This window comes from Sulfitobacter sp. TBRI5, from assembly GCF_051013555.1.
GTDB lineage: Bacteria > Pseudomonadota > Alphaproteobacteria > Rhodobacterales > Rhodobacteraceae > JL08.
The window spans coordinates 846,750-962,092 of record NZ_CP112884.1 but is presented as its reverse complement, the minus strand read 5'-3'; the positions used below and the strand labels follow the sequence as shown (position 1 = coordinate 962,092).

The window sequence follows — 115,343 nt, the reverse complement described above, 5'->3', positions numbered from 1 at the left end:
GCATCGTTTACAAACGCAACCCCGATTACTGGGGCAACGATCTGCCGTTCAATGTGGGCCGCAATAATTTTGATCGCATCCGCATCGAATATTTCGGCGATGACACATCCGCGTTCGAAGGTTTCAAGGCGGGGGAATACACATTCCGCACCGAGGGCGATTCCAAAAAATGGGCCACGTCCTACGATTTTCCGCGTGTCGCCAAAGGCGAGGTGGTCAAGAAAGAACTGCCTGACGGCACACCACCCACGCCGTCCGGTATCGTGTTCAATCTGGGGCGTGATGTGCTGAAGGACAAACGGGTGCGTCAGGCGATTGCTCTGGGATTCAACTTTGAATGGACCAACGAATCCCTGCAATACGGGCTGTTCAAACAGCGTGCGTCATTCACACAGGATACGCCATTGATGGCAACCGGTGTACCCGAAGGCGATGAACTGGCGTTTCTGCAATCGCTGGGCGATATCATTCCGTCCGAACTGCTGACGGAACCTGCTGTGATGCCGCATACGTCCAAGGCCGACCGTCTTGTCGACCGGCGCAATCTGCGCACTGCGATGAAGATGCTGGACGAGGCGGGATGGGCCGTGGGCAGTGACGGAAAGCGGCGCGATGCGTCGGGCCGCCCGCTGCGCGTGACCTTGCTGTTCAATACGGCTTCGGATGGCACGTTAAGTGGCGTGATCGAAAATTTCATGTCCAATCTGACGGCCATGGGGCTGGATGCGGTTCTGGAAAAGGTCGACCCTGCACAATACACGCTGCGCGAACGCGACCGCGATTATGATCTGGTGTTCGACAGCTACGCATCGTTTCTGGGCACCGGCACCGGATTGATGCAACGCTACGGGTCCGAAGATGCCGCCGTGTCGTTATTCAACCCCGCCGGTCTTGCCAGCCCGATGGTCGATGCGATCATACAGGCGTCTTTGCAGGCGCAAAGCAGCGAAGAGGAACAGGCGTCTTTGCGCGCACTGGACCGGGCGTTGCGCTATGAATTCTTCATGATCCCGGTGTGGTACAATGACAGCTATTGGGTGGCCTATTACGATCAGTACGAACATCCCGAACCACTGCCACCCTATGCGCTGGGCCAACTGGATTTCTGGTGGTTCAATGCCGACAAGGCCGCTGCCTTGAAGGCCGCCGGCGCGCTGCGGTAAGTACAGCCACATGGGCGCCTATATTCTTCGCAGGTTACTGCTGATCATTCCGACACTGTTCGGCATCATGCTGGTGAATTTCACGCTGACCCAGTTTGTGCCGGGCGGGCCTGTGGAACAGGCGATTGCGCGCGCGCAGGGCGAAGGCGATGTGTTCGGCGGGTTTACCGGGGGTGGCGCAGGCGATGCAGGCGCCACAGATTTTGCCGCCAGCGAAAAATACGTGGGGGCGCGGGGGCTGCCGCCCGAGTTCATTGAACAACTGGAAAAGGAATTCGGATTTGACAAGCCGCCGCTGGAGCGGTTCGGCAACATGCTGTGGAATTACCTGCGGCTGGATTTCGGGCAAAGCTATTTCAGATCAATCAGTGTGATTGATCTGGTCATCGAAAAGCTGCCCGTGTCGATCACCCTTGGCCTGTGGTCGACGATCATTGCCTATCTGGTGTCGATCCCGCTGGGCATCCGCAAGGCGGTGAAAGACGGCACACCTTTTGACACATGGACCAGCGGCGCGATCATCGTGGCCTATGCGATCCCCGGGTTTCTGTTTGCCATTCTGCTGCTGGTGCTGCTGGCAGGTGGGTCATACTGGCAGATATTTCCGCTGCGCGGCCTGACATCGGATAATTTTTCCGAACTGTCGACATGGGGCAAGGTTGTTGATTACGCATGGCACATCACGCTGCCGGTGCTGGCATCGACCATATCGGCCTTTGCCACGCTGACCCTGCTGACCAAGAACAGTTTTCTGGACGAGATCAAGAAACACTATGTCATGACCGCCCGCGCCAAGGGCCTGTCGGAACGGCAGGTTCTTTACGGGCATGTGTTCCGGAATGCGATGCTGATCGTGATCGCCGGGTTTCCGGCGGTGTTTATCGGTGTGTTCTTTGCCGGATCGCTGATCATTGAAACGATCTTTTCGCTCGACGGGCTTGGCCGGCTTGGGTTTGAGGCCGCGGTGGCGCGCGACTATCCGGTCATCTTCGGCACGTTGTTCATCTTTGGCCTGATTTCACTGGTCGTCGGAATCCTTTCGGACATCATGTATGTTCTGGTGGACCCGCGCATCGATTTCGAACGGCGCGAGGGATAATGGCTCTTTCTCCGCTGAACCAGCGCCGCTGGCGCAACTTCAAACGCAACCGGCGCGCCTTTTGGTCGCTGATGATCTTTTCGGTGCTGTTCGGCCTGTCGCTGTTTGCCGAATTTATCGCCAACGACAAACCGATCCTCGTGTCCTATCGCGGCGATTTCTACATGCCGGTGTTCAAATTCTATCCCGAAACCGAATTTGGCGGCGATTTCCAGACCGAGGCGATCTATCGCGATCCCGAAGTGGCCTGCCTGATCGAAACCGGCGGGCTGGAAATATGTCTGGATGATCCCGAAGCCACGATCGAGGACGCAGCAGACGGTGTTGTAGACGGGGAAGCGATCGAAAAAGGCTGGGCCATCTGGCCGCCCATTCCCTATTCCTACAAAACCGCCGTGGACCGGCCAGGCGCGGCCCCGTTGCCGCCCAACGCGGAAAACTGGCTGGGCACGGATGACACGAAACGCGACGTGCTGGCGCGGGTGATCCACGGGTTCCGCCTGTCGATCCTGTTTACCCTGATGGTCACGGCGGCCGCATCCCTGATCGGGATCGCGGCGGGCGCGGTGCAGGGATATTTCGGCGGTTGGCTGGATCTGGTGTTCCAGCGGATCATTGAAATCTGGTCATCAACCCCATCGCTTTATGTGATCATCATCATGTTCGCGGTGCTGGGGCGAAGTTTTTGGCTGCTGGTGTTCCTGCTGGTGCTGTTCAGCTGGACCAGTCTGGTGGGTGTGGTGCGCGCCGAATTCCTGCGGGCGCGCAATCTGGAGTATGTGCGCGCGGCCAAGGCGCTGGGCGTGGGCAACGTGACGATCATGTTCCGTCATATGCTGCCGAACGCGATGGTGGCCACGCTGACCATGCTGCCCTTTATCGTCACCGGCACCATCGCCACGCTGGCCAGCCTTGATTATCTGGGCTTCGGCTTGCCCGCTTCCTCGCCATCTTTGGGCGAACTGACATTGCAGGCCAAACAGAACCTGCAGGCCCCGTGGCTGGCCTTTACCGCCTTTACGGTCTTTGCGGTGATGCTGTCATTGCTGGTGTTCATATTTGAAGGCATCCGCGATGCCTTTGATCCGCGAAAGACATTTACATGACGGCCTTGCTGGATGTGCAGAACCTGACCGTTTCGTTCCGTCAGGACGGGGCAGAAACCAAAGCGGTGCGCGGTGTCAGCTTTGCGCTGGAGCGGGGCGAAACCGTGGCCCTTGTGGGCGAAAGCGGGTCGGGTAAATCAGTTACGGCACTCAGTACTGTATCCCTGCTGGGCGACAGTGCGCGTGTCGGCGGATCGGTTACCTATGACGGGCAGCAGATGATCGGTGCAGACGAGGCGCTGTTGCGCAAGGTGCGCGGCAACGACATCAGTTTCATCTTTCAGGAACCCATGACATCGCTGAACCCGCTGCACACGCTGGAACGGCAGTTGACGGAATCGCTTGCCCTGCATCAGGGCTTAAGCGGGCAGGCGGCGCGTGACCGGATTGTCGAGTTGCTGACCAAGGTTGGTATACGCGACCCTGAAAGCCGCCTGGGTGCCTACCCGCACCAGTTGTCTGGCGGGCAACGCCAGCGCGTGATGATCGCGATGGCGCTGGCCAACAAACCCGATGTTCTGATAGCGGATGAACCGACCACAGCGCTGGACGTGACCATTCAGGCACAGATTCTGGACCTGCTGAAAGAGCTGAAAGACAGCGAAGGCATGGGCCTTTTGTTCATCACCCACGATCTGGGCATCGTGCGGCGCATTGCAGACCGCGTCTGCGTGATGAAAGACGGTGAAATCGTCGAAACAGGCCCGACGGCGCAGATTTTCGAGAACCCCCAACACCCCTACACGATCAAACTGTTGGGGGCCCATGCTGTGGGCCAGCCCGGCCCGGTGCCCGAGGATGCCCCCGAAATCGCCCGGACCGAGCATCTGAAAGTGTGGTTTCCGATCCACCGCGGCCTGTTGAAACGCACGGTAGGTCATATCAAGGCGGTGAACGATGCCAGCATTTCCGTGCGCGCGGGCGAAACTGTTGGCATTGTCGGCGAAAGCGGGTCGGGAAAGACCACGCTGGCGCTTGGCCTGATGCGGCTGATCGCCTCTGAGGGTGGCATCACGTTCATGGATCAGGACGTGCGCCAGTGGTCGACGCGCGAATTGCGCCGTTTGCGCAAGGACATGCAGATCGTGTTTCAGGATCCGTTCGGATCGCTGAGCCCGCGCATGACCTGCGCGCAGATCATCTCCGAAGGGCTGGCCATTCACAAGGTCGATCCGGCGCGGGCCCCGCGCGAACTGGTGGCCGAGGTGATGGTGGAAACCGGCCTTGATCCGGCATCAATGGACCGGTACCCGCACGAGTTTTCCGGCGGGCAGCGCCAGCGCATCGCCATCGCACGCGCCATGGTGCTGCGCCCGAAACTGCTGGTTCTGGACGAGCCGACATCGGCGCTGGATATGACGGTACAGGTGCAGATTGTCGATCTGTTGCGCAATCTTCAGGCCAAATACGGGCTGGCCTATCTGTTCATCAGCCATGACCTGAACGTGGTGCGCGCGATGTCACACAAGGTGATGGTGATGAAACAGGGCGACGTCGTGGAATACGGCGATGCCGAAGCGTTGTTTGAACACCCGCAGACCGATTATACCAAGGCATTGATGAACGCCGCGCGATAAGCGCGAGAAAAACGGTGGCACTGCATGGTGCCAGCGCCGTGTTTTTGAGTATTTCCGGACAAATGAAGCCGAAGCCCGTGTGCCGCGATCAGATGGCCGAACTGTGCCCTGCCTTGCTGAGATCATAGGCATCCAGACTGCGTGCCATCATCCGCGTCAGCGCGCGCGCTTTCGGTGGCACAAACAGGCCGGTTTCATCGACGTTGACCATATCGGGAAACTGCGTGGCAATACCGTCCAGCATCTGCATCACCTGGGTCTGGGCAACACCGAACCGGTTGGTGATATCGGCCAGATCAACGCGGAAATCGCACATCAATGCCTCGATCATGCGCGCGCGCAATCTGTCGTCTTCGCTGAACACATGGCCGCGTGCGGTGGAAAACCGCCCGTCTCGAATCGCGCCGGTATGGGCCGAGGTCGCGGGCGCGTTCTGGGCATACCCTTGCGGAAATTTCGAGATCGAGGATGCGCCGACGCCGATCAGAACGTCTGAGGTGTCATCGGTGTAGCCCTGAAAGTTGCGCCGCAAGGTGCCGGCCTTTTTCGCAAAGCTGAGCCCGTCTGATTGTGTGGCGAAGTGATCAATGCCGATTTCTTCGTAATTGTCCCACAGGAACAGGCGGCGTGCGGTTTCGAACAGGTCGAGCCGTTCGGCGGGGGTGGGCAGGGCCTCGGATGGGATCATCGACTGGCGGCGCGCCATCCACGGCACATGAGCATAGCCATAAAGTGCGACCCGGTCGGGATTGAGCGACAGAAGTTTCTGAACCGAAGTTGTCATGCGTTCCTGGCTCTGGTGCGGCAGGCCGAACAGGATATCCGCGTTCAGGCTGGCCACGCCGCGTTCGCGGATCATGATCGCGGCATCGCGGGTCACGTCATAGCCCTGAATGCGCCCGATCGTCTGCTGGATTTCCTCGTCGAAATCCTGCACCCCGATCGAGGCGCGGTTCATGCCCGACGCGGCCAACACATCAAGCCGCGCTTCGTCGATTTCGTTGGGATCGATTTCAACCGAGAATTCGGCACTTTCCCCCAGCGGGGCGACATCGAAAATCGTACCGGCCAGATCCTGCATCATGGAAGGCGACAGCAAGGTGGGTGTGCCCCCGCCCCAGTGCAGACGGTTCAGCGTTACACCCTGCGGCAATTCACGTTTCAGCAGGGCAAGTTCCGATTTCAGCGTGTCCAGATAGGCCATCACCGGTCTGTCGCTTTGTGTGCCCTGGGTGCGGCAGGCGCAAAACCAGCAAAGACGGCGGCAAAACGGCACGTGGATGTATAGCGATACGGAGGCCCCGGGCGAAATGGCGCGGATCCAGCTGCTGAAATGATCAGCCCCCACTTCGGTGCTGAAATGGGGTGCTGTCGGATAGCTGGTATAGCGTGGCACTTTCGCGTCAAAAAGACCCAGCTTGGCCAATTGTGTTTTTGTTTCCATGCAAATACCTTAGAAGATACAAATCCGGTACTTCTTTGACCTAAATCAAGCGCGAACAGAATATGCCCCAGCTGAAGACAACGCAGTTGAATGAATTGCCGCAGGAATGCAGCGGCTGCCCGATCCGGCATCGGGCTGTCTGCGCGCGGTGCGAATCCGACGAACTGGAACGTCTGGAAGGCATGAAATATTACCGGTCATACGAGGCCGGACAAACCATTATCTGGGCCGGCGACCGTATGGAATTCGTTGCGTCGGTTGTCAGCGGCATCGCGACGCTGACCCAGACCATGGAAGACGGCCGCACCCAGATGGTGGGCCTGTTGCTGCCGTCTGATTTTGTCGGGCGTCCGGGGCGTGAGGGATCCGCCTATAATGTGATTGCGACAACCGATCTGGTGATGTGCTGTTTCCGCAAGAAACCGTTCGAGGACATGATCCAGACCACGCCGCATATCGCACATCGTTTGCTGGAAATGACGCTGGATGAACTGGATGCAGCCCGCGAATGGATGCTGGTGCTGGGGCGCAAGACCGCGCGCGAAAAGATCGCCAGCCTGCTGAGCATCATTGCCCGCCGCGACGCCACACTGAAACTGGTCGGGACCGATGGTCCTTTGGTGTTCGACCTGCCGCTGACCCGCGAGGCGATGGCCGATTATCTGGGTCTGACGCTGGAAACGGTCAGCCGCCAGATGTCGGCACTGAAAAAAGAAGGCGTGATCCTTCTGGAAGGCAAGCGCCATGTCACCGTGCCGGATATGTCGCGTCTGATGGACGAGGCCGGGGATGACAGCGATGGCGGTATGCTGGCCTGATCGATGGAACGGCGCGCACCATAACGGATACGCGCCGTGAACCGTCAATGGGCCATGAATACCGGCACCTTGGCCTGTTCCAGCATATAGCGGGTGGCACCACCAAGGATCGCTTCTCGCAGGCGGGAATGGCCATAAGCGCCCATCACCACCATATCGGCGTCCACATCGGTGACATGCCGGTTCAGAATGTCCGATACCCGCGGCATGGTCTTGCTCAGCACGTCAATCTCACAATGAACGCCATGACGCGACAGCATCTGTGACAGCGGGCCGCCGGGATCGGACCGGTCCTGCCCGTGGGCGGGGGGATCGATCACCACGATATGGACGGCATCCGCCGCCTTGAGCAATGGCAGGGCCGCGCGGATGGCCACAAGGGCTTCGGCGCTTTGGTTCCAGCCGACCACGATGCGTTTGGGCGTTGTGAACGGCGCTTTGTCCATCGGTACAACAAGAACCGGGGCGCGACCTTCGAACAACGCAGCCTCGACCACGGCTTCAACCTCGGGGCCCTGATCGTTGCCATAGGGCTGTGGCAGGATCACCAGATCGGAAAACCGTGCGGGCAATGCCACATGGCGGCCCAGATCGGCCAACGCGGCCACAGCCGTATCGCTGGCCCAGCGCACATCGGCCTGTTTCAGCTTTTTGCGGGCCAGCGCATCCAGTTCTTCTGCTTCGTTCTGGGCGCGGGTAATGGTTTCCTGCAGGATCATCGCATTGGCGCCGGCATAATAATACCCGACCTGGCTGCGATCCACGCCCAGCGACACGACATCGATATGGGCGTCTTCTGTACCGGCAAGCGCAATGGCCTGATCCAGCGGTTCGTTCAAAAGCTGCGTATCCGTCAGTACGGTCAAAAGCGATTTGTAGCTCATGGACCTCTCCTTTGTTGGCTTTATGATTCGACCCTAGTGCGCCCGCGCGTGTGCTACCTTGACTCGGATCAATACGAATGCGGCACAGTGTTGATGCAGATCAAGGCACCAGCGCGGCGTTCGGCCCAAAACACCCCCAGTCTAAATCCGTTTTTCGCGACGACGAATCGCGAACGACATGACGAAGGGACGAAGGATGTCGAATTATATCAAGCTTGTAGCGCTTGGTCTGGTCACGCTGTTTGCGATGATCGCGACCAATTATGCGCGCGATGTGGCGTACCAGGTGCACGCCGTTATCATCATGTTGGTGGCAGGCGGTCTGTTTTTGCACACGTTGCGCCAAACCGGCGAAGCGATGGTGCCTGCACCGGCCAACGAATACATGGACGGTGTTGTAAGGGCGGGGGTTATTGCCACGGCACTATGGGGGGTCGTCGGCTTCCTGGTTGGTGTTGTCATTGCCTTTCAGCTAGCCTTTCCGGCGCTTAATCTGGACGTGCTGCAAGGCTATGGCAACTTTGGTCGCCTGCGGCCGCTGCACACGTCAGCGGTTATCTTTGCGTTTGGCGGCAACGCCCTGATCGCAACGTCATTCTTTGTTGTGCAGCGCACCAGCGCGGCGCGGCTTTGGGGCGGCAATCTGGCGTGGTTCGTGTTCTGGGGCTACCAGCTGTTTATCGTGCTGGCCGCAACCGGTTATTTGCTGGGCGGAACCCAATCCAAGGAATATGCAGAGCCTGAATGGTATGTCGATCTGTGGCTGACCATCGTCTGGGTGGCCTATCTGGGCGTGTTCCTGGGCACCCTGGTCAAACGGAAAGAGCCGCATATCTACGTGGCCAACTGGTTCTACCTTGCGTTTATCGTAACGGTGGCGATGCTGCATGTTGTCAACAACATCAGCATTCCGGTGTCGATCTGGGGCTCCAAATCGGTACAGGTGTTCAGCGGCGTGCAGGATGCGATGGTGCAGTGGTGGTATGGCCACAACGCCGTGGGCTTTTTCCTGACAGCCGGCTTTTTGGGTATGATGTACTATTTCGTGCCGAAACAGGCCGAACGCCCGGTGTTCAGTTATAAACTGTCGATCATCCACTTCTGGGCGCTGATCTTCCTTTATATCTGGGCCGGTCCGCACCACCTGCACTACACCGCGTTGCCGGATTGGGCCTCGACCCTTGGTATGGTGTTCTCGATCGTGCTGTGGATGCCCAGCTGGGGTGGTATGATCAACGGCCTGATGACGCTGTCCGGCGCATGGGACAAGCTGCGCACCGATCCGGTGATCCGCATGATGGTGATCTCGATCGGGTTCTACGGCATGTCGACCTTTGAAGGTCCGATGATGTCGATCCGTGCGGTCAACAGCCTGAGCCACTATACAGACTGGACCATCGGTCACGTGCATTCCGGCGCTTTGGGCTGGAACGGTATGATCACCTTTGGCGCGCTGTACTATCTGGTGCCGGTGCTTTGGAAACGCGAGCGTCTCTATTCGCTGTCTCTGGTCAGCTGGCACTTCTGGCTCGCTACAATCGGTATCGTTCTTTACGCGGCGTCGATGTGGGTGACAGGTATCATGGAAGGCCTGATGTGGCGTGAAGTGGATGCCAACGGATTCCTCGTGAACTCGTTCGCCGATACCGTGGCTGCGAAATTCCCGATGTATGTGGTGCGCGGTCTTGGCGGGGTCATGTTCCTCGGTGGGGCGCTGATCATGTGCTATAACTTGTGGATGACTGTGAAAGGCAGCCCGGCCAAAGAGGCCAGCCTGTCCACAGCCGTTCCGGCCGAATAAGGAGGCCAGACAAAATGGCAATTCTCGACAAACATAAAATCCTCGAGACCAACGCGACCCTGTTGCTGATCTTCAGCTTTCTGGTCGTGACCATCGGGGGGATCGTACAGATCGCCCCACTGTTCTGGCTGGAAAACACCATCGAGGAAGTAGAGGGCATGCGCCCCTACACCCCGCTGGAGCTGACCGGTCGCGACATCTATATCCGTGAAGGGTGCTATGTGTGCCACAGCCAGATGATCCGTCCCATGCGGGACGAGGTTGAACGCTATGGTCACTATTCACTGGCGGCGGAATCCATGTACGACCACCCGTTCCAGTGGGGTTCCAAACGGACCGGGCCGGATCTGGCGCGGGTTGGCGGACGTTATTCGGATGACTGGCACGTGGATCACCTGCGTGACCCGCAATCGGTGGTGCCGGAATCCGTGATGCCGAAATACGGCTTCCTCGAGCGCAAGATGATCGAGCCGGAATATGTGGCGGAATTGATGTCGACCCATGCGCTGGTCGGTGTGCCCTATACTGACGAGATGATCGAAAACGCTGCGGCGGATTTCGAGGCCCAGGCCGATCCCGACAGTGACTATGACGGGTTGCAGGAACGGTATGCCAATGCGCAGGTGCGCAATTTCGATGGCAGTGCCGGAATTTCCGAAGCGGATGCGCTGATTGCCTATCTGCAGATGTTGGGCACGCTGGTCGACTTTTCGACCTTCACACCCGAAGCAAGCCGGTAAGGGGGAACAGCCAATGGAAACCTATTCTCTGTTACGCGAATTCGCCGATAGCTGGATGCTTTTGCTGTTGTTCACCGTTTTTGTCGGGGTTGTTATTTGGGTGTTCCGCCCGGGCAGCACCGCCACGTACAAGGACACGGCCAACATCCCCTTCCGTCATGAAGATAAACCCGCCACATCCAAAGAAAAGGAGGCGCGGCCATGAGTAAACCATCCAAAAAATTCGACGACGATCCGGACACCACAGGTCACACTTGGGACGGGATCGAAGAATTCGACAATCCAATGCCGCGCTGGTGGCTGTGGACCTTCTATGCCACGATCATCTGGGGCATCGCATACACCATCGCCTATCCGGCATGGCCGATGGTGTCCAAGGCAACGGCAGGCGTTCTGGGTTATTCCACCCGCGCCGAAGTGGCCAAGGACATCGCAGCGGTGACCGAAGCGAACGAGGCGATCAACACGCGGCTTGCCAGCGTTGATATTGCCGACATTCCCGGCAATCCGGAACTGGAAAACTATGCGATCCAGGCCGGTGGCGCGGTCTTCCGCACGTGGTGCGCACAGTGCCACGGATCGGGCGGCGCAGGGGTTCAGGCATCGGGCTATCCCAACCTGCTGGATGATGAATGGCTTTGGGGTGGCGATATCGAAGCCATCACCACCACGATCCGTCACGGTATCCGCAACGAGGATGACGACGATGCACGCTGGTCGGAAATGCCTGCTTTTGGCGACATTCTGGAGCCTGAAGAGATCGAACAGGTGGTTAACTTTGTGACGTCCATTTCCGGCGGAACGCCGATGGATGCCAGCATGGTCGAAGCCGGCGCTGTGATTTACGAGGACAATTGTTCGTCGTGCCACGGTGAAAACGGCATGGGCGACCGCGAACAGGGCGCGCCCAACCTGACCGACGCCATCTGGCTTTATGGCGGCGATCACGACACGCTGGTTGAAACCGTCGCCTATAGCCGGTTCGGCGTGATGCCGCCCTGGTCGGATCGTCTGAGCGAGGCGCAGATCCGCGCTGTGGCAACCTATGTACACTCTCGCGGGGGCGGCGAATAACGCCCTTGCGATCCTGATACCTGCGGATTGTCCTTCGGCGATCTGCAGGGTCCGGCACCGGCTTTGCGATCTGTTCGCGCGTTTCCTGCAAAGCCGGTGCCGCTTTGCCAGTTCAGACGTTCTGAAATATCGCGGTCCGGTGTTCCGGGCCGCGATGTCTTATGATCCCGCCAGCCCGATCAGCATCGCCGCCAGCGCGACAACATGGATCAGGATGATCGCGCGATCCCGCCACAGGATCCCGACCGAAAGCCATCCGACCAGACCAACGACGAACAGATAGATGTTCATCGGGGTCCATCCGAACGCGGTGGCGGAGTACCCCATGATCTGAACGACAGAGGCCGCCCATTTCAGATAATGGGTAAATGCCGCGCGGCCCGGGCCGGGCCACGCGAGAACCGCGCGCGCCTGCATCAGAGGCTGTCCAGGTCGATTTTCCTGAACGGCGAAACCCACCAGTGTCCGCTGGGCAGCCAGCGGCGTTTGGGGGGTGTGGCCGCTGGGCGTACATCGCGCACGTTTACGGTGTTGGTTCGGGTCGCGGTCATGAAACTTTGGGCATAAATGTTCAGCATTGGATTGATCCTTTTGCAGTGTTTCCTCTGCCCCGATACTTGATCATCCGCTTCAAAAATGCGACTCAGGAAGAATTCTGTTATGTAAGTCAGGATTACATATGAACTGGCGTGAAATGCCACCCCTTTCAGGTTTGCGTGCCTTTGCAGCTTATGCCGAGGCCGGAAACATTACGGCGGCAGGTGATGCACTGAATGTAAGCCATGCTGCTATCAGCCAGCAATTGCGCAATCTGGAAACCCATCTGGGTGCCACGTTGCTGGATCGTTCGGGGCGGGCGCTGGCGATGACGGCGCAGGGGCAGCAGCTGGCCGATGCGCTTGCGTTGGGCTTTGGGGCCATCGAAAGCGCGCTGCGCGACATCACACAGGCTGATCAGGCCCGCCCTGTTCATATCTCTTCGACACCTATGCTGACATCGGCGTGGCTGCTGCCACGCCTATCCGAATTCCGCGCCGCCCATCCTGATATCGATCTGATGCTGAACCCGTCCTCAAAGCTTGTGACGCTGGAACCGGGCGGCATTGATGTGGCGTTGCGCTACGGGGCAGGCACATGGGCGGGGCTCGATTCTGTTCCGCTGTTTGATTCCCCCATGGTGATCGTTGCCGCAGAAAGCCTGATCGCCGGACGCGAGATCAATTACCCTGCGGATCTGGCCGCGTTTCCATGGCTGGACGAATACGGCATTTCCGAAAGCAGCCGCTGGCTGGAATCGCACGGCATATCACCCGACGCGATCAAGGGGCGCATCCAGTTGCCGGGCAATTTCATGCTGGATGGTGCGCGCGACGGGCAGGGGGTGATCGTGACGGTGCAGAAATTCGTGCAGAACGATCTGGACGCGGGGCGTTTGCGGGTCTTGTTTCAGGGCCGTTCCGGCGGCGGATACCATATCGTCACCCGCCCCGGTGTGCTGCGCCCTGCCGTAAAAACCTTTGTAACTTGGCTGCGCCGCCAGGTTGCGGAAACGGGCTAGAGGCCATCGTTACGGGCGCGGGCTGCCCCCTGCGACAAAAGATGACTGTACAATGCGCTTTTTGACCCATGTCAAAGTTGGAATGTCATTCCTATGTGACAAGCATGGCAAGATTCTAACGAACGGGATTCCCTCACGTGAGCAGTACCGACCCCGCCCCCAGCCTTTACGCCGCCCGCGAACCAATTTTTCCAAAGCGGGTTTCGGGCAACTTTCGCAATCTGAAATGGGTGATCATGGCGGTTACTCTGGGCATTTATTACATCACCCCGTGGATTCGCTGGGACAGGGGTGCAACCCTGCCCGATCAGGCGGTTCTGCTGGATATGGCAAACCGCCGGTTCTATTTTTTCTGGATCGAGATCTGGCCGCATGAATTCTATTTCGTCGCCGGCCTTCTGATCATGGCCGGTCTGGGCCTGTTCCTGTTCACATCCGCGCTGGGCCGCGTCTGGTGCGGCTATGCCTGCCCGCAAACGGTGTGGACCGACCTGTTCATGCTGGTCGAACGCTGGATCGAAGGCGACCGCAACGCGCGCCTGCGCCTGCACCGTCAGAAAAAGATGGATTTCCGCAAGTTCCGCCTGAACATGACCAAGTGGATCGCGTGGCTGTTGATTGCGGTTGCGACGGGTGGGGCGTGGGTGTTCTATTTCGCCGACGCGCCCACCCTGTTTGTAGACCTGTTCACGCTGAACGCGCACCCGATTGCCTACACAACCGTGGCATTCCTGACCGCGACAACCTTTTTCTTTGGCGGTTTTGCGCGCGAACAAATCTGTATCTATGCCTGCCCGTGGCCGCGTATTCAGGCAGCGATGATGGACGAAGACACACTTGTCGTGGGCTATCGTCCGTGGCGCGGAGAACCGCGCAAGCATTCCGAAGAGGTCAAGGCCGGCGCGCCGCAGGGGGACTGCATTGACTGCATGGCCTGCGTCAACGTCTGCCCCGTGGGAATCGATATTCGCGACGGTCAGCAGCTAGAGTGTATCACCTGCGCACTGTGCATTGATGCCTGTGACGAAATCATGGAAAAAACCGGCAAGCCGCGCGGCCTGATCGATTACATGGCGCTTAGCGATGAACCGCGCGAACGCGAAGGCCAGCCGCCCAAGAATATCTGGAAACACATCCTACGCCCGCGCACGATCATGTATACCAGCCTCTGGTCGATCGTCGGCTTTGCGTTGGTGTTTGCGCTGTTTATCCGTCAGGATATCGAAATGACAGTGGCCCCCGTACGCAACCCCACCTTTGTGACCCTGTCTGACGGGTCGATCCGCAACACATATGATGTGCGGATTCTGAACAAAAGCGGGACCAGCAGCCAGTACAGTATATTCGTCAAGGGCGACCCCACGTTGCGCGTTCAGCTGGAAGGCACACCTTACGGGTCGGTCGAAGTGGCTGCCGATACACAGAAATTGCAGCGGGTCTATGTGATTTCACCTTCCGGATCGGTACCGACAACATCGGACAGAACCGAATTCCGGTTCTGGGTCGAGGATCTGAGCAACGGGGATCGGGCCTATGCCGATTCCGTCTTTAACGGACAAGCGAGAAACTGATGCAAATGACACGTGAATTCACCGGTCGCCATATGGCCATTGTCGTCGTCTCGGCCTTTACCGTGATCATACTGGTCAACCTCGCACTGGCCTACAGCGCGGTCAAAACCTTTCCCGGGCTCGAGGTCAAAAACTCTTACGTTGCCAGCCAGAATTTCGATGAACGCCGCGATGCGCAAACCGCGCTGGGCTGGGATGTGCGTGCCGATGCCGTCGGCGGGCTGGTTATTCTTGCGATCACCGATGCGTCCGGCGCGCCAGTTCAAGTACAATCGCTTGAGGCGGTTCTGGGTCGCGCCACCCATGTGAAAGACGATGTCTCGCCGGCATTTGAATTTGACGGCACCGCCTATGTTGCGCCGGTCGAACTGGGGGCTGGAAACTGGAACATCCGCATGACAGCAATGGCGCCGGACGGCACGCCGTTTTCGCAGCGCGTTGTCCTGCATGTGAAACGCTAGGAAAATGGCGGCGGTTCTGCAAAGCTCTGGCGCGGCCTGTCCCGGTTGCATCGCGGCCCCCGCCCAGATGGTCGAGGCACCTGTACCCGAAACCGGACGCCTTGCGCTGTCGCTGCCGACAATTCACTGTCAGGCCTGCATTTCCAAGGTCGAACGCGCATTGGATGCCGTGCCGGGTGTGCGCAGCGCGCGGGTGAACCTGACGCTGAAACGCGCGCTGGTGGATGCCGCTCCGGATGTATCGGCAGACGATCTGGTCGCCGTGCTGGATGGTATCGGGTTTGAAGCACACGAGTTGGATACCGCCGCGTTGCAAGCCACCCAGAATGATCGGGCCGGGCGCGAATTGCTGATGCGGCTGGCGGTGGCCGGCTTTGCATCGATGAATGTCATGCTGCTGTCGGTGGCTGTCTGGTCAGGGGCCGAAGACGCCACGCGCGATCTGTTCCACTGGATATCGGCGGCGATCACCCTGCCGGCCATCGCGTTTTGTGGCCAGCCGTTTTTCCGCAACGCATGGGCCGCCCTGTCTGTCGGGCGGCTGAATATGGATGTGCCGATCACGCTGGCGATCCTGCTGGCGCTGGCGACATCGCTTTGGGAAACATCGCTGTCAGGGCATCACGCCTATTTCGATGCGGCCCTGACGCTGACGTTTTTCCTGCTGGCGGGGCGCTATCTGGATCATCGCACACGTGCGGTTGCCCGTTCTGCGGCGCAGGAACTGGCCGCACTAGAAGTGCCGCGCGCTTGGCGCGTTGCCAGTGACGGCACCAGCGCCGAAGTCCAGGTTGCTGAACTGGCGCTGGGTGATCTGGTGCTGGTCCGTCCCGGCGGGCGGATGCCGGTGGACGGGATCATCGAAACCGGACGGTCCGAACTGGACCGCTCCTTGCTGACCGGCGAAACCGTGCCGGTCTTTGCCGAACCCGGCCAAAGCGTCAGCGCCGGCGAGGTGAACCTGACCGGCCCGCTGACCATTCGCGCGACAGCGGTGGGACAGGATACATCGCTGCACCGCATGGCCGATCTGGTCGCCATCGCCGAAAGTGGGCGGTCGCGCTATACCTCTCTGGCGGATGCGGCGGCCAAACTCTACGCGCCGGGTGTTCATATCCTGTCGGCGCTGTCTTTTCTGGGCTGGCTGTTGTGGTCGGGCGATCTGCGCATGGCGCTGAACATCGCGGCGGCTGTTCTGATCATCACCTGCCCCTGCGCGCTGGGCCTTGCCGTGCCGGCCGTCACCACGGCCGCATCGGGGCGACTGTTTCGCAAGGGGTTGCTGATCAAACACGCCACCGCGCTGGAACGTCTGGCCGAGGTGGATGCCGTAGTCTTCGACAAGACCGGCACCCTGACCGAAGGCACGCCGGTGCTGACCAATCTGGATGCAATCGACCCGCAGCACGCAGCCGTTGCACTGGCCCTGGCCGAGGCGTCATCGCATCCGCTGTCAATTGCGCTGGCCCGCGCCGCCCGCGCCGCTGGAATTACCCCCGCCACGCTGACCCGCATTGTCGAAGTGCCGGGCTATGGTACCAAGGCGATGCTGGACGACAAGGTGGTGCGGCTGGGACGCGCCGCATGGGTGGGTGCGGCGCCTGCCGCCGTAACGTCGACCTTCCTGCAGATCGGGGATCAAACGGCTGTGCCCTTCGAATTTTCGGATCGTCCGCGATCCGGCGCGGCATCTGCCGTGGCCGCCCTGCAAAAGGCGGGGCTGGACGTGGTCATGATGTCGGGCGACAGCCCGTTGGCAGTGGAAAATCTGGCCCGGCAACTGGGCATCACAGACTGGCGCGCCGAGGCTTTGCCGCAGGACAAATCCGCCGCCGTTGCCGCGCTAAGCGCGCAGGGCAAGAAGGTCCTGATGGTTGGCGATGGTCTGAACGACACGGCGGCACTGGCTGCCGCGCATGTCTCGATCTCGCCGGCGTCGGCGCTGGATGCGGCGCGCGTGGCGTCAGATATCGTTCTTCTGGGCAGCGATCTTGAGCCGATCGCTGATGCGCTGTCCGTGGCTCGCAAGGCGACAGCGCGCATTCGCGAAAACTTTCGGATTGCAACCCTCTACAATGTCATTGCTGTGCCGATCGCGGTAATCGGGTTGGCCACGCCGCTGGTGGCGGCCTTGGCGATGTCCACATCCTCGATTACAGTGTCGCTCAACGCGTTGCGCTTGCGGTGACAGCTGATGGATGTGCTGACCTTTCTGATCCCGATTTCGCTGATCCTTGGGGCGATCGGCCTCTTGGCCTTTGTCTATACCGTCCGCTCAAACCAGTATGATGACCCCGAAGGTGACAGCCGCCGGATTCTAAGCGACGAATACGACGATCATCCGAAACCCTGAAACAGCGCCATCAGGCTGCTTCTTTTTGCCAGAAATCGGGGCTGCCTGACTGCTGCGGCAGGGCGCGTGATCAAAGGATATGCACGCGCGCCTGCGACAACCCTTCGATTGCCACGGTGCAGGTTTCACCCCGTGCGATGGATCCGACCCCGGCGGGGGTGCCGGTATAGATCAGATCGCCGGTGGCAAGTGTGACCAGAGTGGACAGATACGCGATCACGTCCGGCACGGGCCAGATCATTTCGGCTATATCGGCGTCCTGGCGCAGATCGTCGCCGACATGCGCGGTGATACGGGCCTGTGTCAGATCGCCGGTTTCGCTGCGCGGATGCAGGGCGCCGATGATGGCGGAATTGTCGAACCCCTTGGACATGTCCCACGGGCGACGCGCGGCTTTTGCGGCAGATTGCATATCCCGCCTGGTCAGATCATTGCCTGTGGCGTACCCCCAGACATGGGTCATGGCGTCTGTCACGGCGATGTCGGCACCGCCGGTTCCGATTGCGACCACAAGTTCGGCCTCGTGGTGCAGATCCTCTGTCGCGGGCGGGTAGGGAATGCTGCGCCCCGAAGGGATCACCGCGTCGGCGGGTTTGGTGAAAAAGAAAGGTGGTTCGCGATCCGGGTCGTGACCCATTTCGCGGGCATGTTCCGCATAGTTGCGCCCGACGCAAAACACCCGGCGCACGGCAAACTGTGCGTCGCTGCCGGCAACGGGAACGAGGGTGGGGGCGGGAAAAATCAGATCAGTCATGGCCCAGATATGGCGGGCTTATCTACGCAAGGCAAGCGGGATCAGGGCCGCTTTGGCATTTGGCTGACGTCCCGGTTTCGGCCCGATCTTAGCCCGGACCGACCATAAAGCAGGAAACATTGCGCGCCTGCAATCTGCGGCAGGCCAGATCGGCGCTTTCCTTGGTCATGCCAAGGAAGTTCGCATCAAAGCCCTGTGGCCGCTTCACGACCTTGCGCAGGCTGTCATCAAGCGTGGACATTTCGGCCAGTGCTGTTTTCAGCAACACGCGCTCTGCCTCGTACCGTGTGTTGTAGCGGCCCACATTGATGCCCCAGTGGCGCCCGCCGGATGTCGAGACACGGGTGACAACCTCGGGGTCTGACGACAGGTTGGCAGAGGTGTCGACACTGGCCAGAACAATATCGCTGGGGCGCGCTTCGGGACGCAACGATGTCGTGGCGGCAAGTTCGGTCGCGGTTTTCAGGCTTTCGGCCTTGGTTGCCGCCAATTGCAGGGTTTCCGTTTCGGTCAGGGGGGTCTGAATTGGCTTGGCCTGTTTGGCATTGTCCGCGACGGCCACGGCTACAGCCTGATTTACAGCGCTTGCGGTTGTGGCCGCAGATGCCGGTGCCGGCGTGGCGGGCTTTGTGGACTGAACCTGTGCCAGTGCGGCACCGATCTGATCGCGAATAGCCGCTTCGTCCGCCTGCGCTTCGGCAACCAGAACCGGTTCGGTTGTCGGACGCGCTTGTGGTCTCAGGCTTTTGGGAACGGCCGTCACCAGCCTGATGGTTTTGCCGTAGGCACCGCTGGCAGTGGCGGTGTCGCTTGAACCCGCCGGGTCTTTGGCCTCGGCTATGTAATTCGGGGCGGCCGGTTTGACAGTCTTGGCGCGTGACGGCGCGCGACGAAATCCAAGATCAAGCAGTTCGGCAACTTTGGCGTTGCGTTGTGCGGTGGACTGGCCGCCAAAAACCGTGGCGATGATACGTTCGTTGCCGCGCACGGCGGACGCCACCAGATTGAAACCGGCGGCACGGGTGTAGCCTGTCTTGATGCCGTCAGCGCCTTTGTAGGCGGCCAGCAGGCGGCGGTTTGTGTTCGAAACCTCACGGATGCCCGCATGCGTCGAAGTGCGCGAAAACAGGTTGTAATATTCTGGGTAGTCAAACAGCAGATGGCGCCCCAGCAGCGTCATGTCGCGGGCGGTCGACAGGTGTCCGCTTTCCGTCAGGCCATGTGCGTTCTTGAAAGTGGTGCGTGTCATCCCCATCGCGTGGGCAGTGCGGGTCATGCGGCGGGCGAATTTCGCTTCCGAGCCGGAAATTGCCTCGCCGATGGCGGTGGCGGCATCATTGGCGGATTTCACAGCAGCGGCGCGGATCAGATACCGAAAGGCGATGGTCTGCCCGGATTTGAGGCCAAGTTTGGAGGGGGGTTCGGACGCGGCGTGCGACGAGATCTTGACCTTGGTATCCAACGAAATCTCGCCGTTTCGGACGGCTTCGAACGCGATGTACAGGGTCATCATCTTGGTCAGCGATGCAGGATGCAATCGGGTGTCGGCATTGCGCGAATGCAGCACCTCGCCCGATCTGGCATCAACCACCATGGCCGCATAAGGGGCCGCGGCTACGCTGAGCGGCACGAGTATGAACATCCACAAAGCTGCGAATACGAATAGCCCTACACGGGCCGGCTGGATACGCCGTACCTTCACGATTGAACTGCCTTCTTCTGCCTCATGCCGCCGGTTTTCCGGTCTGGCTTTTGTTATATCGGAAACGCTAGCACAAAGTCGTGTGCAAATAAAGCCTTTGATTCAAATGAATTAGAGGTGGTTTTTGACCTTGATCGCGCAAGATGTAGCGGCATCTGGCATGCCTGCCGCTAGGTGTTTGATTGTGTCAGGAATGTGGCATCCTTGACGATCGCAGGCGCGACACGACTCTTGGATGCGATGGCAGTGGTGGACAGCGGATTACAGCGGGGTCATTCTGCGCCGGATCAGCCAAACAAATCGGGGCGACAGGAACCGACCATGACCCAGGATACCGCAACGCCCAAATCACAAAAGCAGCCCCCGGGCGTGCTGCCCTGGCGTTTGGTGATGATCCCGTTGTTGGTAATGTGCGCGGTGTCGATGGCTGCGGTTTATGCGTTCGGACCGGTCTATGCGGCCGGTGCCGGCGCCGGTGTTGCGCTGGGGTTCTTTGGCACCTTGTTCAGCACAATGCGGAAATCCGCGCTTGGTGTACTGGCCGTTGTGATCGCCACCGCCCCAACGATCTGGTTTCCCGAATGGGTGCGCTTTGCGGTGGTTATTCCCGTGATGGCCGCGTTGGCGGGCAGGGAACTGGCGCAAGACGGCACACGTACATTCGTATTTGCGATCATCAGCTGGATTTTGCTGCTTGGGCCCGCCCTGAACGGGGCCGATGGGGGCATTCTGGTGCTTGTTTTTGTCCTGTCAGCGTGTGTCGGGGCTGGATTGGCAGCAGCGATGGGTGCGCAGGGCAAGGTGCCACCGACCGATGTGGAAAGCGGCTATGCCGTAGCCCATGCGATCGCGCTGGCTATCGGGCTGGCGCTGGCCCTTTGGATTGCGAAACTGTTTGACACCCCGCACACACACTGGATTGCGATGCTGTTTGCCGTGCGTGCGCTGGATCCGCCGGGCCAGCATTTGCACCGCGCAACGCGGCGCGGGTTTGCCACGGTCGTCGGGGCGGGCGCGGCCGGTTTGCTGGTCATTCTGCCGCTATCGGCAGTTGTTTTCAAACTGGTCGGTGCGGCGTTCATGCTGGTTGGTATCCGCTATCTGACCAGCGGCGCGGCGCGATCAACAGCGCTGATGTCGGCGGGGGTTGTGCTGGCCACCGCCCCGACAGCCGAAACCGCGTTGTTCCGGATCGAGGCGGCGGTGATTGCAGCAGCGCTGGTTGTCGGGCTGTTTCTGGTGACCGGTTATATCCGGTCGCTGTTCAGGAACCGCGCAGGTCCGGTGCCTGATGAATCGCTTTCACAAGATCGCCCAACGATCCCAGATCATCCAGAGTGACATATCGGTCTGACCCGACGGGCGGGTCGGCCTTTTCAATTTCCCATTCCAGACCGTGGGGCACAAACACGCCCCAGCCGCCGCTTTCGATTACCGGAAGAACATCCGATTTCATCGAATTACCCACCATCATGGCCCGCGCCGCACCATCGCCGTGGCGCGCAAAGATATCCTGATAAATCTGTGGCGTCTTGTGCGACACGATTTCAACCGCGCTGAACAGGTCGCCCAGACCGGATTGCGCCAGTTTGCGTTCCTGATCCAGCAGATCGCCTTTGGTGATCAGGATCACGCGGTGTCGGTCGGCCATCTGTTCCACAGCTTCGCGTGCGTGGGGCAGCAATTCGATCGGGTGGCGCAGCATCTCGCGGCCCGCCTCCATCAGTTCGGCGATCACCGATGCGGGAACGTTTTCTTCGGTGACTTCGATGGCGGTTTCGATCATCGACAGAACGAACCCTTTGATACCGAATCCGTAGTGCCCGATATTGCGCCGTTCGGCTGCCAGCAGCCGTTCGGCCAGATGATCGGGGTCGGCGTGATCGGCCAGAAGTTCGGCGAACCGCGCCTGCGTCAGGTGGAAAAACCTTTCATTGTGCCAAAGCGTGTCGTCGGCATCAAAGCCGATTGTCGTCAGGGTTTGGCCCATATCGTGTCGCTTCCTCTTTTCTAAATCGCAAGACAAGTTATATAACGATCATTCTACAAGGGGAATCGAGTGCGCAATATGGTGCAATCGCAGATCACAATGGCCGGACAACCGGATGACGGAGACAACGACTTGTCTGTCATTCTGGATGTGCGCCCGAAAACCAAGCGGCCACCGCTGTACAAGGTGATGCTGCTGAACGACGATTATACCCCGATGGAATTTGTCGTGCACGTTCTGGAACGGTTTTTTGGCCTGAACCATGCGCAGGCATTCGAAATTATGCTGACCGTGCACAAGAAAGGCTTGGCAGTGGTTGGCGTGTTCAGCCACGAAATAGCGGAAACCAAGGTCACTCAAGTCATGGATTTCGCACGTCGGCATCAGCATCCGCTGCAATGCACGATGGAAAAAGAAGAATAATCCAACAATGTCCGCACGGTTGACCCTGGCGCTGAACGCGGGCGGCCTTGTGCTGCCTGATACAGGCAAAATTGCCGTCTTTCATCCGCGCGATGCTGCCGATCTGGCGGAATTGACGAAAGCCCGGCTTGTTGTCGTGCAACCCTTCCGCCCGGATTACGATGCGCTTTCAACCGCCGGATACGACTGCCGGGCCGATGGGGCCGACTTGCCGCCATGTGCGGCGTCTCTGGTCTTTCTGCCGCGCGCAAAGGCACTGGCCCGCGCGCTGGTGGCCGGGGCAGCGGCCTGTAGCGACGGCCTGGTGATCGTGGACGGGGCCAAGACCGACGGGATCGACAGCATATTGCGCGACGTAAAGAAGCGCACGACTGTATCGGGGCCACTGTCCAAGGCGCATGGCAAACTTTTCTGGTTTGACGCAAACGCGGCAGACTGGTCGGACTGGGCCGCGCGCCCCGCACAGATCTCAGAAGGTTTTCAAACCTTGCCAGGCGTATTTTCGGCTGACGGGATCGATCCGGCCTCGGCGCTGTTGGCGGCGCAATTGCCCGCGCATCTTGGGGGTGTTGTGGCCGATCTGGGCGCCGGGTGGGGATTTCTGTCGGCACAGGTGCTGTCGCGGGCAGATGTCCGCGCACTGCATCTGGTCGAGGCGGACCAGACAGCTCTGGACTGTGCCGCGCAAAATATCAGTGATGCGCGCGCAGTATTTCACTGGGCTGATGCAACCACATGGCATCCGCCCGAACCGGTGGACTGTGTGGTGATGAACCCGCCCTTTCACACAGACCGGCGGGCAGACCCCGAACTGGGCCGCGCCTTTATTCGCGCGGCGGCCCGCATATTGACGCGGTCGGGCCAGATGTGGATGGTGGCCAACCGGCACCTGCCATACGAGGCCTTGTTGGAAGAGCTGTTTGCAAAGGTCGTCGAAACCGGCGGCGACACACGGTTCAAGATTCTGCACGCCACCAGGCCTACTCGCCGTGGGCGCTGAAACCCGCTACAATCCTACCGCCAAGACGGAGAACACATCATGTCCTTTTCGATAGCCGGCAAAACTGCCATCGTGACCGGGGCCGCCAACGGAATCGGACGTGCCATAGGGCGGCATTTTGCGGATCAGGGCGCGAATGTCATGTTTGCCGATATGGACGACAAGGCACTTGCCGAGGAGTTCGGCGAACAGGATGATGACAGCAACACCCGTTACTTTTCAGGCGATTTGCGCGAAAAGCTGACGATTGCCAATCTGCTGTCTGCCACAATAGATGCGTTCGACCAGATCGACATTCTGGTAAACGCGTCGCGCCAAATGATCCCTTCTGATCCCCTGAACCACGATGATACGTCGGTGGAAACACTGCTTAGCCAGAATCTGATGACGTCGCTGCGGCTGTCCCAGGCTGTGGCAAACCGGATGATAAAACAGTCGGCGGATAAAACCGAAGGGCAGGCCGGGTCAATTATCAATCTGTCTTCCATCGCGGCACGGCGGACCACACCCGAATTGCTGGCCTATTCGGTGTCGACAGCCGCACTTGACCAGATGACGCGCAGCCTGGGCGTGGCGCTGGCACCCCATCGCATTCGGGTAAACGCGATCGCGTTCGGATCGGTGATGAGCGCGTCTTTGCAGGAAACACTGAAGGAAAATTCGGATTATCGTGATGATATCGAAAGCCATACGCCGCTGCACCGGATCGCCGGTCCGGGAGAACTGGTCGATGCGGCGCAGTTTCTGGCCTCGGACGGGTCGGGCTTTATGACCGGCCAGATCATGACAGTGGATGGCGGACGCACCCTGATTGATCCTGTCGCGTCGCCCGCACACTAACGAAAACAACTGAACAGGCCCAAATCTGTGACAGATACATTCACATCCGAAAAAGCCCGCGCCGCGGATTGGTTTCACGATCTGCGCAACCAGATCGTTGCCGCATTTGAAGGGCTGGAATCCAGCCACGATACCGGCCCATTGTCAGATCGGCCTGCCGGTGTGTTCGATGTCAGCCAAACCAGACGGTCGTCAGATGACGGATCGGATGCGGGCGGCGGTTTGATGAGCGTGATGCGCGGCGGTCGCGTCTTTGAAAAGGTCGGCGTCAATATCTCGACTGTATACGGCACCTTGGGCGAACGGGCGCAGGCGGCGATGGCCGCGCGCAAGGGCCTGCCCGGAATGGCCGACGACCCGCGGTTCTGGGCCTCGGGCATATCGCTGGTGGCGCATATGCAAAACCCGCATTGCCCCGCCGTGCACATGAACACCCGGATGTTCTGGACACCGCACGCATGGTGGTTTGGCGGCGGATCCGATCTGAACCCTTGTATCGAATATGACGAGGACACAGCCCATTTTCACGCAACCCAAAAAGCGTATCTTGATCCGCACGGCCAGGATATCTATCCGCGCCTCAAGGCGTGGGCAGACGAGTATTTCTATATTCCCCATCGCAAGCGTGCGCGCGGCGTTGGCGGTATTTTCATGGATGATCATTGCACCGGCGACTGGAACAGCGATTTTGCCTTGACGCAGGATATCGGCCGCGCCTTTTTGCCTGCATTCGTGCCCTTGACCGAAAAGCGCCGCATACAGGACTGGACCGCAGCCGACAAAGAGGCACAGCTGATCCATCGCGGCCTCTATGCGGAATACAATCTTGTCTATGACCGTGGCACCAAATTCGGTCTTGAAACTGGCCACGATGCCAATGCCGTTCTGATGAGCCTGCCGCCGCTGGCCAAATGGGTCTGAGCGACTGAAACCGGGCCCGGCCCTGTTCAGCTGTGCCAGTCGAAAAAACCCGGCCCGGCACGATGCAGAAGACGGGCGGCCATGGCGCGGCCAAGGTCTGCGCCATCTTCTATCGGGGCATCGCCTGCGTCGCTTAACCGGTCGGACCCGTCAGGGCGCAAAACCTCACCGCGCAAATGCACTGTTCCGCCCTGCAACTCTGCCAGTCCGGCAATCGGTGTTTCGCACGATCCATCCAGTGCCGCCAGAAATGCGCGTTCCGCCGCCAGCCGCTGACCGGTGACAGTATCGTGGATCGCGTCAAGCAGCGCAGCGGTGGCGCTGTCGTCCGCGCGCCGTTCGATGCCAATGGCCCCTTGCGCCACGGCGGGCAGCATATCGGATGTGTCAACCGGTGTGGCAGGGACATCAGCACGACCCAAACGGTTCAGACCTGCCATCGCCAGAAACGTACATTCAGCCACGCCGTCAGCCAGTTTTTTAAGGCGGGTTTGCACATTGCCGCGAAATTCGACCACGTTCAGATCGGGGCGCGCGTTCAGCAACTGCGCCTTGCGCCGCAAGCTTGAGGTGCCGACAGTGGCCCCCCGTTCCAGATCGTCCAGCGCGGATTTACTGGCCGAAACGAACCCATCGCGCGGGTCTTCGCGGGGCAGGTACGTGTCCAGCAGCAACCCGTCGGGTTGCAACACCGGCATGTCCTTCATCGAATGGACCGCAATGTCGATCTTGCCAGCAATCAGGTCTTCTTCGATCTCGCGGGTGAACAGCCCCTTGCCGCCGATCTCTTTCAACGGTCGGTCCTGCACCGCATCGCCTGTCACCTTGATGACGACAATGGCAAACGCCTCTTCGGGCAGATCAAACGCGGCCATCAGCCGTGCGCGGGTCTCGTATGCCTGCGCCAGCGCCAGCGGAGAGCCGCGGGTGCCAATTTTCAGCGGTGAATCGGGGCTTGGAAGATTTGAGTTCATCCGCCTTCTTTATTCGCGGCAATTTGACCTGACAACCGTGTGTGGCTTGACAAATTGCCGCTTGGGCGAAACCACAGGGCTGAAATTTGCACATCCGAGGAACGATATGGCCCAGAACAAGACGATCTTGCGCGCCCTTGCGGGGGAAACACAGGCGATCCCGCCGATCTGGATGATGCGGCAGGCGGGCCGTTACCTGCCCGAATACCGCGCCACCCGTGCGCAGGCAGGGGATTTCCTGTCGCTGTGTTACAACAGCGAGCTGGCCGCCGAGGTGACATTGCAGCCGATCCGCCGCTACGGGTTTGATGCGGCGATCCTGTTTGCCGACATTTTGCTGGTACCACAGGCGCTGGGCGCGGATTTGTGGTTTGTCACCGGCGAAGGCCCGCGCCTGTCCACGATCACCACGCAGGCCGATTTTGACAAACTGGGCCCCGCGGACGAGATTGATCCGGTTCTGAACCCGATTTACGAAACGGTGCGTATTCTGTCGCGTGAATTGCCAAAGGAAACCACGTTGATCGGTTTTGCCGGCGCGCCATGGACCGTGGCCACCTATATGATTGCGGGACGCGGTACACCAGATCAGGGGCCTGCGCATGCGCTGCGCGAGGAAAACAACCCCCTGTTCGAAGCGCTGTTGGCGCGGATCACCGAGGCAACGATTCTGTACCTGTCGGCCCAGATCGAAGCGGGTGCCGAGGTCGTGAAAATCTTTGACAGTTGGGCGGGATCGCTGAAAGGCGATGATTTTCGCAAATACGCACTTGAACCCGCGCGCGAGATTACGGCGGCGCTGAAGGCCAGGTATCCGCATATTCCGGTCATCGGCTTCCCGCGCGAGGCCGGGGATAACTATATCGGATTTGCAAAGGCCACGGGCGTGGATTGCGTGGCGCTGGACAATTCCGTGTCGCCCGACTGGGCCGCGCGCAATGTGCAGGTTGATGGCTGTGTGCAGGGCAATCTTGCATCCTATCACATGGTCAGCGGTGGCCAGCCCCTGATCGACGACACCCGCGCGATTGTGAAAGCGTTTTCAAACGGCCCGCATATCTTCAATCTGGGCCATGGCATCACGCCGGATGCCGATCCGGACAACGTGCAACTGATGATCGACACGGTTCGGGCCGGGTAAGTAAAGTCGGGGAATGTATGGTGGCGTGAGGTGGACTTGAACCACCGACCCCAGCATTATGAGTGCTGTGCTCTAACCAGCTGAGCTACCACGCCATACACTGGCGCTGCGATACGAAACCGGCGGCGCGGAGTCAAATAGAAAACGGCAGTTTTTTTGCCCGACAGGCAGGTTATTGCGGCCTGTGATCCGCGCGGAAAAGATCGACCGGCCCCTGGCTGATCTCTTCGATAAACTGCGCGGTGAAATCCCACACATCTTCGGTGTGCACCAGATGGTGTGTCAGCAGCCCCAAGGGTTCGGATGCATCGGCGTCGCCGGTTCTGCGGTCACGCAATCGGGCGACCAGACCGGCAATCACAATGTCCGGCGCGATCTGGCCGCGTGTTCCGCGCCAGTCGATCGGGTCAAGATGGGTGTTGATCTGGGTCAGGTACGGCACTGGTTGCGCCGTTTTGCGCGGCGTGAAGGTGGACACCATGTCAAACCCAGCCGAAACCAGATCGGGATAAAGATCAGGCGCAATCCGGTTCCACGGCGGGACGAACATGGGCGCAAGCCGCGTGCCGAACAGGTCACGGGCCGTACTGATGGCCAGTTGGATGTCGTGGCGCGCACGGGGCACAGCCGTGCCGAATTCCGATTTCTTGGCATCAGGCAGGGCGTGGTTTTCATGGGCCCATCCATGCACCACAGGGATAAGCGGCGCATTATCGGCAACAAACGCCGCCAGATCGGGTGTGGCAGGGCGCGGAACGACAGCCAGATGAACGGGCATACTTGTCCGCGCAGACAGCTTTGTCAGACGTGACAGCGCGGGCGTCGGTGCCACGGCATCATCATCGCGCCACCAGACCGGAAGGCGCAGCCCCCGTGCCTGCCATTCGGCCAGTTCTGTGCGCAGATCGGACCAGTCGATATTCATCGGCGTCTCCGTTGCAAGCTGACCGCGATGTCAACCGAGCGTTGCGCGCCATCAAAGTGGAGGTCAAGCCCCGCAGGTCTGCGGTGGCCTTTGGTGGCCGTCACGGCCTTTATCAGGATGTCGGGTGACAGGTCTGATGTTTTCACAGCATAGATGCCGTCAAGACGCGTCAGGCTTTGGGCGCGAAGGGTCTGTTCCACTTCGCCCCCATCATCAAACGGCACAAGAACCGCAGGACAGCCCGATTGCAGCACGTCCAGCGCGGTATTGTAGCCGCACATCGTGACTGCGCAGTCGGCATGATACAGCAACTGGCGGAAATCGGGGCGCACGGGTTCGACAATCGCGTTGCCACCCGACAGTTCCAGAAGGCGCGCGATGCGCGGTTCCGGATGCGCGCCGCCGACCAACAGACGCCATGTGGCCCCATTGGACTGACGCGCTGCACCTGCGGCGGCCTCAAACAAAGCATCGCCAACCGATCCGGCTCCGGCGGCGACAATCACCTCGCCCTGTCCGGCACACTCGGGGTGCGGGCCGGCGGCGGGCGGGGCGACATAGCCTGTATAGTGCAGCCTCTCTTGCAACCGGTCGGACACCGGCCAGCTTTGATCCAGCACCGTGCTGCGCTTGTCCGAATGCACCAGCACGCCGTCGTAATATCGATCGATCACCTCATCGGCAGCGGTGGCCCGTTCCGGTTTGGACGGCGGCGCAAGTATGTCGCGCACCGACGCCAGAACAAGCGGACGGTGCGGCAAAGAATGTGCCGCCTGCAACAAGGCCTGAAATTCGTGGCGCAACACGCGCCGCCCAAACGGGTATAGTTCGGTGATCAGAATATCGGGCTGCATTTTTTCCAGTGTTTCAAGCAGCACGGCCCGGCGCGATTGATAATCCGCCTCGGTCACTGGCGCGCCGTCTTTCGTCAGCAGGTGCGAAAAGTTTGTCCCGTCCGAATGCAGCGCGCGCAGTTGTACCATATCCACGCCCCTTGTGTCGAAATGTGGCACAGGCCGGCCGCCGGACACCAGCGTTGTGTCATGCCCCCGCGCTGCAAAGGCCCACGCAAGGGTGAGTGCGCGGCTTAAATGCCCTGCGCCCAACAGGTGGGTGACAACCACCATCACCTTCATGGCGTACGGTCCGGCAGCCGGACAATTGCGGGATCGGACACTTTCATTTCGGGGCCAAGTTCGATCACGAACAACCGGTTGCGTTTGATCTGGAACGGGGCAGGTCCGGAAAAATCCCATCCGGTGGCGCGGGCCAGCAAAACGCGCATGATGCCGATATGGCAAACCGCGATGCTGTCGCGGTGCAGGGTTTGCAGCCAGGGGCGCAGACGATGCCAGACCTCCAGCGGGGATTCTCCGCCCGGCGGGCGATAATCCCAGCCCCAGTCTTCGATATCGCGAAAGCCGCTGGCCGGATCGGCACGCAGATCAATGCCTTTCAGACCTTCCCAATCGCCCCAGTTCATTTCGATCAGCGCGGGGGACGTGCGCGGCGCGCGCCCCGCCACCAGTTGCGCCGTATCGGCTGCGCGCAACAGCGGGCTGGACCACAGATCGGCATCCTGCCATCCGTCCGGCAGGCACAAGGCGGCAAGAGCGTTGGCGGCTTCGGGATCCAGCGCGATATCACTGCGGCCCTGAATACGGCCGGCGCGGTTCCACGGGGTGTGACCGTGGCGCAAAAGGGCCAGGCGGGTCATGGTGTTACTCCGATCAGGGGACAGATGGCGCGGGTCAGCGCATCGGTCGCGGCCGGTTGCAAATGCTGGGTCTGAACGGCTGCGCGCCCGGCTGCGCCCAGAGTGGCCCTGTGCGCGGGATCACCCAGCAGGCGGTCGATTGCAGCGGCGAAATCCTGAACATGCGCCGGATCGCACAGGATACCGCCATGCACCACATCGCGCACGCCGTTGCGATCCTGGGCAACAATCGGCAGACCGTGGGCCTGCGCTTCAAGATAGGTCATGCCGAACGCTTCGTTCACGCCGGGCCAGACCAGCAGCGTGGCGCTGTCATAATGCCGGGCCAGTTCATCTGCGTCCAACTGTCCAGTGAAACGGACGCGCGGCCCGAAAGGGGCGAATGCCGCCTCGATCCCGGCGCGGGCGGGGCCAGCGCCGACGATGGTCAACCGCCAGTCCGGTGTTTTCAACTGACCTGCGGCATCGGCAATAATTTGATAAGACGCCAGTTTATCACCCGCCCGCATCATACCGACGCACAGCAGATTGTTATCCAGACGGGGTCCGCCCTGTGCGACAGGCAGATCGGTTTGCGGCAGAAATGGCGCCAGCGGCAGAATGGTTTGATTTGGTGTCTGGTGTTTCATCAGGGTTTCGCGGTCGTGTGTTGTCATGTGAAACACAAGATCGGCCTGATCACACGCGGCCTCGGCCTGTTTAGCAAAGGCTGCCCATGGCCCGGTCAGTCGTTTGTGCGCGCGGCTGGCTTCGATCTGGATATAGGGAATGGACAGGCTGGCACAGATCGCGGGGCCGATCAGATCGGGGGCTTTGTAATAGTTGTGATATGTCACCCATGCGCGCCAGCCGCATTGCGGCGCAATCGCAAGCAACCGTTCGATTTCCTGCTGTGCCTTGGCTTGCAGATCGGTCTGCACCGTTGGATCGCCAGAGCGATCCAGACTGCGCAGTTGCGACACAAGGTCGGTTTTGAACGGGCCGGCATCCAGCGCCTGCATCACGGCCCGCGCCATCGCGCGGTCGCCCGACGGAACCGGATGGCGCGGGGATTTCAGCGGGGCATAAAACGCGATCGGGATCATGGGGTGGCCGATGCGCCCATTTCGGTCAGGCGGCGAGAGAGTTGTGCAACTCCGGGATCAACCGCGAAATCGGATGTCAGACGGTCCAGCGCGGCCTGCGCCATGCGGGCGGCGTTTTCGGGGTCTTCGACAATCGTCATTATTGCCTGTGCCAAAGCGGCAGGTGTATCATCCGTCAGGATACCATGCGCGCCATTGTCGATGAATTCAGGGATCGCGGACACTGCCGTTGATATGATCGGCAGGCGTTGTGATGCGGCTTCCATCAGAACATTGGGCAGACCGTCGCGGTCGCCATCGTCGGCAATGCGGCTTGGCAGAACAAACAGATCGGCGGCGCGCATCGCCTCGATCACTTGCGGCTGGTTGCAGGCACCGCGCCAGTCGATCCGGTCGGCGATGCCCAGATCTGCGGCCTGCTTGGCCAGCGTATCCTTAAGCCCGCCGCCCCCGATATGGATCCAGCGCCAGTTCAGATCTAGGGGCAACAGGGCCAATGCAGCGATCAGCCTGTCGAACCCCTTTTTTTCAACCAGCCGCCCGACCGACAAAAGGGTCAGGGGATCGGACTTGCCGCGCAGCTTACGCGCGGGCGGTGCGGGGAAGCGCGACAGATCCAGCCCGTGATAGACCAGATCAATGCGCGCCGGATCGCTGGACAGGGCGCGCAGATGCCGGGCACCATAAGCAGTGCAGGTGGCGCCAAATTCGGCGCCCGTCGGCGGAGCGTCCAGTTTTTCGCGCAATTCCCATTCCGGTGATGTCCAGATGTCTTTGGCATGGGCCGAAAACCCCCACGGATCACCCCGCAGGATCGCGCAATAGCGCGCCACAGATGACGGGGTGTGCAGGAAGTGGGCATAAAACGCCGTTGCCTCGGGGGGCAGTTCGGTGGCCAGAACGCAGGCCTGTCCAAAGCGGCGGATGCGGTTGCGTGTCCGGTCGCGGGCAAAATCGGCCTTCCAGATGGAAAAAGCGGTCGCAAATCCGGGCAGATGGCGCGCGGCCAGCAAGGCGGCTGTCACGCGCTTTGGCTCCTGATGCAGATATTCCGGCAGGTAATACACGGGTGCGGTGATTTGATCGTGCAGCGGGTGGCGTTTTTTGTCGGTTGGATGACGCAGCGACCAGATGTCGAACCGGTGGCCTGCGGCCTCAAGCGCGGCCAGTTCCTGCGCGATAAAGGTTTCCGACAGGCGCGGCCAACCCTTGACCACAATGGCCAGTTTGCGGGCGGATGATGTCATTCTGCGGCGGGAACCGTCGGTTTGGTTGCCATAAGGGCGCGGGCGCGATCCACGACAACGTCCAACCCGTCCAGCAGGCCGGGAATATAGCTTTGTGACGGCAGTTTCTGGAACGGCAGGTTGCGGATTGCGTGGATCATGGATTGCGGGGTCAATTGGCCCTGATCTTCGTCCAGCATCTGCACCAGACCCAGCGCCTTGCCACGGCTGGCGCGGATATGCTGTTCGCGGCGCGGCACGGTGCGCGGCACAATCACGGCGCGCTGGTCAAAAGACAGCACCTCGCAGAATGTGTTGTAGCCGCCCATGCAGACAACGCCCTGCGCCCCTGCAAACAGCGTTTCGATCTGGGATTCAAAGCCGACGGCACGCACCCGACCGTTCAGGTTGCGCACCCGCCGTTCAAACAGTTCGCGCGTGTCGCCCGACAGGAACGGCCCGTAGACCAGCACCGCCATCGGCGACAGGTCTGGATCCTGTTCATAGGCAGAGAGCACCAGATTGACCATCGCCTGCCCGTCACCACCACCACCCGGTGTCACCAGAATATAGGGCGCGTCCAGCGCAGGCGCGTCGACATGAACCTCGCGGCGCAGATATCCGGTATAGGTCATGCGCGCGCGGGTTTCTTCGTTCAGATCAAGGCCGCTGGTCGGATCATAGAACGACCGCAGGCCATAAACCCAGATTTCATCGTAAAAACGCTCTGTCGCGTCGATGCCGCCTTTGCGGTCCCATTCGGTTCCCATGATCTCGGGGCTGTCCAGAACATCGCGCAGGCCCAGCACCAGCTTGGTTGTGCCGCGGTCTTTCAGCATTTGCAGAGTTGGCAAAACCTCGCCCCGAAAGCCGGTGGGTTCCTTGTCAACGATCAGCAGATCGGGCTGATACTGTTCGGCGGCCGATTTGATCAGGCCGGCACGCATGGCCGTAGTCTGATCAATGCCCATATCCAGCGATTGCGATACATAGGATCCGTCGGCCTGTTTGGTCACACCCGGCAGGCGCACATGATCCACCCGTTCGGGAAATGCGAATCGCCCCGCCACCGGTGATCCGGTCAGGATGATGGCGGTTGCGTGCGGATCGGCAGAGGTGATGGCTGTGGCCAGGGCCCGTGACCGGCGCAGATGGCCCAGACCGAACGTATCATGGCTATATAGCAGAACCCGCCGCGATTTCTGCGGTTGTGTGCTTAGGCAGGTCGGCGACAGGGCGGCAATATCCATAGCTATTCTTCTGCTTTAAAGTCTCAGGTCGGAACCGGCTTTACCAAGAACACCCTTGATATCATAGACAATTGCGTTGGGTTTGCCCAATGCCCGAATGGCATCTGCACCCATTTCGACAAATTCGCGATGGGCCACGGCCAGAACGATCGCATCATAGTGGCCGTTTTCGGGTGCGGGAATGGTGCTGATCGCGTGTTCGGCGCGCATGGTTTCCGGTGTGACCCACGGTTCGTAAACATCGGTGGAAACAGAAAAGGAATGCAGTTCGGATACGATATCGGCCACCTTGCTGTTGCGCGTGTCGGCGCAGTTTTCCTTGAACGTGAACCCCATGATCAGAACCCGCGCCCGTGTCAGATCAACCTGCCGCGCCAGCATGGCCTTGATCAGGTCTGATGCCACATGGCGCCCCATATGATCGTTGATCCGGCGGCCCGCCAGAATAACCTCGGGGTGATAGCCCAGTTGTTCGGCCTTGTGAGTCAGGTAATAGGGATCAACCCCGATGCAGTGCCCGCCGACCAGACCGGGGCGAAACGGCAGAAAGTTCCACTTGGTTCCCGCGGCTTCCAGCACTTCCAGCGTATCAAGCTGCATCCGTGAAAAAATCAGCGAAAATTCGTTGACCAGCGCGATGTTTAGATCGCGTTGCGTGTTTTCGATAACCTTGGCCGCTTCTGCCGTCTTGATCGAACTTGCACGGTGCAGCCCTGCCTTGACCACCGGGGCATAGATCGCTTCCACACGGTCCAGCGTGTCGGCATCCTGCGCCGAGATGATTTTGACGACGCTTTCAAGGGAATGTTCCGCATCCCCGGGGTTGACCCGTTCGGGCGAATACCCAAGCTTGATCTGCGTTGTGGGGGTAAGGCCACTTACGCGCGCCAGAACCGGGCCGCAGATGTCTTCGGTGACACCCGGATAAACCGTGCTTTCGACCACCACCAACGCGCCGTCGGTCAGATGGGGCGCAACGGTTTCACACGCGCCGACCAGCGGCCCGAGATCGGGTTTCTTTGCACCGGTGATTGGTGTGGGTACGGCGATGATGAAAACGGTGCATCCCGTCAGGCTGGATGGATCATGCGAAAACCGGCACTGCGTCGCTGCAAGAGAGGCCGCGTTCACTTCGCCATTGGGGTCGGTGCCCATATGCAAAGCATCTATCAGACCCGTGTTTGTATCAAACCCGACCGTTTCAAACCCCGCACGCGACAACGCCAGCGCAAGGGGCAGACCGACATAGCCCAGCCCCAAGACGGCAATACGTTCCGGTAAGGTCGTGGCAGTCATCCGGCGTTCCTGTTCCTTCGTCGCAAGGCCGTTTTAACGCGGCGCTGCCGATATTGCCGCTTTCCTAGTGAAACATGTGCCAAATGCAAAGGGTACATCATCAAATCCGTTTCCGGGCGCTGGTGCGCAGTTCAATTCAGCGTAGCCGCCATTGCGCGCTGCAATGGCTTGGCCTAGCGTGGCCGGATCAAACCGGAAAGCCCCTTTCATGCCTGTGTTCGTCGTTCGATTTCTAAGCATCCTTGTTCTTGCGATCACGCTGGGAACGGCCAGTCTTGCCCAGAGCGTGACATCAATGGCGACCGCGGAAAGCCCTGAAACGGCGACGGATTTGCAACCGTCAGAGCAATTCAGCGAAACTTTGCGTCTGGCCGCAGAAAACGGCGTTAACGTCATCGTAGTTGATTCGACAGGCAAGGTTCTTGCGGAATCTCAAGCAGACAGTCCGGCACCGCCCCCCGAAAAGGCCGAGGCAGGCGGGTCAAGCCTGATGAAGCTTCAATCGCAAGGCGACCGGTTCCGCACCATTCTGAAGACCAAGCTGAATGCACTGCCCGTTGCCTTTAACGAGGTGATGTTCATCCTGCGCGCCAGCAGCCCCGACGGGCGCATCATGACCTTTGTCGAAGCTTTGTTGTTCAGCCTGGCACTTTTCGGACTGGGCTATCTGGTCGAGCGTGAAATCTACGGCAAGCGTTTGGTCAAAAACTTTGTTGTTGGACGCATCAAGGTGGATCCCGAAGGCTATTCCGAAAAACTGCCGTTTCTGGTGTTCCGTTTCTTCATGGGGGTGATCGGCGCGCTGGTCTCGATGGCCGTCGCTTATATTGTCGGATCGCTGATTTTCGGTCCGTTGCAAGATACGGCAATGCAATTCACCGTGACGGTCATATACACCGCCTATTTCGCGTCGCGCGTTGTGGCCGGCATCTGGCGTATGGTGTTGTCACCGTTTTTAAGCCAGTATCGCATCCCGCGGTTTTCGGATCATGACGCGAAAAGGCTGCACAGGTGGCTGTGGATTCTGGCGGTTCTTGAAATCTGGTCACTGAATTTCACCATCTGGATTCGCGAACTTGGCCTGAATTACGATGTCTATGCCGTGATGGCATCGCTTTTGTCTTTGGGTCTGGTGATGTTGAACATCACAATGGTTCTGACCAACCGGCGGGCGATCACCAATGCGATACTGAACGGCCGCGACCCGGGCGAGGTGCCCACTGCGACGCGCATCGTTGCCAGGGCCTGGGCACCGCTTTCGATCCTGTACTTTGTCTTCGCGTGGTTTGAACTGACCTATGAACTGGTGATGGAACTGTCGCAGTCCATACCACTGATTGCGGGGGCTTACGGCATCCTGATGTCGATCATCGTGGTATACGGCGTCATCAATTACCTGATCGAACGGTTTTTCCAGCGCTCGCGCGCCCTGAAAGAACTGAACGAAGAGCTTGAGAATCCGGACGAGACGCTAACCGAGGCAGAGGAAGAGGCGCTGATCGAGGCGGCCCATGCCAGTCAGGCGCGCGAAATGCACAGTTTCGAAGATCTGGCGCGGCGGGTGTCCGGTGTTCTGGCGCTGGTTGCGGGGCTGTGGGCCTTTGTTTCCGTCTGGGGCGTCGACAGCGACATGATCGGAGACTCTCTGCTGGACCGGTTTGCCGATGTGATCGTGATCCTGTTTCTGGGCTATATCGTCTATCACGCCTTTCGCATCTGGATCGACCGCAAGATCGATGAAGAAGTGGGCGATGCGCCGGAAGCCATTTTGGGCGATGAAGGCGCGCATTCCAGCGCAAGCCGTCTGGCCACCTTGCTGCCGCTGTTCCGTAATTTCATCCTGATCGTCATTCTTGTGACCATCACGCTGATCGTGCTGCTGGAACTGGGCGTAAATGTCAGCCCGCTGTTCGCCGGTGCCGGTGTTGTTGGTCTGGCTGTGGGTTTCGGATCACAGGCGCTGGTGCGCGATGTGTTTTCAGGTGCGTTTTTTCTGTTCGATGATGCGTTTCGCAAAGGCGAATACATCGATATTGGCGATGTCAAAGGCACGGTCGAAAAAATCTCGGTCCGGTCGTTCCAGTTGCGCCACCATCGCGGGCCGCTGCATACGATTCCATTCGGCGAAATCCGGTTTCTGACCAACTTTTCCCGCGACTGGGTGATAATGAAACTGCCGTTGCGCGTGACCTATGACACCGATGTGGAAAAAGTACGCAAGCTGATCAAGAAACTGGGGCAGGAATTGCTGGAAGATCCGGTCATCGGCAAGGATTTCCTGCAACCGCTGAAATCGCAGGGCGTAATCGAAATGCAGGACAGCGCGATGATCATTCGCGTCAAGTTCATGACCACGCCGGGCGAACAGTGGATGATCCGCAAGCGCGTGTTCGAGGAAATCCGCGATCTGTTCGAACGCGAAGGCATCAAGTTTGCCCATCGCGAAGTGACCGTGCGTCTTGCCGATGGCAAGGTCGATGATCTGACAGATCAGGAAAAAGAGGCGGTCACGGCAGCAGCGCAATCGGCCATCGAAGATGCCGAGGCCGCAGCCGCCCCAAATGAAGCAAAGAAACCCTAGGCCCGTTTCACCGAAGGGCGCGCCCCTTTAATATCGCATCGCTGCCAAAGCGTTGCCGGATCTGATCGGTTGCCTTTTCGGCCTTGCCGCGCCGCACGGCATCGGGATCAAGCAGATCACCGGACAGATCGGCCGCGGTTTCGGCACACAGATCAGACAACCCGCACCCAAGCAGGCGGTAAGGCCCCTGATCGCCCACCTGCTCAAACAGGCCGCGCGCAGTGCGGTAAACCGTATCGGCAAGCTGGGTTGCATCACGCAGCGCAACGCGGCGGGACAGCAGCGAATGATCGGATCGTTTCAGTTTCAGCGTTACGACACGCCCGGCCAGCGCCTTGGCCTTGGCGCGGTCTGCGACCTTTTCGGCCATGCGCCACAGATGTCCGTCCAGAATATCGGGATCGCTGGTATCATCGTGAAATGTGGTTTCATTGGAAATGGATTTCATCGGTTCGTGCGCGCTGACACGCCGTTTGTCCTGTCCGCGCGCAAGATGCCACAGCCGTTCGCCCATCGCCCCGAACCGTGCCGACAAATCCTTTCGATCCCAGCGCAACAGATCGCTGAAGGTGCGGATGCCGGCGTTTTCCAGTGCGCCCTGCGTTGCCTGCCCGACCCCCCAGATCATGCGCACCGGTTTATCCTTGAGGAAAGCGGCGGTTTCACCCTCGCCGATCACGGAAAATCCGTGTGGTTTGTCCAGATCCGAAGCGACCTTGGCCAGAAATTTGTTGTGGCTTAAGCCGATGGACCCGGTCAGGCCCAGTTCGGTGCGCATCCGGCGCACCAGTCGGGCGAGCATCACGGCCGGCGGTGCCCCATGCAGTTTCTGTGTGCCTGTCAGATCAAGAAACGCCTCGTCTAGCGACAGGGGTTCAATGGCCGGTGTCAAATCCTCCATCATGGCGCGGATCGCTCTGGATGCTTCGACATAGGCGTCCATACGGGGTTTGATCACCACCGCATCGGGGCACAGTTTCAGCGCCTGAAACATCGGCATTGCCGATTTTACACCGCGGATGCGTGCTACATAGCAGGCGGTGGATACAACGCCGCGCCGCCCGCCCCCGATGATCACCGGTTTGTCCGCCAGCGACGGATCATCGCGTTTTTCCACGCTGGCATAGAACGCATCGCAATCCATGTGTGCGATGCTGAGATCGAACAATTCCGGATGCGCAACAACACGCGGGCTGCCGCAGGACGGGCACCGGCGGGTGGCGTCAAATGGGGTCAGGCAATCGCGGCAAAGGGATGGCATATACGGATGGGACCAGACAGCAGATCTAGGGGCGATGGTCACAGTATATGGCGTGCGCAGCGCGAAACAAAACAGGGAAAATCCGGTGCCCCACACAAAGACCCCCGCGACTTGATGCGGGGGGAGTTAACGAACCGCAGGAAGAACCGGCCCGTTGGGGAGTATCACCTAACGTCAACTGTGCGTCAGAAGCCGGATTTTCCAAAGTAGGGAATACCGTACTTTCGGCTTATCCCGCAGTCTGTGCCCGAATAAGCACACTTATAGCGAGAATCATGCCCGAATAGAGTAGGCGCTGGACTTTTTGGGCGGCAATGTGACCGCGTTCAGGGCAATTCGGTCAAAATGGCCCGTGCGGCCTGCTGCGGGTCTGCCGCTTGCCAGATGGGACGGCCCACAACGATATGATCTGCCCCGTCGGTAATGGCGGCTGCGGGCGTGGCCACCCGTTTCTGATCCCCCAGCGCGGCCCCTGCCGGACGTACCCCCGGTGTCACGATCAGGCGGTCGGTCGCTTCGGGCAGGGCGCGGATCATGGCGGCCTCTTGCGGAGATGCGATAACGCCGTCAGCGCCGGCAAGAAATGCCCGCGCCGCACGTTCTGCAACGATTTCGGGAATGTCGCCGGCGCGGATCAACCCGTCATCCAGATCGGATCTGTCCAGCGATGTAAGAATGGTGACGCCCAGGATTTTCATGGCACTTCCGCTCGCGCCTTCCTTGGCGGCGCGCACCACGTGCGGATCGCCATGCACTGTCAGAAAATCAAGATCGAACTGCGCTAGTCCGCGCACTGCCGCTTCGACAGTTGCACCGATGTCGAACAGTTTCATGTCCAGAAAAATGCGCTTGCCGTGATCCTGCTTTAGCTCGTTCGCCAGCGCCAGCCCGCCACCTGTCAGCATTCCCAGACCGATTTTGTAGAATGAAACGGCGGCCCCCAGCTTTTCAGCCAGATCAAGGCCGTGCACGGCCGAGGGTACATCAAGCGCGACAATCAGGCGGTCATCAGACATTGGCAAACCTTTGGTTGGGATGTTTGCGACTGCCTAATCTGTTCGGTGCGCCCTGTCTATCGGGCGCATGCTCCTTTTATACCCCGGGTGTCAGGCGATGCGACGGCGCAAAAAGCCCGAATGGCTCCACCGGCGCAAGATCCGGACCGGATTGAACTCTGGCTCCGGGCGCGGGGCGGGGTGCAGCGGCGCCATGCGGGCCCGCAACCCGGATGGTGTTTTCTGTTGCCTGCGCGCCTGCGCGATTAACCGGTGCGTCGCGTCCTTGAACGACATGGTAATCGGTGCAGGTACGGTGCAGGCGTGTTTCACGGCTGTGTTGTTTTCATACAAAGTGACCGTCGCTTCGAAACTTTGGTTCGCTGCATTATAAATCACGTCGGAAACGCGCGCTTGGGGAAATGGGAAACGAAAATGTTTCATCTGCTCATCCTATTAAAAGACGTTTGTATGGCCTCAACGCGCTAGATAGGAATCGGGTTCATATGTTTTTATGGGGAACACGCTGATGTGACGCCCCGTAACATATGATCGGCATGGTTTCGCCGATGCTGAAATCAGATCAGTTTGCGTGCCACATCGGGCAGGGCGCCGGGTGCGAATGTCAGGGTCTTTTTGTCGCGCGGGCTTGCGTTCAGGCGGTGTAACTGGCGGATGGCATCACTGATCAGCGCAGAAGCGACCGCATGTTTCGATTGCTCGGGCGCCAGAAAGGCGGCGCAGTCCAGCGTGATGTCCGTGTCGGGACCGACCAGATGGATTTTCGCGATATGGCAGTTGGATGCCGTGTGATAGGCAATGTCAGCCAGATTAATGTGATCAACACGCATGGGTACTCTCTCACTCGTTTACGATGTGAAAGCTATTGCGCGCCAGAATGGCAAAAAAGGGGCATAGGCCAAAGTTTTTCCCCGCACGGGCCTGTTTCGGGTGGCACCCTCTTGAAGCGAAAGGGCTGCTTTCACATATTGAGGTCGAGGCCCGAGCCAAGCGTGCTGCATGTCAGGCGTGAGATAAAACGGGTGCTTTGAAAAGGAGACAGACCATGGACTTGAGCAAGTTCACGGAGCGGTCGCGCGGGTTCGTGCAAGCCGCCCAAACCATCGCAACACGCGAAAACCACCAGCGTTTGACGCCGGAACACATCCTGAAAGCTTTGATGGACGACGATCAGGGGCTTGCCAGCAACCTGATCAAACGTGCCGGTGGCGCACCGGAACAGGTCGTTCAGGCACTGGATCTGGCGTTGTCCAAAATCCCGCAAGTGACAGGTGATGCCGGTCAGGTCTATCTGGACGGGCCGACAGCAAAAGTGCTGACCGAAGCAGAAGCGCTGGCCAAAAAGGCAGGCGATAGTTTTGTGCCGGTCGAACGCATTCTGATGGCGCTGTGCATGGTCAAATCCAAAGCCAAGGATGCGCTGGATGCCGGTAACGTGACGGCGCAGGGGCTGAATGCGGCGATCAATGACATTCGCAAGGGGCGCACCGCAGACACGGCCAGCGCCGAAGAAGGGTATGATGCGCTGAAAAAATACGCGCGTGATCTGACCGAAGCGGCAGAGCAGGGCAAGATTGACCCGATCATCGGGCGCGACGAGGAAATTCGCCGTGCGATGCAGGTGCTGTCACGCCGCACCAAGAACAACCCTGTGCTGATCGGGGAACCGGGCGTGGGCAAGACCGCCATCGCCGAAGGAATGGCGCTGCGCATCATCAACGGTGACGTGCCCGAAAGCCTGCGAAACAAGAAATTGCTTGCGCTGGATATGGGCGCGCTGATCGCCGGTGCGAAATATCGCGGTGAATTCGAAGAACGCCTGAAGGCGGTATTGAACGAAGTGACCGCCGCTGCCGGTGAAATCATCCTGTTCATTGATGAGATGCATACCCTGGTCGGGGCTGGCAAGGGCGATGGCGCGATGGACGCTGCCAACCTGATCAAACCGGCGCTGGCGCGGGGTGAATTGCACTGTATCGGTGCGACCACGCTGGACGAATACCGCAAATACGTCGAAAAAGATGCCGCTTTGGCGCGCCGTTTCCAGCCTTTGGTGATCGCGGAACCCACTGTCGAAGACACCGTCAGCATTCTGCGCGGGATCAAGGAAAAATATGAGCTGCACCATGGTGTGCGGATTTCCGACAGCGCGCTGGTCGCGGCGGCAACGCTAAGCCACCGTTACATCACGGACCGGTTCCTGCCCGACAAGGCGATTGATCTGGTCGACGAGGCCGCGAGCCGGCTGCGCATGGAAGTGGACAGCAAACCCGAAGAACTGGATGCGCTGGACCGTGAAATCCTGCAAAAGCAGATCGAAGCGGAAGCCCTGCGGCTGGAAGATGATGCCGCCTCCAAGGATCGGCTGGAAACGCTGACCAAGGATCTGGCCGAATTGCAAGAACGTTCCAGCGAGATGACTGCACAGTGGCAAAGCGAACGCGACAAGCTGGCCAGTGCCCGCGATCTGAAAGAACAGCTGGATCATGCCCGCGCCGAGCTGGATATCGCCAAGCGCGAAGGCAATCTGTCCAAGGCGGGTGAATTGTCTTATGGCGTCATTCCCGAGCTTGAAAGAAAGCTGAACGCGGCGGAAGGCAGCGAAAGCGAGGTCATGGTGGCCGAGGCCGTACGCCCCGAACAGATCGCTAGCGTGGTTGAACGCTGGACCGGTATTCCGACATCCAAGATGCTGGAAGGCGACCGCGAAAAATTGCTGCGCATGGAAGAGCAATTGCATGCGCGCGTGATCGGACAAGACAGTGCCGTGCAGGCCGTTGCAAACGCGGTGCGCCGCGCGCGGGCGGGTCTGAACGACGAAGGCCGCCCCCTTGGCAGCTTCCTGTTTCTGGGGCCGACCGGTGTTGGTAAAACCGAACTGACCAAGGCCGTGGCAGAATTCCTGTTTGACGATGAACACGCAATGGTGCGCATCGACATGTCGGAATTCATGGAAAAGCATGCTGTATCACGTCTGATCGGGGCACCCCCCGGATATGTCGGATACGACGAAGGCGGTGTGCTGACAGAAGCGGTGCGGCGCAGACCCTATCAGGTGGTTCTGTTTGACGAGGTCGAAAAGGCGCACCCGGATGTGTTCAACGTGCTGTTGCAGGTGCTGGACGATGGTGTTCTGACAGATGGTCAGGGCCGGACGGTTGATTTCAAGCAGACGCTGATCATCTTGACATCCAACCTTGGCGCGCAGGCACTAAGCCGGCTGCCCGATGGCGCGGATGCTTCCGATGCCAAACGTGATGTTATGGATGCCGTGCGGGCGCATTTCCGCCCCGAATTCCTGAACCGTCTGGATGAAACGATCATTTTTGATCGTCTGAACCGCGAAGACATGGACTCGATCGTGACCATTCAGTTGGCGCGACTGGCCAAACGTCTTGTCGGCCGCAAGATCACGCTTGATCTGGACGATGCTGCGTTGAAATGGCTGGCCGACGAAGGCTATGACCCTGTGTTTGGCGCACGGCCGTTGAAACGGGTGATCCAGACTGCGTTGCAGAACCCGTTGGCAGAAATGCTGTTGGCAGGGGATGTGATGGATGGCGATACCGTCAAGGTATCTGCCGGGGTTGACGGCTTGCTGATCGGGGATCGGGTATCCCGTTCCAACCGAACACCGCCCGAGGACGCCGTCGTGCATTGACGCGCGGCGTTGGAAAGACCACGAAAGGCCGGACTGAAATGTCCGGCCTTTTTTCGTAATCGGGTTGCGCAGGAAAAAGCCCGCACATGACTGCACGGGCTTTCGTGGCTGTATGGGCAGAAGTGCCGCGCGATTATTCGGCAGGGATCAGAACGGTGTCGATCACGTGGATGACGCCGTTGGATGTTTCGATGTCTGCGGCTGTGACTGTTGCAGTGTTCACCATCACGCCGTTGTCCAGATCAATCGTTATCTCTCCGCCCTGAACGGTGGCGGCTGTCATGCCGTCGCTAAGGTCGGTCGACATCACTTTGCCGGCGACCACGTGATACGTCAGAATGGCGGTCAGCTGATCTTTGTTTTCCGGCTTCAACAGCGTTTCAACGGTGCCTTCGGGCAGGGCCGCGAACGCCTCATCTGTCGGGGCAAATACGGTGAACGGGCCATCGCCTTTCAATGTATCGACTAGGCCGGCAGCCTGAACTGCAGCCACCAGAGTGTTGAACGATCCGGCCTCGACGGCGGTGTCGACGATATCTTTGGAATGGCCACCGGCAAAGGCGGCGCCCGCGATGAAGGTTGCTGCGGTTGCGAAGGCAAAAGTTGTAAAGCGAAGCATGTCGATCTCCCTTATGAGAATGTCGAAAATACCTTGTTGGTATCGGGGAATTTACGACGCGAACGCAGGGTCGGATCAGCGGGGATTCCCGCCGATTGCGGCTTTCTTCGGCTTGACGGAAAAGGCGCGTGCGCTAAGCCGCGACAGTTTCTGCGGACCAGTCAAATAAACGTGATGAAAGGGCGCGTTACTCTACGCCGATTGCGGCCTTTGTAATGTCATCCAGCAGGGTCTGAACCTCTTGCATCGGGCCTTCTGGAAAGGTGCGATAACCGATCATGGTCTGATCCGGTGCATCCGGGCTTTGGGCAACAAAGATCGTATAGGGGCAGTACATCAGGTTCATCGGGTCCGCTTCCATCACCTTGCGCGACAGGAATGCGGAACAGAAACTGTACACATCCGCCGCCAGAAACACCGTCACATCTGATCCCACATCCGGGCCGGTGCGTTCCAGCATGTCACCGACATGATTGACACCTTCGATCACCAGCCCCTGATCCAGAATGGCGTTTTCAAGACCAAAGATCACATCGTCAAAGCTTTCGTCGGTCGTGTAGGTCACGACATCGCCAGCCAGAGAGGCGGTGGCTGTCAGGCACAGGGCGGTCACGGTCAAAAAATGTCTCATGCTGATCCTTCCATTGCGCAGCGGGGCGGCTTGCGACACTGTTCCGGCCATCAGGGGGCCGGGCGTTACACCCGGTCCGGAAACCTGAATCACCGTGCCGTGGCACAAGTATCGGAGAACACATATGGGTTTTGCAATGACTGCTTTGGAATTCATGGTCTTTGCCTTTGTCGGGCTGGTCGGAATTGCGGTTCTTGCCGTGCTTGTGTTCTTTGTGGTGGACCGGATGCAGACCAGCGATGCCATCCGCCGGAATTATCCGGTGATCGGACGATTCCGGCATTTGTTTTCCGCGCTGGGTGAGTTTTTCAGGCAGTATTTTTTCGCAATGGATCGCGAGGAATTGCCGTTCAACCGCGCGCAGCGGGAATGGATCAAGCGGGCCGGAGAAGGCGAGGCCAATACTGTCGCCTTCGGGTCTACCCGCAACACATCCGTTGTGGGCACGCCGATATTCGTCAATGCCGCCTTTCCGCCGCTGGACAACCAGTTTGCCAGCACCGAACCGATGATCATCGGGCCGGGGGCGCGTATCCCCTATGTCGCGCAATCCTTTTTCAACATATCGGGGATGAGCTTTGGCGCGATTTCCAAACCCGCGGTGCAGGCGCTCAGCCGCGGCGCCAAAGAGGCGGGCATCTGGCTGAACACGGGCGAAGGCGGGCTTAGCCCGTTTCACGTCGAAGGCGGGTGCGATGTGGTGTTCCAGATCGGCACGGCCAAATACGGCGTACGCACAGAAGACGGCCACATGAACGATGAGAAGCTGCGCAAGGTTGCAGAACACGAAACTGTCCGCATGTTCGAAATCAAGCTGGCGCAGGGGGCCAAGCCGGGCAAAGGCGGCATATTGCCGGGTGCAAAAGTGTCAGCGGAAATTGCCGCCATTCGCGGCATCCGCGAAGGACAGGACAGCATTTCACCGAACCGGCACATAGAAGTAGACGATTTTGGCGATCTGCTGGACATGATCCATCATATCCGCGGAGTCACGGGAAAACCTGTCGGCATCAAAACGGTTGTCGGTGCGCAGGAACCGTTGCGCGAATTCTTTGATCTGATCGTGCAGCGTGGCGCAGAATGCGCACCGGATTTCATCACCATTGACGGCGGCGAAGGCGGTACCGGGGCCGCACCGATGCCACTGATTGATCTGGTGGGAATGTCGGTACGCGAGGCGCTGCCGATGGTTGCCAACCTGCGCGACGAACATGGGCTGAAGGATCGCATCAGGCTGGTGGCGTCGGGCAAGCTGGTCAATCCGGGCGATGTGGCGTGGGCGTTGGCGGCGGGGGCCGATTTTGTCACGTCAGCGCGCGGCTTCATGTTTTCGCTGGGCTGTATTCAGGCGCTGAAGTGCAACAAGAATACCTGCCCGACCGGCATAACCACCCACAACCCCAGATTTCAGAAAGGTCTTGTGCTGGAAGACAAATATGTGCGCGTGGCGCGCTTTGCGAAAGAGATCATTCACGAGGTTGAAACGATCGCCCATTCTGTCGGCGTCGCCGAACCCCGCCTGATGCGCCGCCGCCATGTGCGGATCATGCAGGCGGACGGGCGATCCATTCCGATGAACGAGATTCTGCCAAGTTACAGTCCGGTCGCCAAGATGTGAGTCAAAGTGGTTTGGCGTATGGCTCGCTGCCCCCTAGATAGAGTGGAAAGCCGAAAACAGGAGATGTGAATGGCGAACCGTTGGAAAAGCGACCTGACTGAAAAAGATGTCACGCCGGAATCAGTATATCTGAACCGGCGTCAGTTGATGACAGGTGTGGCCGCTGGCATCGGGTTGGCCGGGATCGGGCAACAGGCCCGTTCTGCAACTGGCGATCTGACCCCGAACACCTGGGAAGAGATCACCAGCTATAACAACTTCTATGAATTCGGCGCGGACAAGGGCGATCCCGCGCGCCATGCCGGCCAGATGACGATCGATCCCTGGTCGGTCGAGATCAACGGTATGGTCGACAAGCCCGGGAGCTATGCGTTCGAGGACATCATGAAAGCGATGACCATAGAAGAACGTATCTACCGGCTGCGCTGTGTTGAACGCTGGTCTTTGATCGTGCCTTGGAACGGTTTTGAACTGGCCGATCTGCTGAACATGGTCGGGGTGCAATCCGGCGCGAAATACGTGGCCTTTCAAACATTGAACCGCCCCGAGGAAATGCCGGGCATGCGCTATCCGATTATCGACTGGCCCTATGTCGAAGGTCTGCGCCTGGACGAAGCGATGCATCCGCTGACGATCATGGCAACCGGTCTTTACGGCAAGGACATCCCCAAGCAGAACGGCGCGCCGTTGCGATTGGTTGTGCCGTGGAAATACGGATACAAATCGATCAAGTCGGTCGTGCGGATTACCCTGACCGACAAGGAACCACCAACCGCCTGGAACAAATACAGTGCGTCTGAATACGGGTTTTATAGTAATGTGAACCCGAACGTGGATCATCCTCGCTGGTCGCAGGCATGGGAACAGCCCATCGGCGGCGGCCTGTTTGCCAAAAAGGTGCCGACGCTGATGTTCAACGGGTACGAGGAAGAGGTTGCTTCGATGTATGCCGGTATGGATCTGGCCAAGTACCACTAAATGAGCGTGGACAGGGCAAATGACCTGATCCGGCGCGTTCCGGTTTGGCTTGTATATATAGTGTGTGCCTTGCCCGCGCCTTACCTGCTGTATCTGGGACTGACCGGCGGTCTGGGCGTTGAACCCATCAAGGCCTTGGAACACGAACTGGGCGCACTTGGGCTGAAGTTTCTGGTGGCCGGTCTGGCGATCAGCCCGTTGCGCCGATACACCGGTTTGAACCTGATCCGGTACCGGCGTGCCATCGGGTTGGTGACGTTCTATTATATATGTCTGCATTTGCTGGTGTGGCTGGTGCTGGATGTCCAGATCCCGAGCGAGGTTTGGGCCGACATTGTAAAGCGCCCCTATGTGACAATCGGCATGGCCGCATTTCTGCTGATGGTGCCGCTTGCGATCACGTCCAACAACTGGTCCGTGCGCAAACTGGGCCGGACGTGGCGCACGCTGCACAAGGCGATCTATGGAATCGCGATTCTGGGATGCGTCCATTTCATCTGGCTGTCCAAGGGATTTCAGATTGAACCGCTGGTCTATCTGGGGCTTGTTCTGGCTTTGCTGGCACTCCGGCTGCCCAAAAGGCGCAAATCACAAGCAGCCTGAAACCGCTTTGCCTGCGGATCGGGCAGAATCAGAACGCTGGGCACGCTGTGCCTGCACTGAACCACGCGGGAAACTGCACCATCCAGCGCTGCCGACTCGGGAAATATCACCAGACTGCATATGAATCGTGACGAGTCGGCGGGTGACTCGGCCTTGTTACGGGGACGAGTCGCGCCCAAATCGCCCTAACTTGGGGGTATGTCTGTGGATAACCCAATATGTAGTTGTTTGATTCCGTCGCCAGCGGGCCCTGCCGCATAACAATCGATCCAATAGGCGGGAATTTTCGCAATTTTTGTAACTCAATGTATTGAATTAAATGGATAAAGTGAAAAAATGAAAAAAAGATGACATTTCTTAAAAAAAGCGCTTGCGGCTTTCTGCGACTAAGCCTAGAACCCACTTCACCGGCGGCGCAGAGATGCACCAACGGGGCGCCAGACGGGCCAGACACACTGGACGGCAACGAGGCGGAAGAATAAAATCAGAGGTAAACGAGGCGGGGCGCGCCATAAAAGATAGGGCGCATCTCAGCCATTTTTGTCTCTACGCTTTTTGAAATTGATAGTTTCTGAAGAGATATGTGGGCGGTTTGGTTCATTCGATGGATCAACCTCTACATATCGCGCTAGTAGACCTTCGGGTCGATGATCTAGTGTCAGCTTCACTGTTTGGACGGTTTCTTGTTTTCTTATGAAAACCTGAAGCACAACAAACAGAGACTGAATTTGTTTGAACAACAAATTCGATGTGCAGAGGTTCGAACGTCAAGGATAAGCTAGCAATAGCTTTTCAACTTGAGAGTTTGATCCTGGCTCAGAACGAACGCTGGCGGCAGGCCTAACACATGCAAGTCGAGCGCACCCTTCGGGGCGAGCGGCGGACGGGTTAGTAACGCGTGGGAATATACCCTTCACTACGGAATAGCCTCGGGAAACTGAGAGTAATACCGTATACGCCCTTCGGGGGAAAGATTTATCGGTGATGGATTAGCCCGCGTCTGATTAGATAGTTGGTGGGGTAATGGCCTACCAAGTCTACGATCAGTAGCTGGTTTTAGAGGATGATCAGCAACACTGGGACTGAGACACGGCCCAGACTCCTACGGGAGGCAGCAGTGGGGAATCTTAGACAATGGGCGAAAGCCTGATCTAGCCATGCCGCGTGTGTGATGAAGGCCTTAGGGTCGTAAAGCACTTTCGCCAGGGATGATAATGACAGTACCTGGTAAAGAAACCCCGGCTAACTCCGTGCCAGCAGCCGCGGTAATACGGAGGGGGTTAGCGTTGTTCGGAATTACTGGGCGTAAAGCGCACGTAGGCGGATCAGAAAGTTGGGGGTGAAATCCCAGGGCTCAACCCTGGAACTGCCCTCAAAACTCCTGGTCTTGAGTTCGAGAGAGGTGAGTGGAATTCCAAGTGTAGAGGTGAAATTCGTAGATATTTGGAGGAACACCAGTGGCGAAGGCGGCTCACTGGCTCGATACTGACGCTGAGGTGCGAAAGTGTGGGGAGCAAACAGGATTAGATACCCTGGTAGTCCACACCGTAAACGATGAATGCCAGACGTCGGGCAGTATACTGTTCGGTGTCACACCTAACGGATTAAGCATTCCGCCTGGGGAGTACGGTCGCAAGATTAAAACTCAAAGGAATTGACGGGGGCCCGCACAAGCGGTGGAGCATGTGGTTTAATTCGAAGCAACGCGCAGAACCTTACCAACCCTTGACATCCTAGGACAACTCCAGAGATGGAGCCTTCCTTCGGGACCTAGTGACAGGTGCTGCATGGCTGTCGTCAGCTCGTGTCGTGAGATGTTCGGTTAAGTCCGGCAACGAGCGCAACCCACATCTTTAGTTGCCAGCAGGTTAAGCTGGGCACTCTAAAGAAACTGCCCGTGATAAGCGGGAGGAAGGTGTGGATGACGTCAAGTCCTCATGGCCCTTACGGGTTGGGCTACACACGTGCTACAATGGTGGTGACAATGGGTTAATCCAAAAAAACCATCTCAGTTCGGATTGGGGTCTGCAACTCGACCCCATGAAGTCGGAATCGCTAGTAATCGCGTAACAGCATGACGCGGTGAATACGTTCCCGGGCCTTGTACACACCGCCCGTCACACCATGGGAGTTGGGTTTACCCGAAGGCCGTGCGCCAACCTTTCGAGGGGGCAGCGGACCACGGTGAGCTCAGCGACTGGGGTGAAGTCGTAACAAGGTAGCCGTAGGGGAACCTGCGGCTGGATCACCTCCTTTCTAAGGATGTTTCTAGTCAGATTAGCTTGCTAATCTCGTGAAACACTTAGCAACGATCGGCAAACAAAGCCGATCAACATCGGACCGGACCGTCCTCATATCTCTTCAGACAGTAATCACAGACCTACCGGTCTGTCTTGGGTCGGTAGCTCAGGTGGTTAGAGCGCACGCCTGATAAGCGTGAGGTCGGAGGTTCAAGTCCTCCTCGACCCACCAAAATTTTGGGGCCTTAGCTCAGCTGGGAGAGCGCCTGATTTGCATTCAGGAGGTCAGCGGTTCGATCCCGCTAGGCTCCACCAACACCGCACACGATTTGACCGTTAAGCACTGCTTCAAGTGTTTAACCGTCCAATCGGACGAATTGACATCGTAAAGAGAGATACAAAATCAACAATGTTTGGTTTTCCCGAGTAAGGGAAAAACCTCAACTTTGTGCTGATGCCTTCGGGCTGACGCGAGCGTTTGACGTGGCTGTTTCCTCGGCCGCCCATGCGTATGCATCGTTGAAAAGAACATGTTGTCCAAGTCAAGTACACTAACCCGAACGATCCGCACGGATCGTTCAATTGTCCGCTTCACCGACATGAAGCGGGCGGGAAAGTATGCTTTTGGTTCAGAATAAAGATGACAGTTTCTTACCAGCTTCTGTTGTCGCGATTGACGCAAGTCTTTCTTTTTCTGGATCAAATCAAGCGCGAAAAGGGCGTTTGGTGAATGCCTTGGCAGTAAGAGGCGATGAAAGACGTGATACTCTGCGATAAGCCATGGGGAGCTGAGAATAGGCTTTGATCCATGGATTTCTGAATGGGGCAACCCACCTGATACTTTGTTATTACTGCTCTTAGGAGCAGCTAATAATGAGGTAAACCAGGTATTTATAGACTGAATACATAGGTTTATAAAAGCAAACCCGGGGAACTGAAACATCTAAGTACCCGGAGGAAAGGAAATCAATTGATACTCCCCTAGTAGCGGCGAGCGAACGGGGACCAGCCGAGCCGTAATTGTGATTAGAACGTGTTGGAAAGCACGGCCATAGCGGGTGACAGCCCCGTATAAGAAGCATGATCGGACGTATTAAGTAGGGCGGAACACGTGAAATTCTGTCTGAAGATCGGAGGACCACCTTCGAAGGCTAAGTACTCCTTACTGACCGATAGTGAACCAGTACCGTGAGGGAAAGGTGAAAAGCACCCCGACGAGGGGAGTGAAACAGTACCTGAAACCGAACGCCTACAATCAGTCGGAGCTTGACTGGACTCTAATAACAATCTGCTTCATCACAGTGAAAAAACAAATCACTGAGGGATGAGCATGTCGGATTTAGCATTTATAACGGACGGAACGTTTGCCGTATTAACATTGGTCGCAGGACTGATTGATATGAGCGTTAACCACTGTCCGTATAACGGTTGCCTCGCTCAAAACGAGGTGCAGTCATATGCTAGTCTTTCCGCCGGCCAGACCGTCTTTCAAGACGAACATGTTGGCGAAGAGATCTATTTTCGACGGGATACAAGCGTTGCAAGCGGCCCGTTTCAGTGGATTTATGGTTTCTCGGCCACCACTGACGGAGAGCTTTGGGGTGGTGTAGGCCAGGCCTACACTCTCTCGGACAGCCGCAGCGGAATGTTTGTGCAGCTTCACACAATGGCAGGGCTTTATGCACCTGGCAGTGGCGTGGATCTGGGTGGCCCGATCGAATTCAGATCCGGACTTGAAGTCGGATATCAGACACCCAAAGGCATACGCCTTGGACTGTCTGTCGATCACAGATCGAATGCCGGCCTCTACAGCAGCAACCCCGGTTTGGAAACGGTTCAATTCCGCGTTTCCATCCCGACAAATTGATTGTTATCAGTGTCCAGTCTTGTGACGGCGTACCTTTTGTATAATGGGTCATCGACTTGGTCTCACGTGCAAGCTTAAGCCGTTAGGTGTAGGCGCAGCGAAAGCGAGTCTTAATAGGGCGTCGAGTTCGTGGGATCAGACCCGAAACCGAGTGATCTAGGCATGGCCAGGCTGAAGGTAAGGTAACACTTACTGGAGGGCCGAACCCACATCCGTTGAAAAGGATCGGGATGAGCTGTGCCTAGGGGTGAAAGGCCAATCAAACTCGGAGATAGCTGGTTCTCTGCGAAATCTATTTAGGTAGAGCGTCATCCGAATACCCTCGGGGGTAGAGCACTGGATGGGTAATGGGGCCCCACAGGCTTACTGATCCTAACCAAACTCCGAATACCGAGGAGTACTAGATGGCAGACACACGGCGAATGCTAACGTCCGTCGTGAAGAGGGAAACAACCCTGACCTCCAGCTAAGGCCCCTAATTCATGGCTAAGTGGGAAAGCAGGTGGGACGACCAAAACAACCAGGAAGTTGGCTTAGAAGCAGCCATCTTTTAAAGATAGCGTAACAGCTCACTGGTCTAATTAAGTTGTCCTGCGGCGAAGATGTAACGGGGCTCAAGCCATGAGCCGAAGCTGAGGATGCCGTAAGGCATGGTAGCAGAGCGTAGTGTGACATAACTCCTAGTCTCTTTAGCCACTTAGGTGGTTCCGGAGACAAGGAGTTTTCTGTGAAGCCGGCGCGTGAGCGATCCGGTGGAGAGATCACTAGTGAGAATGATGACATGAGTAGCGACAAAGAGTGTGAGAGACACTCTCGCCGAAAGTCCAAGGGTTCCTGCTTAAAGCTAATCTGAGCAGGGTAAGCCGACCCCTAAGGCGAGGCCGAAAGGCGTAGTCGATGGGAACCAGGTTAATATTCCTGGGCCAGGAGGATGTGACGGATCGTGAAGGTTGTTCACCCTTATTGGATTGGGTGGGCCGCTGATCGGTTCCAGGAAATAGCCCTCCATTAGATCGTACCCTAAACCGACACAGGTGGACTGGTAGAGAATACCAAGGCGCTTGAGAGAACTATGTTGAAGGAACTCGGCAAAATACCTCCGTAAGTTCGCGAGAAGGAGGCCCGGTTCCTAGGCAACTAGGGGCTGGGGGCACAAACCAGGGGGTGGCGACTGTTTATTAAAAACACAGGGCTCTGCGAAGTCGCAAGACGACGTATAGGGTCTGACGCCTGCCCGGTGCCTGAAGGTTAAAAGGAGAGGTGAGAGCCTTGAATTGAAGCCCAGGTAAACGGCGGCCGTAACTATAACGGTCCTAAGGTAGCGAAATTCCTTGTCGGGTAAGTTCCGACCTGCACGAATGGCGTAACGACTTCCCCGCTGTCTCCAACATAGACTCAGCGAAATTGAATTACCTGTCAAGATGCAGGTTTCCCGCGGTTAGACGGAAAGACCCCGTGCACCTTTACTACAGCTTCGCACTGGCATCAGGCACGATATGTGCAGGATAGGTGGTAGGCTTCGAAGCAGGAACGCTAGTTTCTGTGGAGCCTTCCTTGAGATACCACCCTTATCTTGCTTGATGTCTAACCGCGGTCCGTTATCCGGATCCGGGACCCTGCGTGGCGGGTAGTTTGACTGGGGCGGTCGCCTCCTAAAGCGTAACGGAGGCGCGCGAAGGTTGGCTCAGAGCGGTCGGAAATCGCTCGTTGAGTGCAATGGCAGAAGCCAGCCTGACTGCGAGACTGACAAGTCGAGCAGAGTCGAAAGACGGCCATAGTGATCCGGTGGTCCCGAGTGGAAGGGCCATCGCTCAACGGATAAAAGGTACGCCGGGGATAACAGGCTGATACTGCCCAAGAGTCCATATCGACGGCAGTGTTTGGCACCTCGATGTCGGCTCATCTCATCCTGGGGCTGGAGCAGGTCCCAAGGGTACGGCTGTTCGCCGTTTAAAGAGGTACGTGAGCTGGGTTTAGAACGTCGTGAGACAGTTCGGTCCCTATCTTCCGTGGGTGTAGGATACTTGAGAGGAGTTGCCCCTAGTACGAGAGGACCGGGGTGAACGATCCACTGGTGGACCAGTTGTTATGCCAATAGCAGTGCTGGGTAGCTACGATCGGAAAGGATAACCGCTGAAGGCATCTAAGCGGGAAGCCCCCCTCAAAACAAGGTATCCCTGAGAGCCGAGGTAGACCACCTCGTCGATAGGCCAGAGATGTAAGTGCAGTAATGCATTCAGTTGACTGGTACTAATTGCTCGATAGGCTTGATTTGATCCAGTAAAAGTCAGACTTTTACAGACAATCAAAAGCATACACATACAATCAGCGTATTTGACTTGGAATTTTCAGAGGTTTTTTCTCGGTTTGGTGGTCATAGCACAAGTGAAACACCCGATCCCATCCCGAACTCGGCAGTTAAGCACTGTTGCGCCAATGGTACTGCGTCTTAAGGCGTGGGAGAGTAGGTCACCGCCAAACCTAGTAAAGACCTTTGGAACATGTTGACCGGCAGATGTCGATTAACGTGACGTATCTCTCTTTCGATGCTCCCTAACCACCTGTTTTGATTAGGGAAGCGCTTTGGCGCGGGATGGAGCAGCCCGGTAGCTCGTCAGGCTCATAACCTGAAGGTCGTAGGTTCAAATCCTACTCCCGCAACCAACAAGAACGTACCGCCGCCCTCCGGGGCGGCGTTCGTTTTTGTACCAAGCGCCAAGATCCCCGCCAAAGTTCCAACCAGCGTCACTTCGGTCTCACCCCGCTTGGTGCCAGCGCGCACTTCGATGCGGTCAACCAGGCTGCGGATGGCTGTCATGGCATCGTCACGCGTTGCCTCATCAGAGAGAAGGCCCGCGAGTTCGCCGACTTTCTTTCGGTAGAGATCTGCATAGTTCGGATGAAACCTTACCACAGGCGAGACCGGGTTGCGGGCGATTTGCGCCTGCAGGGTGGATTTGCGGTCTTCCAGGGTGGTCAGCCGTTCACGTACCGAGACAGGCGCTCCATCTCCCGACATTATGAAATCGACGCAGCGGGTGATCCCACGTTCGACCTCTGCCAAGTCCTTTTGCAAGGCAGCTTGATCGGAGGTACTGCGCTTGCTCAACCTTGCGAGTTCGGCCTTCAGTTCGGAGGTAAACTCGTCAACGAGAGTGTCATTGCCAACAAGGATATCGCGCAACCCGTCCAGCACGCGGTTCTCGACCTCTGCGGCGGCGATGCCAAAGGCCGCCTCGCAGGTGCCTTTCTCGCGGCGTGCGGCGCAATAGTATCGATCCTTGCGGGCAATCGTCATGTTGCCACCACAGCAGCCGCATTTAACGAGCCCCGTGAGCAGGCGCTTCTTGGTCTGGCGCTTATTGCCAGCATGACTGGCATAGCGAGACTTGAGCGCTTGCGCCTTTTGCCAGGTCTCATCGTCAATAATCCGTAGGTCAGGCACTTCTGTGGTAATCCAGTCTTCAGGGGGATTCAGCCGCGACTGCCGTTTGCCAGTGTCCGGATCCTTCACAAAGCGCTGTCTGTTCCATACGAGGCGCCCAACATACATCTCGTTGTTCAGAATGCCATTGCGCCGCTGACGGCTGCCGTGAATCGTTGAAGCATTCCACTCACCTCCGCGCGGGCTGGGAATGTGGTCGCCGTTCAGGCCTGCTGCAATTTTACGGGCAGACCGCCCGGCGATATATTCTGCAAAGATACGCTGCACGACGTTGGCTTCTGCGGGCTCGATGACCCGCTCGCCTGTGGCAGCCGTGCCATCAGCCAGCATCCGACGGACCACACTGTAGCCGTAGGAGTTGCCGCCGCCCGAGAGGCCTTGTTCAACGCGACCGCGCAGGCCGCGCCTTGTCTTCTGCGCCAAATCCTTGAGAAACAGCGCATTCATCGTGCCCTTCAGGCCGATGTGCAACTCGCTGACATCACCTTCGGCCAGGGTAGTGAGCTTGATGTCGGCATATTGCAGGCGTTTGTAAATACCGGCGATATCTTCCTGATCCCGGCTTACGCGGTCGAGGGATTCGGCAACGACCGTATCGAACAAACCCAGACCTGCATCCGCGATAAGCGCCTGAAGACCGGGACGTGTCTTGATCGAACCGCCGCTAATGGCCGCGTCCGTGTAGACCTGAACCGTCGTTCCGCCCGCCGCCATGACATTTTCTTCACAGGTGCGGATCTGGTCCTCGATCGATGCAGGGTTCTGCATGTCCGTCGAATACCGTGCATAAATAGCGGCTTTCATCAGCGTTTCCTCCGCTTTGCGTTGACGCCAGCGGGCTGGAGTTGCGCCCTGAGCTCTTTCACAGACTGCCCCAACGTTCTGCACGCATGCAACTGCTGGGCCTGAATATAATGTTTCTCGGTTGTACGCGGATCAGTATGTCCAAGAATTGACGCAGCAATCCCAATGTGCTTGGGGTCTTCGATGGCAACGCTGGTCACAGCACAATCCCGAAACAGATGTGGGTTGATCGCGCGACCAAAGGCGCGCTCTGTCGCTTTACAGATCCCGGCATATATCGTGTTTCCGGTCATTGGCTTCCCATACTGTGTGATCCACAGGCGATCGTTTTCATTACCGTTGAGTAATGTATGCCGAACTTGCTCGATATAGTGTTCGATGTACGTGGTGAGCCCTACCGGCACCGGGATTTCAACGGGCTTGCGGGCCTTCATCTCTGACGCCACAAAACGCAACTCGTAGCGCCCCTTGAGCTTTATCAGATGTTGATCGATCTTAATCATCGTGAGATTTCCCAGCCGCATGGTGGGGCAGGCAATCAACAGCCCCACAAGCAGCGCATCCCGAAACTTGGTCTCGGCGTGCCGGGCCGGTGGCGCTTTGAGGATCCGGTCAAGTTCTCCATAGGCCCAACCCGAGATCTCTGCTGCGGGCCGCAACCGCGAATGCTTGTCCTTCGAATCTCTCCCCTGTGCCTCAAGGCGCCGCACTGCCCGATTGAGCCAGGACCAGTCTGTTGCCGGTGCCATGGCCTTGCAGACGGCCAGAAGCTCAGCCAGCCTCCCCCAGACGGTCCAGCTGGCCACCTCTTCGGAAAGCTGATCGATGTAGGCAGACACGGCCTCTAATGTGACGCAGTCTTCAGGCGCATGATTGACCTCGTACTGACCGCTTGTGATCAGGAAGGTCAGCCACCTTCCGTATCCCTTGCGGTACTTTTCCCGGGTGTCGTCGCACCAATGGTGTCCAAGACCGGCTGTGCCCTCCAGAATATCTCCGGGCTCAAAAAGCTTTTCCCAGGCGCTCTGATCGGCTTCCGGCCATTCATGAAGCTTCAGGCAGCGACGCAGGGGATCTTCATGTGGCAATAGCTGGGTCATCCTGCGCTCCGTGCAGCAGAAAGGGAGTTCTGGTAATGCTCCAACGCTGAGCGGCGCTCGAACTGCGCATAGGCCTTCATCGCGGTCCTGAGAGAATTGTTCAGCACATGGCTCAGCGTAGTGACATCGCCCGGCTGCACGAGGCTGTGGATCTTGCCCGCGATACTGCGGAACAAGTGCGCATTGATAGTCAGACCTGTGTGTTCAAGGATGGTTGTCTTGATCAGGTTTGAAACGCCATTTGGCCGTTTGGAGCCGCCATTCATGGCGGGAAACAGAAAGTCTGAACGCTCCACCAATAATACCGGGCGTGCCTTCTCCAGATAATAGTTCAGCAAGACCGTGGCGTCCTTGCCGAGTTCATAGTCCAGGGCGACGTTATTCTTCACCTCATGCGACGGTATATGAATGTGGGTCCGATGCTCGCGTTTGATCCTGATCGGTTTGAGGTGCCGCTCGAGGTTCAGTGAAGCGAGATTACCAACCCGCATCGGGGCGTTGAGCAGGATCTCGATGGCCAGTGCGGCCTGCACAAGAAGAGCGGCCTTGCGGGGCTTGGTTGCGAAAAGACGCTCTGCCTTTGTGACCAAGACTGTTGGTAAATGCAGCAGCCTGGCGAGGTTGTCGCTGTCTTCGAGTTGAAGCAGGCGCTGACGGTTCTTCTCGCGCAAGCCGTCAGCATCACGGCCGAGGCGTTTGACAATCCCCCGAATGTCATCGAGGTGAGCTGCATCGACGCCGACATGATGCTTCGCAATGGCTTGCAAACAGACAGCCACCCCTTTGATGGCTTCTGTAGGCTTGTCATCAAAGCGTCCCATCATCCACCGAAGGGCGGCCTTGAGATTGTCCATGTCGACGAGCAAGGCGAGGCTTGTGATCTCCGCCATCGGTTTGCCGGAGTGCACCAACGCAGAGGCCACCTCCTGGATCTGAAACCGACGGTGTTTGATGGTGGTCGGGCGCAACGCCTGACTGGGACCCGAGGCATCGAAAAGATCAGGATTGCCCAGCCGTTTGAGCCATGCGTCGACATCAGACTGGAACGCGTTCGGAAATGTCTCGATGGGAAAGGTCCAGGGCTCTTTCTTGCGGGGCAGGGGTGAGAGCGAAACATCCGGCCAATTAGTGATCTGATCCTTCAACCTGTTCCATGTCTTGATGGCATTGGCGACGACATGCTCTGGCCGGTTGACGAAGCTTTCAGCGATCAGGGTCTCCAGCAACGCGTGAGGATGTTGGTCCCTGATCTGGTGGGGTTCCACCGACAGCGCTGAGCAGAATTGCGCAAGCTGGGTCAGTTTCCAGAGGTCATGCTTGTTCTCAATCTTACCCAGCAGGTCTGACCAGCCCGGGCTGACAGGTGCCAGCCAGTCGGAGCGCTTGCGAGAGCAGCCCGTCAGTTCCAGCGCCTTCAAGGCATCGCTCTTGATATTTGCCAAGCGCTTTTTGGTGATGTTGTGTCGCGCTGGGACAATCTTGCGCACACGGATGTAAAGCCAATTGATATTTGCCGGAATCTCGGCGGGAGGCCGTCCGAGCATGCGCGCCAGCGATCTGAGCGCCGACTTCAAATCCCGGCGCCGTGTCGTTGACAGATCTTCCATGTTGGAAAGCTGTGCAATAACACTATCGAGCATGGGCGCCTTGGCCGAAACAAAGGGGCTGACAGCCGTCTCTTGAGGGGTCTCTTCAGTCATCGGGCTGCACTCCTCATGTATAGGGATGACCTCGGGTGGTCACGGGTGGACAACGCGTCCCAGTCGGGAAAGCGTAGCATAATAATCCGGTTCGGATTGTGCAGGCACGCTGTCCCGACACCTCCATAAGCCTCTGAAAACAATAGACATGAGTGGACAACTTTGGTCACCGGCTCATCCGCTCCAAAACGAAGGTTCTGAGATCGCACGGGAAGATCCGCCACTGGTTGCCAAGCCGTGCAGCAGGCAGATCGCCGGCGTGAATCCAGCGGCGTACGGTCTTCTCAGACACACGACAGGTCTCCGCGACATCAGTGATGTCAAGCATCGGATCGGGTTTGGGGTTTGGCTTATTTGGCATGATCGTTCCCTTCGCTTGGAAGAGAAGGGCCATGCTCCTGGTCTTCCGTTCGGGGAGTGGCCGCCAAAGCCTCATGGGCAGCTGCACGTGCCAACAGCCGCACCAGCGTATGCAGCGTCTCATCTGCGCGACCGGTATGCTGTTGATGTGAAACGTCCCGGCGCATCGGCCACTCCTGTTCTTCATTGAGAACAGTTAGGCACTGCTGACCCGGCCCGTCAGCCCGCCATTGGCCCATTAATCAGACGGGGCATGGGCTAGTCAGGTCTAGGTGTTGATTTTGCGCTGGATACTGGAGCGGCTGGGAGCGTCTTTCTTCAAACGATCTTCATAGGTGCCTTGAAGCTCGAGGATCAGTTCGTTTTGGCTCATCTCTGAATTTTGACGTTGCAGTTCATCAAAGATCGCACGAATTGCATCCCAGTCATATTTGCTTCGGCCACTGACTTCATTGATGCTGCGCCAGAACCGCTTCATGTCGGCGCTGAGCAACCGCACGGCGCTCCATGGTTGATTGTTTGGCTGCCCTGCAAAACAGACTAACGGGGGCCGTATCGCAAGGTCAGTCCACTCAGCTGCGGGGATCTCTTCTAGCTGCCCTGGAGTATTGTTGCGATATCCATATGAGACTATCCGCCTTTGCTCCAACGCGCGCCTGAGGTCCTCGATTGAACCATGTCGTTCCCGGTTGGCTGGCCACATCGATGGATACATGCCAAGCGCGATAGCCGCTTCTTGGATGCAGCAAACGGCGAGACCGAGATGAGCGATGCCATACGGCGATGGTGGCTCAACCGGTATTGAGCGATAAATTTTTCAAGAAAAGCCTCGTTTCAACATTAATCCTCCCATGAAAGGAGAGACACTCATGTCCGAACTAACCAGAAGAAGCTTTTTGACCGCACTGCTGGCGGCCGGGTTCTGTTTTCCAGGTGCGGAAAATAACGCAAGTGCCTTGGAGGATCTTGATGCCATCGGACGAACACTGAAAACCGAACCGCTGATCTTTGACGTTCTGCCATATGGTGGTGAACTGGTTGCGTCGAATTATCTGCCGAATGCCGATCGCTACACCGCCTATGACGTATCACCCGAAGATCTGCAGTTTGGCGAGGGAACCTATGACCTGCTCGATCGCATTCAGGCATTGCAAGACGCCATCTACACATACGCCTTTGATATCACAGATGATGCTGAGGCGCTCGAAGATTGGGGTACCGATATGGCGGCCGACTTCGTCGATGCCCTGCCGGGCGACAAACGAGCGGACCTAACCCGATATCTTCAGCGTTGGTTCGAGGGGGCGCCTGATTTCGAGGAACGTGATAGCAACGATATCGTCCGCCCCACGGACGGACGTCAGATGGCATTCCGACTGTTCTGGGATTTCGACCCTGAAATTCTTGACGCCTTGGAGATCTACGTCGTCGAAGGGGACAGTCCCGGCAGCACCTACTACGCGGCTGAAATGCGTGGGGACGTTGACGAGGCTAATCGCATAGCGCGGGAGCTTGGGATGCCTTGGCACTTCAGGCGTCAATGATCATTCGCAATGTTCCAACGCATCGAGAGCGCGTCTTTCACCTTGGCCAACCCTGCTGAACCGGCAAGGTCGCCGCCCGAAGTTCTTGCACTCAGCCACACTCAAACAGTCTTTTACACCCATCAAAGGAGAGTACCATGATCACACGCCGAAACTTCATCGCTGCCAGTGCCGCAACGGCATCGGGCCCCTTGGCCCTGGGAGCCGCCGAAGAGGACCGGCGTCTGCCCCTCAAGGCAGAGCCAAGGGTCCCGATCCTCCGTGCACGGCCCGCCGAGGATGGGCGGCTGCTCCTGATCAGCGACGGGCCGGAGGCACCACGCAAGCTGATCAGGCCAGAAGCGCTCGAGCGCGCCTTTGGCACCGGCACCGAGCGCGTTCTCTATCAGCCGGATCATTGGCGGATGATCGACGAGGGCTGGTTCATGAACGACGACCTCTACGAGCCCAGCGATTGTGAGGGTGCCGCGTTTGACATCTGGCAGGCCAACTACAGGCCAGAGATAGAGGCGCATGATCTTCTCTTTGCTCTGTTCGAGGACGATATCACCGGACCCTTTGGCGCCCGCATTGCGAAGTACGGGCTCGAACTCAGCGAGCATCCGAGCACGCCGCGCTATGCGACGGCGAAACTCGATGGCGCGGGGTGCCTGCCTGGCTTGGCCGCCGAAGTTGCAAGGCGAACGCGTTGGCTTGTCATCGAGGCCAGAGTTGCCGCGCGCGAGGTGAACGGATGACGCAGCAGCTAACCGGACACCAAGCATTCAGCCGCTCGCATGTTTGAGTCGTCCGAACACGTCAGCGAAGCCTTCTTTCGATACCTCGTGCAGTCGCATCGCCTCGGACACGACGGGTATCAGCCTCGCAAATCGCTTCTGCATCAACGGCATCTGTCTTGCCGCGTTTCACATATGGCTTAACGTAGGTGGCAGGCATCAACCGCACATCATGACCGATCGCAGTCAACTCGCGCGCCCAATGATGGGCCGAACCGCACGCCTCGATGCCAACCAAACAACTCGGTAACGTCTCGAAGAACTTGATCAATTGTCTGCGCCTGATCGAACGATTGAAGACAACTGTGCCGTCAGCGGTGATACCGTGAACCTGGAAAACGTCCTTTCCAAGATCCAATCCTATTGTCGTAACTTCCATGGTGGAGCTCCATTCCTAGCTGATGAAAACATCTGCACTATGCCGCATTGCGCGACGGTTGGGTGCAGACGCCATCCACTCCATCCGCGTTGTGGTCATAGACGAACTTTTGACGATCGTCTGCTATCGCCCGAACCGGTCATTAGAGCGTTTTGCGTTTAATCGGTTCCATACCCTGCAGCTTTGAAGAAGTTGAAGCATTCTTCGTCGGTGAACAGATCGCAAACATGACCGACAGCTGTCCAAAGTGCTTCATATGTTCTGGCTGCCGCCTTTCTGATCAGCGCCTTGAGCTTTGAGAAGGCCATCTCGATGGGGTTCAGATCGGGTGAGTACGGTGGCAGGAACAAGAACCATGCGCCTCGGTCTTGCAGCAGCTCTGCGGCGTATTGGCTTTTGTGGCTGGACAGGTTGTCCAGGATGATCACATCGCCTTTGCGCAGCGTCGGCGCGAGTTGGGTTTCGACATAAGTGTCGAATGTTGCGCGGTTCATGGTGCCGTCGATCACCCAGGGCGCATCCAACCTGTTGTGGCGCAGCGCTGCGACAAATGTTTGCGTACGCCAATGCCCGAAAGGCGCATGATCGACAAACCGCTGCCCGCGCGGTGCCCAGCCGGTGGTCTTGGTCATGTTGGTTTTCAGCCAGGTCTCGTCCAGAAAGCCGATGCGTTCCAACATATGTGCCATGAAAGGCTGGCGATGCACGATCCAGATACGCCGCTCTCGCGCCACTTTGGCACGCTTCTGCTCAAGCGCCTGAATGTCTTTTTTTGTGCGTCAGCCCAAGGCGCTGGAAAAGTCGCCAGACCGAACTGGGGGTAACAGATATGCCCCGCTCCGAGAGGAGCCGCGCGGTCATCTCGTCAAGCGTGATCTCGCCTCTTGTTTCCACCTGTGCCCGCACCCAATCTTCGTGTGGCGTCAGTTTGCCGATGCCCGGATTGCCCTGACGTTTGGGCGCAAGCGACCCGGTTTCGCGTTTCAGTTTGACCATGTCATTGACGAATTTGACCGATACATCGAACCGCGCTGCCGCAGAGTGATGCGTATTGCCAGCCAGTACATGCGCCACAACGCGCTCACGAAGCTCCTTTGGATGAGGTTTGCCCATATTCACCGCCTTTGTTTGTTTCCAAACAAAGAATCACGGTTCACCCCAAATGGGAATCCCGAATCCGATCACACGCAAAGCGCTCTAACAGCAGAAAGTTTGGCTTTTCGCGACCGAACGACCGCTCAGCGGCGCTTAGCTGTCATCTGAGAAAAACACTCAGATGACTGCCTTGAGCCCAAAGCAGCCGGATCAAAACCTCGCCCTTCGCCGGCGCAGCAAACCGGTCTTTGTTTGTAGAAACTGCCTAGTTGTTGCATTGTAACACCGCAAGACAACACCGGAGAACGAATGTCCCGAAAACTTGCTGGAATCCTGGTGGCTGATGCAGTCGCCTACAGTGCCCGGATGGAGGAAAACGAGGCCAAAGCACTGGCCGCGCTCTCCAACTCACGCGCGATTATAGACGGCATTCTTGCTGAGCATCAGGGCTCGATTATCGCTACTGCAGCAGATAGCGTCATCGCCGAGTTTCCTTCGGCGCTGGATGCCGTTCGCGCCGCTCTCGATGCTCAGGCCCAATTGGAGCGAGATGAAGCAGATAATTTTCGCTTTCGTATTGGGGTGCACTTCGGGGACGTAGTACAGCAGGACGGAACACTTCTCGGTGATGGGGTTAATATCGCCGCGCGCCTAGAGCCTTTGGCGCCGAAGGGCGGGATAATAATCTCCGGCGTTGTCGCTGATCAAATTGTGGGGAAAGTCGATGCGAGATTCTCGGCGATTGGCAAGCACAGTGTCAAAAACATTGCACGTCCGGTTGATCTGTATTGCTGGCCCGAAACGGCAGCAAAGGCCTACCGTCGCCGTAAACTCATGCGTCTGTGGCCTATTGCGACGGTCGCATTGATTGCTGTCGCCTCAGTATTCGCGTGGTTCGCCCGTCAGGAAGAGGTCGATCAAGGTATGCCAACGGGTCCCAAGATCGCAGTTCTACCATTCGAGGAAGTTGGTGCGGGTGCGGAAGAAGTCTTCTTCGCTGATGGACTTAGCCGAGACATCAACGCCTACCTAACCAAATTCTCTAATCTATTTGTTTTTTCTCTCAGTTCGACACGGGAGTATTCTGAGGTTGATTGCGCCACCATCCGCAGGGAGTTGAATGCAGATTTTATACTATCCGGGACGGTCCGTCGCGCGGATGAAAGCCTGCGAGTTACAACCTCATTCACGGATGCCAGGGATTGCGTTCAGCTTAACGCGCCCGGCCCATTCACACGCGATCTGTCGGCGCAAAGCGTGATTGACGTACAGATCGAAATCGCAAGGAAGGTCGTTTCTGAGATAGGGTCTGCTGACGCCCCCATCTTCGATGCCAAGTTCGCTCGCGCGATTGAGGAAAAGGCGCCAGAGAACCTCAACGCTTATGAGTGCGTGCTGCTATCTTACTGGTTTTACGAGAATTTCGAACCTGACCGCCATAGGCGAGCGCGTGACTGCCTCATGGGTGCGGTGAAATCCGATCCTGACTATTCGCTCGCATGGTCGAGACTGGCGTTCTCACACATCGAGTCGAAGAAATACTCTATCGATACGAAGGACAGTTGGGACGAAGACAGTTTACGCGCGGCACAGCGTGCGATCGATCTAGACCCGGCCAATCCAGATGCGTATTACGCTCTGGCGATCCGTAGCCAGATGGTCGGTGATGCGCCGGATGTATTCGCGAACCACGCGCGAAAGGCGATTGAGCTAAATCCATATGACTCCTTCGTTCTGGCGGATTTGGGTACTTGGATGGCCTATGCCGGTCAATGGGATACAGGCAAAGAATGGGTTACTCGGGCCAAAGCTTTGAACCCCAAGCACCAGAGTTGGTGGGATTTTATATGGCAACTGCACTCATTCCTCCAAGGCGACTATTCGGCGTCTATTGCGCATGCGCAAACCGTGAACTTGCCCGGTAACTATATGGTGCAGGCTGCTCTAACGGCTGCACACGCCATGAACGGGGATCAAGAGATGGCCGAAAGGACATTGGAAAAAGTTCTTGAATTGAAACCCGACTATGCGGAAGATCCGAGACAGCCATTCCGGGCACGTGGTATGGAAAAAGTTCTTGTGGACAAACTCATGGAAGGTCTAACCATGGCAGGGTTGGATGTTCCGACATGACCTCTTTGAACCTTTAGGGCGTTGAGCTTAGCTTTTTCTCAGATCACTTCGACGGTCCTTCAAGCAGCCATTGGCAGATTGCGCGCACGGCCTTTCGGCGCTTGGCGCGCTTGTTGACGACAAGATAGTATCCCCCAAACTCGATCTCGACAGGGCTCAATTCGACAAGCGCGCCGGACTGTAGCTCTGGCTCGCAAAGGTTCTTGTCCATGAGGACCGCACCCAATCCTGCCACCGCGGACTGTATTGAGAGTATGGCGCCAAGGGGATGGAGCAGGTTCAGGTTCGGGATATTGGTAAGGCCCGCTTTTTCAAACCATTCGGGCCAAAGGCCGAATGTCGCATCAACAAGCAGGGGGCCTTTGGCCAGCGCCGAAAGATCCAGTGCTCCATGCGACAACGGGGCAAAGCCGGGTGCCGCGTACGCCCTGACACCGCATTGAAACAGAAGATGGTCGTCATCATCTGCCTTAGTGCGTAAGTACCGCAGGCCCATGTCAAAGTCGTGCGCCTCGATATCCATCAACTGGGTCGAGACAGACAGCTTTAGGTCAACATCGGGGTGGCGCGCTTTGAGGCTGGCCAGTCGCGGGATCAACCATTTCTGGGCAACTGTGTTTTCTGTCGTGAGGGTGACGGTGCCTTTGGGTGGGACCGAGAGCGCCTCGGTTGCATGGGCTATCCGATCCAGCGCGGGGGTGATCTCGGACAGGTACGCGCGCCCTTGATCGGTGAGGACAACACCTGTGTTGTGCGTGCGAAAGAGGTGGACATCCAGACGCCCCTCCAAACCGCGCACGTGCCGAGAGATTGCGGAATGAGACACGTTCAACTCTTCGGCGGCCTTCGTAAAACTGCCCAACCTTCCCGCTGCCTCGAAGGCACGCAACGCGTTCAGTGGGGGCAAGAGTCGCATCCTGCTTTGTGACTTTTTGGAACAATGGATGTCAAGGAACGGCGTTTGAGCCTGTTGAGTGCGGTGCGGTAAATTTGGCGCAAGTCGAACCAAGGAGGCGATCATGAAAGTTATCAATCACACAGAGTTTGAAGTCGGCGAAGCACCTATTTTGAAAGCACGCGCTGGCGTTGTTGCGTTTGCGAAGGCGGGTATTGCGAAATTGAGTGGCCTATTCCGTAAGAGCTATCAGGTAGACCGATTACCCGCTCGACTTCTCCGAGACGCTGGAATTGACGATCTGGAAATTGAACGGCGCCGGTTGGCCAATGCACCCTTGATCCGATGAGGCAAAAAGGTGCGTTATGAATGATATCGGGAATGTCGGCTTCGGGCGGCTGTTCAGACATTAGCGCAAATTGCGGCGATTGACCGGTCAGAGCCCTTAGTGACCGCCAGAATTATTGCCTAACTTGTCCGTAAACATGCTATTTGGCTTTGTATCCCAATTACTGGCTAAGAGTTTAAGGTATTTAAAATCTTTGGTGGCAAATCAAACAAAAAAACCAACACCCAAAAAATGGGATCATAACGTGGTCATTGACTGGCTGGTCGATGAGGGAAGATTTTTGCCTGATATGGATGAACTGGTTCACCAGCTGGGTAACCACATGGTCAAGTTGGGCGTTCCTCTTTGGCGACTACGTATGGGTATCAAAACAGTGCATCCCCTTATCGCCGCGTATTCGACAGTCTGGGAAAGAGATACGGGGCAGAGCCAGCACATCGCAAACCCCCACGGCCTCGAAAATCGCAACGTCTATATTGGCAGCCCGTTGGCCCATATCTCGGAAACTGGAAATTCTTTCAGAAAGCGGCTTTTTCAAGATTTATCGTTGGATGTTCACGAATCCCTGCATGAATTGAAAGCTCGCGGGGCGACCGATTATTTCGGTCTGCCAATGAAGTATACGGATCAGGCCATTGGTGTGCTTATTTTTGTTACGGATTCGACCGATGGATTCGCACAAATAGACATAGCGCACTTCAAAAAAATTGCTGCCATCCTCGCGCCGATTACAGAAAGCTATCGGTCGCGGCAAATTGCAACTGCTGTTGCCGAAACTTATCTGGGACCAAGCACCGGCCGGAAAGTGTTGGATGGGCAAATAACCAGAGGCCATATTCAGAGCATCAATGCCGCCATACTCATGAGCGATATTCGTGATTGGACAGGTCTAAATGATCGCCTTCCAGCAGATTCGGCCATTGCTCTGGCCAATGGATTTTTTGAAGTGATTGCCGAAGCAGTCGAGACGAACAGTGGAGAAGTACTAAAATTCATCGGCGATGCTGTTCTAGCAATCTTTCCTGCAGATGATGAAAACTGTTCCCCCCAACAGGCCTGTCAAAATGCCTATTCAGCCGCCACAAAGGCCCTACAATGTGCCGCACATTCGAAACCATCACTGGGAATAGACTTCGGTATCGGCTTGCACTTTGGAGAGGTGCTATACGGCAATGTCGGGTCAAAATCCCGCATGGATTTCACGGTCTCCGGGAGGGCTGTGAATACGACAGCACGAATTGAAAGCATGTGTTCCAAGTTGGACAGGCCACTGCTTGTGTCAAATGAAGTTGCAGTTCATTTGGATAAAGAAATGCAACTGATTTCCAATGAAAAATTAAGGGGGTGTGAAAATAAAATTAATATCTTTGCCCCTGCAACTTCATGAATATATTCTAGCTGACATGTCCGTCATCAGAACGTTTGAGCAGTGGCGGCTTTGTCCGCGTGGCAGTCATTCATACCAATAAACTAGATGTCTGCTTTCCGGCGCGCCATCACGTGGTCCATAGTTAGACTAAGTACCTCTATGTCGTCTTGGTTGTATGCCCGGTATAGGAACCGAACCGTTCCCCGATCTGGCTTCGAACGTGATGGCGTGAGCACCTCGACCGATACGCGCGCGCGGAGCGTGTCGCCGGGGAACACTGGAGCGAGCCACCGCACCTCATCCATGCCATGGCCACCAAGGTTGGTCCCGGTAAGAACGCCTGTGTCACGGAATAGCCGGAAAGTGAGCGCTATAGTTTGGAAGCCGCTGGCGATGAGACCACCGAAAATCGACTCCGTTGCCGCCACCTTGTCTACGTGGAAAGGTTGTGGATCGTGCACCAGGGCGAAATCAACGATCCCACCCTCTGTGAGCGTGATCCCACCAGTCTCGAATGTGTCTCCGACCGATAAATCGTCGAAGTACTTGCCGCTAATCATGACGAAAACCTAAGTGAACGGGGTGCGGCTCGTCAACAAACTCACGTTCCCCGGCAATTCCCGCGGGAATCTTTACCTCAGAGCCCGCCGATACCGGTCTTTACTTGGTGGTCTGCTTCGGCCGCTGTTGCAGGCGGATCTTCTGGTTATTCCGCTGCAGCTTGTGACGCTACAGGCTCAGATGCGGAGTTCCCGTCCAACTGCATAACTTTATCAGGGTCTTCGACTTTGCGATTGTATAGCCAACGGTCCATGGTCCGCGACAGGATCGCATCCCCGCTAAGGAACAGCCGGCCTTCTTCGATTTCCCGTGCAATGGTTGTGCGGCTGATGATGATCGAAGACAGCGACAAGCAATTTGTTTCGACAAAAAGATCGATATCAAAGCCATGTGTTTCGGAACAGATTTCTACTGGATGTCCAGGACGGGCGATGACCCAGTACGTGTCATATTCTAATCTAGGGTCACTGAACCGAAACTGCATGACCACCTGCCGGTTGGGAAGCTTATCGGGGTAAATATAGCCGCGCATTTTCCACATCAGCGTGGACACATCCATGTCTTCCAATGCCACCCTGGCCTCGATGTTGCACTGTGCCCAACTGGCCAATGCCTCAAGCGCGGGTTCAAGTTCTATGGCGCGCTTAGTTCTGATGTAATCAACTTGACCGGTCGCCGGGTCTTCAATCCTTTCGATCATCCCTTGAGCGGTGAGTTCTTTGAGACGGCGCGACAGTAGCGCTGTTGAGATATTTCCAACACCACGTCGAATGTCGTTGAAGCGGGTCGCTCCTGCCCACATTTCGGACAGGATCGGTATTGTCCAGCGCGGTTCCAGAGCATTGGCTGCATGAATGATCGGGCAAATCAGTCCGTAAGGTTTGGTTCCCATAGATAACCCTCCTCACGAAGAAGCATACAGAAAATGGGCTTTTGTCGCCAGTTCACTTTGTGAAGCGGGCGCGCTTCACCATCTGAACTATGCCGGAACGGGCCTGATGGCGAACATAGGTCACCCAGCATTCAAGGAGGTTGAAATGCCCAAATTCATCGTTGAAAGAAACATTCCCGGTGCCGACAAGCTGACTGCAGCAGACCTGTGCGACATATCGGCCAAGTCAAATGCCGTGGTCGACGGTCTTGGAGTACCCTATGTCTGGCACCACACCTATGCCGCCGGCGACAAGCTCTATTGCGTGCATGAGGCGGACAGTGCGGATGATATCTACCGTCACGCCAAAGAGGGCGGGTTCCCCGCAGATCTTGTTTCGGAGATCAAGAACACTTTTGGCCCGGAAACCGCCGACCAAACCGCATAAGTGACTTCACCTGGGAACGCGGGAAACCACAGTTTCCAGGCTAAACACCAACGGCGGTTTCGTCCCGCTGTTCAGACATTAGCGCAAATTGCGGCGATTGACCGGTCAGAGCCCATGTAGACCAGTGCTGCATTACCCATGAATGTCCAGTTTACGTTCGATACACTCTTTCAGATATCGTGATCTCACACCGTAATCGGGTATCAATACCCAGAGAAAAAACATGATCTTGTGTCATGTCAGCGGTTCTTCAGCGTCTGCATGTTCCGCTGCCCAGTTGGTTGCATCCTCAACCGCAACAATCGAGGCCGTGGGCACCACGTTCACATAAGCATCTGTCTCGGAAACTGGAACCGCCTTGCTTTGGGACATTCGGTACAGCGCATAAAGCGTGATCGCCAAAAAGGTAAACCCAAGCACAATCCAGAATGCGAACGGACCGATGGTCTGCATGGCAAAGCCCGCGCCAAGCGGTCCGAGTATGGCGCCCAGTCCGAAGGTAAAGACGAGACCACCCGAGATCGCAGGCATATCCTCTGTCGGCACGTTGTCGTTGGTGTAAGCCAGCAGAAGCGCATAAAGCGGCGTTGTCATCCCGCCGGCAAAGAAGCCCGCGGCCATGATCGGGATCAGCGGATCGACCGGTAGCCATGCGGGTGGATTGTTCGCCATATAACCCAGCCCGCAGGCCACCGCGCCGAGGAATGCAGTACCGCATATGATCTTGCGACGATCGATCCTGTCAGACAGCCAGCCGATGGGCAGCTGCATCAGGATTGCGCCGCCGAACAACATCGCCACAAAGAGCGCGATCTGGTTTGCGCTCATGCCAATCTCACTACCGAAAACTGCGCCCATCCCCGATTGGCTGGCATAGATGCTGCCCAGCAAAAAGATCCCGACGGTGCCAAGCGGAGAGGCATCAAACAGGTCCTTGAGCCCGCCGGGCTTGGCGACTTTCACAGCTGGGGCGGGCTGGATCGACAGCAAGATTGGAGCAAACGAGATAGACACCAGAATAGAGGCTCCGATGAACAGGGCGGAATTTGCCGCGTCCCCCAGTGTCAGCAGGCCTTGCGCCCCAATGATGCCAAGCGTTTGCGCAAGCATATAAGCCGACAGCATTTTGCCACGATTTTCATTGGTCGTCGCGTTGTTGAGCCAGCTTTCCGCGACGACATAGACGCCGGACATACAGAACCCGACAATGATGCGCAGAACTGTCCAGGACCAAGGTTCTACCACCAGTGTGAAGGCGATCAGAGCCGCAGAGATGAAGCTGCCCAGAGCCGCGAAGACGCGCACATGTCCAACCCGCTGGATCAGGGCCGGTGTGAAACGCGCCCCGGACAGAAAGCCCAAAAAATATGCAGATGTCACAACGGATAGTTCGGCTGAGGAAAACCCTTCGATCCCGCCACGCAGGCCCATCAGGGTAAAATGCATCCCGTTGCCAAGCATGATGAGCACAATTCCAAGCAAGAGCGCCCAAACAGCAGCCAGCATGTTTATCATCTAAACGTTCCTATCGCGGTGGGAAGTGTCCTGTTTTGAGAACATAAGACATCGCAATGCTGCAGTCGCAATGCTGCAACGCCGCATATGCGCCACTTAGCGACATTCCATGAAGTTCCCAAAATGAAATAGGCGCCGAGAAGCAGGAAAAGACAGGCAATGCATAGCGCCCGCATCGGGCAGCACGGTAATTTCATCAAAGCAGACATTCTGTTTCGAGCCAGAAAAGTCCGGATTGTCCTGTGTGGATGTATATGGACCCCGCCTTATTGCAACGGTCTGTTTGGTTTGGTTCAGGATCACGATTGCTGGCGTATATCCGGCTTCTGTGAGCGGCCCGATATATCGTCACCGCGAGCCCCGATGGATTTCCGCTTGCTTCCCCCTCATTGGCTCCAAGGCATCAGCGGAGCTGCGCCGATCCACACACCAGGTTCAAGAAGCAACGGTTCGTGTCGTTGTCACCATCCCATGCCAAGTTGCTGCAATATTCCGGAATCTTTCAGTTTTGGCGTTCTTCGGTCCCTTAAGCGGACAGAGCCGGTTCGTATTCGGTCCGACCTGACAGGACTGCCCAAACGATCCTGGCATTTTTGTTAGCAAGCGCGACGGCCACAACATTGGGGTGCCGTCGATCGCGCATCCTTTCGATCCACAGGCTCCGTGCATCTGATTTGCCACCGGCCTTCCGCAGGACTGCCCGAGCACCATGGATCAACAGGGTACGCAGGTATCGGTCTCCGCGTTTGCTGATCCCAAACAGGCGGGATTTGCCGCCACTGGATCGCTGTTTGGGAACAAGTCCAAGCCAAGCCGCAAATTGCCGTCCGTTCTTGAAGCAAGTCCGGTCACCAACAGCGGCGACCAGCGCCGTAGCCGTTATCGGTCCGATCCCTTCAATCCTGCCAATACGCTGGCACATCTCGTTGGAACGAAAGAGGTCTCGGATGCGCTTGGTGTAAGCTGCAATGCGATGATCCAGTTCACAGAGCTCTTCGCGAACGTCGCAGACCAGATCGACCATCTTGTCACCCAGCTGAGCGTATGTGCCATCGGCAATCTGCCGGAGTGCATGCCTGATGCGCGAGATATCACGGGCGACCACCACGCCATGCTCTGCCAAAAGCCCACGGATTTGGTTCACCAATCTGGTCCGATCTGATACCAGTCTTTGACGGATGCGATGAACGGCCTGGATCTCAAGCTGTTCCGCAGACTTGACTGGTACGAAGCGCATCGACGGTCTGCTGATGGCTTCGCAAATCGCTTCGGCATCGTTTCGGTCGTTCTTGTTGGATTTGACGTAGGGCGTCACGAACTGCGGTGAGATCAGGCGGACTTCGTGCCCAATATCTGTGAACACCTTCGCCCAGTAATGCGATCCGCTACAGGCCTCTATGCCAATTATGCAAGGCGGCAAATCAGCGAAGAACTGCGCCACGGCATCCCGCCGCAATGTCTTTCTTAGAACTGCATTTTCCTGAGCATCCACACCGTGGACCTCAAATATGTTCTTTGCCAAATCCAATCCGATCCGCACAATTTCCATGATATGTCTCCTTGCTTTGCAAATACCGTATCGTGGCCGCCCGAAGGCAGCGGGGTCCATACCATTGGCTCCTGCAAAGCAAGACTTTTTTCGAAGTAATCGGCAATTTGTCAGATACGGTCTTGTGTTCGGCCTGTTCGCGCGGAGCTTAGGTCCGCTGGCCTTGATGGTTTCCGCAGATCAAGTCCCCATTCTCGCAGACGGACAGTTGTCGTCCTGGACAAAGCCCGGGGTGTCTCGATGTTGCGGCTGACTTGTCCGCCATCACTTCATTGGTCTTGCTATCTCTTTGTACTTTCCTCTTCGTTTCAGGCTGTTCGTATTTCGTAGGGCTTATTGTGCGTTAGCACCGCCCAGATGATCCTTGCGGTTTTGTTTGCCATGGCAATGGCCGCCAGCTTGGTTGGCTTGCGCTGCAGGATGTCGGCAAACCAAGGATCAAATCGCTCTGGTGCGCTTTTGATCTGTTTGATGCGGGATGTCATACCAACGACCATAAGTCGTCGAATGTAGCGGTCGCCCATTTTTGATATGCGTCCCAGACGCTCTTTGCCGCCTGTTGATTTGTTAATTGGCGTCAGGCCCAACCAAGCCGACAAATCTCTACCGCTTTGGAACTGTTCGCCACTTCCCACAGTCGCCACGATCGCAGATGCAGTGATTGGGCCGATGCCTGGGATCGTTTGAAGCAACGCTATTCGGGGTTCCGACTTCGCCGCTGCAGTCATGCGGCGACCGTACCAATTCACCCGTAGATGCAGAGCTAGAAGTTGCTCGCTGAGGTCTGTGACAACATCGTTTGCAGCCTGCGGAAGTTCAGGTGAATGTCCTTCGATCACACTTTTGGCAAACCTGATGGCATGCCCAACACCTTGAGCGAAGATAATCCCGAACTCTGCCAACAACCCGCGCATCATATTGATTGTTTGGGTTCTTTGCCGAACAATCAGATCTCGCGCACGATGTAGCGACAAGATTGCCTGTTGTTCTGGTGACTTCATTTCCACGAACCGCATTGTCGGACGGGTGACGGCTTCGCAGATCGCCTCTGCATCCGCAGCATCTGACTTGCCACGCTTCACGTATGGCTTCACATAAATTGGGGCGATCAATTTCACCGCATGGCCCAGTTTACTCAACTCACGCGCCCAATAATGGCTAGAACCACACGCCTCCATACCGACCAGACAAGGCTCCAGCTTTTCAAAAAAGGACATCATCTGTGCGCGTCGCAACGAACGGTTAAAAGCAACTGTTCCGTCTTCGGTGATCCCGTGAACCTGAAAGATGTTCTTGGCCAAATCCAGGCCGATTGTGGTAACTTGCATTGGGTGGCTCCTCTCATAAGCAGTTAACGACAACTGCACTATGGCGCATTGCGACGCCGGTTGAAGCAGGAGCCATCCACCCCATCCCGCAAGGCGGTCATAGACGAATTTTTGACGACCGTCTGCTATCGCCCGAACCGGTCATTGACAGCAGAAAATTTGGTTTTTCGCGAACGAACGACCGCTGAGCAGCGCTTAGCCGTCATCTGAGAAAAACAGTCGGATGACCGAGTCGAGCCCAAAGCACCCGAATTGAAATCGCGTCCTTCGCTAACGCAGCAAACCGTTCGTCCTAACCAGTCTGATAATCTCGCCGCACGGTAGCTAAGAAAGCGGGCGTTTGCCATCGGCATAGCGAGGTCAGGGAGGCATATGAACGAGTGGCGGACTTTTCCGCCTTATGCGTGTATCGAGAAGTTCGCCAGCACGGATCAATTGGGTCAGTGGCCCAGGTGACGCATAGTTCCAGTTCGAACTGGCCCTTCCCTTGTTCGTAGCCGGCGATAGTTGCTCACCATATTGCAGCTCCAAAAGCTTGGGCACTTGGCTTTCGCTCACAAAGCCGCTTTTCAACACAAGCGGCCTCCTGGCAGATACGGAAGCTGTACTTGAAAAATGACAATGTGTCAGATAAAACAAACATTGTATCAGAAAATGAGTCGCAATGTCCGAAGCCAATCAAAAACCTGATCCGCCGATCGTGAGCCCGCAAGCGACGCTTCGCGCTAGCAAGTCAGATCGCACACGTGCCGCTATCTTGAATGCTGCGCTGGAGTTCGTCTGGATCCACCCGTTTCGTGATCTTACGGTCAACAAACTGATGGCTTCTACGGGTCTTAGCCGCTCGGCCTTCTACCAGTACTTCCAAGACCTGCATGACCTTATGGAAAGCTTGTTGGATATGCTAAAAGGCGAGGTTTACGCTGTTACGGACCCGTGGTTCGAAGGTGTAGGAGATCCGGTCGCGCGACTGAACGAATCCCTCGCCGGGCTGGTCGACGTCTGCTACCGGCTAGGTCCGATCTTGCGAGCGGCCAGTGACGCATCGACCACTGATGCGACATTCGAAGAAGCCTGGATTCAATTCATTGAACAGTTCGACGATGCAATTACAGCCCGCATCGAGGCCGACCAAGCACAAGGTCTGATACCTGAATTAGACGCCCGCTTCATGGCAATTACGCTGAACCGGCTAGATGTCTACACGCTTCTCAAGGCGTTTGGGCAGGGACCCAAGAGTAAGCCAGAAACGGTTCACGAAACCTTGGCGCGGGTCTGGATATCCACTCTTTACGGCAACGAGTGGCTCGAGAGCGGTTCCTCTAATCTGGTTCGAATATGAGACATCAGAGACCTCGCGCGCACGTATTTACGAACAACCAAACGAGCATTTGGAGGATGCGAACATGAAACAGAAAACGAAGTCGGTGATATTTTCCAGTGTATTTGCTCTGAGTGCCTGCGTAGCAGCATTCAGCTATGCGGCGGAGTCGGTTACGGTCGACAACTTTGTGAGGGCCGAGACCGACAGAACAATGGCGGCTTATGTGGAGCAGGGCGGGTTCGGCCAGTTCTTTCACATTCGTCAGCCGACGCCGATCGACAAGCAGGACGTGATCCGGATGCAGCGCGATACACTGTACTCAATTGGGGTGTTCGATTTGACAAACCCAATTACGATAACGCTTCCGGAAAGCGATGGAAGGTACTTGTCGGCTCTGATTATCAATCAGGACCATTCCATGCTGCCGATGGAGTATGCACCGGGCGCGTTTACGCTGAACCAAGATCTCATGGGAACCCGCTATGCAGTTGTCATTCTGAGAACGTTCGTCAACGCGAACGATCCCGCGGACGTTGCTGTCGGAGTTGACCTGCAAGATACGGTGACCATTGCACAGGACGATCCCGGCGCATTCGAGGTGCCGGATTGGGATCTTGAACAGGTTGAGACTTTGCGCAAAGCGATCAACGTACTGGCCGCGACGAAAGAGGATACATCCGGGTATTTCGGTGACAAGAATGAACTCAATCCGATCGATCACTTGCTCGGGACGGCTTTCGGCTGGGGCGGCAACCCGAAGGATGCGACGATCTATCTTAACGCGGTGCCGGAAACCAACGACGGTCAGATACCGCACCGCATGGAGATCTCCAACGAGATCCCAATCAAAGAAGGCGGATTTGTCTCGATCACGATGTACAACGCGGAAGGATACATGCAGGAAAACGACCTTGGGATGTATTCGGTCAATAACGTGACCGCCAAGCGCGACGAGGACGGATCGGTCACGATCCATGCTGGCGGCTGCGAGGATGGCCGGGTGAATTGCCTTCCGATCACCGAAGGCTGGAACTACATCGTGCGGATGTACAAGCCGGGACCGGAAATTATATCAGGTGAATACCAGTTCCCTGTGTTCGAATCCGTGAACTGAGCCAGTTCCAGAGCAATTCCGAGGTGACGTCCCAACCACTGTGGTTCGGACATGACCTCGGAACATTTAAGGAGTGTATTCGCCATGAAGCAACGCAATCGTCTACTCTTGCTCACTGTAAGTGTCGCCGCCGTCGCGCAAATCGCTACAGTATCCCTTGCTCAAGATGCTGAGCCCCCGTGGGCGCATGCGCCGGATACAATCTCGTCTGAATGGAGCGCAGCGCTTTCCGCACTCGGCCAAGGGCGGGACGCGGCGGTGCCTTCCCCGGATAATGTGCAAGCGTGGAAAGCACTGCAGGACACCGATATTACCGCAAAGATCAAAGCTGCAGCACCGTTCGTTGAGGCGTTCAACGGCACGCTTCGGGATATCACGCTTGGCGGCGTCCCGACGGTCGAAGTCACACCTGACAAACTGGCACGCAACGACAAGATCGCAGTTTACCTACATGGTGGTGCCTATGTCTTCAACTCCGCCAGAGGTGCGATCACCTCGGCGATCCTACTTGCCAATGAAACGGGTCTGAAAGCCATGGCCGTCGACTACACTCTGGCGCCACATGCCAAGTGGCAAGAAACCACGGATCAGGTCCTATCCGTCTTCGCCGCTCTTGGTGAGCAAGGCTTCGCGGCTTCGGATATCGTGCTCTACGGTGACTCTGCAGGCGGTGGCCTCTCGGCCGGCAGTGTCTTGAAGATGCGTGATCAGGGCATGGAAATGCCGGCAGCATTAATTCTCTGGTCGCCTTGGACCGATATCTCTGAGACTGGGGATAGCTACGTGACGCTCCGGGATGCCGAACCGTTCTTCACATATCAGGACGTCCTCGGTCCCTCGGCGCTGGCTTATGCACATGCGACGGACCACCGGCATCCCTACGTCTCCCCGGTCTACGGGGACTTTAAAATGGGCTTTCCGCCTACCCTCATCCAGGGCGGCACCAAAGAGATATTCCTCAGCAACTTTGTAAGGCTCTATCAAGCATTGGATCAGGCCGGGCAGACCGTGAAGCTCGACCTTTATGAGGGTATGCCGCATGTGTTCATGGCGGCTTTGCCGGAATCGCCCGAGTCAAGAGTTGCTGTGAGCAAAGCGGGCGATTGGGTGTCCGAGCACTTGCTCGATGATTGAATTGAGCCCTAAGAAGCCAACTGTATCCAGACCTTGTCGGGGGGGAAGGCTGGTTCATTGGGCTGCGTCTTTATGGGCCGTTGGACACTTGGTTTGACCAGTGGCGAACCGGCGAAAAAGAACTGATGTATTAGGAGCACAGGGATCATGAAGAAACTTTCGCGAACTCTACAGGCCGTTCTGGTATCAGGATTTCCAATCTGGACCGTCGCACTGGCTTTTGCAGAGGGTCCCAATGAGGGCTCTGGCGACTTGACTAGACATCCGTACTTTGCCGAATCCGTCGAGCCAAAAGGCAAGATGAAAATGAAACAATCGGCATTTCTGTTGGAAGGAAAACATTGACCAGGGTATCGAAATCCTTCCTTGCAAAATGGATATGCATATTGGTCGCGTCTTTCTCACTGGAAGCCTGCTCCGTGCCACCGGAACTGATTGGCGTTGATAATCCCAAAGTCCCCGTGGCGTCAGTTGAAACGGCGGTCAAACAAAAAGTATTCCTGATGACAACCCGGCAACCAACGGAAACCGTCGGTGCGTTTTTTTCTGATCGACGGGCTCCGGAACTGGGCCTAGCGTCTGTTCAGGTTTCTATTCCACCTACGCATGTTACAGGCGAATTGGAACGCCCCAAAAGGTTACCGCCAGACCCAAGATCTGAGTTTGCGGTCGTCGAGCCGACCATCTACGCGACTGACACAGCGTTCATCGCATCGATCAATCGTGAATTGCGCAAAATCCCAAGAGGGCAAAGGGACATTCTCTTCTTTGTGCACGGCTACAACAACACGACCAGTGATGCTGTTCTAAGGCTGGCCCAATTCGTCGAAGATAGTGGGTTTCAAGGTGTCCCCGTACTTTTTGATTGGGCGTCCGCTGCCAGCCTCACACGCTACGTTTATGATTTAAACAGCGCGTTGATTGCTCGGCCAAGGCTTCCCGAAATCAGCGCGATCCTGGCCCGCACCAATGCAGAAGGATACGACATATTTGCACATTCCATGGGCGCTTTCCTGACGATGGAAGCGATGAAAGACGCGGCACAGACAGGCCGATTCAATGCCGCAGGACGACTTCAGACTATCATATTGGCTTCGCCTGACATCGATATGGATCTATTCCGGGCGCAACTGGAGCAGATAGACACCAAATTCGACCGATTTTTCGTCTTGCTATCTGAAGACGACAGCGCCTTGAACATTTCCCGCCGAATTGCAGGCGGTGTTCCGCGCGTCGGCGCATCCAATATCGATGAGCTCGCAGCTCTAGGAGTTATCGCAATCGACTTGTCAAAAATAGACAATTCCAGTTCCGGTAGTCACTCGAAGTTCGCGGGCTCGCCAGAAGTCGTGCAGTTGATTGGCAATGGTCTAAACGACAACAGCCGATTTGACCGGAGTCAACGGGCCACTCAACTCAATGAGATTATTGGCGGAATTCCAGTTAGCATAGCTTTTCAATGATGCGCAATCGGCTCCTTCCATCTACATGCCGTTTGTGCTGCCACTGGAGACAAAATGGTCCATAACCTTTCCTTGATATTGATACGAGCCTCAGGCCACCTGGTCCGCAACTGAGACAACAGGCGCTGGCGCTGCGAAAGATTGGTTTGGGGGAATTGCGCTGCGATGCCGCAAAGCATCTGTATGCGGGGCTTGCGTCGACGCGATGAAATTCGCTGCATCAGCATTAGGCAGGTTTGTCCGCATCTTTCCGCTTCGTCGACGGCGCGGCGAACGGCCGGTTCAGAATCAGGGCAATTCGACCCGCCTCAACGACCGGTTTGCGGAAATCTTGCCGCAGTGCCGCGCCGACCCCAGCCTCCCGGTTGCCTTGCTGAGGCAGGGTTCGCTGCGCCAGCATCAGGCGGCTTAGTCCGCAACTGAGACATTAGCCGCCAGCGCAAGGAACGGCCGGTTTTTCGCATTGCGGCCATTGGTGCTTTGCGCCGCGAATGGACGCCCCGGAAATTGGTTATCTGGATGTCCCGAGATTGCCGAAGTCATAAGGGGAAGGGTTCGCAGTGCAATGAGTGATTTGCTGATTAGCGATCATACACATATTGCTAACTCATTCTTGGTACGATCTTGTCCAGATCGCCCTCCCGCAACCAACAAGAACGTACCGCCGCCCTCCGGGGCGGCGTTCGTTTTTGTACCAAGCGCCAAGATCCCCGCCAAAGTTCCAACCAGCGTCACTTCGGTCTCACCCCGCTTGGTGCCAGCGCGCACTTCGATGCGGTCAACCAGGCTGCGGATGCGCGTCGCGGCGGCTTCCAACCATGCGCCAAAACTAAACTTATGCCAGTTCTTCGGTCGCATCATGATGACCTGCGCGGCCTGCACAAACAGCATGCGGAGATACCGGCTGCCTCGTTTTGTGATACGACCCAGGATGGTGCGCCCGCCGGTGCTGTGTTGTCGCGGAACGAGCCCCAGCCAAGCCGCAAAATCTCGCCCCCGATCATAAGCCTCGCCGGTCCCGACAGCTGCAACCACAGCCGTTGAGATGATTGGCCCGATGCCCGGAATGGTCATCAGACGTTGGCAGCTTTCCTCGGTCTCGCTGACCTCTTTGATTTCAGATGTGGTCATATCGATCCGTTTATCCAGCCATATCCAATCCTGTTGGAGCCCCAGGATCAATCTCCGCATCCGCAAGGACATCTCGTCGCCGCGATTGCTAAGAATGGCTTCGAGCGAGGCGCGCAGAGCCGCGACACTACGTCGGACAGTGATCCCCTGTTCGATCAGAAAGGCCCGGATCTGATTCATTGCTGCTGTCCGACGTGACACAAGCCGTGACCGAACGCGATGCAGCGCCTGGAGATCAAGCTGCTCCTGCGTCTTCTCCGATACCGTCTTGAGATTGGGACGCAAAGCGGCTTCTGCAATAGCTTCAGCGTCATTGTAGTCGTTCTTCTGGCCCTTGTTGAAAGGCTTCACATAAATCGCGGGAATGATCCGGGGCTCGAACCCCATCTTGCTCAGCGTTCGGCTGACAAAGTGCGCGCTCAGGCAAGCTTCCATCCCGACAATACATTGCGGCAGCTCCTCAAACGTCGCAACCAACGCCATGCGTTTGATCTTCTTGCGCAAAACAAGCCGACCTTCTTTGTCAAAGCCAACCAAGTGAAATACGTCTTTGCCGATATCAACGCCAACTGACATCAGCTCATCAAAATCATTCTTCGCCATGCTACTTCTCCTTTTTGCAGTATAGGCCAAGCCTAACCTGCTGGGTGAAGCAGCCGGTACATCCCATTAGCAGACCTCCTTGACTTGGCGTGAGTTAAGCTATTCTTGATCGGCATGACTGACCTTTCAACCCAATTACTGGACGACCTCAGCCTCAACGAAGCTGGCCGACCAAAGGCGCCGCCAGTGCCGGAGGCAACAGACATACACCGTCGCCAAGGACGACAACTGGCCGCTATCCACCGTCATTATCTGATGGAGATGGCCCAAATCGGTGCGGTCCTGGCTCGGATCGAAGCGGGGGACACTCCACCTGAGCACCTGAAGCGTATCGTGCTTTCACTCGATATGGCTGAGAATTTTCGTGCGTTCGGATCTCTTTGCGGGCGTGAATGTCAGGTGCTAAAGTTTCACCACGACATTGAAGGCGCCGACATGTTTCCCCGGATCGAGGCAGCGGGTGGAGGTAAGTTCCGCGACATTGTGGCCAAATTGAAGGCAGAACACGAGGTGGTCCATGAGTTAATCATCCGCCTCGGTCGTGCAGCGGAGGCATTGGCGGAAGACCCTCGAGATGCGAATTTCGTTCAAGCCGCCACCACGTTTCGAAAATTGGAAGAGGTCGTACGCTCCCATTTCGGCTACGAAGAAACTGAATTAGCGGAGGCCATCGGGTATTACCTCGGAGCGATCTGACGGCGCATTTTAGACGATTCAGCATCATCGACATCAAAGATATTTCATCGCTCAAGGCAGACAAGCAATCGTCAAATTGGAAAGTCCGATTAGTCCGCTCAGCCGACATCGGTGCAGTCTGCGGCGAATGACTGGTCAGAGCCCCGAGCTGAAGTTTCAAGATCTCGCTGCGCGTGCTCGCAGCACGTAGGATGCTGCAAGACTGCAAGACTGCATGCCGCAATGCGGCAAGAAAACCGGACACTCATGCAGGTTACAGCGTGAACTCACGCTAAATGCAATTTCTGATACGCCGTTCTACACGATAGGTTTGACCATTTTTGTCAGGCGGTTTTCGTCGAAATCGACGGGTATTCGATGCTCAGGGCTTTCGCGCGGGATGGCAACGATTCTTCGGCGATCGACTGCAAAAATCCGCTTGTCGCTGTCACCCGTTCGGTTCATCAGGCGAGATATCGGCACCATCTGTCGTTGTTGATCTCGACCAAGCCCGTTTGCTTAATGCGTTTGCGGGTCGCAGAACCATACGGTTGTACCAACCGCGCCTTTGGCGCAGCAAACCCTGACAGATGTAGGGATGTAGCTCGGCTTTCGGAATGTGGCAGGCGATATGATGGAGGGGGAGGTGCGCGTATTGCCTATCGTTACGATGCGAGAATATCCCAGATCGCATTCAACCGTGCAGACCAAAGTTGAGATGTCTGATCCAGTGGCGGCTGTATTCCGTCGATGTCCGCAAAACCATAGTGATGTGCCAATTCAAGGAGCGGAAAACAACGCCCGGACCGCCCGGTCAGGTCAGGATCACAGAACAGATGCGCAATGGCGCGCCCTGTAAATTCCGGTGTGTCCGACTGGGCAAGGTCCTCTGATGAGACATCAAACCCCAAATCGGTATTCTCGGCCGCCATCAGGACACGCTCAGTGCGCACCCAGCGGGGCCAGACCGACACCGCGCTCACGCCGTGGGGGTGCAGATCATGGGCGATAGCGGACGTCATACGGTCGACTGACGCCATCGCCATACGGAACATCGGACTGTAATATTCGTCTTTTGATGCGCCTGCCGAGATATTGACGATCAGGCCGTGCCCCTGCGCCATCATCACTGGCGAGACGAAATGCGCGAGAAGATATTTCGAGCGCACACCAATTTCCATCATGGCGTCCCAGTCGGTGTCATCGCTTGACCAGATGTCGCCCTTGTAGTCGGCAGGAAACCCCATGGCACAATTGGCGAGGATGTCGATCTTGCCATGCTCGGCAACCACGTGGGCGACCATTTTCTTGATCTGAGCCTTATCTCTCAGATCGATCTGAAAGGGTTCCGCGCTGCCGCCCGAGGCGCGGATATGTGCGACGTTTTCGGCAAGCGATCCTGGCACAGTGGGGCCACCGGCATGCCAGTTGCGCCCCTCACCCTCGTTCAAAGTGCGTGCAGCCAGGACGACATGCGCGCCTTGCGCAGCCAGTTCGCGGGCGATGCCCGCCCCGATCCCGCGGCTTGCGCCTGATACCAGCGCGATTTTTCCCTTGAGCATTTGGCCTTCCATGTCGCTACTCTTGCCCCCGCTGTTCTGTTTCGTCATCTTCCTCAAGAGCATAGACCGAAGCAGAGGTCTTGGGCACCGGTACAAATTCAACCCGTTGCCCGCGTTCGCCCGGTGTTGCCGCCGTCGTCAGCAATCGCGCGCAGACGACGACGGCGAGCCCAAGCAGCAAAACCGCGATGAACAGGAACAGCCCACCAGGGCGGTCTCCCGCCATCAGCAACGCCGCCGCAAGGGGGCCCAGTGCCGCCCCCAGACTGTAGATCAACAAAAGCCCGCCGCTCAGTTCCACCAGCATCGCATTGGGGGCATTGTCATTGGCGTGGCTCAGACACAGCGGATAAAGCGGCACCATCATCGCGCCAAGCAGCACCGCCATGCCGTAAACCGGCAAACCGGGTGGCAAATGCACAAATCCGATGATGATCCCGGTGACGAAGGTGCCAAAGGCAGTCGCGCTAATCACCAACCGGCGGTCCATGCGATCCGACAGCCAGCCGATGGGCCATTGCGACAGGGTGCCGCCGAGGACAAAGCAGGACATCAGGATGGTCACATCAACCACATTCAACCCGCGCTCCTGACCGAATACCGGACCCATGGACCAGAACGCGCCTTCGACCGCGCCTACGAACAGACATCCGACCACCCCAACCGGCGACACGGCAAGAAGTTTGCGCAGGTTGATCCGTGCCGAAGGGATCGGCTTGGGGGTTGAGGTGCGGATCAGGGTCAGAGGGACAATCGACAGACAGATCAGCATGGCGATTGCCATGAATGCGCCGGGGGCATTGATTTCAAAGAGATTGACCATTTGCTGGCCGACCATCGTCAGAAGGTTCGATACGATGATATAGGCCGACAGCACACGCCCGCGGTTGAGATTGGTCGAACTGTCGTTGAGCCAGCTTTCCACAACGATAAAGAGGGCTGCCAGAATGATACCACTGAAAAACCGAAGCGCGCCCCAGACATAAGCCTCAACGGCCAGTTCATAGGACAGGCTGAGCGCGGTCAACACCGCTGCCAGCCCGGCAAAGGTTCGGATATGCCCGACGGACATGATCAACCGAGGCGCGAAGAAACACCCGACCGCGAAACCGCCAAAATATGCCGACCCCAGCACGCCGATATAGGTTGTCGAAAATCCTTCGAGGTTCGCCCGCATCGGCAGGAGGGTCAGAAAGAGGCTGTTCCCGGCAACCAGCAGGCCTGCGCAAAACAGGATCGTCGCGATTGTCCTGACAGAGCCAATCCGAGGGTGTGTTTCAGGGGCCTGCATGGCGCTCGGCTAGGCGCCGGAACTTTCGGCATCGATCAGCTTTTGCAGCCTGCGCCGGAACAGCAGCGGCCCTGCGTCAATCGCAATGTCGATGGTGCCCTCCGGCCGCGCGCTCATGCCTTTCTGGACATGGATCAGCACGTCGCGATCCTCGTTGAACGCCGCTTCGACAGAGCGGCTCATATAGGCTGAAATCTCGGCATCGTCCGGACAGGTATTGCGGATCTGGAACCAGTAATAACGTGTTGTGGTCTCGTCTACGGGGGTCATGAAATTGTAGCTGTCCATCTGGAAGAACTGGCCGTCCGGCAGGTTTTCCTCATCCCCACCGGTGCCTGCCGGGCAGAAAACGGCCTTGATGTAGGCCAGGCAGGGATAGCGCACCTCGTAGTGCTGTTTGCGGTCGCAATTGCCCTCGAATGGTACAAGTTTCTGATAAAAAGGCGCCACTTCCACGTCATACATCCAGCGCGAGACAAGAACGCCGCTGTCATCGCTGGACACGACCAGCGGTTCCTCTTCGCAGGCGGCATTGCCGAAAGAGGATTGGTGAACCCAGGCGACGTGCGAGGGATCAAGCAGGTTGTCAGTGATGTATAAGTAATTGCACGGAAATCCCATGGCCTCGCCCCGGTTGATCCCCCAGTTCGGGTCATCGTAATGCAAGACCTCAAAGATCGTATCGGGATCGGCGCGTGCGGGATCTCCCATCCAGATCCAGACCAGACCATAGCGGCTGAAGACTGGATAGGCGTGGATATTGGCACGCGTTGGTATGTTGTCCTGCCCGGGCACCCGGATGCAACTGCCCGCGCAGTCAAATGTCAAACCGTGATAGCCGCATTCAAGCGTGTCGCCCTTGATCCGCCCCTGAGACAGAGGCATTCTGCGGTGGGGGCAGGCGTCATCAAGTGCGACGGGGTCGCCTGCCTCGGTGCGGTACATCACGATCTTTTCGTTCAGCACAACGATCTGCTTCAGGTCGCGCGTGATCTCTGCATCGGTTGCGGCGACATACCAGGCATTTCTAAGATACATTTTAGGGCTCCCCAATGGGTGGTGGCGTTTTGGAGGTCATCCTTGGCTGCGTCCGGCCAAAATCAGAATGCTGCGACCTCGACCAGAGCAAGTCCGGTCAGGATCACCTGACGCGATTTCAATTCAGCATGTCCGTCGGCAGGCCGCGGGCCTTATGGGTCACCTACGGGTATCTCCGGGATGCATCACGCACCCCGGGGTAAGACACGATCAGAGGGTCAGCTGTCCATCCAGACCTGATTGAGGTGAAACTCCTGCGCCTGATGCGCCGTGAGGTTTTTGACCTTGTCCGTGAAATGCCGGGTCTCAAGCCGCCAGTAGGGTTGGACGAGCGTCCCGGACTCCTGCAGGATCCGTTCAACCTTTTCCATCAACGCGGCGCGCTTGGCCGGATCGGCCACAGCCATGGCTGCCGCCAATGCTGAGTCAAATTCCGGATCGCTATAGGCAGATTCATTCCACGCCTCACCAGACCGATAGGCCAGCGCCAGCACCTGCACGCCAAGCGGGCGCGCGGCCCAATCTGTCGTCGATGCCGGGTATTTGGTCCAGTCATTCCAGAACGTAGAGCCGGGCAGCACCGTGCGTTTCACATTGATCCCTGCGCTGCGCAACTGGTCAGCGATGGCGTCGGTCGTGTCCTTGCGCCAGCCTTCATCAATCGAAATCAGATCAAACTCGTGATCGGTCATGCCTGCCTCGGCCAGAAGCGCTTTGGATTGTTCAACGTCCCGCTTGAAGGCGGGCAGCGCAAAATACTCCTCGTGCATTGGGCCGACATGATGGTTTTCGGCGACTTTACCCAGGCCATTCACACCCAGTTCCATGACGATGCTGTTATCAACGGCAAGCTGCAGGGCTCGGCGCACCCGCGGATCATCATAAGGGGGGGTGGCGTTATTGAAGCGACACACGACCGTGGCTGCGGTGGCCACATCACTGCGGACCAGACCGATGCCATCCAACAGCTCCACGGCGCCGGCCTGTGTTGTCAGGTTGGCGTCAACCTCGTTCGATTCAAAGGCAGCGGTCGTCGACGCGATGTCCTCGCCGTAGTCAATGAATTCGACCGCATCAAGGAAAGCATCGCCGCCCCAGTAACCGGGGCGCCGCACAACGCGGGCCTTTGTGCCAATTTCCCAGCTTTCGATCTCATAGGCACCGGTACCAATGTTATACTGTGCCACCATATCGCCATCGGGATCAAAGCTGCGGTGCACGATCAGAGACGGATAATCCGTCATCGCGGCAATGAGCGTGATATCTGACGCAGGAAGGTTCAGCTGCACAGTGTGGTCATCCAGGGCCACAATGCTGCCCTCAATCGCGTTCCTCGTCTCGGCATCTACAAGTGAGCTGAAACGTGCAGCCATGGAGTTGCCCTCGACATCCGCCTCGCACCAGCGTGTGATGTTGAAAACCACGTCTTCGGAGGTGAAATCATCACCGTTCGACCATTTAACGCCTTTGCGCAGATTCAATGTGTAAACGGTTGCATCATCGTTGACCTCCCAGCTTTCCAGCAAGGTGGCGACAAAGGTGCCATCCGATGTCCAGCGCACAAGGTATTCGCAGCTTTGGCTTGAGACATAGGCGTCCCAGTCGAACAGACGCGCATCTTTCTTCCCCGCGCTGCGAACCGGGCAGGCAATGCGCAATGTGCCACCGGTTTTTGCACCGCTGGTGTCGGCCTTGGCCGGTGCGGCCAGACCGCCAAGCGCAAAGGCACCGGCAGCAGTTACCCCGACGGACATCATGGAAGCCAGAAACTCCCGGCGCTTCATGCGCCCGCCCTTGAATTCTTTGACAAAGCTCTTTGTCAGCGGATGCAGCGTGCGCCGCGTGAGCATGTAATCTTTCATTGTCTTTCCCCCATTTGTTGGTGCCACGCAGGAATGGGCGGCCTCTTTTTCTCGTTTTTCTGCGGGCGAAGGGCACTGCCGCGCCACATCGTCCACCTAAATCTGTGATCTCAGAATGGCGGGTTCCGGTACAAAGTCAAATTGAATTTCCTTCTGCCCTCTCCCGCAAACCAGAAAAGTCCAGTGCCTTGAGCCGACCGGAAATGTCGCGTATCAATAACCGGATGGTCGAAAAAATCCAAAAATCCGCCAGTGAAAGCCTCAGCGAACAGGTTTATCAGCACCTGCGCGAGGCGTTGATTTCGGGCGATTTTGTGCCCGAGAGCAAGATTTCTACACGAACGGTTGCTGCCCAGAATGGGATAAGTGTGATGCCGGTCCGTGAAGCGCTCAAGCGGTTAAGTGCGGAAGGTGCGCTGGAAGTCGAAGCAAAGCGGGCCTACCGGGTGCCCAAACTAAATCCAAAAAAAGCAGCAGATCTGTTTGAGGTCCGCGCCATTCTTGAAGCTGCAGGCGCGGCAGCGGCGGCGAAACTGATCTCTCCCGCGGCCCTGTCGCAACTCGACCTGATGTGCGACGCGGCAGAAGAGGCTTGGCACAACGGGGACGTTGGCGCATTCCTACGGCTCAATGCCCGGTTTCACCGCGCGGTTCACGCCCAGTCAGGAAACAGCTTTCTGGCCGATACGGTCGATATGATCTTTGTGCGCACCGGGCCTTTGTTGGGCCTTGCCATCGGCAAGATCGTCGACCAGGCAGATTGGGAAAATGACCATCGCAAACTGGTTCAGGCTCTGCGATCCGGCGACAGTGCCGAGGCAGGCCGCTTGATGGAGCAGGACGCGGCCTGGGGCATGGGTTTGTTTCGGTCGGTCGACTGGCCAGACAAAAGGGTTCCGGTCAGCGCCGCATAGAAAATGCTTGCCAGTTCTCGATTCTGAGATCACAGATTATAGTCAAGCGTTGGGTCACCTGCTGTGCGGGATGATCCCCGCGCGCCTTTTGCAAACCCCGGGGACCATATGCAATCGACAGCCAGAGTTGTAGTTATCGGCGGCGGGATCGTGGGCTGTTCGGTGTTGTATCACCTTGCCCGGAACGGGTGGCGCGACGTTGTACTGCTTGAGCGTCAGGAGCTGACATCCGGTTCCAGCTGGCATGCCGCTGGCGGGCTGTTCACGGTGCTGCGCCCGAATACCTCTGCTGAAATGCACCGCTACACGTTTCAGATGTACCGCGAACTGGAGCAGGAAACCGGCCAGTCTTGCGGGTTCCACTATACCGGCGGGCTCAACATCTGTCGCACGCAAGACGAAATAGACTCCAACGCAATCCTGCAAAGTGCGTGCCGCAGACTGGGCATCGAAAGCCACTTCATCACGATGGACGAAGTCCGCGAGAAAGCGCCGGTACTGGACACCTCTCATATGGTCGGCGCGCTTTGGGAAGAGGAAGGCGGGCATGTGGACCCGGCCTCGGCCACGCAAGCCTTTGCGGCCGCCGCGCGCGCATTAGGGGCTACGATCCACCGCCATACGCCCGTGACGGCAACAACGCCACGCGCAGATGGCTCTTGGGATGTCGATACCGCGCAAGGGACGATTCACGCCGAATTCATCGTCAATGCTGCCGGACTCTGGGGCCGCGAAGTTGCCCGTCTTGCGGGGATCGAACTGCCGTTGATGCCGGTCGAACATCATTACATGGTAACTGAGACGATCCCAGAGATTGAGCAGCTTGGTTTTGAGCTGCCGCAGATCAACGACAATGAAACCGGTTGCTATGCCCGCCAGGAAGGCATGGGCCTGCTTCTGGGGGCTTACGAAAGCACCTGTGTCCATTGGGCCAAGGAGGGCACGCCTGCTGATTTTGGCCATGAACTTTTGCCTGATGATCTGTCGCGGATGGACTGGAACCTTGAGAAGTCGATTGAGATCATGCCTTGTCTGGCGGACGCCGGTGTCAAACGGGTGATCAACGGACCAATGATCTTTTCGCCTGACCTTGCGCCCCTGATCGGCCCGCATCCCAATCTGGAGAACTATTTTTGCGCCAATGGGGTGATGGCGGGCTTCAATCAGGGTGCTGGTATCGGCCGCGCGCTGGCCGAATGGATCATACAGGGCGAGCCGGAGATCGACGTTTTTCACTGGGATATCGCGCGGTTCGGCGACTGGGCAGACCGAGGCTATACCGAGGCCCGCACCCGCTATTTCTACGAAAACCGCTCCGAGAAAACCTTTCCCTATCAGGAATTCGATGTTGGCCGCTCGATCAACAAACCCGCCATACATGACCGTCTGGTCGGCGCGGGCGGGGTATTCGGAGCCTCCTTTGGCACCGAACACCCGAATTGGTTTGCGGCCACGCCCGGGGTTTCCGACAGTCTTACCTATCGCCAGCCAAACTGGTGGGGCCCGGTTGCAGACGAAGGCAAGCGCATTCGCAATGAGTTGGGGCTGATGGAATTCTCGGCCATGGCGAAGTTCGAGGTGACAGGCCCAGGCGCGGTGGCCTGGCTGGAACAGGTCATGGCCGGACGCATTCCCGGCCTTGGACGCATGGCGCTGTCACCGATGCTGTCGGACAAGGGGCGCGTGATCGGGGATTTCTCGCTCGCCCGTTTGGAACAGAACCGCTTCATGGTGCTGGGCGCGGATTACATGCAACTGGCGTTCATGCGGCATTTCTCAAGGTTTCTGCCAATGGAGGGCGTCGCCCTGCGCAACCTGTCTGCGAATCAGGCTGGCTTGCATATCTGCGGGCCGAACGCGCAACGTCTTATCATCCGGTTGGCCGCGCAAGAGATGGACACGGACCATTTCAGCTTTATGTCAGCGGCCCAAATGACCATTGGCGGGATACCGGATGTCACGGTCTTGCGCGTTTCTTTCACGGGCGAATGTGGTTATGAGATGTATGTACCGCGCGACCGGCAGCTGGCGCTGTTCGATCTGCTGCGCGGTGAAGGTGCGGATCTGGGACTGGGCCTTGTTGGCACGCGATCGCTGATGCAGACACGGCTGGAAAAGAGTTTCCCCGCATGGGGGCTTGAGCTGTCGCCTGACTATTTCGCCCATGAATGCGATATGATGCGGCATATGCGCGGTGATGCCACATTCAACGGAGCCGCTGCGGTTGCCGCATACGGCCCCGCACGCGAACGCCCGGCGACCTTTACGGTCGAGGCCGGAACAGATGCGGTCTGGGGCGACGAAGCGATCTTTCTGGATGGCGAACCGGTCGGCTATGTCTCCTCCGGCGGGTGGGGACCTGCGGTTGAGGCCCATATCGCGCTTGGCTATGTCCAGCCGGATGCCTACCGCGAGAACGGAAATTATGCGATAGAACTTTTGGGACAGTTGCGCCCCGCGACGTTGCACGTCCAACCGCTCTACGATCCTGAGGGGCGCAGGATGCGGGCATGATCAAAGGAACAGACACGATGCGGACAAAAGTTGCGCCAATTGTGCGGGCCGAAACCTGGGCGGGGGTTGCGGACCGCATCTGCCCCATGCCCCCAAAATCTCCGGAGAAACCCCATGTCTCGCACGAACCGCAAGCCTCGACGCCCGCAAAGCACCCGATTTGAACAGCCCCCCTTCGCCGAAGTCCGCAGCCCCCTACGGCCTGTCGACTTCGTGTCGGAAGACCAGATCGAGACGATCCACCACGCCAGTCTAAAGGTGCTCGCCGACATCGGCCTCAGGGTCAACAGCGCCGTTGCACTGGACCTCTACGCAGCAGCGGGCGCTGATGTGGACCATGACCGCGAGTTGGTCCGGTTTGATCCGGCACTGGTCGAGGAAATGCTGACCGACATTCCGTCGGAATTCACCATCCACGCCCGCGACCCGGCAAAGACCCTGAAAGTGGGGGGTAACCGACTGACATTTGCGACTGTGTCCGGGCCTTCATTTGTCTCGGACATCGACCGCGGACGGCGGGCCGGAACGGTCGAGGACATGCGGGATTTCGTGAAAATCTCCGCCGCCCTCAATATCTTTCACCACGATGGCGGCAGTGGTTGCGAGCCGCTGGAACTGCCGCCTGAGTCTCGACATCTGGACATGATGCTGGCGCAGACAACGCTGTCGGACAAGGGCTGGCATCCGTGCTGGCTGAACTCGGCTGCGCGCGCGCGCGACTGTATCGAGATGGCCAAAATCGCCTTGCAAACCGACGACGACGGCCTGCGTGCACGGCCCGGTATTATCGGCGGGATCAATACCAATTCACCGCTGTTTCTGGACGATAGTCAGGCCGAAGGTTTGATCGAATTCGCGCGCGCGGGACAGCCCATACATGTGACGCCCTTCACGCTGGCGGGTGCCATGAGCCCGGTCACCATCGGCGGCTCACTGGTCCAGCAGAACGCCGAAGCGCTGGCAGGGATTGTGCTGGGTCAGGCGGCGGCGCGCGGATCACCGATTTTCTACGGTCACTTTACCTCGAACGTCGACATGCGCACCGGCTCCCCGGCTTTCGGCACCCCGGAATACGCCAAATCGGTGATCGTTTCAGGCCAGCTGGCGCGGCGCTACGGTCTGCCGCTGCGGTCCTCCAACACCACGGCCTCGGCCTGTGTTGACCTGCAGGCGGCCTATGAAAGCGACATGTCGGTCAGCGCCTGCGTGCAAGCCCATGTCAACGTGATGCTGCATGGCGGTGGCTGGCTTGAAGGCGGTCTGACCTGTTCGTTTGAAAAGCTGATCCTTGACGCCGAGATCCTGCAGATGCAGGCGGCCTATCTGCAACCGCTGGATCTCGGCGAAGACGCGCTGGGGCTGGAGGCGATGGCCGAGGCAGGCCCCGGCGGCCATTTCTTTGGCACCGCCCACACGCTGGCGCGCTATGAGACCGCCTTTTACAAACCGATCCTGTCTGACTGGCGCAACTTCGAAACCTGGGAAGAGGACGGCGCGAAGACAGCCACCCAGCGCGCCAATACCATCTGGAAGCAACTGCTGCGCGAGTACGAAAAGCCGCCCATTGATCCCGCCGTCGAGGAAGAGCTGGAAGCCTATGTCGCCAAGCGCAAGGAGCAGATCGAAACATGACCACGCCCGCTGCATTTCTGTTTGATGGCGACACCCTGTCGCTGGAAAAACTGGTGCAGCTTTCATCCGGCAAGATCGCCTGCGACCTTTCACGCGCGGCATGGGACAATGTGGCAGAGGGCCGCCGGATCGTGATGCGCGCTGTCGCGGACGGGTCAGCCTATTACGGCGTAAACACCGGGGTTGGCTCGCAAAAGGACATCGGCGTACAGGCCGCGGATTTTGCATCCTTCAACGATCACATCATTGTCGCAGAGGCCACTGATATGCCTGGCGCAGCTTTCGCGCCCACGGTGGTGCGCGGGGCGCTGGCGGTGATGCTCAACAATGCGGCCACAGGCAGGCTGGGCCTGCGCCCCGACCTTGTGCGCCGGATGCTGCGGTTGTTTCACTGCGCGGACATGCCCGAGGTGCGATCCGGCACATCCAGCGGCATGGCTGACCTAGGCCCGCTGGCGCAACTGGCGCTGCCGCTTGTCGGGCGCAGCCTTGACGGTGGCGCGCCGCTGATCGAAGGCCCCTACGATCTGGCCGAGAAGGAAGCCGTTTCACTGATCAACTGCAATGCTTTTGTCTTGTCGCATGGGGCCCATGTCATGGCCGAGGCGGCACGGCTGGCCATTGCTTTTGATCTTGCGGCGGCCCTGTCACTGGAAGCGTTTCGCGGCAATCTGAGCTACTACCGGGCCGAGATGCGGCCGGGTTATCGCAACCCCCACCAACTCGCCTCCTGCCGTCAGATCAACCACGCCCTGCGGGGTGCCCGGCTCTGGCAGGACGGAGAGGCAAGGTTTTTGCAGGATCCGCTGTCGTTCCGGTTTGCCACGCGAGTGGGTGGCACGGTCAAGTTGGCGTTGGCACAGGCAACGGCGATCTACCAGGATGACCTGAACTGCGTCTGCGACAATCCGGTCGTGTCACTTGAAACCGGATCGTTGGTGACAGGGATCAACATGGACAGCACGCCGCTGACATACGCGACGGACGGCTTGCGACAAGCCATCGCCATGGCGGCGGCCGTCAGCACCGAGCGGTCCCTGAAGGTTCAGCATGCCGGGTTTTCCGGATTGCCGCTTGGTCTTGCCCAGCCCTGCCGTGCGGATGGTGGGGTACAGAACCTGATCATCAGCTATCTGGGTGTGGCCCGGCAGGCAGAATTGCGCGGCCTGGCCGCGCCCGTGCTGCTGGACTGTGCCCATGCGCTGGCTGATGGCATTGAAGACGTCTCCGGCCTCGGCCCGCTGTCGGTTGCGCGAACCGAGCAGGTCATCGCCTTCGCCTGGCAGATCGTGTCCGTGGAGATGATCATCGCAAGCTGGGCTCTGGCTCTGCGCGGACTGGAAACCTCTGAAATGGGACAAACCACCGGAGCGATCTACACGAAACTGCGCCCCTTCCTGCCCATCGGGACGGAAGGACGCAATGTCTTCGATATGTCCGGTCCGATTGATTGTGTTTCGGCACCGGAATTTGTCCAGCCCTACCAAATTTGACTCGCATGTGCATGTGGATTGCGGCACACTAATCTGAGATCACAGATTCAAGGTGCTGGCCATGACCACCGTTCAATCCCCAGAAATCGATGCACTGCGCAGCCAGTTGAAACAGCTGCGCCAGCACAAGGACGGCGTCCGCCAGACAATGGCGCCTGAATTCTATACCTCGCAGTCTTTCCATGACTTTGAGAGACAAGAGCTGTTCCACAAGGAATGGATTTGCGTGGGCAATGCGGGCGAGATACCTGAACCCGGAGATTACTTTACAACCGATATCGCGGACGAGCCGCTGATCATCGCGCGGCGCAAAGATGGCACAATCAACGCGCTTTCCAATGTCTGCCGCCACCGCGGAAACATGGTGGCCACTGGCAAAGGCAACAGGCGCAGCTTCGTGTGTGGCTATCACGCGTGGAGTTATGATCTGGATGGCGCGCTAAAAACCGCCCCTCTGATGAGCAAAGTCAAAGGGTTCGATCGCGCCTCATGCCGGCTCCACGGTTTCAGGACCGAAATCTGGAGCGGGTTCATTTTTGTCAATCTCGATGGATCGGCAGCGCCCCTCGGCCCACAGCTGACGTCGCTTGATACAATCCTGCACAATTACCACAACGAAGAGCGCAACCTGTTGTTCACCGATGAAACGGAGTGGGCGACCAACTGGAAAAACCTGAACGAGAATTTCATCGAAGGCTATCACCTCTTTGCAACCCACCCCAAAACGCTGGAGCCAATGACCCCGACCCAGCTTTGCCGCAAGGTGCCAGGCCAAGAGGCCTGGACGGCCTACCGATCCTATTATCACCCGGATTTTCCGCCCCGCGGGCCGTTTCACGTCGACATGACCGAAGACGAACAGCGCAACAGCGTCATGGGAAACATTTTTCCCTGTTTTGTATTTGGTGTCGCCGCAAACTATACGCTCTATCTTTGCCTCCGCCCTCGCGGGCCAGACAAGGTCGCCATCAGATGGGGCGTGCTGGGGTTCAAGACAGATCCTGCAGACCCGGAAGTTGTGAACTATGTCGAGCTGTGCAAGGAATTCAACGCGGAGGACCGCGAAAAGCTCGAGGTGCTTCAGCAGGCCCAGAAGACCCGCTACGCCAGCCCTGGTTTTCTGGGACCCGACAATTTAGAGGGAACGATCTGGGACTTTCTTCAGTTTATGGCGCGGCAACTGGGAGAATGAGCCCGCTTCATTCTGCAAATCCTCGGTAGCACCGTATATATTTTTGTGCGTTAGCGAGAGCTACGACGGCAAAAGGCTGCCTTGTCCGGCGTCTCGTTTGTTGCGACAAGCAGCCGGGAAAGACCAGTTCGAGATAAAATGAGATCGGCCCGCTTGAACTGCCGGTTCGGTATGATGTGCTGCAAAACCGCGATAGCCATGCCGCATGTGCGAGGAAATGCTGCGTCAGTAATGGCTGCAGGTGTACAAGGCCGGTTTGTCCCGCGTTGCAGTCATTAATGGACGACATAGCGAATGACCGCCTTGAGCCCAAAGCGACCGATGCTGCAGCACGCACGAACGGCCGCATACGTGCATCTATTCACGGATGTTCCGCTTCATAATTTCACAAAAATCCTTCACGCGCGTTTTGGGGAATGACTTTTTCAGCTGGAAAAACCGTGTAGACCTCGTCTTTACACTCACCATGCGGGCTTTCGCGGCTTAGCGCAAAGCACCGAACTCGCAGATGTCAGAATGGGTTGGGACCTAGGCCTGCCTCGATCGGTATTCGTATCGAACGAAAGCCATTTTGCCAGTTGTGAAGCATAAAACCATCTTCCTGATCCATGAATCCCACCGGGGCATCGGGTGTGGTGTCATAAGCAAAACAACTGCTCGGAGATGGGGACGAAAGGGCCGTTTTGCCGCCGATGGTTGCTATCATGGTGCTGTGGATGTGGCCGCATATAATGCGGATGTCTGCATTAAACCCTTGCAACAGTTTCGCCAGTGGTTTGTGGGCCTGAAGGCCAAGTGCATCCATGAAGGCGATCCCGCTATCGAATGGCGGGTGGTGCAGAGCCAATAAAGTCGGTCGGGATTGGCCCTTTATCAGCGCCTGTTCCAGGAATACCAATGTGGTTTCGTCAATCTCTCCTCCACCTTGGCTCTCAATCAGGGTGTCGAGGCCGATCACGTCGATATCGCCCAGCTGGATCTGCCAGTTCAGTTTGCCGGATCGGGGCAGATAGCTGTGTTCCGCAAAAGCGGCGCGCATAGGCGCACGCCTGTCGTGGTTGCCGGGGATCACAAACAGCGGCAATTGCAGCGGCGCCATGAGGGACTTGAAATGGGCATAGCTTTCGGGGGCACCGTCGTCGGTCAAGTCTCCGGTGACCAGCACGGCATCGATCGACCCAAGTTGGGGTTTGATCTGTTTTATCCGTGAGACCAGCTTGCGGAGTGAGGCGGCGGTATCAAGCTGACCTGATACAAGCCGTTCCGGACGAACGATGTGTGTGTCTGTGATTTGTAGAATTGTCGTCACTTGATCCCCGCCCGCAGGAAGGCCTGAACAAACTGACGCTGGAACAGCAGGAAGGCAATAAGCAGCGGAGCCACCGACATCAGTGTCGCGGCTGAGATCACGCTGATGTCCACGCCGTTCTCAGGTGCGCCAAAGATCGACAGACCTACGGTCAAGGGCCGTGTATCGGGTGAATTTGTCACAATGAGAGGCCACAAGAAATTGTTCCAATGCGTCGAAACCGAGACCAGCGCATAGGCCAGATAAGTGGGTTTGGCCAAAGGTACGTAGACGCGCCAGAGGATGCCCAAGAGGCCGCAGCCTTCGATACGGGCGGCCTCGTGCAACTCAATCGGGACGGATTTGAACGACTGGCGCATCAGGAAGATGCCAAAGGCGCTGGCCATATAAGGCATGCCGACGCCGAGGATGGTGTCAAACATCCCAAGGCGCGAGACCATCGCGTAGTTTTCGACAATCAGCACTTCGGGCAGGATAAAGAGCTGCATCAGCACCAGAATGAAGACAAAGTTCTTGCCAGGAAACTCCAGTTTGGCAAAGGCAAAGCCCGCCAGCGTGGTCAGGATGAACTGCCCGATCAGCACCACCGTCACCAGCATGAAGGTGTTGAGGAAATACCGCAGCCATGGCGCCCCGTCCCAGGCGGTGCGAAAGTTATCCAGTGTCCAGGGTGACAGAAGGTTGAAGTTCACCGCGTCCGACGTGGAGTGAAACGCCGCCCAGAAGGCGAACATCAGCGGTGATATCCAGATCACCGCCAACAGGATTGCCGCGCCGGGCTCCACATATCTCAGCATCGCGTTCATTGGTAATGCGTCCGGCGATCAAGATAGAAGAACTGGATCGCGGCCACGATGCACAGCACGGCCAGCACAAGGATGGTCATCGCGGCGGCATGGGGTGCATCAAAGAAGGCAAAGGCCATTTCCCAGATGTAGTAGAGGATCAGCTTGGACGCATCCGAAGGGCCGCCCTTGGTCAGGATAAACAAATGGTCGATCAGTTTGACCGAATTGATCATCGCGTTGACCATAATGAACAGTGTCGTCGGCATCAACAGGGGCAGCACGATCCGGCGCGTGTAGGTCCAGCGGCTGCAGCCTTCGATATCAGCGGCTTCCTTCAGATCCTCGGGGATGGTCTGCAAGGCGGCAAGGTAGAAGATCATGAAAAACCCCGCCTCTTTCCAGATGGTCACGATGATGATCGCCCATAGCGCTGTTTCCGGTTGGCCCAGCCAGTTTACCGAGGGCAGGCCGAACAGTGATCCGATCTGATCCAGCACGCCCAGTCCCGGCGTGTAAAAGAACAGCCACAGGTTGGCCGCAGCGATCATCGGCAGAACAGTGGGCGTGAAATAGGCCGTGCGCACAAAGCCGCGAGCGGGGATTTTGGAGTTGGCCCAAAGCGCCATGGCAAGCGCTATGGCAATCGACACAGGGATGGTGATGGCCGCATAGAAGAGGTTGTTTTTGACCACGATCCAGAAAGTCGGGTCGGCAAACAGGTCCGCATAATTCTCGGTACCGATAAATTCGGATGGCTTGCGGCGCGTGTTTTTGGAAAACAGGCTGGAAATGAACGTGGCAATCGACGGGTAAAACGCAAACAGCGACAGCAGCACAGCCGCAGGCGACAACAACAGCCAGCCATAAATGGCCTGGCGGCGGCGCTCTAGGTTGACGTGTTGGCTCATAGGGTGGTCCTTACCGAAATCCGGCCCCGCAAGGATCTGCGGGGCCGGTCATTTGTTCAGCGGTAGGCTTTCAGCAACCGGTCCGCGGCAGCCTGTGCTTCACCCAAGGCCTCGGCAGGCTCTTTCGCGCCGGTCAGCGCCGATTGGATGGCGTTGTTCAGACCATCGCGCACACGGGCTGTCTCAAAGGTCGAAAACTCAGCCACAGCATTTTCCAGCTGGTTGCGTGCGACCAACGCCGGGGGAAATTCCTGCGTATAGGCTTTCAGCGCATCGGTCTCATAGGCGGCGGGCGATACACCCATGTAGCCTGTTGCAATAGACCATTCTGCCGCTTGCTCGGGCGCTGTCATGAACTGGATCAGCTTCAATGCCGCAGCCTGCTCTTCTGGTGTGGTGTCCTTGAACACATAGAAATTGCCGCCCCCTGTGGGCGAGCCCTTGCGCACATTGGCAGGCAGTTCGGCCACGCCGAAATCAAAGCTGGCGTTGTTCTTCACGGCCGTCAGGTTGCCGGTCGAGTGCCACATCATCGCGGTTTGCCCTTCCAGGAAGGCCTGACGCAGGGTGCCCCATTCAACCGTGCCGGTGGGCATGATGCCGTGTTCGGCCGACAGGGATTTCCAGAACTCCAGCGTGTCCACAACCGCCTGATCATCAAACGCAGTGGTCAGGCCATCATCGGACATCACCTCCTTGCCGTTCTGAATGGCCAGCGCCTGGAACATCCAATAGGGATAGCCCGTCGACGGGATCATCAGACCATAAGTGTCATCCTTGGTCAGGGCCTTGCCCATCTCGATCATCTCATCCCATGTGCTGGGTGGGCTTTCTGGGTCCAGCCCCGCCTCGCGGAACATGTCCTTGTTGTAGTAAGCCACGATGGTCGAGCGCTGGAACGGAATGCCCCATGTTTTGCCTTCAATTTTACCGTTGGCCATCAGGGCGGGGTAAAAGCTGTCCAGCCATGCAGCATCGTCGGTCAGATCGTCAAACGGCAGGATCAGGTCCTGCTCGATCAGGTCATAGGCATCGATTGAGAACATGACAGCCAGTTGTGCAGGTTCACCGGAATTCAGCGCCGACAAGGCCCGCACGCGGGTGTCATCGTAGTTACCCGAATAGATCGCATTGACCTTGATATCAGGGTTTTCCGCTTCGAAATCGGCTACGATACCGTCAACTACTTCGGTCAAGGCGCCGCCCACAGCGATGGGGTAGTACATGGTCAGTTCTGTTTCAGCGGCGGCAGGCAAGGCCATCCCCGCAACCAAGGCCGTGGAAAGGCCCAGAGTTCTTAGATGTTTCATTTTAAGTCTCCCTTATGGTGTGGTGTCGTTGGGCGATTTACATCTCTGCTATGCGATCGCCTTCTTGATTGAATTTGTGCAGTTTCGCGATGTCGAACGCGATGTCGACGGTGACGCCTTCATCGATCAACGACAGGCCGGGCTGTAGGACGCTCAGGCCCGTTGTGCCCTCGTGGCTCAGCCCAATGAGCGTTTCAGACCCCAGGAACTCGGCCTCGCTGACCGTGCAACTGAGCAGCCCTTTGCCGGTCTCCACAATCGCCACATGTTCGGCGCGCACGCCCAGCGTCAGGTCTTTGTCAAATCCGGCAAGCACCGAAGACTGGATCAACGCCATCGGCGGCGCGCCCACAAACTCGGCCACAAAGGTGTTGGCCGGTCGGTTATAGAGATCATCAGGCGATCCAACCTGTTGAATACGTCCATCTTTCATCAGAACGACCTTATCTGCCATGCTCATGGCCTCGGTCTGATCATGGGTGACGTATACGACAGTAATACCAAGATCACGTTGCAGTTTTTTGATATCTTTGCGCACGGAATTGCGCAGCTTGGCGTCCAGATTGGACAGAGGTTCATCCATCAAGCACAGCTTTTGACCGGCCACAATCGCGCGGGCCAATGCAACCCGCTGGCGTTGTCCGCCTGACAGCTCACCTGGTTTGCGATTTTCCAGACCGGTCAGCCCGGTGATTTCCAACGCGCGCTTCATCTTCTCGGCACGCTCAGTCTTGGGAACGCGGCGAACCTTGAGGCCGAAGATGACGTTTTCCGCCACCGACAAATGCGGGAACAAGGCGTAGGACTGAAACACCATCGACAGGTTGCGATCCGACGCGGCCGAGGTGGTCACGTCACGACCATCAATCAGGATCTGGCCTTCGTCCGGGATCTCCAGCCCTGCGAGCAGGCGCAGCGATGTGGACTTGCCACAGCCCGAAGGACCCAGCAGCGCCACGAACGACCCCTCTTCGATGTCGAGTGAAATATCCTCGACCCCAAGCTGCCCGTTCCAACGCTTCGCAACATCCTTGAGACTGACAAAGGGCGCGCCCGTCATGCGATTTCTCTTTCTGACAGGATCACCCGGTCGCCGATGTCTTTGATGAGAGAGCTAAAGGCTGCGCTAGGCTCCCGGTCCAGAATGATGTGATCCATGTCACGAATGTTCTCCCCGGCGGCAGGGGCAAGGCGACCAAACTTGGACTGATCCAGCACGAGCACGGAAACCTGAGAGTTCTCCCTGATGCGTTGACGAGCCGAGACCTCTGCGGTGTGGAATTCGAGAAGGCTGCCATCCTCTTCGACGCCCGCGACACCGAAAATGCCAAACTCGGCGCGGTAACGGCCGAAGAATTCGCCCACCTCATCGCCCAGAATATCACGGTCAGGCAGACGCAGCTCACCCCCCGGCAGAATGATCCGATTGGATGTTTCATCGCTGAGCGCCATGGCGGCACTGAGGTTATTTGTGATCACCGTCAGTTTCGTACGGCGACGCAATGCCCGCGCGACACTCAGCGGGGTTGAGCCGATGGAAATAAAGATCGTCGCCCCATCCGGGATTAATTCGGCAGCGGCTTCTCCGATGGCCTGTTTGCCCATTGGGTTTGTGGCCGTCCGTTGATCGAAAGGTGTGTTGAGGTGCTGTGCATCCAGTTCGATCCGGCCATGGCGACGGCGTAATGCGTCGCCTTCACAAAGCAGATCAATATCGCGGCGGATGGTTTGCATAGAAACGCCCAGCGTTTCCGCCAGCGCGCCAACGCTCATCACGCCGCGTTCCTGTACCAGTCCCAGAATGCTGTCGTGGCGCTTTCGAACTTTTTCAGACATCGACCCTCCCCGATAGAATCGTCTTCAAGGCTAGAAGGGAAATAGCAACAAAACAACAAAACTTTGTGACAAACAGTCATTCTAACCTCAGTCCTCACTGTACATACCTGAGATTGACACTGTTTTGTTGTTTTAAGCGTTTTCGACTTTCCATTTTGCGCGCTCTGGTTACAGTATCAATTGCGGTGCCGCCGGGTGTCGTTCAACGTGAGGGCGGCGCTGAAAATGCAAACAGCACCAGCGATTTTTGACAGGTACGAGGAAGTGCGCCCACGCTTTCCCTCGGCCCCAACGCGCAGTCAGACTAAAGAGATATCGTCTCTTATGGATATCGCCGATCAGGCATCGGCATTTGTGTTTGATGCCTTTGGTGTTTTGAACGTGGGCGAAACCCTGATCGAAGGGGCCGACCGACGGTTAGAGCAATTGCGGGCGCTGGAGTGTCAGATACGCATTTTGACCAACGCGGCAAGCTATGATCGGCAGGGCGCTGTCGCCAAGTTTCAGAAACTGGGCATATCGGTCTTGGCTGATGAAATAATCACCAGCCGTGACGCGACGCTCAATTGCCTGACCCCGGGCACATGGGGTGTTATCGCCGCACCCGAAGACAACATGACCGACATCCCTTATGAGGTTCTGCGCCTTGGGGATGATCCGGACATTTATGATCAGGTCAGCGGGTTCTTGTTTCTGTCTTCGAGCGGCTGGACAAATGCCCGGCAGGCACTTCTCGAAACGACATTGTTGAAACGCGACCGACCGGTGCTCATTGCAAACGCTGATCTGGTGGCTCCACGCGATGATGGGTTTTCGCTTGAGCCGGGGCATTTCGGCCACCTACTTGTGGACCGTGGTCTGACGCAGGTGCGTTTTTTTGGGAAACCCTTTCCTGAAGTGTATCAATTGGTCGAAAGGTCGTTGCCTGGCGTTCCCGCAGACCGTGTCATCATGTGCGGTGACACGCTTCACACCGATATACTCGGGGCGATCGCACGGGGATGGCGGGCCGTACTTGTCACGCAAGATGGGCTTTTTGCAGGCTACGACACAGATGAGTTTTGTGCGAAGTCGAGGTTGGCGCCTTGTTGGCACCTCGCCAGAATTTAGAAGGGCTCTGAATTTCGGCCCAAAAGTCGACATTACCTTGAACAGTTTCAACGACTGCTTCGTCCCTGCCCGATATCACGCCAGCCTTTCCGGCAAATGGCGGTAACAGATCGTGGCATTCCCGAAACTCGATCTGAAAAGGAGAAACCAAAAATGAAATATCGTTCAGTTATCGCAGCCCTCGCGGTTTCCGCGGCGGCGACTTTTGGCCCGGCTTACGGCCAGACAACGCAAGGACAGTCCGTTGGTGCCGCGATCGAACAGATCGTGTCGGGGCTTGCCGGGCGCATAGGATTTGCGGCGCAGGAAATCGGCGGCGACGAGGTCATCTCGTTCAATGGTGATGAGACCTTCGCCATGGCCAGCACCTACAAGGTGGCGATCGCCACGGCCGTACTGGACCGCGTGGACAGGGGGGAACTCAGCCTCGATCAACTCGTCGAAGTGCCGAACGAGATGTTCGTCACCGGCGTCGTCGCGCTGGCCGAAACATTTCCCCATGGCGGGATCCAGCTCTCGGTGGCGAACCTGATCGAGGTAATGATCACGGAAAGCGACAACACCGCGACCGACGTCAACATGGGGCTGGCAGGCGGGCCAGAGGCGGTGACCGAGAACCTGCGCAGGCTCGGGATCACCGATTTCAGGGTTGACCGGCTAACCGCTGAGATTCTCCGGGATTTCTACGGCTTGCCGGGGCCGGCCACGCCGGAAACTGTCGCTGAGGCCGTTAGCAACAATCCGGCACTGTGGACGGAGCAGGCTGATCCTAATCCGGACTTCGAGGCGGATCCCCGCGACCACACAACGCCCCTTGCGATGCTGCAACTGCTGCTTGCCATCGACGGTGGCACGGCGATGAGCCCGGAAAGCCGCGAGTTCCTGCTGGGGGTCATGTCGCGCACGCGCAGCGGCCCTGGTCGTATCAAGGGGCTGATGCCGATGGGAACGCCCGTCGCGCACAAGACCGGAACCGTAGGCGGAATTGCCAATGACGTCGGCTATGTCACGCTCCCCGACGGTCGGCGGTTTGCCATCGCCGTGTACACGAACAGCAGCGAGACATCCACGTCGGACAGGGAACGGGCAATTGCAGAGATCTCCCGCATGGTGTTCGACTATTTGTACCTGGCACCGGTGTTGAAGCAATAAGCGGATAAATCTGGCGGGGGCGCAGGCTCTGCCGGTGCCCCTGCGCTCAGGCCGAACTCACATGGGCTTGACCTGCGTAGGATATGACCCTCGTTATGGCGCCCAGATTCCCCAAGTCATTGTAGCATGCAATGGATGATTCCACCGAATAGCCAAGGAAAGACACCAAATGGCTCGCTTCATAAAGGCAGCTTTTGGAACTTTCTCCACTGAGAAGAACAGATTTTCAGGATTTATCCTCTGCATCCAAAATAGGAGAAACCAAATGCGAAAACTGAACCCAAGGAACTTGACAGCGGCGCTTGCCGTCGCCGTGAGCTTCGGCCTGCCTGCCGCTGCTCAAGACGCCTCTGGGCCGATCCTGTTCACCAATGTCAATGTCTTTGACGGCGTTAACGAAGCCCTGATCGAAAACGCCAATGTCGTAGTGACGGACAATTTGATCACCGCCGTGTCAACAGAACCGTTGGCCATCGCGGGCGGCACGGTCATCGACGGCGGCGGGCGGACGCTGATGCCGGGCCTGATAGATTGCCATTGGCACAGCATGGCGGCCAATTTTAATGGCAACGCGTTCGCGCTTGGTGAGGGAAAGCTGAACCTTGTGGCGGCCGATGGGGCGGAAAAAACGCTTATGCGGGGTTTCACCACGATCAGGGACATGGGCGGCAATGTCTTCGATCTAAAGTCGGTGATCGACGAGGGTATGTACGTTGGTCCCCGGATGTACGCTGCGGGGTCGATGATCTCCCAAACGTCGGGCCATGCAGATTTCCGTCAAACGATTGACATCCCTCAGAGCTATTCAAGGGATCTTACCCCGCAGGAAAGGATGGGGTCGGTCGCCATCGCAGACGGCAAGGCGCAAGTCCTGCAGCGCGTGCGCGAGAACCTGATGCGGGGCGCGGCCTTCATCAAGCTGATGGGCGGCGGCGGGGTCGCCTCGCCTTCGGATCCGCTGGACGTCTCGCAATACACCGTCGAGGAAATTGCGGCGGCGGTCGAAGTGGCACAGAACTGGGGCACCTACGTGACGGTTCACTCCTACACCGGGAAGGCGATCCAGAACGCGATCCGCGGCGGTGTCCGGAATGTCGAGCATGGCCAGATGATTGACGAGGAAACCGCCAAACTGATGAAGGAGACGGATACGTCGGTCTGCATGCAGCCCTTCTATAACGACGAGGATGCGATCCCGCTCGAACCCGGCTCATTTGCGGCACAAAAGTACCAATTGCTGATCTCTGGAACGGATACAGCCTTCGCGTTAGCGAAGAAATACGACCTGCTCTTCGGGTTCGGTACTGACACTCAGGGTTCACAGGCGCTCGCCGCGCGTCAGGGCGCGCAGTTGGCAAAGCTCACCCGCTATTTCGAGCCCTGGGAAGTGCTGAAGATTGCGACCAGCCAGAACTACGAGATCTTGAAGCGTTCCGGGCCGCGCGATCCCTATCCCGGTGACAACGGTGTGGTTCGGGAAGGTGCCTATGCCGACCTGCTTCTGGTCGACGGCAATCCGCTCGAGAACATCGACCTGATCGCCGACCCGGACAAGAACTTCGTCATCATCATGAAGGACGGCGTGATCTACAAGAACACCATCGAGTGACCTCTTGCAGCAGGCGTTTTACAAAAAGCGCCTGCAACGACTTCTTGAACATGCTGAGGAAGAGATACATGAAGCGTCGTAGATTTCTTGAGATTGCAGCGGCTGCGGCTGGGTCCGGGTTGGTTCCGGCTAGCTTTGCAAGCGTCGCGCGGGTGCAGGTGACCAACCTCGCGCTCATCATGAAAGACGGCGTGATCTACAAGAACACGCTGCAATGAAGACTGCCGCCCGTCGTGAATCTGCGGCGGGCGATTTCATGGCCGGGAGGTTGGGAGACCGACGTATGCACCCATTGCGGATTGAACGGCTTGTCTACCGGTGGCCGGGCGCGGAGCGCGGCACACTGGGGATTGGTGCGCTGTCTCTGGCGTCCGGCGAGAGCCTGTTCCTGTATGGCCCGAGCGGCTGCGGAAAATCGACCTTGCTGTCGGCGATCGCGGGGGTCGTCGATGTGCCGAAGGGGGCCATACACGTTGCGGATCAGGATGTCGGCGCCGTACGCGGTGGCGCGCGGGACCGGTTTCGGGTGGATCACATCGGCATGATCTTTCAGGTGTTCAATCTCGTTCCGTGGCTGAGCGCGCTTGAGAACGTCCTTCTGCCATGCACATTCTCGCAGCGTCGCCGTACGCGTACGGGCGAGGATCCTGCGGGAACGGCGCAGCGTCTTTTGGACGAATTGGGTTTGTCCGATCCTGCTCTGGCATCGAAGCCCGCCAACGAGCTCAGCGTCGGGCAACAGCAACGGGTCGCCGCCGCGCGCGCGCTGATCGGCACGCCGGACCTGATCCTGGCGGACGAGCCGACCTCCGCGCTCGATGAGGCGGCCAAGGTGGCCTTCGTCGAGCTGCTGGCAAGGGAATGCGCCCAAGCGGGAACCGCGCTGCTCTTCGTCAGTCATGACCGCAGCCTTGAGGGTCATTTCGATCACAGCCTCGACTTCCTCGACCTGAACCGGAGCGCCGATTGATGCTAAGTTTCAGCCTGCGCAGCCTGTGGAACCGTCGCTTCGTCGCTGGCCTGACGGTACTGGCCATCAGCCTTAGCGTCGCACTGATCCTCGGTGTCGAGCGGCTAAGGGATGGCGCGCGTGACAGTTTCGCCAACTCCGCGTCGGGGATCGACCTGATCGTGGCGCCGCGCGGCAATTCGGTTCAGATCCTGATGGCCACCGTTTTCGGCGTGGGCGGCACCGGGACTGGCATGACATGGGACATCTTCGAATGGTTGGAAGATCGGCCCGAGGTCGCCTGGGCGGTGCCGATTCAGATGGGGGATAATCACCGCGGCTATCCGGTGATCGGCACGGATGAGGCGTATTTCGAGCGTTTCCGACACTCTGGCGGACAGCCGCTTTCCCTGGCCGCGGGCGGGTACTTTTCCAGTGACGGGCCGGAAGACGCCGCAGTGGTCGGTGCCGAGGTCGCGGCGCGGTTTGGCTATGCCCCGGGTGCGGTGATCGTTAACGCCCATGGTTCCGGCGAGGTCTCCTTCGACCTCCACGACGACGCGCCCTTCACCATATCGGGCGTGCTCGCACCGACCGGCACCGCGGTCGATCGGATGGTCTTCGTCACGCTCGAGGGCTTCGACACCCTGCATGCGCAAGAAGATGCGCCACTGGCCGACCCCCTCGACCCGGCCGCGATGTCCGCCGATGGTCATGGTGAGGATTACGCGCACGGCAACCCACAGGATCACGATGGGCACGACGACCATGAAGACGGCGACGAGCACGAGAATCATGACGCGCATGGCGACCACGAAGGCACGGAGGTCGGACACGGTCACGAACCGGACCGGATCAATGCCGTCTACGTCGGACTGATCGATCGGGCGAATGTCCTCGGCCTGCAGCGGGCGGTCAACGAACGCCCCTCCGATGCGCTGAGTGCCGTCCTCCCGGCGGTCGCGCTGGCCGAGCTCTGGGGGATCACCGGGACGGCCGAGCGCGCGATGCGGCTGATGGCGTGGGCCGTCGCCTTGGCCGGGATGATCGGGATGGTGGTCATGCTCTCCGCGACCCTCGACACCCGCCGCCGCGAATTCGCGATCCTGCGGTCTGTCGGCGCCACGCCGACTCGAATCTTTGCACTGATCGTCACAGAAGCGGCCGTCCTCACCGCGGCCGGGCTGATCCTTGGCCTTGTTCTGCTCACGGTGGCCACGTTCGTGACCGACCCGATCCTATCCGCCCGCTTCGGCCTGCGATTGGGACTGAATGTCTTCGGGACGCGCGAACTGGCCACCCTTTTGGCTATCTTCTGCGCCGGGCTCATTGCCTCGCTTATCCCGGCAATTCGGGTCTATCGCATGACGCTGGCCGACGGGCTATCGGTTCGGCTATGACAAATCAAAGGGACTTCTCCATGACCGTGTTCGCTCGTCTCGCCTTGATACTCTCGCTTGCCGTTCCTCCGGGGCTCGCAATGGCGGCTGACCCTCAGGACATCTCCTGGCATATGCTCGCCCCTTCAGCCGCAGTGATCGAGAACCCGTTCGAGAACCTCACCGACGATCAGATGGACACCCTTCGCCAGATTCTGCGATTCGAGGCCCTGGCCGAGCAGAGCTATGAGGCCTCGTTCACCACCGAGGCGCAAGCGTTACGCGAACAACTGGAGGAGGACGGCCTGGATGTCGACGGATTGTTCGCCGCGCGCCTCGCGATCATGGAAAAACGCGAAGCGGCGGCCACCGGGGTGAACGAGGCACTTATCGGCAGCAGCATCCGGATGCCGGGCTATGTTCTGCCCTTGGAGTTCAAGGACCGGAAGGTTGTCGAATTCCTGCTGGTGCCGACGGTCGGCGCCTGCATCCACACCCCGCCGCCCCCCGCCAACCAGGTCGTCCATGTCGTGTATCCCGAGGGGATCGAGGTCAACGGACTCTTCACTCCCGTATGGATCACCGGGACCATGGTCGCCCAGAGTTCGGTTCAGGACGTTGGGTATGTCGACGGACAGGCCCCGGTTTCCGTCAGCTATTCGATGCAGCCATTGTTGGTCGAAAGCTATGGCGGTTGAACGCCAGCGCTCGGGCTCGGATCCTCATCCGAGCATGGCGGACTCTACATGGCGGCGAAAACACCACGTTTACGAGACCTCAGATCGAGATGGGTCGGGTACTTCCCTCGCAAGAAGGCATCGTGCGGTGCCAGACGAGTGCGTCCAAAACACCCGCTGACTAAGAGATCGCCCTTCAAAATTACCTAAAAACAATAGCTTGAAAGGCAGAGAAGGTTCGCATCCAGTCGCGTTCCCTCCTGAACTCGCAAACGCAAAAACTGCTTCTCAAGGACCTTATTGAGGAGTGGACAGGTTGTCCCGCTGGATCAATGCCCTAACAATTAGAGGTGTGCAATTCGTGTACAACCCAAAGTGAAGGTCCTGAAAGCGGACCAAAGCAGCTACACGCGCAAGCGCAGCGAGATGTCACTTTGTCCCGCTCTGCAGCCATTGGTGCAGTCTGCGGCGAATGACCGGCCCAAGCCCGAAGCCGACCTATTTGCATTCACTTGCTGACCATTTTTGAACTCAAGAATAATCAGCCTGCTAGCAGGATTAAGGTGCTGAACGAGGCCGCCAATATTGGGTATTGGACGCGGTTCTGTACTGTTGAGGTGTGTTGTCCTATTTACAGATTCTAGTATCAAAAGCGTTTGGAGAATAATCTATGAAGGCCGAAGCACGCGACCTTCTCGAAAGAGCATTGCCTCTCTGCGCGATAGCTATTGTCTTTTTGTTGGGCGCGCTCGCGCTTAGTCCTTTTGCGCCAGCGCTGATGTGGTCAGTTTTTGTTTCGGTCGCCCTGTATCCACTGCATATGCGCCTCACGGGCCGGCTTGGCGGTGCCCGTGGGTTGGCGACTGCGATTACCGCGATTGGATTGATTGTCATTGTTCTAATTCCGATGTTGTTTCTTCTGCGCTCTATAATCGCCATCCTGCCAGAGCTCGCGGTCTTGGTGCTGGAAGGGGGAAACCTTGAGAAAATCGGGTTGGATATCCCTGCAAATATGCCGCCGACATGGCTCAATTTATGGAATGGTCTGCGGGACGACTTCGAGGCCATCAGACGCTTTGCTGGTGGCGATCTGCGTCTGTGGTTTTCCACATTATTGCTGGAGGGGCGGCTTATTGGTCATTTTGTACTGGAGTTTTTGCTCGGACTGATACTTGCAGCTGTGATCTTGCAAAATGCTGACCCTCTCCATCGGCTTTCCTCCAAAGCGTTCCAAGAGTTGGGTGGTGCGCGGGGTTTAAAGCTGGCAGAACGTTCAGTTCTCACGATACGCTACACAGTTCTTGGCATTCTCGGCTCTGCAGCTGTTCAGACAGCTATTGCGGCCTTTGCGTATTGGCTGGTTGGTGTTCCGCATTGGCCGCTACTTGCCTTCGCGACTTTCATGCTGGGTCTGCTTCAGGTCGGGCCCGTACTGATCTGGGGCCCGTTGGCATTGTGGCTTTGGCTGGACGGTCAGTCCGGAATGGCAATTTTTCTTGCACTATGGGGGCTTTTCGCCGTCGGGCTTTCTGATAACGCAGTGAAAGCGCTTGTAGTCGCGCGAGGCGCTAATCTTCCGGCGACCCTTGTCTTTTTAGGCGCGCTCGGCGGTCTGATGGTCTGGGGGATCGTGGGCATCTTTCTTGGGCCGGTCATACTGGCTTTATGTCTAGAGTTGATCTTATGGTGGCTGGAAGAAGATGGCGTTGACGCACTTGGCCAAAACAAAAGGCAAACCGAAACTTGAACGGCCAACATTAGTAGGCCCTTGAAATTGGAGGAACGTACAGTGGAAGATATGTCACAAAGCAAAGGTCGCGAGGATGTCGACCGGCAGTTCAAAATCATTCGTGAGGACATTACAACACTGTCAAAGCTTCTGCGTGAGATCGGCGAAGAGAAAGCTGGCGAAAAGCGGGATGCCGCTTTGGCAGAAGCTGCGGAACTTCTTGAAAAATCCAGGTCTGCGATTGACGAGGGCCGGCTCAAAGCGAGCGCGGCGAAGACATCGGTTGAAGACTACATTCGCGAACAACCTGTCCAGTCCGCTCTGATTGCCCTTGGGGTTGGGTTTCTGGTTGGCATGATATCACGTCGCTGAGGTTCAGAATGCTGGAAGACTTGCTTAAAACCTTTTTACATTCGCAACTTGGCGATGTGCGGCGTAGAACCAGAGGAGCGCTTCTAGAAGTTGTGGCATTTGGGCTGTTCGGTCTTGCAATTGTTTTACTGTTCTTGGGAATGTTCCTGTGGCTTTCCGTTCGGATGGAACCGTGGTTAGCCGCAATCATGCTCGCCGCTCTTGCACTTCTCGCCGCTCTCGCGCTCGTGTATGTTGGTCGGACGCTTCTACGGCGCAAAGAACCCGATCCACATCATAAGGCGCTTGCAGCGCTACAATCTTTGGGGCTGCTTTCACAAAGCGGCCCGAAAGGCTCCGAAAAAGTTGCAGACAAGCAGGAACCAGAAATAGCAATGGTCGCTTCAGCTTTGGCGGCAGGGCTGATACTCGGACGCTCCACAAAACGCTAGCCTGCTTGTGAACCCGTTGACGCCTCTTGGCTCCTCTAAACCAATTACACCGGTTTTGGTCCTATCGACCAACGGCCGTTTGGTCCCGCTCTGCAGCCATTGGTGCAGTTTGCGGCGAATGACTGGTCAGAGCCCATACCGACCTGTTCATTTTACGCTGCGTGCGCTCGCAGCACGGAAAATTCGGCGTCAATGTAAAATTCGTTGCTACGGCGCAACAGGAAAACCGGCCATTCATGTCGTGTGCAGCAAGCATCAGTGTTCGAGTTCTCAGACTGCGGAACAGAACGGCAATTCGCTGTGCTTGCTCCAATGTCCGCAATTGATGTTTCGAATGAGCTGAGACCTTCCATGCGAAGGCCTATTCTAAAGCTTGGCTGGAATAGCGGATACTTTGGCATTTCAGCGTCAATCCGGTGACGGAGCTTGGATGTTTCTATCCAATGCCCTCAGCCAGAAGATCAAAAACCACGCGAATGCGTAGGTTTGTCTTAAGCTCGCGATGGGCCACCAGCCATGTCTCGATACTGAGCGGCTCAAACGCTGAGAAAGGGTTTTCGAGTTCTATTTGATGCGGCCAATTCTGGTTGAGGAGTATGGCGGTTGAGCGCAAGCGCGCGGGACAGATCGGTATCTCGGCATGGCGGACTCTACATGGCGGCGAAAGCGTCGCGTCCACGAGACCTTAAGCTCCAGTTTCATTGATTTATAGCCAGAACAAGACAGTGGCTGCGAGCGCTATGGCGGAAAGGAAAACCTTTGGGCATCGATCATATTGAGTTGCCATCGGACCATCATCCGGGAAAAAGGCTTCGCCAATCAGGTATGCACCGAAGGCGGCAATAGAAATTGCCAAAGCGACAGCTTTTTGCGGCCCAAGTGCCGCTGACGTACATGCGAAGAAGCACACTGCCCGTCTCAAGCGCATTTGTTCTGACAAAGCCACAGTGCCTATTGACCAGATCTGCACCTGACCAACGAATCGCAATCGTCGAATTGCGCATCAAAAGAAAATCTGGCGGAAATGAGGCAAAAAAAAAGCCCAAGCGTCAAATCTTACATCTTAAGCGTGTAATTCTCCACGGTTTGGTCGATGCACAGTCCTCACAAAGGGGCGTAAAGTTGTCGAACGTTCCGTCACAAGGCGGAGTTCAAGTCGCCGTGAAGTGTAACGGCTCCATCGTAAATACAATTGAGTAACTAGGAGAATCGAATGTTGAAACTGTATGTAATCATGAAGAGCTTGGCGAATGACGAGCGCGGCGCGACCATCGTAGAATATGGCGTTGCCCTTACGATCGTTACGGCGATCGCTGTTGCAACCCTGACGGCTCTGGGCGGTGACGTCAACGGTCAGTTCACTGCCGCAGAAGGCCTGATGTAACTGCTACTCAGAAGAATAAGCATGCGGCGGCTTAAGTCGCCGCATGCCTGGGAACCAGCAATGCTTGGTTGACCCAACAACCCAATGCAATCGCCGAATTTATTTCCGCTCAGGAAGAGTTTCGGTTCAGTCAGAGGAAAACCACATGAGACTTTCAGCCATTCTTACCGCGCTTACTGGACTGGCCGTCGCCGGAGGATCGGTCTATGTCGCGCGCGATTACATTCAGCTTCAACTCGATAATGCCGCTACAGAGGTTGGGGCCGAAAGCGATACAGTGAGTGTCGTTGTCTCTACACGCGACATCTCATTTGGTGAGGAAATTGAACCCGGAGCATTGACCACGATCGAGTGGCCTCGCGGGGCCGTTCCTGTCGGTGTGTTTACGGACTATGACGACTTGATAGCCGCCAAAAACCAGCCATCACGTCGCGCACGTCGTGCGATCTATCAAGGTGAACTCATCTTGAATAGCAAGGTTTCTGGGTTTGGGGAAAAAGTAACAATTGTTCAAACAATCGGCGCCGACTATCGCGCAATGGCGGTCGAAGTTGATGCAGAGTCTGCAGTCGGTGGGTTCGTTACGCCGGGCGACCGGGTCGATATCGTGATGACCACTGGCGCAAAAGAGAACATGCGTGCAGTGACTATACTACAGAACATCCGAGTGATCGGTGTTGATCAGGAATCCGACGAACAAACGGATCAGCCGGTCATCGCACGCACGGTGACTGTGGCGGTTACGCCCGATCAAGTCCAGCGGCTCGCCTTGGCACAACGTGCAGGCAGCCTGAGCCTCACTTTGCGGTCCGTGGATGACACCGAAGACCGGACGCTGACCATGACGCGATTAAACGATCTGCTCATTGAGGAGAACTCGGTGTCAGATGACAGCGAAGAAGCCGTGCCCGCAAGCGTAATCCGAATCCGTCGTGGCACTGACGTAACCGACGTCATGCTCAACTGATCTGACCATTGGGATTTTCGACCATGAGTATTTCTCAGAAAATATCAAAATTCCACCGGTCCGAGGATGGCGCTATCCTGGTGTTCGTAGCGGTCGCTCTGTCGGTGATGATCGGCATGGCTGCTATCGCTTTTGACCTAGGTCGCGTTACAACCACTCAAGCCGAGCTTCAAAGTTTCGCCGACAATGTCGCCTTGGCAGCCGCCGGCGAACTTGACGGGCACGCAGATTCAATCACGCGCGCCACGAACGCTGCAGCGAGCATGATCCGCGACACGCAAACCTTTGGCGTGCGCAACAAAGATCAGCTTTTGTCTGGCGAGACAGACTACCAACTTCTTTTCTATGAATATCCGCCCAACGACTCCATCGAGCCTGGGCAGGCTGCGCAACTTCTTGACACATCGGATCCCGCTAGTGGACCTCTGGCTGGTTTCGTTCGTGTCATTGTGGATACGCACGAAATTGATACGCCGCTGGCATCAGCCACTGCTTCGCTCTTGGGCAACGCCCGTCCCTTTGCCAGCGTGAGCGCCGAAGCCGTTGCAGGGTTTACGCTGATCGCATGCGACATCACTCCAATTTTCATTTGCCTGCCACAACCAAACCTCGATGTGTCCGAAGGGCAAATGATCAAGATGGTCAGCCAGGGCGGCGGGAATGAACAATGGGGACCAGGAAATTTTGGCTTTCTGGCAACCAATAGCGACGCTTTGGCAATCGATACCGCGGGAGCTTGCGCCTCTGCACCAGCAGGACAGGAAGATAGCTGCGCGCTGGCCGCGTCGCGCGCTGTTTCCATGTGCTTCAGCCAGCGCGGCGTCGAAACCAAGCCGGGTTTGAGCGTTGGTAACATGATCGCGGGATTTAACACGCGGTTTGACCGGTTCGAGTCAAGTGCCAAACAATTCGGCTCCGAAAACAAGTATGACGTGGACAACTTTGCGTCTTCTCCGCATGTACTCGATGGCTGGATCACCTCGGCCAACGGAAATAATTGCACGAGCGTACAGGCGCCACCCTATGAGGTGGACGGCGTGATCGACACTACTGCGACGGTCGGGCTGCCGCTTGATGATTGTTTTGGTTCAGGCGGTTGCCCAACCACGCGCATCGGCGACGGATCTTTCGGCGCCGGGCTCGAAGACTACCTGACGATCAATTACGGCGCTGATTTCAGCCAAACAATCCCGACGGGCATCCCCGCTTGGTTCCCGATCAATGGAACACGCTATGAAATCTATAACGCAGAGATCACCAACCAAAACGCTTTGCAAAGCATTCTGACGGCCGCTGGCAAAGCAGAAAGCAGCCTGCCTGCCTGTCAGCCGCCTTCGCCTTCCCGCGCCGATCCACGGCGCCGGGTCATCACAGTGGCTGGCATTGATTGTGCAGCGCATGAATCGGAGCTTAACGGCGGATCTGGCGTTATTCCGGTGGCTCAGTTTATCGAGATATTCCTTGTGCGTCCTTCGGAATCAGATGGCAATGGCGCTGACGCAATCATCTACGGCGAAGTAATCCGTAGTGTCGGCAGCGCTCCCGGCGGCATGGGTTCGGGTGGCGTCGTACACGACCTGGTGCAGCTCTATGAGTAAGTTCATGCCAAAAATTACTGTTCATATCCAAAACACGTTCCGTCGCTTCCGGCAAAATCAATCCGGGGCAGCATTGGTCGAATTCGCAATACTTCTCCCGATCTTGTTCGCGACCTTCGCACTGATCGTTGAGGGTGGACGTCTTTACTGGTCATTCCAGAATGCAATCACAGGCGTACGCGACACCGCGCGCTATGTTGGCCGGATTGCCCCATCTGATCTGTGTGCGCCGACACCCAGTGCCTCAATAAGTAACTACCAGGGCGCGGTGGCAACCTCCTTGAGTTCGCTTTCAACGAACGACATCACCATCGCGCTCGACACCTTGTCTTTGGAGTGCGTGGGCGTTGCCGGAGAATACAGAGTGTCTCCCACGCCGGTGGCCGTTGTGACCGCCTCCCTGACTATTACGGGGCTGCCATTTTCACCACTGTTTCAATTGGTTGGAGGCTCAGAAGTCGCACAGATCCAGACCACAGTGACAGATAGAAGTCGGATATTTGGGCCATGATTTACAGATTGCAAAAAATTTCCCGGACGGCATTGCGTTTCAAGCGCGATGAGGAAGGCTCAACGATCACCGAGATGGCATTTGTACTGCCATTGTTCCTCCTGATCTTCCTAGGCCTGATAGATTTCGGCCGCCTAGCTTTCCAGTACGTCGCGGCAGAGAAAACGGCACAGGTCGCCGCGCGCATGGCGGC

General features: G+C 57.4%; 101 protein-coding genes, 4 tRNA genes, 3 rRNA genes and 3 pseudogenes (2 of these 111 cut by a window edge). 63 read left to right on the top strand and 48 right to left on the bottom strand.

The genetic code is table 11. From position 1 onward, the window contains the following. The 4 genes in view from OLX72_RS04975 to OLX72_RS04960 are tightly spaced (at most 10 nt apart) and all read left to right on the top strand, a layout consistent with a single transcriptional unit that may run on beyond the window. Positions 1-1,163 carry the 3' portion of an extracellular solute-binding protein gene (locus OLX72_RS04975; protein ID WP_433989948.1) on the top strand. Its footprint begins 769 nt before the window's first position, so the window shows 1,163 of its 1,932 coding nt (coding positions 770-1,932); its start codon lies off the left edge, out of view; its stop codon occupies positions 1,161-1,163. 10 nt (positions 1,164-1,173) lie between these two features. After that, entirely contained in the window at positions 1,174-2,262 is a 1,089-nt protein-coding gene (locus tag OLX72_RS04970; protein ID WP_114868664.1) for a microcin C ABC transporter permease YejB, read from the top strand. Continuing rightward, positions 2,262-3,368 (top strand): ABC transporter permease, encoded by a 1,107-nt coding sequence (locus tag OLX72_RS04965; protein ID WP_433989947.1) that lies wholly within the window; start codon positions 2,262-2,264, stop codon positions 3,366-3,368. The genes OLX72_RS04970 and OLX72_RS04965 overlap by 1 nt, the downstream gene beginning before the upstream one ends. Beyond that, positions 3,365-4,945 (top strand): ABC transporter ATP-binding protein, encoded by a 1,581-nt coding sequence (locus OLX72_RS04960; protein WP_114868666.1) that lies wholly within the window; start codon positions 3,365-3,367, stop codon positions 4,943-4,945. Before OLX72_RS04965 ends, OLX72_RS04960 begins: the two co-directional genes overlap by 4 nt. Before the next feature lie 88 nt (positions 4,946-5,033). Here OLX72_RS04960 and hemN read toward each other — a convergent pair whose 3' ends face one another. Further along, on the bottom strand, positions 5,034-6,389 hold the full coding sequence (gene hemN / locus OLX72_RS04955; RefSeq protein ID WP_433989946.1) for an oxygen-independent coproporphyrinogen III oxidase: 1,356 nt from the start codon (positions 6,387-6,389) through the stop codon (positions 5,034-5,036). 62 nt (positions 6,390-6,451) lie between these two features. Here hemN and fnrL point away from each other — a divergent pair, with 62 nt between their 5' ends. Next, positions 6,452-7,207, top strand: a complete 756-nt coding sequence (fnrL, locus tag OLX72_RS04950) for a transcriptional regulator FnrL (RefSeq protein WP_114868668.1) — start codon at positions 6,452-6,454, stop codon at positions 7,205-7,207. A gap of 44 nt (positions 7,208-7,251) precedes the next feature. Here the strand turns inward: fnrL and OLX72_RS04945 are convergent, their stop codons facing one another. Continuing rightward, entirely contained in the window at positions 7,252-8,091 is an 840-nt protein-coding gene (locus tag OLX72_RS04945) for a universal stress protein (protein ID WP_114868669.1), read from the bottom strand. A 196-nt stretch (positions 8,092-8,287) separates the two neighbouring features. On the opposite strand from OLX72_RS04945, the gene ccoN reads away from it, so the two are divergent. Genes ccoN through ccoP form a run of 4 tightly spaced genes read left to right on the top strand, consistent with a single transcriptional unit; the run spans position 8,288 to position 11,706 of the window. Beyond that, the gene (gene ccoN, locus OLX72_RS04940; protein WP_114868670.1) at positions 8,288-9,892 is read left to right on the top strand and encodes a cytochrome-c oxidase, cbb3-type subunit I; all 1,605 of its coding nucleotides are present in this window, start codon (positions 8,288-8,290) and stop codon (positions 9,890-9,892) included. A gap of 14 nt (positions 9,893-9,906) precedes the next feature. Next, the gene (gene ccoO, locus OLX72_RS04935; RefSeq protein WP_114868671.1) at positions 9,907-10,632 is read left to right on the top strand and encodes a cytochrome-c oxidase, cbb3-type subunit II; all 726 of its coding nucleotides are present in this window, start codon (positions 9,907-9,909) and stop codon (positions 10,630-10,632) included. A 13-nt stretch (positions 10,633-10,645) separates the two neighbouring features. Beyond that, positions 10,646-10,837 carry a cbb3-type cytochrome c oxidase subunit 3 gene (locus OLX72_RS04930; protein WP_114868672.1) on the top strand — a complete coding sequence of 64 codons (192 nt, stop codon included), beginning with the start codon at positions 10,646-10,648 and terminating at the stop codon, positions 10,835-10,837. Further along, positions 10,834-11,706 carry a cytochrome-c oxidase, cbb3-type subunit III gene (gene ccoP / locus OLX72_RS04925; protein WP_433989945.1) on the top strand — a complete coding sequence of 291 codons (873 nt, stop codon included), beginning with the start codon at positions 10,834-10,836 and terminating at the stop codon, positions 11,704-11,706. The genes OLX72_RS04930 and ccoP overlap by 4 nt, the downstream gene beginning before the upstream one ends. A gap of 159 nt (positions 11,707-11,865) precedes the next feature. Here the strand turns inward: ccoP and OLX72_RS04920 are convergent, their stop codons facing one another. Together OLX72_RS04920 and OLX72_RS04915 are read right to left on the bottom strand one after the other, a co-directional pair. Then, complete coding sequence (locus tag OLX72_RS04920) at positions 11,866-12,123, bottom strand: DUF6552 family protein (protein ID WP_114868674.1); 258 nt, start codon at positions 12,121-12,123, stop codon at positions 11,866-11,868. After that, entirely contained in the window at positions 12,123-12,284 is a 162-nt protein-coding gene (locus tag OLX72_RS04915) for a hypothetical protein (protein ID WP_162797873.1), read from the bottom strand. The genes OLX72_RS04920 and OLX72_RS04915 overlap by 1 nt, the downstream gene beginning before the upstream one ends. Before the next feature lie 101 nt (positions 12,285-12,385). Between OLX72_RS04915 and OLX72_RS04910 the strand changes: the two genes are divergently transcribed. From OLX72_RS04910 to ccoS, 5 genes are all read left to right on the top strand, one after another. Then, a complete protein-coding gene (locus OLX72_RS04910; protein ID WP_114868675.1) occupies positions 12,386-13,264 on the top strand; it encodes a LysR family transcriptional regulator in 879 nt (292 codons plus the stop codon). A gap of 137 nt (positions 13,265-13,401) precedes the next feature. Further along, positions 13,402-14,835 (top strand): cytochrome c oxidase accessory protein CcoG, encoded by a 1,434-nt coding sequence (ccoG, locus tag OLX72_RS04905; protein WP_433989944.1) that lies wholly within the window; start codon positions 13,402-13,404, stop codon positions 14,833-14,835. Between the two features lie 5 nt (positions 14,836-14,840). Beyond that, positions 14,841-15,296 carry a FixH family protein gene (locus OLX72_RS04900; protein WP_114872042.1) on the top strand — a complete coding sequence of 152 codons (456 nt, stop codon included), beginning with the start codon at positions 14,841-14,843 and terminating at the stop codon, positions 15,294-15,296. Positions 15,297-15,300: 4 nt separating this feature from the next. Continuing rightward, on the top strand, positions 15,301-17,484 hold the full coding sequence (locus tag OLX72_RS04895) for a heavy metal translocating P-type ATPase (RefSeq protein WP_114868677.1): 2,184 nt from the start codon (positions 15,301-15,303) through the stop codon (positions 17,482-17,484). A gap of 6 nt (positions 17,485-17,490) precedes the next feature. Then, a complete protein-coding gene (gene ccoS / locus OLX72_RS04890; RefSeq protein ID WP_114868678.1) occupies positions 17,491-17,649 on the top strand; it encodes a cbb3-type cytochrome oxidase assembly protein CcoS in 159 nt (52 codons plus the stop codon). A 70-nt stretch (positions 17,650-17,719) separates the two neighbouring features. Here ccoS and OLX72_RS04885 read toward each other — a convergent pair whose 3' ends face one another. Both OLX72_RS04885 and OLX72_RS04880 read right to left on the bottom strand, forming a co-directional pair. Continuing rightward, entirely contained in the window at positions 17,720-18,403 is a 684-nt protein-coding gene (locus OLX72_RS04885) for a fumarylacetoacetate hydrolase family protein (RefSeq protein ID WP_433989943.1), read from the bottom strand. 88 nt (positions 18,404-18,491) lie between these two features. Then, complete coding sequence (locus OLX72_RS04880) at positions 18,492-20,105, bottom strand: D-alanyl-D-alanine carboxypeptidase family protein (RefSeq protein ID WP_433989942.1); 1,614 nt, start codon at positions 20,103-20,105, stop codon at positions 18,492-18,494. Positions 20,106-20,426: 321 nt separating this feature from the next. Here OLX72_RS04880 and OLX72_RS04875 point away from each other — a divergent pair, with 321 nt between their 5' ends. After that, the gene (locus OLX72_RS04875) at positions 20,427-21,446 is read left to right on the top strand and encodes an FUSC family protein (RefSeq protein ID WP_433989941.1); all 1,020 of its coding nucleotides are present in this window, start codon (positions 20,427-20,429) and stop codon (positions 21,444-21,446) included. On the opposite strand, the gene OLX72_RS04870 is transcribed toward OLX72_RS04875, so the two are convergent. Then, positions 21,370-22,095: an HAD family hydrolase gene (locus tag OLX72_RS04870; protein ID WP_114868682.1), complete on the bottom strand. Its 726-nt coding sequence runs from the start codon at positions 22,093-22,095 to the stop codon at positions 21,370-21,372. The two genes, OLX72_RS04875 and OLX72_RS04870, sit on opposite strands and share 77 nt — an antisense overlap. A gap of 78 nt (positions 22,096-22,173) precedes the next feature. On the opposite strand from OLX72_RS04870, the gene clpS reads away from it, so the two are divergent. From clpS to hemF, 4 genes are read left to right on the top strand one after another with little or no spacing between them, the layout of a single operon-like run. Beyond that, positions 22,174-22,518, top strand: coding sequence for an ATP-dependent Clp protease adapter ClpS (gene clpS, locus OLX72_RS04865; protein ID WP_114868683.1), 345 nt, complete (start codon positions 22,174-22,176; stop codon positions 22,516-22,518). Positions 22,519-22,525: 7 nt separating this feature from the next. Further along, complete coding sequence (locus OLX72_RS04860; protein ID WP_433989940.1) at positions 22,526-23,518, top strand: class I SAM-dependent methyltransferase; 993 nt, start codon at positions 22,526-22,528, stop codon at positions 23,516-23,518. Between the two features lie 39 nt (positions 23,519-23,557). Then, positions 23,558-24,358, top strand: coding sequence for an SDR family NAD(P)-dependent oxidoreductase (locus tag OLX72_RS04855; RefSeq protein ID WP_114868685.1), 801 nt, complete (start codon positions 23,558-23,560; stop codon positions 24,356-24,358). Between the two features lie 27 nt (positions 24,359-24,385). Beyond that, positions 24,386-25,279: an oxygen-dependent coproporphyrinogen oxidase gene (hemF, locus tag OLX72_RS04850; protein WP_433989939.1), complete on the top strand. Its 894-nt coding sequence runs from the start codon at positions 24,386-24,388 to the stop codon at positions 25,277-25,279. A gap of 26 nt (positions 25,280-25,305) precedes the next feature. Here the strand turns inward: hemF and hemC are convergent, their stop codons facing one another. Continuing rightward, on the bottom strand, positions 25,306-26,253 hold the full coding sequence (gene hemC / locus OLX72_RS04845) for a hydroxymethylbilane synthase (protein WP_114868687.1): 948 nt from the start codon (positions 26,251-26,253) through the stop codon (positions 25,306-25,308). 106 nt (positions 26,254-26,359) lie between these two features. Between hemC and hemE the strand changes: the two genes are divergently transcribed. Further along, positions 26,360-27,394, top strand: coding sequence for a uroporphyrinogen decarboxylase (gene hemE, locus OLX72_RS04840; protein WP_114872043.1), 1,035 nt, complete (start codon positions 26,360-26,362; stop codon positions 27,392-27,394). An 18-nt stretch (positions 27,395-27,412) separates the two neighbouring features. On the opposite strand, the gene OLX72_RS04835 is transcribed toward hemE, so the two are convergent. The 8 genes from OLX72_RS04835 to OLX72_RS04800 all read right to left on the bottom strand — a co-directional run bounded on the left by OLX72_RS04835 (position 27,413) and on the right by OLX72_RS04800 (position 34,893). Then, positions 27,413-27,489 (bottom strand) — tRNA-Met (locus tag OLX72_RS04835). Between the two features lie 77 nt (positions 27,490-27,566). After that, positions 27,567-28,319 (bottom strand): polysaccharide deacetylase family protein, encoded by a 753-nt coding sequence (locus tag OLX72_RS04830; protein ID WP_114868688.1) that lies wholly within the window; start codon positions 28,317-28,319, stop codon positions 27,567-27,569. After that, positions 28,316-29,455 (bottom strand): glycosyltransferase family protein, encoded by a 1,140-nt coding sequence (locus tag OLX72_RS04825; RefSeq protein WP_433989938.1) that lies wholly within the window; start codon positions 29,453-29,455, stop codon positions 28,316-28,318. Before OLX72_RS04825 ends, OLX72_RS04830 begins: the two co-directional genes overlap by 4 nt. Further along, positions 29,452-30,036, bottom strand: coding sequence for a histidine phosphatase family protein (locus OLX72_RS04820; RefSeq protein ID WP_433989937.1), 585 nt, complete (start codon positions 30,034-30,036; stop codon positions 29,452-29,454). Before OLX72_RS04820 ends, OLX72_RS04825 begins: the two co-directional genes overlap by 4 nt. Further along, positions 30,033-31,121, bottom strand: coding sequence for a glycosyltransferase family 4 protein (locus tag OLX72_RS04815; RefSeq protein WP_433989936.1), 1,089 nt, complete (start codon positions 31,119-31,121; stop codon positions 30,033-30,035). Before OLX72_RS04815 ends, OLX72_RS04820 begins: the two co-directional genes overlap by 4 nt. Further along, complete coding sequence (locus OLX72_RS04810) at positions 31,118-32,368, bottom strand: glycosyltransferase family 4 protein (protein WP_114868692.1); 1,251 nt, start codon at positions 32,366-32,368, stop codon at positions 31,118-31,120. The genes OLX72_RS04815 and OLX72_RS04810 overlap by 4 nt, the downstream gene beginning before the upstream one ends. Then, positions 32,365-33,597 (bottom strand): glycosyltransferase family protein, encoded by a 1,233-nt coding sequence (locus OLX72_RS04805; protein ID WP_433989935.1) that lies wholly within the window; start codon positions 33,595-33,597, stop codon positions 32,365-32,367. Before OLX72_RS04805 ends, OLX72_RS04810 begins: the two co-directional genes overlap by 4 nt. Positions 33,598-33,612: 15 nt before the next feature. Continuing rightward, positions 33,613-34,893, bottom strand: a complete 1,281-nt coding sequence (locus OLX72_RS04800; RefSeq protein ID WP_114868694.1) for a nucleotide sugar dehydrogenase — start codon at positions 34,891-34,893, stop codon at positions 33,613-33,615. 208 nt (positions 34,894-35,101) lie between these two features. Between OLX72_RS04800 and OLX72_RS04795 the strand changes: the two genes are divergently transcribed. After that, entirely contained in the window at positions 35,102-37,474 is a 2,373-nt protein-coding gene (locus tag OLX72_RS04795) for a mechanosensitive ion channel family protein (RefSeq protein ID WP_114868695.1), read from the top strand. A gap of 7 nt (positions 37,475-37,481) precedes the next feature. Here the strand turns inward: OLX72_RS04795 and OLX72_RS04790 are convergent, their stop codons facing one another. The 4 genes from OLX72_RS04790 to OLX72_RS04775 all read right to left on the bottom strand — a co-directional run bounded on the left by OLX72_RS04790 (position 37,482) and on the right by OLX72_RS04775 (position 40,581). Continuing rightward, the gene (locus OLX72_RS04790) at positions 37,482-38,735 is read right to left on the bottom strand and encodes a DNA polymerase IV (RefSeq protein ID WP_114872044.1); all 1,254 of its coding nucleotides are present in this window, start codon (positions 38,733-38,735) and stop codon (positions 37,482-37,484) included. A gap of 326 nt (positions 38,736-39,061) precedes the next feature. Then, a complete protein-coding gene (pyrF, locus tag OLX72_RS04785; protein WP_114868696.1) occupies positions 39,062-39,751 on the bottom strand; it encodes an orotidine-5'-phosphate decarboxylase in 690 nt (229 codons plus the stop codon). 90 nt (positions 39,752-39,841) lie between these two features. After that, positions 39,842-40,174, bottom strand: a complete 333-nt coding sequence (locus tag OLX72_RS04780) for an orotidine 5-phosphate decarboxylase (RefSeq protein ID WP_433989934.1) — start codon at positions 40,172-40,174, stop codon at positions 39,842-39,844. Positions 40,175-40,308: 134 nt separating this feature from the next. Beyond that, entirely contained in the window at positions 40,309-40,581 is a 273-nt protein-coding gene (locus tag OLX72_RS04775) for a hypothetical protein (protein WP_114868698.1), read from the bottom strand. A 215-nt stretch (positions 40,582-40,796) separates the two neighbouring features. Between OLX72_RS04775 and clpB the strand changes: the two genes are divergently transcribed. Next, positions 40,797-43,412: an ATP-dependent chaperone ClpB gene (gene clpB / locus OLX72_RS04770; RefSeq protein ID WP_433989933.1), complete on the top strand. Its 2,616-nt coding sequence runs from the start codon at positions 40,797-40,799 to the stop codon at positions 43,410-43,412. Between the two features lie 133 nt (positions 43,413-43,545). Here the strand turns inward: clpB and OLX72_RS04765 are convergent, their stop codons facing one another. After that, entirely contained in the window at positions 43,546-44,031 is a 486-nt protein-coding gene (locus OLX72_RS04765) for a fasciclin domain-containing protein (RefSeq protein ID WP_433989932.1), read from the bottom strand. Between the two features lie 187 nt (positions 44,032-44,218). Then, on the bottom strand, positions 44,219-44,662 hold the full coding sequence (locus tag OLX72_RS04760) for a DUF302 domain-containing protein (RefSeq protein WP_114872045.1): 444 nt from the start codon (positions 44,660-44,662) through the stop codon (positions 44,219-44,221). A 124-nt stretch (positions 44,663-44,786) separates the two neighbouring features. On the opposite strand from OLX72_RS04760, the gene OLX72_RS04755 reads away from it, so the two are divergent. The 9 genes from OLX72_RS04755 (at position 44,787) to OLX72_RS04715 (ending at position 54,632) form a co-directional block, all read left to right on the top strand. Next, positions 44,787-46,280 carry an FMN-binding glutamate synthase family protein gene (locus OLX72_RS04755; protein WP_433989931.1) on the top strand — a complete coding sequence of 498 codons (1,494 nt, stop codon included), beginning with the start codon at positions 44,787-44,789 and terminating at the stop codon, positions 46,278-46,280. 69 nt (positions 46,281-46,349) lie between these two features. Next, positions 46,350-47,258, top strand: coding sequence for a protein-methionine-sulfoxide reductase catalytic subunit MsrP (gene msrP, locus OLX72_RS04750; RefSeq protein WP_114868702.1), 909 nt, complete (start codon positions 46,350-46,352; stop codon positions 47,256-47,258). Then, on the top strand, positions 47,259-47,861 hold the full coding sequence (gene msrQ, locus OLX72_RS04745) for a protein-methionine-sulfoxide reductase heme-binding subunit MsrQ (protein WP_114868703.1): 603 nt from the start codon (positions 47,259-47,261) through the stop codon (positions 47,859-47,861). 793 nt (positions 47,862-48,654) lie between these two features. Further along, positions 48,655-50,117: ribosomal RNA gene (locus OLX72_RS04740) — 16S ribosomal RNA — on the top strand. Positions 50,118-50,256: 139 nt separating this feature from the next. Beyond that, positions 50,257-50,333, top strand: a tRNA-Ile gene (locus tag OLX72_RS04735). A gap of 7 nt (positions 50,334-50,340) precedes the next feature. After that, positions 50,341-50,416: transfer RNA gene (locus OLX72_RS04730), tRNA-Ala, on the top strand. Positions 50,417-50,803: 387 nt separating this feature from the next. After that, positions 50,804-54,243, top strand: a 23S ribosomal RNA gene (locus tag OLX72_RS04725). A 91-nt stretch (positions 54,244-54,334) separates the two neighbouring features. Beyond that, a 5S ribosomal RNA gene (rrf, locus tag OLX72_RS04720) occupies positions 54,335-54,449 on the top strand. Together the 16S, 23S and 5S rRNA genes with 3 tRNA genes alongside form the textbook arrangement of a ribosomal RNA operon. A 106-nt stretch (positions 54,450-54,555) precedes the next feature. Beyond that, positions 54,556-54,632 (top strand) — tRNA-Met (locus OLX72_RS04715). Here OLX72_RS04715 and OLX72_RS04710 read toward each other — a convergent pair. The 5 genes from OLX72_RS04710 to OLX72_RS04690 form a co-directional block, all read right to left on the bottom strand. Further along, a complete protein-coding gene (locus OLX72_RS04710) occupies positions 54,589-56,181 on the bottom strand; it encodes a recombinase family protein (RefSeq protein WP_254684771.1) in 1,593 nt (530 codons plus the stop codon). The genes OLX72_RS04715 and OLX72_RS04710 overlap by 44 nt on opposite strands. Before the next feature lie 35 nt (positions 56,182-56,216). Beyond that, positions 56,217-57,317: a tyrosine-type recombinase/integrase gene (locus tag OLX72_RS04705; RefSeq protein ID WP_433989930.1), complete on the bottom strand. Its 1,101-nt coding sequence runs from the start codon at positions 57,315-57,317 to the stop codon at positions 56,217-56,219. Further along, positions 57,314-59,017, bottom strand: coding sequence for a hypothetical protein (locus tag OLX72_RS04700; RefSeq protein WP_433989929.1), 1,704 nt, complete (start codon positions 59,015-59,017; stop codon positions 57,314-57,316). The genes OLX72_RS04705 and OLX72_RS04700 overlap by 4 nt, the downstream gene beginning before the upstream one ends. A 166-nt stretch (positions 59,018-59,183) precedes the next feature. Continuing rightward, on the bottom strand, positions 59,184-59,411 hold the full coding sequence (locus OLX72_RS04695) for a helix-turn-helix domain-containing protein (protein ID WP_433989928.1): 228 nt from the start codon (positions 59,409-59,411) through the stop codon (positions 59,184-59,186). Positions 59,412-59,645: 234 nt separating this feature from the next. Next, positions 59,646-59,876, bottom strand: a complete 231-nt coding sequence (locus OLX72_RS04690) for a hypothetical protein (protein WP_433989927.1) — start codon at positions 59,874-59,876, stop codon at positions 59,646-59,648. Between the two features lie 370 nt (positions 59,877-60,246). Between OLX72_RS04690 and OLX72_RS04685 the strand changes: the two genes are divergently transcribed. Further along, the gene (locus OLX72_RS04685; RefSeq protein WP_433989926.1) at positions 60,247-60,921 is read left to right on the top strand and encodes a hypothetical protein; all 675 of its coding nucleotides are present in this window, start codon (positions 60,247-60,249) and stop codon (positions 60,919-60,921) included. Between the two features lie 137 nt (positions 60,922-61,058). Continuing rightward, positions 61,059-61,658 (top strand): hypothetical protein, encoded by a 600-nt coding sequence (locus tag OLX72_RS04680; RefSeq protein ID WP_433989925.1) that lies wholly within the window; start codon positions 61,059-61,061, stop codon positions 61,656-61,658. 112 nt (positions 61,659-61,770) lie between these two features. Here OLX72_RS04680 and OLX72_RS04675 read toward each other — a convergent pair. The 3 genes and pseudogenes from OLX72_RS04675 to OLX72_RS04665 form a co-directional block, all read right to left on the bottom strand. After that, positions 61,771-62,076, bottom strand: a pseudogene (locus OLX72_RS04675) (IS110 family transposase); the annotation flags it as partial. A 158-nt stretch (positions 62,077-62,234) separates the two neighbouring features. Then, on the bottom strand, positions 62,235-62,783 hold the full coding sequence (locus OLX72_RS04670) for an IS630 family transposase (RefSeq protein ID WP_433990430.1): 549 nt from the start codon (positions 62,781-62,783) through the stop codon (positions 62,235-62,237). A gap of 43 nt (positions 62,784-62,826) precedes the next feature. Then, positions 62,827-63,189 carry a helix-turn-helix domain-containing protein gene (locus OLX72_RS04665; protein ID WP_433989924.1) on the bottom strand — a complete coding sequence of 121 codons (363 nt, stop codon included), beginning with the start codon at positions 63,187-63,189 and terminating at the stop codon, positions 62,827-62,829. A gap of 291 nt (positions 63,190-63,480) precedes the next feature. Between OLX72_RS04665 and OLX72_RS04660 the strand changes: the two genes are divergently transcribed. Beyond that, positions 63,481-65,304: an adenylate/guanylate cyclase domain-containing protein gene (locus tag OLX72_RS04660; RefSeq protein WP_433989015.1), complete on the top strand. Its 1,824-nt coding sequence runs from the start codon at positions 63,481-63,483 to the stop codon at positions 65,302-65,304. Positions 65,305-65,347: 43 nt separating this feature from the next. Here the strand turns inward: OLX72_RS04660 and OLX72_RS04655 are convergent, their stop codons facing one another. Beyond that, positions 65,348-66,211: a LysR substrate-binding domain-containing protein gene (locus OLX72_RS04655; RefSeq protein WP_433989016.1), complete on the bottom strand. Its 864-nt coding sequence runs from the start codon at positions 66,209-66,211 to the stop codon at positions 65,348-65,350. 112 nt (positions 66,212-66,323) lie between these two features. Here OLX72_RS04655 and OLX72_RS04650 point away from each other — a divergent pair, with 112 nt between their 5' ends. Together OLX72_RS04650 and OLX72_RS04645 are read left to right on the top strand one after the other, a co-directional pair. Continuing rightward, complete coding sequence (locus OLX72_RS04650; protein ID WP_433989017.1) at positions 66,324-66,548, top strand: hypothetical protein; 225 nt, start codon at positions 66,324-66,326, stop codon at positions 66,546-66,548. A gap of 196 nt (positions 66,549-66,744) precedes the next feature. Then, entirely contained in the window at positions 66,745-67,935 is a 1,191-nt protein-coding gene (locus tag OLX72_RS04645) for an adenylate/guanylate cyclase domain-containing protein (RefSeq protein ID WP_205388903.1), read from the top strand. Between the two features lie 83 nt (positions 67,936-68,018). Here OLX72_RS04645 and OLX72_RS04640 read toward each other — a convergent pair whose 3' ends face one another. After that, complete coding sequence (locus OLX72_RS04640) at positions 68,019-68,477, bottom strand: MaoC family dehydratase (RefSeq protein ID WP_433989923.1); 459 nt, start codon at positions 68,475-68,477, stop codon at positions 68,019-68,021. Between the two features lie 146 nt (positions 68,478-68,623). After that, positions 68,624-69,370, bottom strand: coding sequence for a winged helix-turn-helix transcriptional regulator (locus OLX72_RS04635; protein ID WP_114870262.1), 747 nt, complete (start codon positions 69,368-69,370; stop codon positions 68,624-68,626). A gap of 145 nt (positions 69,371-69,515) precedes the next feature. Here OLX72_RS04635 and OLX72_RS04630 point away from each other — a divergent pair, with 145 nt between their 5' ends. After that, on the top strand, positions 69,516-69,797 hold the full coding sequence (locus OLX72_RS04630; protein WP_114872266.1) for a DUF4242 domain-containing protein: 282 nt from the start codon (positions 69,516-69,518) through the stop codon (positions 69,795-69,797). 234 nt (positions 69,798-70,031) lie between these two features. Here OLX72_RS04630 and OLX72_RS04625 read toward each other — a convergent pair whose 3' ends face one another. The 3 genes from OLX72_RS04625 to OLX72_RS04615 all read right to left on the bottom strand — a co-directional run bounded on the left by OLX72_RS04625 (position 70,032) and on the right by OLX72_RS04615 (position 74,189). Continuing rightward, entirely contained in the window at positions 70,032-71,312 is a 1,281-nt protein-coding gene (locus tag OLX72_RS04625; protein WP_433989922.1) for an MFS transporter, read from the bottom strand. A gap of 526 nt (positions 71,313-71,838) precedes the next feature. Continuing rightward, positions 71,839-72,861, bottom strand: a complete 1,023-nt coding sequence (locus OLX72_RS04620) for an IS110 family transposase (protein ID WP_433989921.1) — start codon at positions 72,859-72,861, stop codon at positions 71,839-71,841. A 308-nt stretch (positions 72,862-73,169) separates the two neighbouring features. Continuing rightward, positions 73,170-74,189: an IS110 family transposase gene (locus OLX72_RS04615; protein WP_433989920.1), complete on the bottom strand. Its 1,020-nt coding sequence runs from the start codon at positions 74,187-74,189 to the stop codon at positions 73,170-73,172. Positions 74,190-74,853: 664 nt separating this feature from the next. On the opposite strand from OLX72_RS04615, the gene OLX72_RS04610 reads away from it, so the two are divergent. The 5 genes from OLX72_RS04610 to OLX72_RS04590 all read left to right on the top strand — a co-directional run bounded on the left by OLX72_RS04610 (position 74,854) and on the right by OLX72_RS04590 (position 79,224). Continuing rightward, positions 74,854-75,531, top strand: coding sequence for a TetR/AcrR family transcriptional regulator (locus OLX72_RS04610; RefSeq protein WP_114870255.1), 678 nt, complete (start codon positions 74,854-74,856; stop codon positions 75,529-75,531). Positions 75,532-75,595: 64 nt separating this feature from the next. Then, entirely contained in the window at positions 75,596-76,627 is a 1,032-nt protein-coding gene (locus tag OLX72_RS04605) for a DUF1214 domain-containing protein (RefSeq protein WP_433989919.1), read from the top strand. A gap of 84 nt (positions 76,628-76,711) precedes the next feature. Then, positions 76,712-77,761, top strand: coding sequence for an alpha/beta hydrolase (locus tag OLX72_RS04600; protein WP_433989918.1), 1,050 nt, complete (start codon positions 76,712-76,714; stop codon positions 77,759-77,761). Positions 77,762-77,908: 147 nt separating this feature from the next. Beyond that, entirely contained in the window at positions 77,909-78,106 is a 198-nt protein-coding gene (locus OLX72_RS04595; RefSeq protein WP_433989917.1) for a hypothetical protein, read from the top strand. After that, positions 78,103-79,224 carry an alpha/beta hydrolase gene (locus tag OLX72_RS04590; RefSeq protein ID WP_254684580.1) on the top strand — a complete coding sequence of 374 codons (1,122 nt, stop codon included), beginning with the start codon at positions 78,103-78,105 and terminating at the stop codon, positions 79,222-79,224. Before OLX72_RS04595 ends, OLX72_RS04590 begins: the two co-directional genes overlap by 4 nt. Before the next feature lie 792 nt (positions 79,225-80,016). On the opposite strand, the pseudogene OLX72_RS04585 reads toward OLX72_RS04590, so the two are convergent. Further along, positions 80,017-80,958 (bottom strand): annotated as a pseudogene (locus OLX72_RS04585) (IS110 family transposase); the annotation flags it as partial. 114 nt (positions 80,959-81,072) lie between these two features. Between OLX72_RS04585 and OLX72_RS04580 the strand changes: the two are divergent. Beyond that, positions 81,073-81,654, top strand: coding sequence for a hemerythrin domain-containing protein (locus OLX72_RS04580; protein WP_114868712.1), 582 nt, complete (start codon positions 81,073-81,075; stop codon positions 81,652-81,654). A gap of 644 nt (positions 81,655-82,298) precedes the next feature. Here the strand turns inward: OLX72_RS04580 and OLX72_RS04575 are convergent. The 4 genes from OLX72_RS04575 to OLX72_RS04560 form a co-directional block, all read right to left on the bottom strand. After that, on the bottom strand, positions 82,299-83,207 hold the full coding sequence (locus tag OLX72_RS04575) for an SDR family NAD(P)-dependent oxidoreductase (RefSeq protein ID WP_162797877.1): 909 nt from the start codon (positions 83,205-83,207) through the stop codon (positions 82,299-82,301). 4 nt (positions 83,208-83,211) lie between these two features. Then, positions 83,212-84,486 (bottom strand): MFS transporter, encoded by a 1,275-nt coding sequence (locus OLX72_RS04570; protein ID WP_114868714.1) that lies wholly within the window; start codon positions 84,484-84,486, stop codon positions 83,212-83,214. A gap of 9 nt (positions 84,487-84,495) precedes the next feature. Continuing rightward, a complete protein-coding gene (locus tag OLX72_RS04565; protein ID WP_114868715.1) occupies positions 84,496-85,524 on the bottom strand; it encodes an aromatic ring-hydroxylating dioxygenase subunit alpha in 1,029 nt (342 codons plus the stop codon). Between the two features lie 218 nt (positions 85,525-85,742). Beyond that, complete coding sequence (locus tag OLX72_RS04560) at positions 85,743-87,386, bottom strand: ABC transporter substrate-binding protein (protein ID WP_433989916.1); 1,644 nt, start codon at positions 87,384-87,386, stop codon at positions 85,743-85,745. Positions 87,387-87,406: 20 nt separating this feature from the next. On the opposite strand from OLX72_RS04560, the gene OLX72_RS04555 reads away from it, so the two are divergent. From OLX72_RS04555 to OLX72_RS04535, 5 genes are all read left to right on the top strand, one after another. Beyond that, positions 87,407-88,300, top strand: coding sequence for a GntR family transcriptional regulator (locus OLX72_RS04555; RefSeq protein WP_254684772.1), 894 nt, complete (start codon positions 87,407-87,409; stop codon positions 88,298-88,300). A gap of 108 nt (positions 88,301-88,408) precedes the next feature. Then, entirely contained in the window at positions 88,409-90,814 is a 2,406-nt protein-coding gene (locus OLX72_RS04550) for an FAD-dependent oxidoreductase (protein ID WP_114868718.1), read from the top strand. Between the two features lie 114 nt (positions 90,815-90,928). Beyond that, the gene (locus OLX72_RS04545; protein ID WP_114868719.1) at positions 90,929-92,446 is read left to right on the top strand and encodes a trimethylamine methyltransferase family protein; all 1,518 of its coding nucleotides are present in this window, start codon (positions 90,929-90,931) and stop codon (positions 92,444-92,446) included. Beyond that, entirely contained in the window at positions 92,443-93,939 is a 1,497-nt protein-coding gene (locus OLX72_RS04540; RefSeq protein ID WP_114868720.1) for an aromatic amino acid lyase, read from the top strand. The genes OLX72_RS04545 and OLX72_RS04540 overlap by 4 nt, the downstream gene beginning before the upstream one ends. A gap of 61 nt (positions 93,940-94,000) precedes the next feature. Further along, on the top strand, positions 94,001-95,131 hold the full coding sequence (locus tag OLX72_RS04535; RefSeq protein WP_114868721.1) for an aromatic ring-hydroxylating oxygenase subunit alpha: 1,131 nt from the start codon (positions 94,001-94,003) through the stop codon (positions 95,129-95,131). Positions 95,132-95,642: 511 nt separating this feature from the next. On the opposite strand, the gene OLX72_RS04530 is transcribed toward OLX72_RS04535, so the two are convergent. The 6 genes from OLX72_RS04530 to OLX72_RS04505 are packed head-to-tail and all read right to left on the bottom strand — an operon-like array spanning position 95,643 to position 101,282. Then, positions 95,643-96,440 carry a phosphodiesterase gene (locus OLX72_RS04530; RefSeq protein ID WP_114868722.1) on the bottom strand — a complete coding sequence of 266 codons (798 nt, stop codon included), beginning with the start codon at positions 96,438-96,440 and terminating at the stop codon, positions 95,643-95,645. Further along, on the bottom strand, positions 96,437-97,246 hold the full coding sequence (locus tag OLX72_RS04525) for a carbohydrate ABC transporter permease (protein WP_114868723.1): 810 nt from the start codon (positions 97,244-97,246) through the stop codon (positions 96,437-96,439). The genes OLX72_RS04530 and OLX72_RS04525 overlap by 4 nt, the downstream gene beginning before the upstream one ends. Next, positions 97,243-98,136, bottom strand: coding sequence for a carbohydrate ABC transporter permease (locus tag OLX72_RS04520; protein ID WP_114868724.1), 894 nt, complete (start codon positions 98,134-98,136; stop codon positions 97,243-97,245). The genes OLX72_RS04525 and OLX72_RS04520 overlap by 4 nt, the downstream gene beginning before the upstream one ends. A gap of 56 nt (positions 98,137-98,192) precedes the next feature. Next, a complete protein-coding gene (locus OLX72_RS04515) occupies positions 98,193-99,446 on the bottom strand; it encodes an ABC transporter substrate-binding protein (RefSeq protein WP_114868725.1) in 1,254 nt (417 codons plus the stop codon). A 37-nt stretch (positions 99,447-99,483) separates the two neighbouring features. Next, a complete protein-coding gene (locus OLX72_RS04510) occupies positions 99,484-100,506 on the bottom strand; it encodes an ABC transporter ATP-binding protein (RefSeq protein ID WP_114868726.1) in 1,023 nt (340 codons plus the stop codon). After that, on the bottom strand, positions 100,503-101,282 hold the full coding sequence (locus OLX72_RS04505; RefSeq protein WP_114868727.1) for a DeoR/GlpR family DNA-binding transcription regulator: 780 nt from the start codon (positions 101,280-101,282) through the stop codon (positions 100,503-100,505). Before OLX72_RS04505 ends, OLX72_RS04510 begins: the two co-directional genes overlap by 4 nt. Before the next feature lie 225 nt (positions 101,283-101,507). Between OLX72_RS04505 and OLX72_RS04500 the strand changes: the two genes are divergently transcribed. From OLX72_RS04500 to OLX72_RS04455, 10 genes are all read left to right on the top strand, one after another. Beyond that, positions 101,508-102,392: an HAD-IIA family hydrolase gene (locus tag OLX72_RS04500; RefSeq protein ID WP_114872047.1), complete on the top strand. Its 885-nt coding sequence runs from the start codon at positions 101,508-101,510 to the stop codon at positions 102,390-102,392. A gap of 153 nt (positions 102,393-102,545) precedes the next feature. After that, a complete protein-coding gene (bla, locus tag OLX72_RS04495) occupies positions 102,546-103,544 on the top strand; it encodes a class A beta-lactamase (protein ID WP_114872048.1) in 999 nt (332 codons plus the stop codon). Between the two features lie 265 nt (positions 103,545-103,809). Continuing rightward, positions 103,810-105,153 carry an amidohydrolase family protein gene (locus tag OLX72_RS04490; protein ID WP_433989915.1) on the top strand — a complete coding sequence of 448 codons (1,344 nt, stop codon included), beginning with the start codon at positions 103,810-103,812 and terminating at the stop codon, positions 105,151-105,153. Positions 105,154-105,221: 68 nt separating this feature from the next. Then, positions 105,222-105,371, top strand: a complete 150-nt coding sequence (locus OLX72_RS04485) for a hypothetical protein (RefSeq protein ID WP_433989914.1) — start codon at positions 105,222-105,224, stop codon at positions 105,369-105,371. Then, positions 105,368-106,123, top strand: a complete 756-nt coding sequence (locus OLX72_RS04480; protein WP_433989913.1) for an ATP-binding cassette domain-containing protein — start codon at positions 105,368-105,370, stop codon at positions 106,121-106,123. Before OLX72_RS04485 ends, OLX72_RS04480 begins: the two co-directional genes overlap by 4 nt. Then, on the top strand, positions 106,123-107,502 hold the full coding sequence (locus OLX72_RS04475) for an ABC transporter permease (RefSeq protein WP_433989912.1): 1,380 nt from the start codon (positions 106,123-106,125) through the stop codon (positions 107,500-107,502). Before OLX72_RS04480 ends, OLX72_RS04475 begins: the two co-directional genes overlap by 1 nt. Before the next feature lie 20 nt (positions 107,503-107,522). Then, positions 107,523-108,179 (top strand): DUF3299 domain-containing protein, encoded by a 657-nt coding sequence (locus OLX72_RS04470; RefSeq protein ID WP_217621156.1) that lies wholly within the window; start codon positions 107,523-107,525, stop codon positions 108,177-108,179. A 649-nt stretch (positions 108,180-108,828) separates the two neighbouring features. Continuing rightward, on the top strand, positions 108,829-109,905 hold the full coding sequence (locus tag OLX72_RS04465; RefSeq protein ID WP_114868738.1) for an AI-2E family transporter: 1,077 nt from the start codon (positions 108,829-108,831) through the stop codon (positions 109,903-109,905). A gap of 42 nt (positions 109,906-109,947) precedes the next feature. After that, positions 109,948-110,259, top strand: a complete 312-nt coding sequence (locus tag OLX72_RS04460; RefSeq protein WP_205389028.1) for a DUF883 family protein — start codon at positions 109,948-109,950, stop codon at positions 110,257-110,259. An 8-nt stretch (positions 110,260-110,267) separates the two neighbouring features. Beyond that, positions 110,268-110,690: a phage holin family protein gene (locus tag OLX72_RS04455; RefSeq protein WP_114868740.1), complete on the top strand. Its 423-nt coding sequence runs from the start codon at positions 110,268-110,270 to the stop codon at positions 110,688-110,690. A 706-nt stretch (positions 110,691-111,396) separates the two neighbouring features. Here OLX72_RS04455 and OLX72_RS04450 read toward each other — a convergent pair. Next, positions 111,397-111,477, bottom strand: a pseudogene (locus tag OLX72_RS04450) (IS5/IS1182 family transposase); the annotation flags it as partial. 426 nt (positions 111,478-111,903) lie between these two features. Between OLX72_RS04450 and OLX72_RS04445 the strand changes: the two are divergent. The 5 genes from OLX72_RS04445 to OLX72_RS04425 all read left to right on the top strand — a co-directional run. Continuing rightward, entirely contained in the window at positions 111,904-112,074 is a 171-nt protein-coding gene (locus OLX72_RS04445; protein ID WP_114868741.1) for a Flp family type IVb pilin, read from the top strand. A gap of 145 nt (positions 112,075-112,219) precedes the next feature. Then, complete coding sequence (cpaB, locus tag OLX72_RS04440; protein ID WP_114868742.1) at positions 112,220-113,041, top strand: Flp pilus assembly protein CpaB; 822 nt, start codon at positions 112,220-112,222, stop codon at positions 113,039-113,041. Between the two features lie 23 nt (positions 113,042-113,064). Then, the gene (locus OLX72_RS04435) at positions 113,065-114,639 is read left to right on the top strand and encodes a Tad domain-containing protein (RefSeq protein WP_114868743.1); all 1,575 of its coding nucleotides are present in this window, start codon (positions 113,065-113,067) and stop codon (positions 114,637-114,639) included. Beyond that, complete coding sequence (locus OLX72_RS04430; protein ID WP_433989911.1) at positions 114,632-115,150, top strand: TadE/TadG family type IV pilus assembly protein; 519 nt, start codon at positions 114,632-114,634, stop codon at positions 115,148-115,150. The genes OLX72_RS04435 and OLX72_RS04430 overlap by 8 nt, the downstream gene beginning before the upstream one ends. Further along, positions 115,147-115,343 carry the beginning of a TadE/TadG family type IV pilus assembly protein gene (locus OLX72_RS04425; RefSeq protein WP_114868745.1) on the top strand. It continues 499 nt past the right edge of the window, so the window shows 197 of its 696 coding nt (coding positions 1-197); it begins with the start codon at positions 115,147-115,149; the stop codon falls past the right edge of the window. Before OLX72_RS04430 ends, OLX72_RS04425 begins: the two co-directional genes overlap by 4 nt.

What these genes read in the sequence shown, in the direction of transcription:
- OLX72_RS04610 (WP_114870255.1), top strand. Translation starts at nt 74,854, where the DNA reads ATGTCCGAAGCCAATCAAAAACCTGATCCGCCGATCGTGAGCCCGCAA.
- OLX72_RS04665 (WP_433989924.1), bottom strand. Translation starts at nt 63,189, where the DNA reads ATGGGCAAACCTCATCCAAAGGAGCTTCGTGAGCGCGTTGTGGCGCAT.
- OLX72_RS04635 (WP_114870262.1), bottom strand. Translation starts at nt 69,370, where the DNA reads ATGGGAACCAAACCTTACGGACTGATTTGCCCGATCATTCATGCAGCC.
- OLX72_RS04455 (WP_114868740.1), top strand. Translation starts at nt 110,268, where the DNA reads ATGCTGGAAGACTTGCTTAAAACCTTTTTACATTCGCAACTTGGCGAT.
- OLX72_RS04475 (WP_433989912.1), top strand. Translation starts at nt 106,123, where the DNA reads ATGCTAAGTTTCAGCCTGCGCAGCCTGTGGAACCGTCGCTTCGTCGCT.
- OLX72_RS04875 (WP_433989941.1), top strand. Translation starts at nt 20,427, where the DNA reads ATGACCCAGGATACCGCAACGCCCAAATCACAAAAGCAGCCCCCGGGC.
- OLX72_RS04965 (WP_433989947.1), top strand. Translation starts at nt 2,262, where the DNA reads ATGGCTCTTTCTCCGCTGAACCAGCGCCGCTGGCGCAACTTCAAACGC.
- OLX72_RS04430 (WP_433989911.1), top strand. Translation starts at nt 114,632, where the DNA reads ATGAGTAAGTTCATGCCAAAAATTACTGTTCATATCCAAAACACGTTC.
- OLX72_RS04605 (WP_433989919.1), top strand. Translation starts at nt 75,596, where the DNA reads ATGAAACAGAAAACGAAGTCGGTGATATTTTCCAGTGTATTTGCTCTG.
- OLX72_RS04570 (WP_114868714.1), bottom strand. Translation starts at nt 84,486, where the DNA reads ATGCAGGCCCCTGAAACACACCCTCGGATTGGCTCTGTCAGGACAATC.
- OLX72_RS04895 (WP_114868677.1), top strand. Translation starts at nt 15,301, where the DNA reads ATGGCGGCGGTTCTGCAAAGCTCTGGCGCGGCCTGTCCCGGTTGCATC.
- OLX72_RS04595 (WP_433989917.1), top strand. Translation starts at nt 77,909, where the DNA reads ATGAAGAAACTTTCGCGAACTCTACAGGCCGTTCTGGTATCAGGATTT.
- OLX72_RS04825 (WP_433989938.1), bottom strand. Translation starts at nt 29,455, where the DNA reads ATGAAGGTGATGGTGGTTGTCACCCACCTGTTGGGCGCAGGGCATTTA.
- OLX72_RS04520 (WP_114868724.1), bottom strand. Translation starts at nt 98,136, where the DNA reads ATGAGCCAACACGTCAACCTAGAGCGCCGCCGCCAGGCCATTTATGGC.
- OLX72_RS04765 (WP_433989932.1), bottom strand. Translation starts at nt 44,031, where the DNA reads ATGCTTCGCTTTACAACTTTTGCCTTCGCAACCGCAGCAACCTTCATC.
- OLX72_RS04560 (WP_433989916.1), bottom strand. Translation starts at nt 87,386, where the DNA reads ATGAAAGATTACATGCTCACGCGGCGCACGCTGCATCCGCTGACAAAG.
- OLX72_RS04700 (WP_433989929.1), bottom strand. Translation starts at nt 59,017, where the DNA reads ATGACTGAAGAGACCCCTCAAGAGACGGCTGTCAGCCCCTTTGTTTCG.
- OLX72_RS04550 (WP_114868718.1), top strand. Translation starts at nt 88,409, where the DNA reads ATGCAATCGACAGCCAGAGTTGTAGTTATCGGCGGCGGGATCGTGGGC.
- OLX72_RS04870 (WP_114868682.1), bottom strand. Translation starts at nt 22,095, where the DNA reads ATGGGCCAAACCCTGACGACAATCGGCTTTGATGCCGACGACACGCTT.
- OLX72_RS04915 (WP_162797873.1), bottom strand. Translation starts at nt 12,284, where the DNA reads ATGCTGAACATTTATGCCCAAAGTTTCATGACCGCGACCCGAACCAAC.
- bla (WP_114872048.1), top strand. Translation starts at nt 102,546, where the DNA reads ATGAAATATCGTTCAGTTATCGCAGCCCTCGCGGTTTCCGCGGCGGCG.
- OLX72_RS04705 (WP_433989930.1), bottom strand. Translation starts at nt 57,317, where the DNA reads ATGACCCAGCTATTGCCACATGAAGATCCCCTGCGTCGCTGCCTGAAG.
- ccoO (WP_114868671.1), top strand. Translation starts at nt 9,907, where the DNA reads ATGGCAATTCTCGACAAACATAAAATCCTCGAGACCAACGCGACCCTG.
- OLX72_RS04780 (WP_433989934.1), bottom strand. Translation starts at nt 40,174, where the DNA reads ATGAAACATTTTCGTTTCCCATTTCCCCAAGCGCGCGTTTCCGACGTG.
- OLX72_RS04640 (WP_433989923.1), bottom strand. Translation starts at nt 68,477, where the DNA reads ATGATTAGCGGCAAGTACTTCGACGATTTATCGGTCGGAGACACATTC.
- OLX72_RS04515 (WP_114868725.1), bottom strand. Translation starts at nt 99,446, where the DNA reads ATGAAACATCTAAGAACTCTGGGCCTTTCCACGGCCTTGGTTGCGGGG.
- msrQ (WP_114868703.1), top strand. Translation starts at nt 47,259, where the DNA reads ATGAGCGTGGACAGGGCAAATGACCTGATCCGGCGCGTTCCGGTTTGG.
- OLX72_RS04500 (WP_114872047.1), top strand. Translation starts at nt 101,508, where the DNA reads ATGCAAACAGCACCAGCGATTTTTGACAGGTACGAGGAAGTGCGCCCA.
- ccoP (WP_433989945.1), top strand. Translation starts at nt 10,834, where the DNA reads ATGAGTAAACCATCCAAAAAATTCGACGACGATCCGGACACCACAGGT.
- OLX72_RS04960 (WP_114868666.1), top strand. Translation starts at nt 3,365, where the DNA reads ATGACGGCCTTGCTGGATGTGCAGAACCTGACCGTTTCGTTCCGTCAG.
- OLX72_RS04485 (WP_433989914.1), top strand. Translation starts at nt 105,222, where the DNA reads ATGAAGCGTCGTAGATTTCTTGAGATTGCAGCGGCTGCGGCTGGGTCC.
- OLX72_RS04790 (WP_114872044.1), bottom strand. Translation starts at nt 38,735, where the DNA reads ATGCCATCCCTTTGCCGCGATTGCCTGACCCCATTTGACGCCACCCGC.
- OLX72_RS04660 (WP_433989015.1), top strand. Translation starts at nt 63,481, where the DNA reads ATGTCCCGAAAACTTGCTGGAATCCTGGTGGCTGATGCAGTCGCCTAC.
- pyrF (WP_114868696.1), bottom strand. Translation starts at nt 39,751, where the DNA reads ATGTCTGATGACCGCCTGATTGTCGCGCTTGATGTACCCTCGGCCGTG.
- OLX72_RS04755 (WP_433989931.1), top strand. Translation starts at nt 44,787, where the DNA reads ATGGGTTTTGCAATGACTGCTTTGGAATTCATGGTCTTTGCCTTTGTC.
- OLX72_RS04685 (WP_433989926.1), top strand. Translation starts at nt 60,247, where the DNA reads ATGTCCGAACTAACCAGAAGAAGCTTTTTGACCGCACTGCTGGCGGCC.
- hemC (WP_114868687.1), bottom strand. Translation starts at nt 26,253, where the DNA reads ATGAACTCAAATCTTCCAAGCCCCGATTCACCGCTGAAAATTGGCACC.
- OLX72_RS04805 (WP_433989935.1), bottom strand. Translation starts at nt 33,597, where the DNA reads ATGGATATTGCCGCCCTGTCGCCGACCTGCCTAAGCACACAACCGCAG.
- clpB (WP_433989933.1), top strand. Translation starts at nt 40,797, where the DNA reads ATGGACTTGAGCAAGTTCACGGAGCGGTCGCGCGGGTTCGTGCAAGCC.
- OLX72_RS04900 (WP_114872042.1), top strand. Translation starts at nt 14,841, where the DNA reads ATGACACGTGAATTCACCGGTCGCCATATGGCCATTGTCGTCGTCTCG.
- OLX72_RS04930 (WP_114868672.1), top strand. Translation starts at nt 10,646, where the DNA reads ATGGAAACCTATTCTCTGTTACGCGAATTCGCCGATAGCTGGATGCTT.
- OLX72_RS04575 (WP_162797877.1), bottom strand. Translation starts at nt 83,207, where the DNA reads ATGGAAGGCCAAATGCTCAAGGGAAAAATCGCGCTGGTATCAGGCGCA.
- OLX72_RS04470 (WP_217621156.1), top strand. Translation starts at nt 107,523, where the DNA reads ATGACCGTGTTCGCTCGTCTCGCCTTGATACTCTCGCTTGCCGTTCCT.
- OLX72_RS04545 (WP_114868719.1), top strand. Translation starts at nt 90,929, where the DNA reads ATGTCTCGCACGAACCGCAAGCCTCGACGCCCGCAAAGCACCCGATTT.
- cpaB (WP_114868742.1), top strand. Translation starts at nt 112,220, where the DNA reads ATGAGACTTTCAGCCATTCTTACCGCGCTTACTGGACTGGCCGTCGCC.
- OLX72_RS04800 (WP_114868694.1), bottom strand. Translation starts at nt 34,893, where the DNA reads ATGACTGCCACGACCTTACCGGAACGTATTGCCGTCTTGGGGCTGGGC.
- hemN (WP_433989946.1), bottom strand. Translation starts at nt 6,389, where the DNA reads ATGGAAACAAAAACACAATTGGCCAAGCTGGGTCTTTTTGACGCGAAA.
- OLX72_RS04445 (WP_114868741.1), top strand. Translation starts at nt 111,904, where the DNA reads ATGTTGAAACTGTATGTAATCATGAAGAGCTTGGCGAATGACGAGCGC.
- OLX72_RS04810 (WP_114868692.1), bottom strand. Translation starts at nt 32,368, where the DNA reads ATGACATCATCCGCCCGCAAACTGGCCATTGTGGTCAAGGGTTGGCCG.
- OLX72_RS04910 (WP_114868675.1), top strand. Translation starts at nt 12,386, where the DNA reads ATGAACTGGCGTGAAATGCCACCCCTTTCAGGTTTGCGTGCCTTTGCA.
- OLX72_RS04505 (WP_114868727.1), bottom strand. Translation starts at nt 101,282, where the DNA reads ATGTCTGAAAAAGTTCGAAAGCGCCACGACAGCATTCTGGGACTGGTA.
- ccoN (WP_114868670.1), top strand. Translation starts at nt 8,288, where the DNA reads ATGTCGAATTATATCAAGCTTGTAGCGCTTGGTCTGGTCACGCTGTTT.
- OLX72_RS04815 (WP_433989936.1), bottom strand. Translation starts at nt 31,121, where the DNA reads ATGATCCCGATCGCGTTTTATGCCCCGCTGAAATCCCCGCGCCATCCG.
- OLX72_RS04775 (WP_114868698.1), bottom strand. Translation starts at nt 40,581, where the DNA reads ATGCGTGTTGATCACATTAATCTGGCTGACATTGCCTATCACACGGCA.
- clpS (WP_114868683.1), top strand. Translation starts at nt 22,174, where the DNA reads ATGGTGCAATCGCAGATCACAATGGCCGGACAACCGGATGACGGAGAC.
- OLX72_RS04855 (WP_114868685.1), top strand. Translation starts at nt 23,558, where the DNA reads ATGTCCTTTTCGATAGCCGGCAAAACTGCCATCGTGACCGGGGCCGCC.
- OLX72_RS04580 (WP_114868712.1), top strand. Translation starts at nt 81,073, where the DNA reads ATGACTGACCTTTCAACCCAATTACTGGACGACCTCAGCCTCAACGAA.
- OLX72_RS04885 (WP_433989943.1), bottom strand. Translation starts at nt 18,403, where the DNA reads ATGACTGATCTGATTTTTCCCGCCCCCACCCTCGTTCCCGTTGCCGGC.
- OLX72_RS04695 (WP_433989928.1), bottom strand. Translation starts at nt 59,411, where the DNA reads ATGGCCCTTCTCTTCCAAGCGAAGGGAACGATCATGCCAAATAAGCCA.
- OLX72_RS04565 (WP_114868715.1), bottom strand. Translation starts at nt 85,524, where the DNA reads ATGTATCTTAGAAATGCCTGGTATGTCGCCGCAACCGATGCAGAGATC.
- OLX72_RS04490 (WP_433989915.1), top strand. Translation starts at nt 103,810, where the DNA reads ATGCGAAAACTGAACCCAAGGAACTTGACAGCGGCGCTTGCCGTCGCC.
- OLX72_RS04650 (WP_433989017.1), top strand. Translation starts at nt 66,324, where the DNA reads ATGAAAGTTATCAATCACACAGAGTTTGAAGTCGGCGAAGCACCTATT.
- OLX72_RS04680 (WP_433989925.1), top strand. Translation starts at nt 61,059, where the DNA reads ATGATCACACGCCGAAACTTCATCGCTGCCAGTGCCGCAACGGCATCG.
- OLX72_RS04465 (WP_114868738.1), top strand. Translation starts at nt 108,829, where the DNA reads ATGAAGGCCGAAGCACGCGACCTTCTCGAAAGAGCATTGCCTCTCTGC.
- OLX72_RS04620 (WP_433989921.1), bottom strand. Translation starts at nt 72,861, where the DNA reads ATGGAAATTGTGCGGATCGGATTGGATTTGGCAAAGAACATATTTGAG.
- OLX72_RS04615 (WP_433989920.1), bottom strand. Translation starts at nt 74,189, where the DNA reads ATGCAAGTTACCACAATCGGCCTGGATTTGGCCAAGAACATCTTTCAG.
- OLX72_RS04525 (WP_114868723.1), bottom strand. Translation starts at nt 97,246, where the DNA reads ATGAACGCGATGCTGAGATATGTGGAGCCCGGCGCGGCAATCCTGTTG.
- OLX72_RS04920 (WP_114868674.1), bottom strand. Translation starts at nt 12,123, where the DNA reads ATGCAGGCGCGCGCGGTTCTCGCGTGGCCCGGCCCGGGCCGCGCGGCA.
- OLX72_RS04510 (WP_114868726.1), bottom strand. Translation starts at nt 100,506, where the DNA reads ATGACGGGCGCGCCCTTTGTCAGTCTCAAGGATGTTGCGAAGCGTTGG.
- hemE (WP_114872043.1), top strand. Translation starts at nt 26,360, where the DNA reads ATGGCCCAGAACAAGACGATCTTGCGCGCCCTTGCGGGGGAAACACAG.
- OLX72_RS04535 (WP_114868721.1), top strand. Translation starts at nt 94,001, where the DNA reads ATGACCACCGTTCAATCCCCAGAAATCGATGCACTGCGCAGCCAGTTG.
- OLX72_RS04435 (WP_114868743.1), top strand. Translation starts at nt 113,065, where the DNA reads ATGAGTATTTCTCAGAAAATATCAAAATTCCACCGGTCCGAGGATGGC.
- OLX72_RS04630 (WP_114872266.1), top strand. Translation starts at nt 69,516, where the DNA reads ATGCCCAAATTCATCGTTGAAAGAAACATTCCCGGTGCCGACAAGCTG.
- OLX72_RS04945 (WP_114868669.1), bottom strand. Translation starts at nt 8,091, where the DNA reads ATGAGCTACAAATCGCTTTTGACCGTACTGACGGATACGCAGCTTTTG.
- OLX72_RS04600 (WP_433989918.1), top strand. Translation starts at nt 76,712, where the DNA reads ATGAAGCAACGCAATCGTCTACTCTTGCTCACTGTAAGTGTCGCCGCC.
- msrP (WP_114868702.1), top strand. Translation starts at nt 46,350, where the DNA reads ATGGCGAACCGTTGGAAAAGCGACCTGACTGAAAAAGATGTCACGCCG.
- OLX72_RS04760 (WP_114872045.1), bottom strand. Translation starts at nt 44,662, where the DNA reads ATGAGACATTTTTTGACCGTGACCGCCCTGTGCCTGACAGCCACCGCC.
- OLX72_RS04625 (WP_433989922.1), bottom strand. Translation starts at nt 71,312, where the DNA reads ATGATAAACATGCTGGCTGCTGTTTGGGCGCTCTTGCTTGGAATTGTG.
- OLX72_RS04540 (WP_114868720.1), top strand. Translation starts at nt 92,443, where the DNA reads ATGACCACGCCCGCTGCATTTCTGTTTGATGGCGACACCCTGTCGCTG.
- OLX72_RS04970 (WP_114868664.1), top strand. Translation starts at nt 1,174, where the DNA reads ATGGGCGCCTATATTCTTCGCAGGTTACTGCTGATCATTCCGACACTG.
- ccoS (WP_114868678.1), top strand. Translation starts at nt 17,491, where the DNA reads ATGGATGTGCTGACCTTTCTGATCCCGATTTCGCTGATCCTTGGGGCG.
- OLX72_RS04860 (WP_433989940.1), top strand. Translation starts at nt 22,526, where the DNA reads ATGTCCGCACGGTTGACCCTGGCGCTGAACGCGGGCGGCCTTGTGCTG.
- OLX72_RS04820 (WP_433989937.1), bottom strand. Translation starts at nt 30,036, where the DNA reads ATGACCCGCCTGGCCCTTTTGCGCCACGGTCACACCCCGTGGAACCGC.
- OLX72_RS04830 (WP_114868688.1), bottom strand. Translation starts at nt 28,319, where the DNA reads ATGAATATCGACTGGTCCGATCTGCGCACAGAACTGGCCGAATGGCAG.
- OLX72_RS04480 (WP_433989913.1), top strand. Translation starts at nt 105,368, where the DNA reads ATGAAGACTGCCGCCCGTCGTGAATCTGCGGCGGGCGATTTCATGGCC.
- fnrL (WP_114868668.1), top strand. Translation starts at nt 6,452, where the DNA reads ATGCCCCAGCTGAAGACAACGCAGTTGAATGAATTGCCGCAGGAATGC.
- OLX72_RS04795 (WP_114868695.1), top strand. Translation starts at nt 35,102, where the DNA reads ATGCCTGTGTTCGTCGTTCGATTTCTAAGCATCCTTGTTCTTGCGATC.
- OLX72_RS04710 (WP_254684771.1), bottom strand. Translation starts at nt 56,181, where the DNA reads ATGCAGAACCCTGCATCGATCGAGGACCAGATCCGCACCTGTGAAGAA.